At 68.9% G+C, this 111,921-nt stretch carries 114 protein-coding genes (1 of these 114 running past the window's edge); 55 read left to right on the top strand and 59 right to left on the bottom strand.

Annotated features, from left to right (window positions below; all coding sequences use genetic code 11):
• Window positions 1–69 precede the first annotated feature (69 nt).
• The 4 genes from V3W47_RS06745 (at window position 70) to V3W47_RS06730 (ending at window position 2,156) form a co-directional block, all read left to right on the top strand.
• Window positions 70–948, top strand: a complete 879-nt coding sequence (locus V3W47_RS06745; RefSeq protein WP_331824419.1) for an HpcH/HpaI aldolase/citrate lyase family protein — start codon at window positions 70–72, stop codon at window positions 946–948.
• Window positions 949–956: 8 nt separating this feature from the next.
• Entirely contained in the window at window positions 957–1,427 is a 471-nt protein-coding gene (locus V3W47_RS06740; protein WP_331824459.1) for a MaoC family dehydratase, read from the top strand.
• Window positions 1,428–1,491: 64 nt separating this feature from the next.
• Window positions 1,492–1,860, top strand: coding sequence for a type II toxin-antitoxin system RelE/ParE family toxin (locus V3W47_RS06735; protein WP_331824418.1), 369 nt, complete (start codon window positions 1,492–1,494; stop codon window positions 1,858–1,860).
• A gap of 2 nt (window positions 1,861–1,862) precedes the next feature.
• A complete protein-coding gene (locus V3W47_RS06730; RefSeq protein WP_331824417.1) occupies window positions 1,863–2,156 on the top strand; it encodes a helix-turn-helix domain-containing protein in 294 nt (97 codons plus the stop codon).
• A gap of 142 nt (window positions 2,157–2,298) precedes the next feature.
• Here V3W47_RS06730 and V3W47_RS06725 read toward each other — a convergent pair whose 3' ends face one another.
• Window positions 2,299–3,669 carry an MATE family efflux transporter gene (locus V3W47_RS06725; RefSeq protein ID WP_331824416.1) on the bottom strand — a complete coding sequence of 457 codons (1,371 nt, stop codon included), beginning with the start codon at window positions 3,667–3,669 and terminating at the stop codon, window positions 2,299–2,301.
• A 186-nt stretch (window positions 3,670–3,855) separates the two neighbouring features.
• Here V3W47_RS06725 and V3W47_RS06720 point away from each other — a divergent pair, with 186 nt between their 5' ends.
• On the top strand, window positions 3,856–4,980 hold the full coding sequence (locus tag V3W47_RS06720) for a Gfo/Idh/MocA family protein (protein ID WP_331824415.1): 1,125 nt from the start codon (window positions 3,856–3,858) through the stop codon (window positions 4,978–4,980).
• Window positions 4,981–5,058: 78 nt separating this feature from the next.
• Here the strand turns inward: V3W47_RS06720 and V3W47_RS06715 are convergent, their stop codons facing one another.
• A complete protein-coding gene (locus V3W47_RS06715; protein WP_331824458.1) occupies window positions 5,059–6,033 on the bottom strand; it encodes an aldo/keto reductase in 975 nt (324 codons plus the stop codon).
• A 206-nt stretch (window positions 6,034–6,239) separates the two neighbouring features.
• Between V3W47_RS06715 and lysS the strand changes: the two genes are divergently transcribed.
• From lysS to V3W47_RS06695, 4 genes are read left to right on the top strand one after another with little or no spacing between them, the layout of a single operon-like run.
• Window positions 6,240–7,409 carry a homocitrate synthase gene (gene lysS / locus V3W47_RS06710; RefSeq protein WP_331824414.1) on the top strand — a complete coding sequence of 390 codons (1,170 nt, stop codon included), beginning with the start codon at window positions 6,240–6,242 and terminating at the stop codon, window positions 7,407–7,409.
• Entirely contained in the window at window positions 7,402–7,854 is a 453-nt protein-coding gene (locus V3W47_RS19680) for a contact-dependent growth inhibition system immunity protein (RefSeq protein ID WP_442877208.1), read from the top strand. The genes lysS and V3W47_RS19680 overlap by 8 nt, the downstream gene beginning before the upstream one ends.
• Window positions 7,855–7,874: 20 nt before the next feature.
• Window positions 7,875–8,687 (top strand): PhzF family phenazine biosynthesis protein, encoded by an 813-nt coding sequence (locus V3W47_RS06700; protein ID WP_331824412.1) that lies wholly within the window; start codon window positions 7,875–7,877, stop codon window positions 8,685–8,687.
• Window positions 8,684–9,871 carry a benzoate/H(+) symporter BenE family transporter gene (locus V3W47_RS06695; RefSeq protein ID WP_331824411.1) on the top strand — a complete coding sequence of 396 codons (1,188 nt, stop codon included), beginning with the start codon at window positions 8,684–8,686 and terminating at the stop codon, window positions 9,869–9,871. The genes V3W47_RS06700 and V3W47_RS06695 overlap by 4 nt, the downstream gene beginning before the upstream one ends.
• Before the next feature lie 66 nt (window positions 9,872–9,937).
• On the opposite strand, the gene V3W47_RS06690 is transcribed toward V3W47_RS06695, so the two are convergent.
• Window positions 9,938–11,011 (bottom strand): PhoH family protein, encoded by a 1,074-nt coding sequence (locus V3W47_RS06690; RefSeq protein ID WP_331824410.1) that lies wholly within the window; start codon window positions 11,009–11,011, stop codon window positions 9,938–9,940.
• Window positions 11,012–11,536: 525 nt separating this feature from the next.
• Between V3W47_RS06690 and aroE the strand changes: the two genes are divergently transcribed.
• The 4 genes from aroE to V3W47_RS06670 all read left to right on the top strand — a co-directional run bounded on the left by aroE (window position 11,537) and on the right by V3W47_RS06670 (window position 17,455).
• Window positions 11,537–12,349: a shikimate dehydrogenase gene (aroE, locus tag V3W47_RS06685; protein WP_331824409.1), complete on the top strand. Its 813-nt coding sequence runs from the start codon at window positions 11,537–11,539 to the stop codon at window positions 12,347–12,349.
• Window positions 12,346–15,681: a PAS domain S-box protein gene (locus V3W47_RS06680; RefSeq protein ID WP_331824408.1), complete on the top strand. Its 3,336-nt coding sequence runs from the start codon at window positions 12,346–12,348 to the stop codon at window positions 15,679–15,681. The genes aroE and V3W47_RS06680 overlap by 4 nt, the downstream gene beginning before the upstream one ends.
• Window positions 15,678–16,937 (top strand): hybrid sensor histidine kinase/response regulator, encoded by a 1,260-nt coding sequence (locus V3W47_RS06675; RefSeq protein ID WP_331824407.1) that lies wholly within the window; start codon window positions 15,678–15,680, stop codon window positions 16,935–16,937. The genes V3W47_RS06680 and V3W47_RS06675 overlap by 4 nt, the downstream gene beginning before the upstream one ends.
• Before the next feature lie 107 nt (window positions 16,938–17,044).
• The gene (locus V3W47_RS06670) at window positions 17,045–17,455 is read left to right on the top strand and encodes an OsmC family protein (RefSeq protein ID WP_331824406.1); all 411 of its coding nucleotides are present in this window, start codon (window positions 17,045–17,047) and stop codon (window positions 17,453–17,455) included.
• A gap of 15 nt (window positions 17,456–17,470) precedes the next feature.
• Here V3W47_RS06670 and V3W47_RS06665 read toward each other — a convergent pair whose 3' ends face one another.
• Window positions 17,471–17,968 (bottom strand): hypothetical protein, encoded by a 498-nt coding sequence (locus V3W47_RS06665; protein ID WP_331824405.1) that lies wholly within the window; start codon window positions 17,966–17,968, stop codon window positions 17,471–17,473.
• A 142-nt stretch (window positions 17,969–18,110) separates the two neighbouring features.
• Here V3W47_RS06665 and purB point away from each other — a divergent pair, with 142 nt between their 5' ends.
• From purB to V3W47_RS06635, 6 genes are all read left to right on the top strand, one after another.
• The gene (gene purB, locus V3W47_RS06660; RefSeq protein WP_331824457.1) at window positions 18,111–19,418 is read left to right on the top strand and encodes an adenylosuccinate lyase; all 1,308 of its coding nucleotides are present in this window, start codon (window positions 18,111–18,113) and stop codon (window positions 19,416–19,418) included.
• A gap of 8 nt (window positions 19,419–19,426) precedes the next feature.
• Window positions 19,427–19,945 (top strand): hypothetical protein, encoded by a 519-nt coding sequence (locus V3W47_RS06655; RefSeq protein WP_331824404.1) that lies wholly within the window; start codon window positions 19,427–19,429, stop codon window positions 19,943–19,945.
• Window positions 19,946–19,954: 9 nt separating this feature from the next.
• On the top strand, window positions 19,955–20,323 hold the full coding sequence (locus V3W47_RS06650) for a phage holin family protein (RefSeq protein WP_331824403.1): 369 nt from the start codon (window positions 19,955–19,957) through the stop codon (window positions 20,321–20,323).
• Window positions 20,320–21,204: a pantoate--beta-alanine ligase gene (gene panC, locus V3W47_RS06645; protein ID WP_331824402.1), complete on the top strand. Its 885-nt coding sequence runs from the start codon at window positions 20,320–20,322 to the stop codon at window positions 21,202–21,204. The genes V3W47_RS06650 and panC overlap by 4 nt, the downstream gene beginning before the upstream one ends.
• The gene (locus tag V3W47_RS06640; RefSeq protein WP_331824401.1) at window positions 21,201–22,277 is read left to right on the top strand and encodes a type IV pilus twitching motility protein PilT; all 1,077 of its coding nucleotides are present in this window, start codon (window positions 21,201–21,203) and stop codon (window positions 22,275–22,277) included. Before panC ends, V3W47_RS06640 begins: the two co-directional genes overlap by 4 nt.
• Window positions 22,278–22,402: 125 nt before the next feature.
• Window positions 22,403–23,419 (top strand): DHH family phosphoesterase, encoded by a 1,017-nt coding sequence (locus V3W47_RS06635; protein WP_331824400.1) that lies wholly within the window; start codon window positions 22,403–22,405, stop codon window positions 23,417–23,419.
• A gap of 271 nt (window positions 23,420–23,690) precedes the next feature.
• On the opposite strand, the gene V3W47_RS06630 is transcribed toward V3W47_RS06635, so the two are convergent.
• Entirely contained in the window at window positions 23,691–24,911 is a 1,221-nt protein-coding gene (locus V3W47_RS06630; protein ID WP_331824399.1) for a saccharopine dehydrogenase family protein, read from the bottom strand.
• A 71-nt stretch (window positions 24,912–24,982) separates the two neighbouring features.
• Between V3W47_RS06630 and V3W47_RS06625 the strand changes: the two genes are divergently transcribed.
• From V3W47_RS06625 to aroA, 4 genes are read left to right on the top strand one after another with little or no spacing between them, the layout of a single operon-like run.
• A complete protein-coding gene (locus tag V3W47_RS06625; protein WP_331824398.1) occupies window positions 24,983–25,270 on the top strand; it encodes a hypothetical protein in 288 nt (95 codons plus the stop codon).
• A 22-nt stretch (window positions 25,271–25,292) separates the two neighbouring features.
• A complete protein-coding gene (locus V3W47_RS06620) occupies window positions 25,293–26,162 on the top strand; it encodes a hypothetical protein (protein WP_331824397.1) in 870 nt (289 codons plus the stop codon).
• Window positions 26,159–26,728 carry a DUF1572 family protein gene (locus V3W47_RS06615; protein WP_331824396.1) on the top strand — a complete coding sequence of 190 codons (570 nt, stop codon included), beginning with the start codon at window positions 26,159–26,161 and terminating at the stop codon, window positions 26,726–26,728. Before V3W47_RS06620 ends, V3W47_RS06615 begins: the two co-directional genes overlap by 4 nt.
• 43 nt (window positions 26,729–26,771) lie before the next feature.
• The gene (aroA, locus tag V3W47_RS06610) at window positions 26,772–28,100 is read left to right on the top strand and encodes a 3-phosphoshikimate 1-carboxyvinyltransferase (RefSeq protein WP_331824395.1); all 1,329 of its coding nucleotides are present in this window, start codon (window positions 26,772–26,774) and stop codon (window positions 28,098–28,100) included.
• Window positions 28,101–28,152: 52 nt separating this feature from the next.
• Here the strand turns inward: aroA and V3W47_RS06605 are convergent, their stop codons facing one another.
• Window positions 28,153–28,278, bottom strand: coding sequence for a hypothetical protein (locus V3W47_RS06605; RefSeq protein WP_331824394.1), 126 nt, complete (start codon window positions 28,276–28,278; stop codon window positions 28,153–28,155).
• Window positions 28,279–28,452: 174 nt separating this feature from the next.
• On the opposite strand from V3W47_RS06605, the gene V3W47_RS06600 reads away from it, so the two are divergent.
• Window positions 28,453–29,553 carry a PQQ-dependent sugar dehydrogenase gene (locus V3W47_RS06600; protein ID WP_331824393.1) on the top strand — a complete coding sequence of 367 codons (1,101 nt, stop codon included), beginning with the start codon at window positions 28,453–28,455 and terminating at the stop codon, window positions 29,551–29,553.
• 142 nt (window positions 29,554–29,695) lie between these two features.
• Entirely contained in the window at window positions 29,696–30,541 is an 846-nt protein-coding gene (locus V3W47_RS06595; protein ID WP_331824392.1) for a DegV family protein, read from the top strand.
• Window positions 30,542–30,933: 392 nt separating this feature from the next.
• Here the strand turns inward: V3W47_RS06595 and V3W47_RS06590 are convergent, their stop codons facing one another.
• Window positions 30,934–31,962 (bottom strand): PIN/TRAM domain-containing protein, encoded by a 1,029-nt coding sequence (locus tag V3W47_RS06590; RefSeq protein ID WP_331824456.1) that lies wholly within the window; start codon window positions 31,960–31,962, stop codon window positions 30,934–30,936.
• Window positions 31,963–32,099: 137 nt separating this feature from the next.
• Between V3W47_RS06590 and V3W47_RS06585 the strand changes: the two genes are divergently transcribed.
• The 4 genes from V3W47_RS06585 (at window position 32,100) to dxs (ending at window position 36,903) form a co-directional block, all read left to right on the top strand.
• Complete coding sequence (locus V3W47_RS06585; RefSeq protein WP_331824391.1) at window positions 32,100–32,942, top strand: hypothetical protein; 843 nt, start codon at window positions 32,100–32,102, stop codon at window positions 32,940–32,942.
• Between the two features lie 254 nt (window positions 32,943–33,196).
• A complete protein-coding gene (locus V3W47_RS06580) occupies window positions 33,197–33,880 on the top strand; it encodes a PspA/IM30 family protein (RefSeq protein ID WP_331824390.1) in 684 nt (227 codons plus the stop codon).
• Window positions 33,881–34,236: 356 nt separating this feature from the next.
• On the top strand, window positions 34,237–34,923 hold the full coding sequence (locus V3W47_RS06575) for a hypothetical protein (RefSeq protein WP_331824389.1): 687 nt from the start codon (window positions 34,237–34,239) through the stop codon (window positions 34,921–34,923).
• Window positions 34,924–34,995: 72 nt separating this feature from the next.
• Entirely contained in the window at window positions 34,996–36,903 is a 1,908-nt protein-coding gene (dxs, locus tag V3W47_RS06570) for a 1-deoxy-D-xylulose-5-phosphate synthase (protein WP_331824388.1), read from the top strand.
• Window positions 36,904–36,989: 86 nt separating this feature from the next.
• Here dxs and V3W47_RS06565 read toward each other — a convergent pair whose 3' ends face one another.
• From V3W47_RS06565 to proB, 3 genes are all read right to left on the bottom strand, one after another.
• The gene (locus tag V3W47_RS06565; RefSeq protein WP_331824387.1) at window positions 36,990–37,268 is read right to left on the bottom strand and encodes a hypothetical protein; all 279 of its coding nucleotides are present in this window, start codon (window positions 37,266–37,268) and stop codon (window positions 36,990–36,992) included.
• Between the two features lie 59 nt (window positions 37,269–37,327).
• Complete coding sequence (locus V3W47_RS06560; protein ID WP_331824386.1) at window positions 37,328–38,608, bottom strand: glutamate-5-semialdehyde dehydrogenase; 1,281 nt, start codon at window positions 38,606–38,608, stop codon at window positions 37,328–37,330.
• Between the two features lie 81 nt (window positions 38,609–38,689).
• Window positions 38,690–39,781, bottom strand: a complete 1,092-nt coding sequence (proB, locus tag V3W47_RS06555; RefSeq protein ID WP_331824385.1) for a glutamate 5-kinase — start codon at window positions 39,779–39,781, stop codon at window positions 38,690–38,692.
• Between the two features lie 181 nt (window positions 39,782–39,962).
• Between proB and V3W47_RS06550 the strand changes: the two genes are divergently transcribed.
• The gene (locus tag V3W47_RS06550; RefSeq protein WP_331824384.1) at window positions 39,963–40,286 is read left to right on the top strand and encodes a hypothetical protein; all 324 of its coding nucleotides are present in this window, start codon (window positions 39,963–39,965) and stop codon (window positions 40,284–40,286) included.
• Between the two features lie 12 nt (window positions 40,287–40,298).
• Here V3W47_RS06550 and tilS read toward each other — a convergent pair whose 3' ends face one another.
• Window positions 40,299–41,894, bottom strand: coding sequence for a tRNA lysidine(34) synthetase TilS (gene tilS, locus V3W47_RS06545; RefSeq protein WP_331824383.1), 1,596 nt, complete (start codon window positions 41,892–41,894; stop codon window positions 40,299–40,301).
• Window positions 41,895–41,929: 35 nt separating this feature from the next.
• Between tilS and V3W47_RS06540 the strand changes: the two genes are divergently transcribed.
• Complete coding sequence (locus V3W47_RS06540; protein WP_331824382.1) at window positions 41,930–42,397, top strand: peroxiredoxin; 468 nt, start codon at window positions 41,930–41,932, stop codon at window positions 42,395–42,397.
• Between the two features lie 51 nt (window positions 42,398–42,448).
• On the opposite strand, the gene V3W47_RS06535 is transcribed toward V3W47_RS06540, so the two are convergent.
• The 5 genes from V3W47_RS06535 to V3W47_RS06515 all read right to left on the bottom strand — a co-directional run bounded on the left by V3W47_RS06535 (window position 42,449) and on the right by V3W47_RS06515 (window position 46,904).
• Window positions 42,449–42,868, bottom strand: a complete 420-nt coding sequence (locus V3W47_RS06535; protein ID WP_331824381.1) for a hypothetical protein — start codon at window positions 42,866–42,868, stop codon at window positions 42,449–42,451.
• 21 nt (window positions 42,869–42,889) lie between these two features.
• Window positions 42,890–43,378 (bottom strand): Panacea domain-containing protein, encoded by a 489-nt coding sequence (locus tag V3W47_RS06530; RefSeq protein WP_331824380.1) that lies wholly within the window; start codon window positions 43,376–43,378, stop codon window positions 42,890–42,892.
• 178 nt (window positions 43,379–43,556) lie between these two features.
• On the bottom strand, window positions 43,557–44,927 hold the full coding sequence (locus V3W47_RS06525; protein ID WP_331824379.1) for an acetyl ornithine aminotransferase family protein: 1,371 nt from the start codon (window positions 44,925–44,927) through the stop codon (window positions 43,557–43,559).
• A 23-nt stretch (window positions 44,928–44,950) separates the two neighbouring features.
• On the bottom strand, window positions 44,951–45,463 hold the full coding sequence (locus V3W47_RS06520) for a DUF4274 domain-containing protein (protein ID WP_331824378.1): 513 nt from the start codon (window positions 45,461–45,463) through the stop codon (window positions 44,951–44,953).
• Between the two features lie 10 nt (window positions 45,464–45,473).
• The gene (locus tag V3W47_RS06515) at window positions 45,474–46,904 is read right to left on the bottom strand and encodes a KamA family radical SAM protein (protein WP_331824377.1); all 1,431 of its coding nucleotides are present in this window, start codon (window positions 46,902–46,904) and stop codon (window positions 45,474–45,476) included.
• Window positions 46,905–47,057: 153 nt separating this feature from the next.
• On the opposite strand from V3W47_RS06515, the gene V3W47_RS06510 reads away from it, so the two are divergent.
• A complete protein-coding gene (locus V3W47_RS06510; protein ID WP_331824376.1) occupies window positions 47,058–47,519 on the top strand; it encodes an Lrp/AsnC family transcriptional regulator in 462 nt (153 codons plus the stop codon).
• A gap of 21 nt (window positions 47,520–47,540) precedes the next feature.
• On the opposite strand, the gene V3W47_RS06505 is transcribed toward V3W47_RS06510, so the two are convergent.
• The 13 genes from V3W47_RS06505 to hisB all read right to left on the bottom strand — a co-directional run bounded on the left by V3W47_RS06505 (window position 47,541) and on the right by hisB (window position 57,797).
• Window positions 47,541–47,735 (bottom strand): hypothetical protein, encoded by a 195-nt coding sequence (locus V3W47_RS06505; protein ID WP_331824375.1) that lies wholly within the window; start codon window positions 47,733–47,735, stop codon window positions 47,541–47,543.
• Window positions 47,736–47,941: 206 nt separating this feature from the next.
• Window positions 47,942–48,952: an anthranilate phosphoribosyltransferase gene (gene trpD, locus V3W47_RS06500; protein ID WP_331824455.1), complete on the bottom strand. Its 1,011-nt coding sequence runs from the start codon at window positions 48,950–48,952 to the stop codon at window positions 47,942–47,944.
• A 49-nt stretch (window positions 48,953–49,001) separates the two neighbouring features.
• Window positions 49,002–49,628, bottom strand: a complete 627-nt coding sequence (locus V3W47_RS06495; protein WP_331824374.1) for an anthranilate synthase component II — start codon at window positions 49,626–49,628, stop codon at window positions 49,002–49,004.
• Entirely contained in the window at window positions 49,625–50,014 is a 390-nt protein-coding gene (locus tag V3W47_RS06490) for a tautomerase family protein (protein WP_331824454.1), read from the bottom strand. The genes V3W47_RS06495 and V3W47_RS06490 overlap by 4 nt, the downstream gene beginning before the upstream one ends.
• Window positions 50,014–51,465 (bottom strand): anthranilate synthase component I, encoded by a 1,452-nt coding sequence (trpE, locus tag V3W47_RS06485; RefSeq protein ID WP_331824373.1) that lies wholly within the window; start codon window positions 51,463–51,465, stop codon window positions 50,014–50,016. The genes V3W47_RS06490 and trpE overlap by 1 nt, the downstream gene beginning before the upstream one ends.
• Before the next feature lie 181 nt (window positions 51,466–51,646).
• Entirely contained in the window at window positions 51,647–52,249 is a 603-nt protein-coding gene (locus V3W47_RS06480) for a PepSY-associated TM helix domain-containing protein (protein ID WP_331824372.1), read from the bottom strand.
• A gap of 19 nt (window positions 52,250–52,268) precedes the next feature.
• Window positions 52,269–52,835: a DUF2271 domain-containing protein gene (locus V3W47_RS06475; RefSeq protein WP_331824371.1), complete on the bottom strand. Its 567-nt coding sequence runs from the start codon at window positions 52,833–52,835 to the stop codon at window positions 52,269–52,271.
• A gap of 112 nt (window positions 52,836–52,947) precedes the next feature.
• On the bottom strand, window positions 52,948–53,919 hold the full coding sequence (locus V3W47_RS06470) for an FAD:protein FMN transferase (RefSeq protein ID WP_331824370.1): 972 nt from the start codon (window positions 53,917–53,919) through the stop codon (window positions 52,948–52,950).
• 14 nt (window positions 53,920–53,933) lie between these two features.
• Window positions 53,934–54,203, bottom strand: a complete 270-nt coding sequence (locus V3W47_RS06465) for a hypothetical protein (RefSeq protein WP_331824369.1) — start codon at window positions 54,201–54,203, stop codon at window positions 53,934–53,936.
• Window positions 54,200–56,218, bottom strand: a complete 2,019-nt coding sequence (locus V3W47_RS06460) for a 1,4-alpha-glucan branching enzyme (RefSeq protein WP_331824368.1) — start codon at window positions 56,216–56,218, stop codon at window positions 54,200–54,202. Before V3W47_RS06460 ends, V3W47_RS06465 begins: the two co-directional genes overlap by 4 nt.
• 107 nt (window positions 56,219–56,325) lie before the next feature.
• Window positions 56,326–56,568 (bottom strand): hypothetical protein, encoded by a 243-nt coding sequence (locus V3W47_RS06455; RefSeq protein WP_331824367.1) that lies wholly within the window; start codon window positions 56,566–56,568, stop codon window positions 56,326–56,328.
• Entirely contained in the window at window positions 56,569–57,198 is a 630-nt protein-coding gene (hisH, locus tag V3W47_RS06450; protein WP_331824366.1) for an imidazole glycerol phosphate synthase subunit HisH, read from the bottom strand.
• Window positions 57,195–57,797 carry an imidazoleglycerol-phosphate dehydratase HisB gene (gene hisB, locus V3W47_RS06445; protein ID WP_331824365.1) on the bottom strand — a complete coding sequence of 201 codons (603 nt, stop codon included), beginning with the start codon at window positions 57,795–57,797 and terminating at the stop codon, window positions 57,195–57,197. The genes hisH and hisB overlap by 4 nt, the downstream gene beginning before the upstream one ends.
• Before the next feature lie 569 nt (window positions 57,798–58,366).
• Here hisB and ddrA point away from each other — a divergent pair.
• Window positions 58,367–58,972 (top strand): single-stranded DNA-binding protein DdrA, encoded by a 606-nt coding sequence (gene ddrA, locus V3W47_RS06440; protein WP_331824364.1) that lies wholly within the window; start codon window positions 58,367–58,369, stop codon window positions 58,970–58,972.
• A gap of 169 nt (window positions 58,973–59,141) precedes the next feature.
• Here the strand turns inward: ddrA and hrpB are convergent, their stop codons facing one another.
• Complete coding sequence (hrpB, locus tag V3W47_RS06435; protein ID WP_331824363.1) at window positions 59,142–61,646, bottom strand: ATP-dependent helicase HrpB; 2,505 nt, start codon at window positions 61,644–61,646, stop codon at window positions 59,142–59,144.
• 83 nt (window positions 61,647–61,729) lie between these two features.
• On the opposite strand from hrpB, the gene V3W47_RS06430 reads away from it, so the two are divergent.
• Window positions 61,730–62,554, top strand: a complete 825-nt coding sequence (locus V3W47_RS06430) for a DUF1963 domain-containing protein (RefSeq protein WP_331824362.1) — start codon at window positions 61,730–61,732, stop codon at window positions 62,552–62,554.
• A gap of 3 nt (window positions 62,555–62,557) precedes the next feature.
• Here V3W47_RS06430 and V3W47_RS06425 read toward each other — a convergent pair whose 3' ends face one another.
• From V3W47_RS06425 to V3W47_RS06415, 3 genes are read right to left on the bottom strand one after another with little or no spacing between them, the layout of a single operon-like run.
• Window positions 62,558–63,187 carry an HAD family hydrolase gene (locus tag V3W47_RS06425; RefSeq protein WP_331824361.1) on the bottom strand — a complete coding sequence of 210 codons (630 nt, stop codon included), beginning with the start codon at window positions 63,185–63,187 and terminating at the stop codon, window positions 62,558–62,560.
• A 6-nt stretch (window positions 63,188–63,193) separates the two neighbouring features.
• Window positions 63,194–63,889 carry an SDR family oxidoreductase gene (locus V3W47_RS06420; protein WP_331824360.1) on the bottom strand — a complete coding sequence of 232 codons (696 nt, stop codon included), beginning with the start codon at window positions 63,887–63,889 and terminating at the stop codon, window positions 63,194–63,196.
• Between the two features lie 10 nt (window positions 63,890–63,899).
• Window positions 63,900–64,244 (bottom strand): inorganic diphosphatase, encoded by a 345-nt coding sequence (locus V3W47_RS06415; protein WP_331824359.1) that lies wholly within the window; start codon window positions 64,242–64,244, stop codon window positions 63,900–63,902.
• Between the two features lie 159 nt (window positions 64,245–64,403).
• On the opposite strand from V3W47_RS06415, the gene V3W47_RS06410 reads away from it, so the two are divergent.
• On the top strand, window positions 64,404–65,387 hold the full coding sequence (locus tag V3W47_RS06410) for an aldo/keto reductase (RefSeq protein ID WP_331824358.1): 984 nt from the start codon (window positions 64,404–64,406) through the stop codon (window positions 65,385–65,387).
• Between the two features lie 90 nt (window positions 65,388–65,477).
• Window positions 65,478–66,668 (top strand): class I SAM-dependent rRNA methyltransferase, encoded by a 1,191-nt coding sequence (locus tag V3W47_RS06405; protein WP_331824357.1) that lies wholly within the window; start codon window positions 65,478–65,480, stop codon window positions 66,666–66,668.
• 218 nt (window positions 66,669–66,886) lie between these two features.
• On the opposite strand, the gene secA is transcribed toward V3W47_RS06405, so the two are convergent.
• On the bottom strand, window positions 66,887–69,496 hold the full coding sequence (gene secA, locus V3W47_RS06400) for a preprotein translocase subunit SecA (RefSeq protein ID WP_331824356.1): 2,610 nt from the start codon (window positions 69,494–69,496) through the stop codon (window positions 66,887–66,889).
• Between the two features lie 137 nt (window positions 69,497–69,633).
• Between secA and V3W47_RS06395 the strand changes: the two genes are divergently transcribed.
• Window positions 69,634–69,918, top strand: a complete 285-nt coding sequence (locus tag V3W47_RS06395; protein ID WP_331824355.1) for a type II toxin-antitoxin system Phd/YefM family antitoxin — start codon at window positions 69,634–69,636, stop codon at window positions 69,916–69,918.
• A 2-nt stretch (window positions 69,919–69,920) separates the two neighbouring features.
• Window positions 69,921–70,355: a type II toxin-antitoxin system VapC family toxin gene (locus V3W47_RS06390; RefSeq protein ID WP_331824354.1), complete on the top strand. Its 435-nt coding sequence runs from the start codon at window positions 69,921–69,923 to the stop codon at window positions 70,353–70,355.
• Between the two features lie 3 nt (window positions 70,356–70,358).
• Here the strand turns inward: V3W47_RS06390 and tsaD are convergent, their stop codons facing one another.
• On the bottom strand, window positions 70,359–71,360 hold the full coding sequence (gene tsaD, locus V3W47_RS06385) for a tRNA (adenosine(37)-N6)-threonylcarbamoyltransferase complex transferase subunit TsaD (RefSeq protein WP_331824353.1): 1,002 nt from the start codon (window positions 71,358–71,360) through the stop codon (window positions 70,359–70,361).
• A gap of 178 nt (window positions 71,361–71,538) precedes the next feature.
• Between tsaD and V3W47_RS06380 the strand changes: the two genes are divergently transcribed.
• Window positions 71,539–72,276, top strand: coding sequence for a class I SAM-dependent methyltransferase (locus V3W47_RS06380; protein WP_331824352.1), 738 nt, complete (start codon window positions 71,539–71,541; stop codon window positions 72,274–72,276).
• A 10-nt stretch (window positions 72,277–72,286) separates the two neighbouring features.
• Here V3W47_RS06380 and V3W47_RS06375 read toward each other — a convergent pair whose 3' ends face one another.
• Genes V3W47_RS06375 through V3W47_RS06360 form a run of 4 tightly spaced genes read right to left on the bottom strand, consistent with a single transcriptional unit; the run spans window position 72,287 to window position 75,018 of the window.
• Entirely contained in the window at window positions 72,287–72,685 is a 399-nt protein-coding gene (locus tag V3W47_RS06375) for a barstar family protein (RefSeq protein WP_331824351.1), read from the bottom strand.
• A complete protein-coding gene (locus V3W47_RS06370; RefSeq protein WP_331824350.1) occupies window positions 72,682–73,122 on the bottom strand; it encodes a guanyl-specific ribonuclease in 441 nt (146 codons plus the stop codon). The genes V3W47_RS06375 and V3W47_RS06370 overlap by 4 nt, the downstream gene beginning before the upstream one ends.
• Complete coding sequence (locus V3W47_RS06365; RefSeq protein ID WP_331824349.1) at window positions 73,119–74,132, bottom strand: heme-dependent oxidative N-demethylase subunit alpha family protein; 1,014 nt, start codon at window positions 74,130–74,132, stop codon at window positions 73,119–73,121. The genes V3W47_RS06370 and V3W47_RS06365 overlap by 4 nt, the downstream gene beginning before the upstream one ends.
• 58 nt (window positions 74,133–74,190) lie before the next feature.
• Window positions 74,191–75,018 (bottom strand): undecaprenyl-diphosphate phosphatase, encoded by an 828-nt coding sequence (locus tag V3W47_RS06360; RefSeq protein WP_331824348.1) that lies wholly within the window; start codon window positions 75,016–75,018, stop codon window positions 74,191–74,193.
• A 65-nt stretch (window positions 75,019–75,083) separates the two neighbouring features.
• Here V3W47_RS06360 and V3W47_RS06355 point away from each other — a divergent pair, with 65 nt between their 5' ends.
• From V3W47_RS06355 to V3W47_RS06320, 8 genes are all read left to right on the top strand, one after another.
• Window positions 75,084–75,893 (top strand): aminoglycoside phosphotransferase family protein, encoded by an 810-nt coding sequence (locus tag V3W47_RS06355; RefSeq protein ID WP_331824347.1) that lies wholly within the window; start codon window positions 75,084–75,086, stop codon window positions 75,891–75,893.
• 146 nt (window positions 75,894–76,039) lie between these two features.
• The gene (gene rpsB, locus V3W47_RS06350; RefSeq protein ID WP_331824453.1) at window positions 76,040–76,834 is read left to right on the top strand and encodes a 30S ribosomal protein S2; all 795 of its coding nucleotides are present in this window, start codon (window positions 76,040–76,042) and stop codon (window positions 76,832–76,834) included.
• Window positions 76,835–76,923: 89 nt separating this feature from the next.
• Entirely contained in the window at window positions 76,924–77,730 is an 807-nt protein-coding gene (gene tsf, locus V3W47_RS06345) for a translation elongation factor Ts (protein ID WP_331824346.1), read from the top strand.
• Window positions 77,731–77,854: 124 nt separating this feature from the next.
• Window positions 77,855–78,562, top strand: a complete 708-nt coding sequence (gene pyrH, locus V3W47_RS06340) for a UMP kinase (protein ID WP_331824345.1) — start codon at window positions 77,855–77,857, stop codon at window positions 78,560–78,562.
• 100 nt (window positions 78,563–78,662) lie between these two features.
• A complete protein-coding gene (frr, locus tag V3W47_RS06335) occupies window positions 78,663–79,214 on the top strand; it encodes a ribosome recycling factor (RefSeq protein ID WP_331824344.1) in 552 nt (183 codons plus the stop codon).
• A 205-nt stretch (window positions 79,215–79,419) separates the two neighbouring features.
• A complete protein-coding gene (locus tag V3W47_RS06330; RefSeq protein WP_331824343.1) occupies window positions 79,420–80,250 on the top strand; it encodes a phosphatidate cytidylyltransferase in 831 nt (276 codons plus the stop codon).
• Between the two features lie 135 nt (window positions 80,251–80,385).
• A complete protein-coding gene (gene dxr / locus V3W47_RS06325) occupies window positions 80,386–81,552 on the top strand; it encodes a 1-deoxy-D-xylulose-5-phosphate reductoisomerase (RefSeq protein ID WP_331824342.1) in 1,167 nt (388 codons plus the stop codon).
• Window positions 81,549–82,667 (top strand): M50 family metallopeptidase, encoded by a 1,119-nt coding sequence (locus V3W47_RS06320; protein ID WP_331824341.1) that lies wholly within the window; start codon window positions 81,549–81,551, stop codon window positions 82,665–82,667. Before dxr ends, V3W47_RS06320 begins: the two co-directional genes overlap by 4 nt.
• Before the next feature lie 124 nt (window positions 82,668–82,791).
• Here the strand turns inward: V3W47_RS06320 and V3W47_RS06315 are convergent, their stop codons facing one another.
• Window positions 82,792–83,250 (bottom strand): SRPBCC family protein, encoded by a 459-nt coding sequence (locus V3W47_RS06315; protein ID WP_331824340.1) that lies wholly within the window; start codon window positions 83,248–83,250, stop codon window positions 82,792–82,794.
• Window positions 83,251–83,429: 179 nt separating this feature from the next.
• On the opposite strand from V3W47_RS06315, the gene V3W47_RS06310 reads away from it, so the two are divergent.
• Window positions 83,430–84,077, top strand: coding sequence for a glycosyltransferase family 2 protein (locus V3W47_RS06310; RefSeq protein ID WP_331824339.1), 648 nt, complete (start codon window positions 83,430–83,432; stop codon window positions 84,075–84,077).
• Window positions 84,078–84,225: 148 nt separating this feature from the next.
• On the opposite strand, the gene V3W47_RS06305 is transcribed toward V3W47_RS06310, so the two are convergent.
• From V3W47_RS06305 to V3W47_RS06290, 4 genes are all read right to left on the bottom strand, one after another.
• Complete coding sequence (locus V3W47_RS06305) at window positions 84,226–85,191, bottom strand: hypothetical protein (RefSeq protein WP_331824338.1); 966 nt, start codon at window positions 85,189–85,191, stop codon at window positions 84,226–84,228.
• A 117-nt stretch (window positions 85,192–85,308) separates the two neighbouring features.
• Window positions 85,309–85,857, bottom strand: coding sequence for a hypothetical protein (locus V3W47_RS06300; protein WP_331824337.1), 549 nt, complete (start codon window positions 85,855–85,857; stop codon window positions 85,309–85,311).
• On the bottom strand, window positions 85,857–87,059 hold the full coding sequence (locus tag V3W47_RS06295) for a glycosyltransferase family 2 protein (protein WP_331824336.1): 1,203 nt from the start codon (window positions 87,057–87,059) through the stop codon (window positions 85,857–85,859). The genes V3W47_RS06300 and V3W47_RS06295 overlap by 1 nt, the downstream gene beginning before the upstream one ends.
• A gap of 107 nt (window positions 87,060–87,166) precedes the next feature.
• Entirely contained in the window at window positions 87,167–88,492 is a 1,326-nt protein-coding gene (locus V3W47_RS06290) for a nucleotide sugar dehydrogenase (protein WP_331824335.1), read from the bottom strand.
• Between the two features lie 309 nt (window positions 88,493–88,801).
• Between V3W47_RS06290 and V3W47_RS06285 the strand changes: the two genes are divergently transcribed.
• The 3 genes from V3W47_RS06285 (at window position 88,802) to V3W47_RS06275 (ending at window position 92,339) form a co-directional block, all read left to right on the top strand.
• Complete coding sequence (locus V3W47_RS06285) at window positions 88,802–89,917, top strand: prephenate dehydrogenase/arogenate dehydrogenase family protein (RefSeq protein ID WP_331824334.1); 1,116 nt, start codon at window positions 88,802–88,804, stop codon at window positions 89,915–89,917.
• Between the two features lie 150 nt (window positions 89,918–90,067).
• Window positions 90,068–91,171: an acyltransferase gene (locus V3W47_RS06280; protein WP_331824333.1), complete on the top strand. Its 1,104-nt coding sequence runs from the start codon at window positions 90,068–90,070 to the stop codon at window positions 91,169–91,171.
• Window positions 91,172–91,466: 295 nt separating this feature from the next.
• Window positions 91,467–92,339, top strand: coding sequence for an alpha/beta hydrolase family protein (locus V3W47_RS06275; protein ID WP_331824332.1), 873 nt, complete (start codon window positions 91,467–91,469; stop codon window positions 92,337–92,339).
• Here the strand turns inward: V3W47_RS06275 and V3W47_RS06270 are convergent.
• The 11 genes from V3W47_RS06270 to V3W47_RS06220 form a co-directional block, all read right to left on the bottom strand.
• Entirely contained in the window at window positions 92,296–92,688 is a 393-nt protein-coding gene (locus V3W47_RS06270) for a hypothetical protein (RefSeq protein WP_331824331.1), read from the bottom strand. The genes V3W47_RS06275 and V3W47_RS06270 overlap by 44 nt on opposite strands.
• Complete coding sequence (locus V3W47_RS06265) at window positions 92,685–94,514, bottom strand: arginine--tRNA ligase (protein WP_331824330.1); 1,830 nt, start codon at window positions 94,512–94,514, stop codon at window positions 92,685–92,687. Before V3W47_RS06265 ends, V3W47_RS06270 begins: the two co-directional genes overlap by 4 nt.
• Before the next feature lie 34 nt (window positions 94,515–94,548).
• A complete protein-coding gene (locus V3W47_RS06260) occupies window positions 94,549–95,022 on the bottom strand; it encodes a hypothetical protein (RefSeq protein WP_331824329.1) in 474 nt (157 codons plus the stop codon).
• Window positions 95,019–95,567 (bottom strand): hypothetical protein, encoded by a 549-nt coding sequence (locus V3W47_RS06255; RefSeq protein WP_331824328.1) that lies wholly within the window; start codon window positions 95,565–95,567, stop codon window positions 95,019–95,021. Before V3W47_RS06255 ends, V3W47_RS06260 begins: the two co-directional genes overlap by 4 nt.
• A 411-nt stretch (window positions 95,568–95,978) precedes the next feature.
• The gene (locus tag V3W47_RS06250; protein WP_442877207.1) at window positions 95,979–97,928 is read right to left on the bottom strand and encodes an N-acetylmuramoyl-L-alanine amidase family protein; all 1,950 of its coding nucleotides are present in this window, start codon (window positions 97,926–97,928) and stop codon (window positions 95,979–95,981) included.
• A gap of 59 nt (window positions 97,929–97,987) precedes the next feature.
• Window positions 97,988–98,377 carry a DUF8617 domain-containing protein gene (locus V3W47_RS06245; RefSeq protein ID WP_503623865.1) on the bottom strand — a complete coding sequence of 130 codons (390 nt, stop codon included), beginning with the start codon at window positions 98,375–98,377 and terminating at the stop codon, window positions 97,988–97,990.
• Between the two features lie 154 nt (window positions 98,378–98,531).
• Window positions 98,532–99,587, bottom strand: a complete 1,056-nt coding sequence (gene leuB / locus V3W47_RS06240; protein WP_331824326.1) for a 3-isopropylmalate dehydrogenase — start codon at window positions 99,585–99,587, stop codon at window positions 98,532–98,534.
• A complete protein-coding gene (locus V3W47_RS06235; RefSeq protein WP_331824325.1) occupies window positions 99,580–100,104 on the bottom strand; it encodes a 3-isopropylmalate dehydratase small subunit in 525 nt (174 codons plus the stop codon). The genes leuB and V3W47_RS06235 overlap by 8 nt, the downstream gene beginning before the upstream one ends.
• Before the next feature lie 403 nt (window positions 100,105–100,507).
• A complete protein-coding gene (locus V3W47_RS06230; protein WP_331824324.1) occupies window positions 100,508–101,770 on the bottom strand; it encodes a hypothetical protein in 1,263 nt (420 codons plus the stop codon).
• Window positions 101,771–101,870: 100 nt separating this feature from the next.
• Window positions 101,871–102,125 carry a hypothetical protein gene (locus V3W47_RS06225; protein ID WP_331824323.1) on the bottom strand — a complete coding sequence of 85 codons (255 nt, stop codon included), beginning with the start codon at window positions 102,123–102,125 and terminating at the stop codon, window positions 101,871–101,873.
• 120 nt (window positions 102,126–102,245) lie between these two features.
• Window positions 102,246–103,535 carry a 3-isopropylmalate dehydratase large subunit gene (locus V3W47_RS06220; protein ID WP_331824322.1) on the bottom strand — a complete coding sequence of 430 codons (1,290 nt, stop codon included), beginning with the start codon at window positions 103,533–103,535 and terminating at the stop codon, window positions 102,246–102,248.
• Window positions 103,536–103,875: 340 nt separating this feature from the next.
• Here V3W47_RS06220 and V3W47_RS06215 point away from each other — a divergent pair, with 340 nt between their 5' ends.
• Both V3W47_RS06215 and V3W47_RS06210 read left to right on the top strand, forming a co-directional pair.
• Window positions 103,876–106,494 (top strand): hypothetical protein, encoded by a 2,619-nt coding sequence (locus V3W47_RS06215; protein ID WP_331824321.1) that lies wholly within the window; start codon window positions 103,876–103,878, stop codon window positions 106,492–106,494.
• Between the two features lie 164 nt (window positions 106,495–106,658).
• Entirely contained in the window at window positions 106,659–107,894 is a 1,236-nt protein-coding gene (locus V3W47_RS06210; protein ID WP_331824320.1) for an MFS transporter, read from the top strand.
• Window positions 107,895–108,013: 119 nt separating this feature from the next.
• Here V3W47_RS06210 and trpA read toward each other — a convergent pair whose 3' ends face one another.
• Genes trpA through gluQRS form a run of 3 tightly spaced genes read right to left on the bottom strand, consistent with a single transcriptional unit; the run spans window position 108,014 to window position 111,053 of the window.
• On the bottom strand, window positions 108,014–108,814 hold the full coding sequence (gene trpA / locus V3W47_RS06205; protein WP_331824319.1) for a tryptophan synthase subunit alpha: 801 nt from the start codon (window positions 108,812–108,814) through the stop codon (window positions 108,014–108,016).
• Window positions 108,811–110,088: a tryptophan synthase subunit beta gene (trpB, locus tag V3W47_RS06200; protein ID WP_331824318.1), complete on the bottom strand. Its 1,278-nt coding sequence runs from the start codon at window positions 110,086–110,088 to the stop codon at window positions 108,811–108,813. The genes trpA and trpB overlap by 4 nt, the downstream gene beginning before the upstream one ends.
• 59 nt (window positions 110,089–110,147) lie before the next feature.
• Window positions 110,148–111,053, bottom strand: coding sequence for a tRNA glutamyl-Q(34) synthetase GluQRS (gene gluQRS, locus V3W47_RS06195; protein WP_331824317.1), 906 nt, complete (start codon window positions 111,051–111,053; stop codon window positions 110,148–110,150).
• Window positions 111,054–111,083: 30 nt separating this feature from the next.
• On the opposite strand from gluQRS, the gene V3W47_RS06190 reads away from it, so the two are divergent.
• Window positions 111,084–111,299 (top strand): hypothetical protein, encoded by a 216-nt coding sequence (locus tag V3W47_RS06190; protein ID WP_331824316.1) that lies wholly within the window; start codon window positions 111,084–111,086, stop codon window positions 111,297–111,299.
• Here the strand turns inward: V3W47_RS06190 and V3W47_RS06185 are convergent.
• Window positions 111,257–111,502 carry a hypothetical protein gene (locus V3W47_RS06185; protein WP_331824315.1) on the bottom strand — a complete coding sequence of 82 codons (246 nt, stop codon included), beginning with the start codon at window positions 111,500–111,502 and terminating at the stop codon, window positions 111,257–111,259. The two genes, V3W47_RS06190 and V3W47_RS06185, sit on opposite strands and share 43 nt — an antisense overlap.
• A 51-nt stretch (window positions 111,503–111,553) precedes the next feature.
• On the opposite strand from V3W47_RS06185, the gene V3W47_RS06180 reads away from it, so the two are divergent.
• Window positions 111,554–111,921, top strand: the beginning of a protein-coding gene (locus V3W47_RS06180) for a PIG-L deacetylase family protein (protein WP_331824314.1). Its footprint extends 466 nt past the window's final position; 368 of the gene's 834 nt are visible here — the first part of the coding sequence; the start codon lies at window positions 111,554–111,556; its stop codon lies beyond the right edge, outside the window.

Here is a 111,921-nt window from a genome sequence, read left to right as displayed (position 1 = left end):
GCCGGTCACGGCACGTACACTGGCGGCGATGTCCAACCTGTTTTTCCCCTCCCTAGCGTGGGGGACGGCGTGACTCCTGCGCCCGTTCCGCGCCCGCGCAGCGTCCTCTTCGCGCCCGGCAACCGTGCCGACCTCATCGCCAAGCTGCCCCGCGCACAGCCGGATGCCGTGGTCCTCGACCTGGAGGACGCCGTGCCCGCCACCCCGGAGGCGAAGGCATCGGCGCGCACGGTCACGCGGGACGCGGCGCGCGACCTGATCGCCGCCCATCCTCACCTCGCCGTCTTCGTGCGGGTGAACGCGCCGCACTCGCCCTTCTTTGCGGACGATCTCGCGGTGCTGACGCCCGAACTCGCGGGCGTGGTCGTGCCCAAGCTGGAGTCGGCGGCAGACGTGCGGCTGGCGGCGGAGGCGCTGACGGAACGCGGCCTGAGCCTCCCCCTCATGGCGGGGCTGGAGACGGGCGCGGGCGTGTGGAACGCGCGGGAGATTCTGGTGCCGCCCGTCGCGTGGGCGTACTTCGGGGCGGAGGATTACGTGACGGACCTGGGGGGCACGCGCACGCCCGGCACAGTGCCTCTTCCAAACCTGGAGGTTCTCTACGCCCGCTCGCGGGTCGCCCTCGCCGCGCGGCTGGCGGGGGTTCCGGCGCTCGACATCGTGGTGACGCGTCTGAATGACGCCTCCGCCTTCCGGGAGGACGCCGCGCAGGGCCGCGCGCTGGGGTACGCGGGCAAGCTGTGTATCCACCCGGCGCAGGTGGCCCTCGCCCACGAGACGTTCGGCCCCACCGACGCGGAGGCCGGGCGTGCCCGCCGTCTGCTGGATGCGGCGCACGAGGCGGCGCTCTCGGGCCGGGGCGTTCTCACCTTCGAGGGGCAGATGGTGGACGAGCCGATGCTCGCGCGGGCGCGGGCCATCCTGAGTGGGCGGGGGGAGCAGCCGTGACAGTACCACTGAACGAGGACCTGAACCGTCCCCAGGGCCGCTACTTCGAGGAGCTGCCCGTCGGCACCGTCATCCGCCACCGGGTCACGCGCACGGTCACGGAGGCCGATAACGTCTTCTTCACGACGCTGACGATGAATCCGCAGCCCCTCCACCTCGACCACGAGTACGCCGCCGCCACCGAGTTCGGACGCCCGCTCGTCAACAGCCTCCTGACCCTGAGCCTCCTCATCGGCCTGAGCGTCCACGAGCTGACACTGGGCACGCTCGTCGCCAACCTCGGCATGAATGACGTGGTGTTCCCGAAGCCCGTCTTCCACGGCGACACCCTGCGCGCCGAGTCGGAGGTGCTGGAGGTCCGCGAGAGCCGCAGCCGCCCGGACGCCGGAATCGTGACCGTGGAACACCGGGCCATCAACCAACGCGGCGAGGTGGTGGCGCGGTGCAGGCGGACGGCGCTGATGCAGCGGAGGGGGTAGGGGTTAGGAGTTAGGGAGAAGGCAGCTTCGCGGTCTTGTACTTATTTTGGTACACTCCTGTGGTGTGACCGCCCCACCCGAACCCGAAGCGCCACAACCCATCCTTGAGGTTCGGTTCTTCCGCACCACGGCGGGCAACGAACCCGTCCGGGAATGGTTGAGGTCGCTCACACGCGAGGACCGCAGGAGGATCGGGGAGGACATCAAGACCGCTCAATTTGGCTGGCCCATCGGGATGCTCCTCATCCGCAAGCTGGAGAAGAGCCTGTGGGAAGTTCGTACCACGCTGGAGGACGGCATCGCCCGCATCATCTTCACCGTCTTGGGCGACCGTATGATCCTGCTCCACGGATTCATCAAGAAGTTCCAGAAAACGCCCAAGAACGACCTTGAGGCCGCTCGGAAACGCTTAAGACAACTGGAGGACGAATAACGATGAAGAGCGAGTTCACGAGCAAGCATATTGGAAGCACTTTTGACGACTTCCTGGCTGAAGACGAGCTGCTGGCCGATGTCGAAGCTGTGGCCTTGAAGCGGGTCATCGCATTTCAGATTGAACAGGAGATGAGGCGTAGCGGCCTGACGAAAACCGAACTGGCCGCCCGCATGGAGACCAGCCGCTCAGCGGTGGACCGTCTGCTGGACCCCGAGAACCCTGCCGTCACACTGCGAACCCTGCAACGGGCGGCGGGCGTGTTGGGCAAGCGGCTCAGGCTTGAACTGGTTTAACTCCTGATGTGTTGCTACAGGGACGCCTCAAATCGACGCGGGAAGATTCTGCCCAAGTTCGTGAACAGCGTTCTGAGCACTGTTTGTCAAAGGCAGTGACCGCACCAGTTCCCCGATGCGGTCCCCACCTAGTCAACCTCCCTCAATCCGAGGCCGCCGCCACGCTCGCCGCCTGCTGTTCGATGACGCGCGGCCACGCCAGCTTCCGCGTACGCCAAGCGAAGATCAGGACCTTCACAATCTCCTCGGCCACGCGGGCGACCAGCACGCCCCACACGCCGAACCCCAACCCGAAAGCGAGCAGCCACGCCAGCGGGAGGCCGACCGCGAAGGCGCTCACGGCGTCCCCGATCAGCACGCCGCGCGTGTCGCTGCCCGAGGGAAGCACGCCGCCCCCGCGCACGAGGTTGGCGACCTTGACGACCTGCACGGCGGCGTTGATGAGGATGGCCCCGAGGGCGACCTCCCGCACGTCCGCACCCACAGCCGGGTACAGGGCGGGCAGCGCGAGGGCCGAGAGGGCGAACAGCACCCCGAAGACCACCCCGGTCACGAGGCCGAAGCGTTCCACCGCCTGCGCCCGCTCGCGCGCCAGCGCCGCATTTCCCTGCCCGACGGCCTGACCGATCAGGGCGGTCGCGGCAGGCACCAGCCCGGCAGAGGCCACGATGAAGATGCCCTCGATGGTGTTGGCGATCTGCACCCCGGCGAGCGCCGCCGTGCCCAGCCGCGCGAGGAACAGCGCGTACAGCAGGTTGCCCCCGGTCCACGCGAGTTGCGTCGCCGCCAGCGGGAGCGAGAGGTGGAGCAGTTCGCCCGTCAACACCCGGCCACTCCGCCCCACCCCCGACCACGCCGGGGGAATGAAGCCGCGCGGCCCGTACAGGAACGCGCCCAGCAGCACGACCCGGAGCGCCTGTCCCGCCACCGCGCCCCACGCTGCCCCGACCAGCCCGAGTTCGGGGAATCCGGCGAAGCCCGTCACGAGCGCGTACCCCAGCGCCACGTTCACCGCCGCCGCCGCGAAGGTGGCGAACATGGGCACGCGCGGCCTCTCCAGCGAGCGCAGCACGTTGCCCGCCACGATGCTCAGCACGATGAGGGGCGCGCCTAGCAGCGACACCCGGAAGAAGGGCGTGGCCGCCTCCGTCAGGTCGGGCGGGGCACCCAGCGCGGCGAGGACCGGGCGGGCGAAGACCCACAGCGCGAGCGCCAGCCCCAGCGTCAGCGCGGCGGCGAGCAGGAAGGCGGTGCCGGTCGTCCGGGCCACGGCCCCCCGGTCCCCCGCCCCGTGCGCCCGCGCGACGAGGATGCCCGCCCCGGTCCCCAGCGTGCCGAGCGTGAAGATCAGCATGAGGGTCACGTTGTTGGAGAAGCCGACGGCGGCCACGGCGGTCGCCCCGAGGCCCGCCACGATGAGTTGGGCGAGGAAATTGAAGAGCAGTTGAATCACGGCCTCCGCGCTGGCGGGCAGGGCGAGGCGCAGAATGTCACGCAGGTGAGCGGTGGGCACGGGTGAAAACCTCCGGCGCGCACTCTACGGGCACCGGGGGCGGGGCAAATCCGGCTTGGCTTAAGTTGCGGTGGGGGCGGGGCGAGTTCGTCCGAGGGAGTGGGACGCTGGCCTGAACTGGTCTAGAGGTACGAATCTGAAGGCAAAGCCGAACACGCGCTGCCTGTCAGGGTGTATCTCCACCACATGCCCGAACCTCTCCGCGTCGCCATCGTGGGCACCGCCGCCCGCTCCGACTATATGTACGGCCCGCTCGTGAAGGCCCTGCCCGAACACGTGGAGCTTGTCGGCGTGTGGGGGCGGAGCGAGGAGTCGGCGCGGCGGTTGGGGGAGAGTCTAGGCGTGCCTGCCTTCACCGACCTCGCCCGCCTCATCCAGGAGACGGGCGCGCAGGTCGGCATCGTCTCCGTCGCCTATGCCGCCAATGGGCAAGCCGGACTCATGGCGGTCGAACATGGGCTGCACGTCCTATTGGAAACGCCCATCGCGCACGATCTGGCCGAGGCGGACGCGATCATAGAGGCGGCGCGGAGCCGGGGTCTCAAGGTCGAGGTCGCCGAGCAGTTCCACCGCCGCCCGCTGGAGCAGATCAAGCTGCGGCTGATCGAGTCGGGCGTGTTCGGTCGGGTCCACTCCTCCTTCAACGATTTCGCGGGGCACGGCTACCACGGCGTCAGCGTGATGCGGAGCTACCTCGGCTTCGATGCCCGGCCCGTGCAGGTGGTCGGGATGGTGCGCGACTACCGCCTCGCGCCACACTGGTCCTTTCTGGCAAACACACGCGGCGAGCGCACGGAGACGCAGGAACACGGCCTCATCGAGTTCGAGGATGGGCGAGTCGGCGTCTTCCACTGGACGAGCGTGGGCTACGACTCCGCCCTGCGCTGGTGGCGGAGCAGCCGCTTTCTCGCCGAAAAGGGCATGGGCGTCACCGTGGGCATGGGCCACGACCTCGACGAACGCCTGAGCCTCCTCACCCCCGACGGTGAGGCTCCGCAGTTCATCACCCTCGAACGCCGCTTGGAACGCAACGACGGCGGCGCTCTGGTCTCTATCGTCGCCCACACCGGGGACCCTGGGCACCCCACCCTCGTGTGGGAGAACCCCTTCGCCACCGCCCGCAAGGGTCACAACCTCCAGTGGTCCGACGACGAGATCGGGGTGGCCGGATGTCTGCTGAGCCTCGTGGACGCGGTGAGGACGGGAGGCGAGCCGACCTATGGGGCCGAGCAGGCACGGCTCGATCAGGAGATCGTGCTGGCGATGCAGGAGTCGTCGCGGCGGGGCGGGCAGCCCGTGGAGGTGGGGTAGTGATGAGGGTTGAGCGATGAGTGATGAGGAAGAGCATAGCCGTGACCCCTCATCACCCATCACTCATGACTCATCACTTCAATCTGCCGCCCTGTACCAGTTCCGGTCCCAGCGGTGCCCGTACAGCCGCGCCACCGTTTCGGCGGGCAGGCCTCGTCCGTCGGCGAGGGCGGCGTTGCGCTCCACGTTCCGCACGCTCCGCATGCCCACGATGACGGTGCTCACCGCCGGGTGGCTGAGGACGAAACGCAGGGCGGTTTCGGGCAGTTGGGCGGACGAGATGTGCAATTCCTCCTCGATGGCGCGCAGACGGGGTTGCAATTCCACCTTGCGGTTGCCGCCGAAGTAATTGTTCCGCCAGTCGCCCTCGGGGAAGGTCGTGCCGGGCGTGATGTTCCCGGTCAGGCTCCCCTCGTCGAGCGCCACGCGGACGATCACGCCGACGCCGTTCGCGCGGCAGGCGTCGAGCAGGCGGTCCTGCGGCGACTGGTCGAAGACGTTGTAGATGACCTGCACCGTCTCCACCACGCCCTCCTCGACGGCCCGCACGGCGTTCTCCGGCTGGTGGTCGTTGATGGAGATGCCGAAGTGCCTGATCTTGCCGTCGCGCTTGAGCTGCGCCACCGCGTCCTGCCAGTCGCCCTGGCCCAGCCACGAGTCGTTCCAGACGTGGAACTGCTGCACGTCGATGGTGGGCAGGCCGAGACGTTCGAGGCTCTCCTCCGTGCAGCGGATCACGTGCTCGGCGGGAAAAGCCTCGTCGGCGGTCGTCCCCGGCGCGGCGGGCCACTGCTGGTTCTTGGGACTGATCTTGGTGGCGACGTACACGCCCTCATGCTCGCGGGCGACCTGTCCGACCAGCCGCTCGCTGTGGCCGCTGCCGTACCCCATCGCCGTGTCGATGAAATTGCCGCCCAGCTCGATGTACCGCCGCAGCGCGGTCAGGCTCTCGTCGTCCTGAGCGCCCTTCCACATGTCGGCCCCGATGCCCCACGCGCCGTACCCGATTTCCGTGACTTGCAGGCCCGTGCGGCCCAACGAACGCTTGTACATCGTCATGCGGGCACCCTACGCCGCGAGGAGGGCGGGCAGCGTGAAGCAAGGGTTCAGGAACGGGCGAGGACGGCGAATGACCGCTGGTGTTTCGGTGTGGCCTGAGAAGAAGTAGGCTCACCCGACTTACCGAATGACAACTGTATGCCTTGTTTTGGTTGACATTCACCAACCCTCCCGGCACAATGCCCGGACGAGACACCCCTATGACGACAGACTCCCCAGCTCCCCCCATCCCCGCCCGTTCGTGGGCGATCATCGACTCGACGCTGCGGGAGGGCGAGCAGTTCGCGCGCGGGAACTTCAGGGTAGGCGACAAGATCGAGATTGCGCGGGCGCTCGACGCCTTCGGGGTGGAGTTCATCGAGGTCACGACGCCGATGGTGAGCGCGCAGACGGCCCAGGACATCCGCCGGCTGACCGGGCTGGGGCTGAAGGCCAAGATTCTCACGCACGTCCGCTGCCATATGGACGACGTGGGGCGCGCGGTGGACCTCGGCGTGGACGGGCTGGACCTGCTGTTCGGCACGAGTTCCTTTCTCCGCGAGTTCTCCCACGGCAAGAGCATCGCGCAGATCATCGACACGGCCTCCGAGGTCATCGGGTGGATCAAGACGAATCACCCGGACCTCCAGATTCGCTTCAGCGCGGAGGACACCTTCCGCTCCCAGGAGGCGGACCTGATGGCCGTCTACGCGGCGGTCTCGGACCTCGGCGTTCACCGCGTCGGGCTGGCGGACACGGTGGGGGTCGCCACGCCCCGGCAGGTTTACACCCTTGTGCGCGAGGTAAGGAAGGTCATCCACGCCGAATGCGGCATCGAGTTCCACGGGCACAACGACACGGGCTGCGCGGTGTCCAACGCCTACGAGGCCATCGAGGCGGGGGCCACCCACATCGACACGACGATTCTGGGCATCGGCGAGCGCAACGGCATTACGCCGCTGGGGGGCTTCCTCGCGCGGATGTTCACCTTCGACCCGCAGGGCCTCATCGACAAGTACAACCTCGACCTGCTGCCCGAACTCGACCGCATGATCGCCCGGATGGTGGAGTTGCCGATTCCCTGGAACAACTACCTGACCGGCGAGTTCGCCTACAACCACAAGGCGGGAATGCACCTCAAGGCGATCTACCTCAACCCCGGCGCGTACGAGGCCATTCCGCCCGGCGTCTTCGGCGTGGGCCGCCGCATTCAGGCGGGCAGCAAGGTCACTGGCAAGCACGCCATCGCGTACAAGGCGCGCGAATTGGGCCTCCACTACGGCGAGGACGCCCTGCGCCGGGTGACGGACCACATCAAGGCGCTGGCCGAGCATAACGAGTTGGACGACGCGCATTTGGAGCAGGTGCTCAGGGAGTGGGTGAGTGCCTAAAGGGGAACGCGATCGGCGGAAGAAACGGCGCGAGGTGGACGTGGGACAGTCGCTCGCCCAACTCCACCACCTTTTACCGTTGGAGCCTTCGAGCTTCCGTTCGGGCCTGATCATCCGTTGCGAGCGCCTATTGATCACTCCCCTGCGACAGTTCGAGCCGGGCGACCTGCGGGTGATGCTGCACCAACGCTTCTACCCGGAGACGCTGGTGCCTCTCGCCCTGCCGTTGCTGGAAGGGGAGCCGTTGCTTGCCGCTGAGCTTTACCCTGGTGATCTTCTGAGCAGCGTATTGCATCAGACAGCCGACTTCTGGAGCGACTCACCTGACCTCTTCATTAGAACTCAGGCTGTTGCAGATCAGGCACTCCTCGGGGCTGAGTTATTCGAGTCAACGCGGAGGGACATAGAGGACTTCAAGGCAAGGACGGGTCCAGTCTCCCGGTGACGTGCTGAAATAACGCGGAGATGACCTCGACCGAGACCTCCGCCCTCTACCGCGTCCTCTCCCCGCCCAGCGTTGAGGGTGGAAAGACGGTTGCTATCTTCCCCACCGCCTCCGGCGACCTCCAAGCACGGACCGCTCAGTCTGCCTCGCCCCTCTCCGTCTTCATCGAGTCGGCGGACGTGAGCGGCGTGTCCCTGCGGGTCTTCACGCCAACGAAGGAGAGGGGCAGTTCAGATTCGGGGGCGTTGGCGGCGCTCGCCTTCCTTCAATCACAAGGGACGCTGCTGGACGTGGCCGACGTGACGATGGGCGGCGAAGTCATGCCCGCGCAACTGTGCGGCGGCGAGTGGCTGCTCAAGCAGGGGGATGTGACGGCGCGGGCGGTGGAGGCGGACCTCTCCCCCCTTGGTGTAGATACAGGAGGAGCGTGGGTCGCCTCGGTGAGTCGCCCGAATCTCGTGGTGGAAGTCGCGGATGTGGGGACGCTGGACGCCTTTACGCCGGACGCGGACGCCATATCGGCCCTCAACCGGGCGACGGACACGACGGGTCTGGTCCTCTTCGCGCCGGGCGGCGAGGGGCGGGCAGATGTGAGCTTCCGGGCTTTCGGTCCCTTGAAGGGCTTCCTGGAGGACGGGGCGAGCAGCAACATGTTCGCCTGCCTCGTCGGGGTGCTGGGGGTGACAGGCCGGTTGCCGACGGGGACGAACATGCTTCGTGGGGCACAGCGGATGCCGGGCGCTCCCTCGCGGCTGACGGCACAGTTCTCCCCTGCCCCGGACGGCGCGGCGGACGTGTGGGTGGGCGGGCGGGCGGAACGGTCGGCGCGTTGACCGCCATCTCCGACCTGCGGCGCGACAGCTCAGGATCGGCGATTACGGCGGGTTTCGTCGCGGTGGTCGTCGGCGCGGCGAGCAGCATCGGGCTGCTGGTGAACGCGGCGCGGGACTTCGGGCTGAGCCACGGGCAGACGGTGAGCTGGGTCCTCGCGTGCTACCTGGCGATCAGCGTGTCGGGCGGCGTGCTGACGTGGCGCTACCGGGCACCGATCAAGATGGCGTGGACGACGCCGGGGCTGGCCCTCGTCGCCTCGCTCGCCGCCGCGCGGGGCCTGAGCTACCCGGAGGTGCTGGGGGCCTACGTCCTGAGCGCCCTCATCATGACCGGGCTGGGGGTGACGGGCGCGTTCGAGAGCGTGACCCGCCGCATTCCGCCCGCGCTGGCGAACGCCCTGCTGGCCGGGGTGCTGCTGCCCTTCGTGCTGGGGGCGTTCCGGGCGCTGCCCGCCGAGCCTCTGCCCGTCGGCGGCATGATCGCGGTCTTCCTGGCGGGCCGGGTGTGGTTCGCGCGGTGGGCGGTTCCGGCGGCGCTGCTGGCGGGGGCGGCGCTGTCGCTCGCGGCGGGGGCGGTGGGGCCGCTCACGGGGGGCGGGTTGGGAACCCTGGTGTGGACGACCCCCACGTTCAGCCTGCGGGCCGTGCTCACCCTCGCCCTGCCCTTGACGGTGCTGACGCTCGCCTCCCAGCAGCTTCCCGGCGTGGCGGTGCTGCGGGCGTGCGGCTTCGGGCGGGTGCCGACCTCGCCGCTCATCACGTGGTCGGGGGTGGCGAGCCTGCTCTCGGCCCCCTTCGGGGCACACACGACGAACCTCGCGGCGATCACGGCGGCCATCGCGGCGGGCGAGGAGGCGCACCCCGACCCCGAGCGGCGCTGGGTGGCAGGCCTCAGCGCAGCCTTTTTCTACCTGCTGCTGGGCGTGTTCGCGGGCTGGGTGGTCGGCGCGGTGGGGGCCGTGCCCGCGCCCGTGGTCGCCGCGCTCGCCGGGCTGGCCCTCGTCTCCACCACCCTGAGCAGCACGTCCGCCGCCCTGTCCGCCGAGGGCGAGCGGGAGGCCGCCTTCCTCACCCTCGCCGTCACCGCGAGCGGGCTGACCTTCCTCGGCGTGGGGAGCGCGGTGTGGGGGCTTGTGCTGGGCGGGGGGCTGTTGTGGCTGACGCGGAGGAGGGCGGGGCGGTAGGCGAGAACCAAAGGGCGGGGCGGGCACCTCACGCTGGAAGGCCCGCCCGTCTCCTGACTTCTCGCCCTACTCCCGCGCGTCGACGATCTCCTCGGAGACGCTGGCGAGTTCGCCCCGGCGGGCGGCGCGCTTGTCCTGCTCGGCGTCCTCCACCTTCTCGTAGGCCTTGATGATCTTGCCCACGAGGGGGTGACGCACCACGTCCACGTCGGTGAATTCGTGCCACGCGATGCCCTCGATGTTGCCGAGCACGCGCTTGGCGACGGCCAGCCCGCTCGTGACGTGGCGCGGCAGGTCGATCTGGGTCACGTCGCCCGTCACCACGACCTTGGAGGAGAAGCCCATGCGGGTGAGGAACATCTTCATCTGCTCGCCCGTGGTGTTCTGGGCCTCGTCGAGGATCACGAAGGCGTCGTTCAAGGTCCTTCCGCGCATGAACGCCAGCGGAGCCACCTCGATCACCCCGCTCGTCAGGTAAGACTCGAACTTCTCCTGATCGAGCATGTCGTACAGCGCGTCGTACAGGGGGCGCAGGTACGGGTCGATCTTGGCCTGGAGGTCGCCGGGCAGGAAGCCCAGCCGCTCGCCCGCCTCCACCGCCGGGCGGGTCAGGATGATGCGCTTGACCTTCTTACCCTTCAGCGCCTGCACCGCCATCGCCACCGCGAGGTAGGTCTTGCCCGTCCCGGCGGGGCCGACCCCGAAGGTGATGTCCGACCCCTCGATCCGTTCGAGGTACACCTTCTGGCCGGGCGTCTTGGCCTTGAGGCCGCGCGGCAGGCTCAGGCCCGTGACCTGCGTCTCCTGCGCGAGGCTGCGGCCCTCGCCGCTCAGGCGGGCGCTCCTCAGCAGGCTCTCCGGGGTGAGTTCGCCGCCGGACCTCACCATGTCGAGGGCGTCACGCACCATGCGCTCGGCGGCCTGCACGTCGGCGCTCTCCCCGGTAATGGTGACGGTCTCGCCCCGCGCGATGATGCGGGCGGGCGTGAGTTCACGCATTCGCCGCAGGTTCGCGTCGCCCGCGCCCAGCAGCGCGAAGGCCTCCCGCTGGTTGGCAAGGCGCAGGGTCGCGGAGGCACCGCCGTTCGGGGCCTCGTTGGCAGGGGTCGGGGTGGGCTGGCCGGGGGTGCGGTCGGTCAAATCGTCTCCTGTCGGGGTGGGCGGCACTCATACAAGCGCACTCTCCCCCCAGCGTCATTTCCGGGGGGAGTCGGGAAAGCGTGGGTCATCTCGGGCGCTCACATTGTCCGGCGTCGGGGGGCAAGTGGGCGTGTGGCGACGCACAATCTCCCCCAGTTCCACCCACAGGCGAAAAGGGGTATGGGGGAGGTAAGTGGGCGTGGCCTGCCGTCGCCTCGGCTCGCTCTTCAACGTTCGATGTAGAAGAGGGTCCGGGGAAGTGGCGCACCTTCACCGTCTGGCAAGAGGACGAGCGGTGCTCGTCACCCCTCTCCCCAGCTCTCTCCCGCAGGGGGAGAGGGAGCAAAAAGCACGTCCGGCACGCCGACTTTCTTTTGCACGTCATTCAATACAAGGGAAAAGAGCGGTTCGACCACGCACATCAACCTCCTTCCCCTCACGGCTCCGGCCCCGTCCCGCTGGCGGCTGGAAGCTGGCCGCTGGCCGCCCCTCGCCCACCCGAAGCCGGACGCTAGACTGCCGGGCGTGAGTTCCCCCGACCTCCTGCGCGCCTTCCTGTACGCCGACCCGGCGGCGCATTCGCTGTCGCCCACCATGCACCGCGCCGCCTTCGCGCACGCGGGCCTCCGGGGCGAGTACACGGCGTTGCGCGTGCCCGCCGGGGAGCTGGGGGAGGCGCTGGAGCGGCTGCGCGTGCCCGGCGTCCTCGGCGCGAACCTCAGCCTGCCGCACAAGGAGGAGGCGCTGGCGTTCATGGACGACCTTTCGCCGGGGGCGCGGGCCATCGGGGCGGTGAACACGGTCGTTCACCGGGAGGGACGGCTGATCGGGGAGAACACGGACGCGCCGGGTCTGCTGGCCGCGTTGGAGGCGGCGGACGCGCCGGGGGGGGGCGTGGCGGTGGTCCTCGGCGCGGGGGGCGCGGCGCGGGCGGCGGTGTGGGCGCTGCGCTCGCGGGGCCACGACGTGCGGGTGGTGAACCGGACGTTCGAGAAGGCAGAGGCGCTGACCGCCGACCTCGGTGGCATGGCCCAGCCGCGCGAGGCGGTGCCGTGGAACGAGGTGACGCTCCTCGTGAATGCGAGCAGCGGCGGCCTGAGCGACCCGGACGCGACCCCGCTGCCCGACCCTCCCGCCCTCGCGCCGGGTGCCCTCCTGAGCGACATGGTGTACCAGCCGCGCGAGACCCGGCTGATGCGGGAGCTGCGCGCCACCGGAGCGCGGACCGAGAACGGCCTGCCCATGCTCGCCCATCAGGCGCGGCTGGCCTTTCGGGCGTGGACGGGAGCGGACGTGCCCGCCCTCGTGTTCCTGACGGCGCTGGAGACCCGGCGGTGACGGCGGCGTGGCTGACCCCACGGGGCCTGAACCGGCAGCGGGCGATCCCGCTCGCGGTGCTCGTGCTCGTGCTGCTGCTGACGGTGGCGGCCTCGGCGCTGCTGCACCGCTTCGTCCTCGACCAGCAGGAGGCGCGCTTCGAGCGGGAGACGGACGCCTACACCCTCGGGCTGCAGGGCCGCCTGAGCAGCTACGAGAACCTGCTGCGCGCCACCCGCTCGTTCTGGACGACGCAGGGGCAGGGGGAGGCGGACGGGCCGACCCAGGCCGCCTTCTCCTCCTACGTGGCGGGCCTGGGGCTGGAGGGCCGCTATCCGGGGGTGCAGGCGGTCGGCTTCATCCGCTGGACGGTCACGCCGGGGGGGGTCGTCTCCACGCCCATCACGCGGGTCGCCCCGCCGACGCCCGTGAACCTGCGGGTGCTGGGCTTCGACATGCTCACCGAACCCCGGCGACGCGAGGCCATCGGGCAGGCGCGGCGTCAGGGCACCGTGCAGGTCACGCGCCCGCTCGACCTCGTGCAGCGGGACGGGGCCGGACGACCCCTGCCGGGGCTGCTGCTGCTGCTGCCCGTGCGGGAGGGCGGGGCGCTGCGGGGCCTCGTGTACATCGCCGTGCGAACAGACCAGTTCCTCGCGGGCCTGATCCCGCCCGGTGCCGTGCCCGGCCTGGGCGTGCGGACGCTGCTCGACGGGGCGACGCTCCGGGGCGCGTCCCCGACCCCGGCGGGACCACCCGGCTTCACGCAGACCGCGCGGCTGCGGGCGGTGGGCGCGACGTGGGAGCTGCGCTTCGCGGCCCCGCCGAGCTTCGGGCAGGACCTCGCGGCGGGGGTGCCCGTGGCGGTCCTCGTGGCGGGGCTGCTCGTGGCGGGGCTGGCCTTCCTGCTCTCGCAGGCGCAGGTGGACGCCCGCGAGCGGGCCGAGGCGGCCAACCGCGACCTCGCGCGGTCACGCGAGCGGCTGGAGCGGTCGCGGGCGGAGTTCGAGGCGATCTTCCGGGCCATTCAGGACGCGGCGGCCTTCACGGACGCGGGCGGGTATATCCGGCTGGTGAATCCGGCGCTGGGCCAGCAGTTCGGGTACGCGCCGGGGGCGCTCGTCGGCGAGCCGCTCGCCCGGCTGCACCTCGACCCCCGGCTGGAGGGCCGCGCCACCTTCCAGCAGGTCACGACCCCCTACCGCCGCTCGGACGGAAGCGTCTTTTCCGGCGAGACGGGCCGCAGCGAGGTCGTCGGTCCCGGCGGCGAGGTGCTGGGGCTGCTGGAGGTCGTGCGCGACGTGACCGAGCGGGTGGAGGCCGAGCGTGCCCTCCAGGCGGGCGAGCGGCGCTACCGGGGGGTGCTCGACGCCATCCCGCAAATGGTCTGGGTGAGCGACCCCGGCGGCGGGGTGACGTACGTCAACGCCCAGCACCGCGAGCGGCTGGGGAGTGCGGGCGTGCGGGCGCGGGTCCACCCCGAGGACCGGGGCACGTACGCCCGGATGTGGCAGGACGCCTATGCGGGCGACGCCCACAGTCAGGGCGAGGTGCGGCTGGACCTGTCGGGGGAGGGGGGCGTGCCCGGCTACCGCTGGTTTACCCTGCGCGTCGCCCCCGTGCGCGGCGAGCGGGGGGAGGTGACGGAGTGGGTGGCCTCGGCGACCGACATCCACGACCGCCTCGTGGCCGAGCGGCTCGCCCAGCGCAACGAGGAACGCGCCCAGGGGGTCATCGAGGGCCTGCCGCAGATCGTGTGGCTCACCGATCCGCAGGGACGGCCCACCTACTTCAACCGCCGCTGGGCGGAGTACGTCGGGCCGGAGCGGGCGGGGGACACCTTCCTGACCCTGCTGCACCCCGGCGACCGCGCCGAGTACAGCGCGCGCTGGGCGGCGGCGGTGGCGTCGGGGCGGCCCTTCGAGGCCGAACACCGCCTGCTGGGCGCGGGTGGACACTACCGCACCTTCGTCACGCGCGGGCGGCCCGTGCGCGGAGCGGGCGGCGAGGTGCTGGAGTGGGTGGGCGCGAGCACCGACGTGGACGATCAGGTGCACGCCGAGGCGAGTGCGCGCCTCCTGGCCGACGTGTCCGAGCGGCTCTCGGCGCGCGCGGAGGACCCCCTGGCCGCGCGGCAGGGGCACTACCGGGCGGTGCTCGACCGCATCACCCTGCAACTCGCCGAGAGCGGGGCGCTGTGGGGGGCCGCGCCGGGGCTGCCCCTGCTCGCGGCCTCGCGGGTGGGGCAGGCGTGGCACGCGGCGGGGGTGCAGTCGGCGATGCGCGGCGCGCTGGAGGAGGTCGCGGGGGGGGGCGAGCCGCTCTTCGTGCGCTCCAGCCCCGTGCTCCACGAGGTCGGCGCGAGCGGGGCGGGCCTGTATCCCCTCACCGGGCGCGACGGCACCGCGCGCGGGGTGCTGGGGCTGACCTTTCGCCAGCCGCCCACCGACCGCGACCACGACCTCGCCCTCGAACTCGCCAAGAGGCTCGCCACCGCCCTCGACAACGACGCGCTGCGGCTCTCCGCCGAGGCCGCCCGCACCGATCTGGAGGCTCTCAACGCCTCGCTGGAGGAGCGCGTGGAGCAGCGCACCCTGGAGTTGCAGGACGCCAACCGCGAGCTGGAGGCCTTTTCCTACAGCGTCTCGCACGATCTCCGCACCCCGCTGCGGCACATCGTGGGCTTCGGGGACCTGCTGCGCAAGGACGTGCGGGGCGGCCTGAGTCCGAAGGGCGAGCGGTATCTGGGCGTCATCACCGACGCGGCGGGGCGGATGAGCCAACTCATCGACGACCTGCTGGAGTTCTCGCGGATGGGCCGCCAGGAACTCCGGCGCGGGCCGGTGGACCTGGGGGCCGTGGTCGCCGAGGCGTGGGCGGCGCTCGACCCCGACCGGGCGGGGCGGGAGGTGGAGACGCACTTCGCCCCGCTTCCCACCGTGCAGGGGGACGCCGCGCTGCTGACGCAGGTCTTCTCCAATCTGCTCGGCAACGCCCTGAAATACAGCCGCACCCGCGAGCGGGCGGTGGTGACGGTGACGGCGCAGACCGGGCCAGCCGAGGTCACGGTCACGGTGCGGGACAACGGGGTGGGCTTCGATCCCCGCTACGCGGATAAACTGTTCGGCGTGTTCCAACGCCTGCACCGCGCCGAGGAGTTCGAGGGCACCGGCATCGGCCTCGCCAACGTCCGCCGCATCGTCACCCGCCACGGGGGCCGCGTCCGCGCCGACGCCACCCCCGGCGAGGGCGCGAGCTTCCACGTCACCCTGCCGCTGGAGACCCCGCCCTTAGAGACGCTGCCGCCGGAGCCGCACGCTCCCGGCGCGGTGGAGATGGACCGGGCACCATGACCTCCTCCCAGCGCCCCACCCCCACCTCCGAGCGCACCCTTCCCGAACCCGGCGGGACGCTGCGTCTGCTGCACCTGGAGGACAACGAACTCGACCACGAACTCGTGGCCCTGCACCTGGAGAGCGACCTGGCCTGGAGCGTGCAGATCACGCGGGTGGAGGACGAACCCGACTTCCTGGCCGCGCTGGAATCGCACCGCCCGCACCTTGTCCTGAGCGACTACGCGCTGCCGAGCTACGACGGGCTGTCGGCCTACCACGCGGCGCACGCCTTCGACCCCAACCTGCCCTTCATCATCGTGACGGGCGCGATGGGCGAGGAGGTCGCGGTGGACACGCTGCGCCAGGGCGTGACCGACTACATCCTCAAGCAGCGGCTGGAGCGGCTGGCCCCCAGCGTGAAGCGCGCCATCGCCGAGGCCGACGCCAGAGAGCGCCGCGAACGGGCCGAGCAGGAGGTCCGCGAACTCAACCTCTCGCTTCAGGCCCGGCTGGAGGAGGTCGAGAGACTGCGCCGCATCGCCGAGGGGCAGCGGCAACGGCTGGAGGTGCAGGCCCGGCAACTGGAGGAGGCCCTGAACCTCCAGAAGACCTTCCTCGCCGAGACGAGCCACGAGCTGCGGACGCCCCTGACCGCCCTGCTGGGCTACCTGCGCCGGGCCGAGCGCGAGGCGGGCGGCTCCCAGACCCTGCTGGACGCCCAGCGCGTCGCCGAGAACATGACCCGGCTCGTCAACGACCTGCTGCAACTCTCGCGCGGCGAACTCGTGCAGGGCATCGAGATGCACTTCGTGAACGTGGGCAACATCGTCCGGCAGGTCGGGCGCGACTACGGGGTGAAGGCGAGTGCGCCGGACCTGGAGATCGTGGGCGACCCCGGACGCCTCACGCAGGTCTTCGTCAACCTCGTGAGCAACGCCATCCGCGTGTGCGGCAGCGCCGACCTCGTGAGCATCGAGGCCGATCAGAAAGGCGGGCATATCGAGGTCTGCGTCGTAGACCGTGGCCCCGGCGTCCCCGACCACATCAAGCCGCGCATCTTCGACAAGTTCTACCGGGGCAAGGAGGCGGGGTCGGCGGGCCTGGGCCTCACCATCGCCCAGCAGGTCACGCACGCCCACGGGGGCCACATCGACGTGCTCGACACGCCCGGCGGCGGCGCTACCTTTCGCGTCAGCCTGCCCCTCCCCGACGAGGACGAGGAGGACGAACTGGACGACTTCCTGACGCTGGGAGCGGACGATCTGACGGCGTGAGGAGTCGCCAGCCTCCAGTCGCCAGTCGCCAGGAAAAGACCGGGAGCCTGCCATCCCTTCCTCATCCCTCATTCCTCATCCCTTCCCCCACACGCTACCCTGCCCCCATGACCGCCCCCGACAAGAAGACCATGCACGTCACCTGGCTCGGCGAGCAACGCTACGTCGGCGTCAGCGCGAGCGGGCACCAGCTCCTCATCGACAACAGCCCCCTCAAGGTGGGCGTCTCCCCGATGGAGGCGCTGCTGGGGGCGCTGGCCTCCTGCACCGCCTACGACATCGTGGAAATTATGAAAAAACGCCGCACGCCCCTGACTGCCTACCGCATTGAGGTGGAGGGTGAGCGGGCGGAAACGGCCCCGAAGCGCTACACCCGCATCGTCGTGCGCCACATCGCCAGCGGCGAGGGTCTGACGGAAGAGGCGCTGAGCAAGGCCGCGCACCTCAGCCACGAGAAATACTGCTCGGTGGCGGCGACCCTCAACAGCGAGATCACGCTGGAGACGCGGGTGGAGTGAGGGGCGGGCTTTTCCTCACGTCCTCAAGCGGGCCTGAACCTCGGCGGCGGCGCGTTCGTCCCCGGCCTTCAGAAAGGCTGCGCCCGCGAGGTCGTACTCGCGGCGGGTCGCGTCCAGCTCGCCCTCCCGCGCGGCGAGGTCTCCCAACGCCCGGTGGACACAGCCGAGCGTCATAGGATCGTCGGCACTCCCAGCATCGGCGAGCGCGTCTGCCAACACTGCCCGCGCCGCCGCCACGTCTCCAAGAGCCAGAAGATTCACGCCGACCTCGTACCCGCTCACCGCGCGTTTGAAGGGGCGTTCGGCCTCCGGCAGGCTTTCGATCAGGACACGTTCCTCCGTGAACAGGCGCAGGGCCGCGCGGTGGTTCCCGGCCAGCCGTTCGACCATGCCGAGTTGGTGAACGAAAATGTGTTCGCCCGGTTCTCCCGCATGGACAGCACGCAGCCTGGCGTAGACCTCGCGCGCCGCGTCGAAGTGCCCATCGTGGGCCAGCGCGTATCCGAGTGCCATCTGCCCGGCACTGGAAGCGAGAAGGCGGGGTCGGCCTCCAAGAGCGACCGCGCGTCCGTGTTCCGGCCCTAGTCGATGGCCTTCCACACCTGTTCCAGCATGACCGGAGGATAGGCCCGTGCCGGGTGCTACGCTGCCCGCCGTGATCGAGCGTTACCTGACCCCCGAGATGAAGGCGCTGTGGAGCGAGGCGAGCAAGTACCGCGCGTGGCTGCGGGTGGAACTCGCCGCGATGGGGGCACAGGCGGCCCACGGCGAGGTTCCGCCCTCCGCCTTCGGGGCTTTGACCGCCCGCGCCGAGGCCGACCCCCTCGACGACGCCTTCGCCGTCCGGGTCGCCGAGATCGAGGCGGTCACGCGACACGACATCGTGGCCTTCACCCGCGCGCTGACCGAGCGGTACGGCGAGGAGGCCCGCTTCATCCACCACGGGCTGACGAGTACGGACGTGGTGGACACGGCGCAGAACCTGCTGCTGGACGAGGCGCTGGGGCTGATCGAGGCGGACGTGCGAGCCTTGCGGGAGGTCTGCCGTGCCCAGGCGGTCGCGCACCGGCACACGCCCACGGTGGGCCGCACCCACGGCATCCACGCCGAGCCGATGACCTTCGGCCTGAAGTTCCTGAACTGGATGGCGACGCTCGACCGCGACCTGGAGCGGCTGGCGGCGGCGCGGGGCCGGGTCCGGGTCGTCATGCTCTCCGGGTCGGTGGGCACCTACGCGCACGTCTCGCCGCGCATCGAGGAGGAGGTCGCCGCCGCGTGGGGCTGGCAGGCCGCGCCCGTCACCAACCAGACGCTCGCGCGCGACCGCCACGCGGAAGTTCTGAGTGCGCTCGCCATCCTCGGCACGACGCTGGAGAAGATCGCCGTCGAAATCCGGCACCTCCAGCGTTCCGAGGTGCGCGAGGCGATGGAACCGTTCGGCAAGGGGCAGACGGGCAGTTCGTCCATGCCGCACAAGAAGAATCCGATCCTGACCGAGAACGTGACCGGCTTCGCCCGGTTGCTGCGCGGCTTCCTCGTCACCGGGCTGGAGAACGTCGCCCTGTGGCACGAGCGCGACATCAGCCACTCCAGCGCCGAACGCGTCATCCTCCCCGACGCGACGAGCGCGGCGAGCTACGCCACCCGCCGCCTGACGGGCGTGCTGGAGGGCCTCGTGATCTTCCCCGAACGGATGCTGCGGAACCTGAACGACCTCGGCGGGCTGGTCTTCAGTCAGCGGGTCCTCCACGCCCTCATCGACGAGAAGGGCATGAGCCGGGAGGCGGCCTACGACCTCGTGCAGCGCCACGCGTTGAGGAGCTGGGAGACGGGCGAGGGCCTGCGCGACCTGTTGAGGAGTGACTCGGAGAACCCCTTGAGCGAGGCTGAACTCGACGACGCCTTCGACCTGGGGTGGTATCTGCGGCACGTGGGGGAGATTTACGGGCGATTCGGGTTATAAAAGATGCCGTGAAACAAATAGATGTTCGTGAAGGTGCCAGGAGGCAACATAGGATAGTCGGTCTCTTCTGCGTTCTGCAATGCTGGCAGCGCGGCCTGGATGGAGTCAGAATTAGTAGGGAGCAGTTAAAGCGTCTTCTAGGATTAGAGAAGTTCAAGACGGTTCGGTGTCAGTGGATGCTTGAGGACTTGGGCGAGTATTTCCAATACCGCAGAACCTACCCAGAAATCAAGGTAAGGCACCGCACGATTGATTTTGGGGACCGACCTTACACCTTTAGTACAGAGTCAATTGATGGCAGCCTTGAGTTTGTGGAGATTTCGAGAGTGAACTTTGAGAGCGCCAGCAGGATTGAGAGTCTCCTTATTTGGAAGATGATCAATTCAAAAGAGGAGGGCATTCTTGAGGCTTTCGCACCGTTTATGTCAGAGTCAGCAAACTACGACGAGAGGCTGATGTCCTCATACCTGTCCCTCTTATGTCAGGGACAGATTTCTCCCAGCCAACTCCCATCGCTCACGGAGTAATCTACCCGCATGGGCTTCCTCATTCGACTGCTCGTGAATGCGCTGGCGCTGTACCTCGTGACGCGGGTGTACACGGGTGTCACCTTCGCGCCGGGGGCGGGGGCGGGGTCGGTCCTGCTCGCCGCGCTCGTGCTGGGGGTGGTCAACGCCCTCATCCGACCCGTGCTGCTGCTCCTGAGTCTGCCGGTGAACGTGCTGACGCTGGGCCTGTTCACGCTGGTGGTGAACGGCGTGGTGCTGTGGCTGGTGGCGGGCGTGACGGCGCTGGACGTGGCGAGCTTCGGGGCGTCGATCATCGGGGCGCTCGTGCTGGCGCTCATCTCGTGGATTCTCGACCTCATCCTGGGGGCGTCGGGGCTGGACGGGGGCCGCGATTGACTCCGGCGACCACTCCCCGCCTCGTGACCACGGCGGAGGACCTGCGTACGGCGCTGGCGAACGCGGGCCGCGTCGGCCTCGTCCCCACGATGGGGTATCTGCACGAGGGCCACGCCACCCTGATGGAGCGGGCGCGGGCGGAGTGCGATACCGTGGTGGTCAGCGTCTTTGTCAATCCCCGGCAGTTCGGCCCACGGGAGGACCTGGGCCGCTACCCGCGCGACCTGGGCCGTGACCTCCACGTGGCGGGCGCGGCGGGGGCCGACCTGCTCTTCCACCCGGACGTGGGAACGATGTACCCGCCCGGCTACGCCACGAACGTCTCCGTGGGCGGCGTGTCGGAACCGCTGGAGGGCAGCCTGCGGCCCGGCCACTTCGACGGGGTGGCGACGGTGGTGCTCAAGCTGCTGAACCTCGTGCGGCCAGACCGGGCGTACTTCGGGGAGAAGGACTGGCAGCAGCTCGCCGTGGTGCGCCGGATGGTGCGGGACCTCAACGTCCCTGTGGAGGTCGTCGGCGTGCCCACCGTGCGGGAGGCGTCGGGGCTGGCGCTCAGCAGCCGCAACAGCTACCTCACGGCGGGGCAGCGGGAGCGGGCGGCGGTCCTTTCGAAGGCGCTGCGGGCGGTGCAGACGGCGGCGATGGGCGGCGAGCGGGACACGGCGCGGCTGCGTCAGGTGGGGCTGGACGTGCTCGCGGGGGAGCCTGAGCTGACGCTCGACTACCTCGCGGTCGTGGACGGTGACATGGCCGAAAGAGAACGTGTGGAGAATGACCCCATGACCCGCGTGCTCGTGGCCGCCCGGATGTTCGGCGTGAGGCTCATCGACAACCTGCCCCTCCTGCCCGACGCCGAACCGGACGCCGGAGCGGGCGCGTGACGCTCGACGACCTGCTGCGCGAGATGGTCGCCCGGCGGGTGTCGGACGTTCACCTTCAGGTCGGCAGCCCGCCGATGGGCCGGGTGGACGGGGCGCTCGTGGCCTTTGGGACGCAGGCCTTGACGCCGCCCGAGACCCGCGCGCTCGCGCAGTCGCTGCTGACCGCCGACCAGTGGGACGACTTCGAGTACCGCAACGAGGTGGACCTCGCCTACAGCGTGTCCGGCCTCGCGCGCTTCCGCTGCAACATCTTCCGGCAGCGCGGGGCGGTGGGCGTGGTCATGCGGATCGTCTCCGACACCGTGCCGGGCTTCGAGACGCTCGGCCTCCCGGTGGACGTGATGCGCGATTTCGCCTCGGCCCCGCGCGGCCTGATCCTCGTGACCGGCCCCACGGGCAGCGGCAAGACGACCACGCTCGCCTCCCTCGTGGACCACATCAACCGCACGTATCCCTACAACATCATCACCCTCGAAGACCCCATCGAGATTCTGCACCGCAACCGCCGGAGCCTCGTCGTGCAGCGCGAGATCGGCACCGACACCCGCGACTTCCGCACGGCCCTCAAGTACGCCCTGCGGCAGGACCCCGACGTGATCATGATCGGCGAGATGCGCGACAAGGAGACGGTGGAGGCGGCCCTCACCGCCGCGCAGACCGGGCACCTCGTCCTGAGCACCCTGCACACCCAGGACGCCGTGCGGTCGGTCAACCGCATCATCGACCTCTTTCCGCCCTACGAGCGCAACCAGATTCGCCTGCTGCTCGCTGAGTCCCTGGTCGGCATCGTCAGCCAGCGCCTCCTGAAGCGGGCCGACGGGCTGGGCCGCGTCCTCGGCACCGAGGTCCTGATCGCCACGCCCCTCGTGCGCGAGTCCATCAAGGACGAGGAGAAGACGGCGCTGATCAAGGACGCCATGATCGAGGACAACCTGCGCGGGATGCAGACCTTCGATCAGCACCTCGTCTTGCTCTACCGCCACCGCCTGATCACCATGCAAGACGCCCTGGACGCGGCCACCAGCCCCCACGAACTCAAGCTGATGGTGAATCAATCGGGCATGGCGTACTAGAGTCCTGCGAACGTCGCAGAAGGCAGAGGGCAGGGGCGCGCGTGGTCTGCCTTTGCCCTCTGCCTTTGCCCTCCTGCATCCCCATCGTCCCGCCGACGGTGCCCCACCCCACCTATACTCCCGCCATGATCGGCATGAACGGCGCTGCCCCCACCTACGCCCAGGAGGTCGCGGCGGTCGCGGCGAAGCTCCGGGACCATCCCGGCCCCATCGTGGTGCTCAGCCACGAGAATCCCGACGGCGACGCGCTGGGCAGCGTCCTGGGCCTCGCGCGGGCGTTGCGTCGCCTCGGCAAGACGGTCCTCGCGCCGATGGACGTGCCGCGCTACCTGCGCTTTCTGCCGGGGCCGGGGGAGCTGGGCGAGCCGCTGGCCGAGTGGCCGGAGGGTGCCCTTGCCGCCGTGCTGGACGTGGACAACAACGACCCCGCGCGGGTGGCGGGCGCGGACCTCGCCACCTTCGCGGGGGAGGTCGTGAACGTGGACCACCACGGCACGAACCGAAGGAGGGCGGCGGCCCTGCTGGTGGACCCCGCCCAGCCCGCCACCGCGATGATGGTCGCCGACCTCGTGGACGCGCTGGGCGTGCCGTGGTCGGAGGAGATCGCCACGCCGCTGATGCTCGGCCTGAACACCGATACGGGGTCGTTCCGCTTCTCCAGCGTGACGCCCGCAACCTTCGAGAGCGCCGCCCGCCTGCTCGCGCACGGGGCGCGGCTGGGCTGGATCAACGAGCAACTGGGCCAGAACCCGCGCACCTACTACCTGCTGCTGCGCGAGGTGCTGGGAACGCTGGAGTTCGGGCACGGCGGGCGGGTGGTCCTCGCGCGGGTGGACGAGGCCATGCTGGAGCGTGCGGGCGCGTCGTGGGAGGACGTGGAGTCGTACTCGGGCCTGCTGAGAAACGCCGAGGGGGCCGACCTCGCCGTGATCGCCAAGGACTACGGCGACCGGGTGAAACTCTCCCTGCGCTCACGGGGCAACGTCAGCGCGCAGAACATCGCCGTGGCGCTCGGCGGGGGCGGACACGTTCCGGCGGCGGGAGCATCGGTGCCCCTCCCCTACTCCGAAATGCGAACACAGTTGGACGCCGCCATCGGGGCCGAACTCGCGCGGGCGGACGCGCTGGCGGCGGGGGGCTGAGCGTTGGAACCTCGTTGAACTTCCTCGAAATCGAAAGAGGGCAGGCATTGCCTGCCACCCCTCTCCCGTAAACGCTTGATGTGAACTGCGAATCGGGCAAAAGGGGAGTTTTTAGCGTCCGGCAGGAGGACGAGCGGTGCTCGTCACCCCTCTCCCCGGCCCTCTCCCGCAAGGGGAGAGGGAGAAAAACAAGTGGTTCCGAGCCTTCCTCTCAGGATTGAGAGAAGAGGGCGGACCCGCGCGGCCACGCCCCCTCTCCCTGTACCGGCGGTCAGTCCAGCACGAGTTGAATCCCGGCCAGTTCGTCCACAGGCAAGCCCCACGTGTTCATCCCGGCGATGAAGGGGTCGGGGTCGAACTCCTCGACGTTGTGAACACCGGGTTTGAACCACGTCCCCCTCAGCATCAGCATCGCGCCGATCATGGCGGGCACCCCCGTCGTGTACGAGACGCCCTGCGCCTGCACCTCGCGGTAGCACTCGGCATGGTCCTTGACGTTGTAGACGAAGTGAACCCTGTCCGGCTCGCCGTCCTTGCCGACTCCGCGCGCCTGCACGCCGATGCACGTTTGCCCGGTGTAGCCCTCCGCCAGCGATTCGGGCGCGGGCAGCACCGCCTTCAGGAACTCGATGGGCGCGATCTTCATGCCCTGGAAGTTGATCGGCTCGATGCTCGTCATGCCGACCGCCTCCAGGACGGAGAGGTGCTTGATGTACGCCTCCCCGAAGGTCATCCAGAAGCGGGCGCGTTTGATCGTCGGGAAGTTGAGCACCAGCGATTCGAGTTCCTCGTGGTACAGCACGAAGCTCTTGCGGGTGGCGACCTTCGGGTAATAGATGTCCTGCGCGATTTCGAGGGGCCGGGTCTCCACCCACTCGCCGTTCTCCCAGTAGCGCCCGTTCGCGGTGATCTCGCGGATGTTGATCTCCGGGTTGAAGTTGGTGGCGAACGCCTTGCCGTGGTTGCCGTTGTTGCAGTCCACGATGTCGAGGTAGTGAATTTCCTGAAAGTGGTGTTTGGCGTGGTGGGCGGTGAAGACGTTCGTCGCGCCGGGGTCGAAGCCGCAGCCGAGGAGGGCCATCAGCCCCGCCGCCTCGAAGCGTTCGCGGTAGGCCCATTGCCAGTGGTACTCGAACTTCGCCACGTCACGCGGCTCGTAGTTGGCGGTGTCGAGGTAATGCACGCCCGTCTCCAGGCAGGCGTCCATGATCGTGAGGTCCTGGTAGGGCAGCGCCACGTTGATGACGAGTTCCGGCCCGAAGGAGCGGATCAGCGCGGCGAGTTCGGGCACGTTGTCGGCGTCCACGGCGGCGGTCGTGAAGCGCGTTTTGCTCTGCGGAAAGTGTTCGTGAATCTCGGCTACGATCTTGTCGCACTTGCTCACGGTGCGGCTGGCGAGCAGCACCTCCGTGAACACGCTGTCGTTCTGGGCGCACTTCTTGGCGACGACGTTGCCCACGCCGCCCGCCCCAATGATGATGACTCGGCTCATGTCGGGAGCCAGTGTACCCCGCGTTCCCACTCCGGCCCGCCGGCGGAGGCCCGCGCGCTAGCCTGCCTCCCATGCGGAGCTTCGTGTGGATTCTCGTGGGGTTCCTCGCCTTTGTCGGAATCCTGATCGCCGTCTTCTCGTGGCAGGGCCGCGCGGCGCGCGAGTACGGGCTGGAGGCGGTGCGGGCAGCGCAGGAACGGAACCTGACGCCGGGCGGGGAGGAAGGGCTGAACTGCGCCGAAATCCTGAACCGTCTGCCGCCCGAACCCGTGGAGCGGTGCGTGGTCGGGCTGGAGGACGGGAAGTTGACGGCGACGCTGACGCTGGAGGGGAACCGGGTATTTCGCGTCTCGCCGTAGACGATTCGTGCCAGCATGGGCCATGCAGAAGGTCAAGGGACCCGCTCTCACGCCGCCTGCTCCGGCGCGAATTTGGGTGTTGCTGGCGAGCGAGGCCAGCACGGCGGTCGTCTTCCGGCGCGGTCCCTCCCGCTGGACGCGGCTCTACCTGTGGGACACGCGCACGGACACCTTCATACCCGGTTCGTGGTTCACGGGACGGTTATACGAGTTGCTGAGCGACCTGTCGCCGGACGGTCTGCACCTCGTCTACCTCGCTCGCAACGAGTCCAAGCGGCGGCAGGAGCGGGCTGAGGCTGAGCTTGGAGTCGACAATTTTTGGGCCTGGACCGCCGTTTGTCATCCGCCGAGGGTCAAGGCCATTGGCTTATGGAATGCCAACGATGGCTTCAGCGGAGGAGGAATCTTCGCGGACAACGGCACGCTCTGGCTCCACCACGACTTCAAGCTGTCGGACAAGATGGTTTCTCTGCGTCAGCCTCCGAACCTGCGGGTCGTCCTCAGCCCGCAAGGTTCTCGACAAGTCATTTGGCTAGAAGCCATGAAGCGCACAGGTTGGCGTGTCTCGCAGATGCCACAAACAGGAAATTGGGAAACGTTCAAACCCCCGCTGGTCCTACAAAAGAAGAAGCTCGAACTTCGTGTTCTGGGACGCCGAATGCGCCTTGCAGGCTTTCTCCAAGAGTATGTGTGGCACGGCCCCCAACCCCAGCCCGGTCTTCAAGGTGCGTCGTGGGCGGACATAGATCGTCAGGGCCGACTCGTGTACGCGCGGGAGGGTCGCCTCTACGCGGCCACTCCAGAAGGCGAGCAGGAGTTGGCGAATCTGAACGACGATCAGCCGCCGGGCCGTCCAGCCGAGTCTCCCGAGGAGGGTACGCTCCACCGATGACCCCTCCCGACTCCACCCTCGCCGACCTCTACCTCTCCGACGTGCGCGGGCGGATGCGTGGCGTGAAGGCGCTCGGGGAGGGGGCGCTCGCCCAACTGACAGACGGCGAGGTGGACACCGTGCTGTCGCCGGGTGGGAACAGCGCCGGGGTCCTCGTGCGGCATCTGGCGGGCAACATGCGCTCACGCTGGGGCGGCCTGCGCTCGGGCTACGTGGCAGGGGCGGAGGGCGAGACACTGGGGCGCGACCGGGACGCCGAGTTCGGGGATGCTCATCTCACCCTGCCGGAGCTGTGGGCCGAGTGGGAGGACGGGTGGAGGGTGTTTCTGGAGGCGCTGGACCACCTCGCACCCGCCGATCTCACCCGGACGCTGACGATCCGGGGCGAAGCCCACACGGTTCTGGAGGCCATTCAGCGGCAGGTCGCACACTACAGCGGGCACGTCTACCAACTCGTCTTTCTCGTCAAGACGTTGCAGGGTGAGGAGTGGGAGACGCTGAGCATCCCACGCGGCGGGTCGGCGGCATTCAACGTGGAGATGCGGGAGCGGCACGGCTTGTCTTGAGGCCCGCCCTCCTCCCAGGCGGGACGGCGCTAGCCTGCCCCTCATGACCACCGACGGCCTGCCCGAGCGTTTCGACATCCTGGTTCACCCCGCCCGCGAGTTGCGCGGCGAGTTGCGGGCGCAGCCGAGCAAGAATTACACGACCCGCTACCTCCTCGCGGCGGCGCTGGCAGAGGGCGAGACCCGCGTGGTCGGCGTGGCGACGAGCGAGGACGCGGAGGCGATGCTGGGCTGCCTGCGCAACTGGGGCGCGGGCGTGGAGCGGGTCGGGGAGGACGCCGTGGTGCGCGGCTTCGGGGCGAGTCCCCGTGCGGGCGTGACCCTTAACTCTGGCAACGCGGGTGCCGTCGCCCGGTTCCTGATGGGTGTGGCGGCGCTGACCACGGACACGACCTTCGTGACCGACTACGCCGACTCGCTGGGGCGCAGGCCGCAGGGCGACTTGCTGGAGGCGCTGGAGCGGTTAGGCGCTCGGGTCACGAGCCGGGACGGGCGACTTCCCATCACGATCAGCGGCCCGGTGCGCGGTGGCTTGGTCCAGATCAGCGCCGAACGCTCCAGCCAGTACGCCTCCGCGCTGATGTTCCTCGCGCCGCTGCTGCCAGACGGGCTGGACCTGCGGCTCACGGGTCAGATCAAGAGCCATGCCCCGCTGCGGCAGACGCTCGACACGCTCGCGGCCTTTGGCGTCACGGCGAGCGCGTCGGAGGACCTGAGCCGCGTCACCATCCCCGGCGGGCAGACGTACCGGGCGGGCCGCGTCCTCGTGCCCGGTGACTATCCCGGCAGCGCGGCGATTCTGACGGCGGCGGCCCTCCTCCCCGGCGAGGTGACGGTGACGAACCTGCGGGCGGACGACCTTCAGGGCGAGCGCGAGGCCGTGGACGTGCTGCGCGAGATGGGCGCGGACATCGTGCGGGAGGGCGACCGGGTGACGGTGCGCGGCGGGCGGCCCCTGCACGCCGTCACGCGCGACGGGGACGGCTTCACCGACGCGGTGCAGGCGCTGACCGCCGCCGCCGCATCCGCCGAGGGCGTCACGACGTGGGAGAACGTGGCGACCCTGCGCCTCAAGGAGTGCGACCGCATCAGCGACACGCGGCGGGAGTTGCAGCGCCTCGGCCTGACGGTGAGCGAGACGCATGACAGCCTCACGGTGACGGGCACATCCCGGCTGGCGGGCGGCGTCACGGCGGACGGGCACGGCGACCACCGGATGATCATGCTGCTCACCCTGCTGGGGCTGCGGGCCGACTCTCCCCTGCGCGTCACGGGCGCGCACCACATCCGCAAGAGCTACCCCGGCTTCTTCGGGCATCTGGAGGCGCTGGGGGCACGGTTCGAGTACGTGGAGGCGACGGCAAAGGTGTAGGGCGAGGGGCCGCCGGACGACTCCCGACGGCCCCTCGGTCAAGGCGAAGCTCTCAACCCGCCCACATGCTCCGGGCACCGTCCAGCTCGGCACCCCCGTTGTCCTTGACCTCCACCGCCAGCCCAGAAGCCGCGCCGAGCGTCAGCGCCGCGAACAGCGCCAGAATCATCTTCTTCATTCTTCCACCTCCCTCCCCCTTGTGAAGTTGTTCTCAGTGTACGGATGCGTTGGGGGGTGTCCGCCGCACATCTGCTCACCCACCTAAACCCTAGCTTTATATAGCACTCATTATTTTGTCAACAGGTGCCAGCTCATTCCCCACCTCTCATCCCCCTGTGGTGAACTTTTTCCCATGTGGAGCAGAACGAAAACGACGTTGCTGGTGGGTGCCCTCTCCCTCGTCGGGGTGGCCGGGGCGCAGACCCCCGACCTGACGGTGCCGAACGGCTTCAAGGTGACGGTCTTCGCGCAGGGCTTCGAGCAACCGCGTTTCATGGCGGTCGCGCCGAACGGGGACGTGTTCGTCTCGGACCCGCGCGCCGGGACGGTGACGGTACTGCCCGACCGGGACGGGAACGGGCAGGCGGACGGCAGGACGGTCTTCGCGTCGGGTCTCAACCGCCCGCACGGGCTGGCCTTCCATAACGGCTTCCTGTACGTGGCGAACACGGATGGAGTGGTGCGCCTCGCGTACCGGTCGGGCGACACGCGGGCGAGCGGCGGCCCGCGCACCGTCGTCCGTCTGCCCCCGAACGGCGGACACTGGACGCGCACGGTGGAGTTCGGCCCCGACGGGCGGATGTACGTCTCCACTGGAAGCACCTGCAACGTCTGCGTGGAGGAGGACGGGCGACGCGCCGCCGTGTGGGTCTACGACGCGGACGGCGGGAACGGCAAGCCCTACGCGACGGGCCTGCGGAATGCGGTCGGGCTGGAGTGGTACGGCGGTGCCCTGTACGCCACCAACAACGGGCGCGACATGCTCGGCGACAATATCCCGCCGGAGGGCTTCTACCGGACGCGGGCGGGCGGCTTCTACGGCTGGCCGTACTGCTACACCACGCGGGCGGGACAGCCCCAGGTCTGGGACAAGGACTTCGGGCAGAGGAGCGCCGACGTGTGCAAGGCGGCCACCCCCGCCTTCGCCCTGACGACCGCGCACTCGGCACCGCTGGGCCTCGCCTTCTATCACGGCAAGACCTTCCCGCAGAACTACCGGGGAAAGATGTTCGCCGCCCTGCATGGAAGCTGGAACCGCAGCACCAGGAGCGGCTACAAGGTCGTCACGGTAGACCCGGAGACGGGCCGCGTCACGGACTTCCTGACCGGCTTCCTGCGTGGACAGACTGTGCTGGGCCGACCCGTGGACCTCGTGGTGGCGCGTGACGGCTCGCTGCTGCTGACAGACGACGGCGAGGGGCGGGTGTACCGGATTCAGTACACGGGGGGCTAGGAGTCGCCAGTCGCCAGGTGCCAGTCGCCAGCAAGAGAAAGGGACGCTCTCCTCTGGGAGTCAACTTGTACCGGGTCACGAGATGGCCCGGTTTTTCTTCCCGGTCAGGGAGGAGGGCAACCGCCGCGCTAAGATTGTGAGTATGACCATCGCCATCGTGACGGACTCCACGAGCGACCTCACTCCCGAGGTCTGTGGGCAACAGGGCATTCGGAGCGTGCCGCTGTACGTGCTGTTCGACGGCAAGATGAACAGGGACGGCATCGACATCCGGCCCGCCGACCTGTTCAAGGGACTGAAGGAGGGCAAGAAGACGCCCAGCACGTCGCAGCCCAGCCCCGCCGAGTTCGCCGCCGTGTACGGGGAGGCGCTGGAGAGCGCGGACGAGGTGCTGAGCATCCACATCAGCGGCCAACTGTCGGGTACGGTGGGGAGCGCGCGGCTGGCGGCGCAGGATTTCGGGGGCCGGGTGACGGTGGTGGACAGCCGCTCGGCGAGCCTGGGGCTGGGAATGCCGGTGCTGCGCGCCGCCGGGCTTGCCCGCGAGGGCCGCCCCCTGGCCGAGATCGTGGCCGAGCTGGAGCGGGTCGCGGCGAAGGCCGACCTCCGCTTCACGGTGGACACGCTCGACTTCCTGCGGATCAACGGGCGCATCGGCGGGGCGCAGGCCCTCCTCGGCAGCCTGCTCAACATCAAGCCCATCCTGACGGTCAAGACCGGACGGGTGGAGTCGGGCGGGCGCGTGCGCGGGCACAAGAAGGCGCTGGCCGACATCGTGGACCACATCCGCCGCTACAGTGAGGCGAACGGCGGCGCGCGGGTGGCCTTTCTCTGCACCCTCGGCGGCGAGGACTACCTGCGCGAAATCCGCGCGGGGGTGAGTGGCGTGAACTTCGTAGACCTCGGCGACCACCAGATCGGGGCCGTGATCGCCACCCACACTGGGCCGGGCACGATGGGCGCGGCGCTGGAACCGCTGACGGCGTAAGGGGAAGGGGAACTGGGCGATCAGCAGGAGGGGCGGAGGCGGAAGCTTTCGCCCTCTTTGCCATCGCTCACGGCCCTGGCTCACCGCCCGGTGTCCGTGTCCGGCTGAGGAAGCTTGGTAGAAGAGGGGCCTCATCAAGAAGACCTGCGCCGGAACGCCTGCGGTGTCCATCCCCTCCCAGCCCTCCCCGTAAACACTCGATGTGAATTGCGGCTTCCGGAGAGGGCGCGTTGTCGTCTGGCAGCAGGACGGGGATGCTCGTCGCCCCTCTCCCCGGCCCTCTTCTGTAAGGCGGGAGGGGCAGAACATCCCGGTGTTCCGGCTGGATGGGTCGTCAGGCCCGACTTCTCAACCCGGCCCCGACGGCGGCTCTTCCCTCCGCGACGAACGCCCTACGCCGCGTCGCTCTTCTCCAGTCTGGCGAAGATCATGCGGCCCACGTTGGTCTGCACGTTGTTCACGACGAGGACGCGGATGGGCTTGCCGCGCAGTTTGAAGCCGTCCTCCACGACGACCATCGTGCCGTCCTCCAGATAGCCCACACCCTGCCCCTGCTGCTGCCCGCCCTTCGTGACGGTGACGGTGAGGGAGTCCCCGGCCTGCACCTGGGGCCGCAGGGCGACGGCGAGGGCGTGGACACTCAGGACCGTCAGGCCGTGCAACCGGGCGATCTTGCCGAGGCTGCCGTCGTTGGTGAGAATCTGCGCGTTCGTCTCGCGGGCGAAGCGCACGAGCTTGTCGTCCACGGTAATCAGCGTGGGGTCGTCCCAGTCCTCCACGCGCAGGGGCCGCACGCCGCGCAGTTCCTCCAGCACCCCGAGGCCGCGTTTGCCGCGCGTGCGCTTCTGCGCGTCCGCATGGTCGGCGAGGAGTTGCAGCTCGCGCAGCACGAAGCCGGGCACGACGAGTTCACCCTCCAGAAAGCCGCTGCGGGCGAGGTCGAGAACGCGTCCGTCGATAATCACGTTCGTGTCGAGGACCTTGCCGCCGGGCGGACGCCGCGCGGGCGGGGGCGCGAACAGGGCGAACGACTCCGCGTGCCGCAGGGCGAAGGGGACGAAGAAGGCCGCCAGCAACAGCGTCACCAGCACGCTCCACAGCCAGGAGTAGAAGGGCAGACCCCGCAGCAGGTTGCCCAGCAGCACGCTCAGCAGCAGGGCGACCAGCAGCCCGAAGGTCGCCGCCGCCACGCTCCGGGGCGAGAGGCCACCGTACCAGCGCGTCAGCCTCCCCCACCCCCCGGCGGCCAGCCGCTCCGCACGGGGAGCGAGCAGCGACGCGGCGAGCGCCCCCGCCAGCATCAGGCTGAGGGTATTCACACGCGCCAAGTCGGGGTCACCCGCACCGGATTCGAGCGCCCGCCCCACGCCCCACCCGGCGAGCAACCCCAGCAAGATCAGACCCAGCCGCAGCGCCAGCACGTTGTCTATGTTAACGCGGCGGGGGGTGTTCGTCCGAAGAAGTGATGGCAAGGAGCGCCCCGCAACTCCTCCCCGCTCCTCATGGGTCATCACACCCGGCTCACCACTCTTCCCCCCCGGCGGGTAGCATGTCCCCCATGCGTCAATTTTCCCACGCGGTCCGTGTCGCGGGCCTGATCCTCGCTGGCCTCGCCGGGGGGGCCGCCGCCCAGGGCACGGCTCCCGCCACTCCCGCCACCCCTCCTGCCGCGCCCGCCCCGTCCGCCGCACCCGCCCAGCCTGCCACAGCTCAGCCCGGCTCCAGGGCGTCGGCGGCCACGGTGCGGGTCGTGAGCAGCGTCGCCGTGGAGATCAGCGGGGCCGTGCGCGGGCAGATCGTGTCGTGCCCGGCGACCCTGCGGGTCAGCCCCTCGGCGGTGTGCCTGTACGTGCAGAGTCCGCCCGCCTCGCTGCGCCCCCTCGTGCGCGGCAAGCTCGGTGCCCGTGCTCTCGGCGACTGGAGGACGGCGGGGCAGGCCAGCTCGCTGCCCGTGTCGGCCACCCCGAACGGCCCGCTGGGGGCCTACGTCCTCCTCACCGCCCTGAGCGACCGCGAGACGCTGCTCGTGGTGGACGCCCCGAACCCCGCCGCCGCGCAGGCCGCGCCGCGTGGTCCCGTGCCCGTGGGCGTGGTGAGGGGGCAGCCCTACGTGCTGGGCCGCGACCTCGTGGGCGTCGTCACCGTGACCTCGCTGGGCGCGGGCAAGTTCCGCCTCGCGCGGGGCGGCGGCCAGCCCCTCACCGTCACCGTGGGCCAGAAGATCGCCCAACTTGGCACGGGCAGCGTCGAACTCCCCCTGCTTCCGGCCACCGACGGGCGCAACCTGATCTTCCCGCTCTCCGGCCTGCGCGCGCTGGGCTGCACCTTCACGCCCGCCGGGCAGAACGTGACGGTGGCGTGCGGGGGCGCGAGCGTGGGACTGCGCCCGATTGTGTTCTAGCGGTCAGCGGTCAGCGGTCAGCACTCAGGAAAACACGGCCTTCCTCCTTCTCCCCTCGTGGGTGACTCGGAGAGCTGCGGAGCAGAGGGCCGGGGTGAGGGGGCGACGTGACGGCTTCACGGCCCTCTCCCCACATATGCCCCCCAACCCGCCCAACTCCCCGCTCAGACAGCGTTCACCCCGCCTTGAGGCTCGTGTCACGACGGACCGGCACCGGGCGGGGTGCGGCATCATGCGGGGCAAGGAGGCAATCCATGAGCATCTTTGACCGACTGTCCCGGCTGCTGCGCGCCAACGTCAACGACCTCATCAGCCGGGCGGAGGACCCCGGCAAGATCATCGATCAGGCCCTGCGCGACATGCGCGAGGCGTACACGGAGGCGCGGGCGGAGGTCGCCGAGTCGCTGAGCCAGAGCATGAAGCTGGAGCGCGAGGCGAACACCAACCGCCGACTCGCCGAGGAGTACGGGAAGAAGGCGGAGGAGGCCCTGCGTGGCGGCAACGAGGAGCTGGCCCGCGAGGCGCTCCGGCGCTCTCAGAACCACCAGGACCTCGCCAAAGGTTTTGAGGAGCAGGTCAGCGTGCAGCGCGGCACGGTGGACGGCCTCAAGACGCAACTGCGGGCGCTGGAGGCCAAGATCGACGAGATGGAGTCCAAGAAGACCCTGCTCGCCGCCCGGCAGAAGACCGCGCAGGCGGGCGCGACCCTCGACCGGGTGAGCGGTTTCGATCAGGCGGGGGGCGCGATGGACGCCTTCGAGGAGATGGAGCGCAAGGTCGCCGGGATGGAGGACCGCAACCGCGCCATGACCGAGCTGCGCGAGGAGAACGACCTCGACGCGCAACTGCGGAACCTGGGCCGCGACCGCGAACTCGACGACGCCTTTGCGGCCCTCAAGGCGCGGGTGCAGGGGCAGGGTGGGGACAAGCAGGGGTGAAGTGGGGGCTGGGGGGCGCTGGGGGGCAGCCAGCGGCCAGCTTCCAGCCGCCAGCAAAGGCAGAAGAAATGAGCAGGAGGGGCGCGGAGGTTCGCGTGTCCCTCCTGCTCATTTCCCATGACATAGCCACAGCCTCTCACAGACACCCGCGAAAGTCGCAGAGGGCAGGGGGCTTGTGCTGTTGGCCTTCAGCCTTCGGCCTTTTACCTTCTGCGCCTCCCAGCACCCACATTCGCGGAAGGTCTCCTGTGAGTTGGCGCGTCCCACCCTGACAAAGGCACCCGTGAACGGTTCGTCAGCCCAACTTCAGGAATGCTGACAGAATGGGGCCGATGCCGTCTTCTACCCTCTTTCCCATGCGAGGCCGCGTTCTCCTGCTCGCCCTGCCGCTCGTGGCGGCGCTGGGGGCCTGCGCGCCCGCCGCCTCCCGCACCGCCGCGCCGCCCGTGCAGGCGAGCACGCCCGTGGGCCGCGTGTCGTTCTACCCTGCCGAGACGGGCCTGACGTGGAGCTATCTGCCGGAGGGTGAGGCGGCGGGCGGAACCCCCTACACGCTGCGAACGCTGGGGCCGACCGTGTTCGCGGGGCAGGCGGTCCTCGCCACCCAACTCACCGGGCGCGGGGCCGACCAGACGTGGTATCGGCGGGTGGACGCGGGAGGTGTGCGGCTCCTCGGCTTTCGTAAACCCGGCGCGACCGTGCGCCTCGACCCCGCGTGGACGGAGGCCCCCGCCGAGGGCGCGTGGCGCGTGGGCCTCTCGTGGGCGGGCGAGAGCCGCGTGACGGTCACGAGCGACGACGGACAGGTGCAGGCGCAGGGCACCCTGCGTTACCGCTATGACGTGCAGGACCGCCGCCGGGTGAACACGCCCGCCGGAGCCTTCGACGTGTGGGTCGTCACCCGGCAGATCACGGACGACGTGGGCGGGCTGGTGGCAGGAGCACAGCCACAGGCCCAGCAACTGTGGTTCACACCCTTCGTGGGCGACGTGCGGACGCCGGAGGGATTGTTGCTGACGGGGCGGAACTTCAATGCACGTTAAGGGAAGCGTTCCCGCACGTGGGACATTCGGAGGGGCGAACGTCCTTACGCTCGTGGGAAAGGGAGGCCAGCCATGAGCGAGCCGACGATCATCCCGGCCCTGTCCCCGGTGAGCCGCACGCCGCTGCTCGACCGGGTGGACAGCCCGGAGGACCTCAAACAACTCTCGCGGGAGCAGTTGCCCCTCCTCGCCGCCGAACTGCGGGACGAGATCGTGCGCGTCTGCTCGGTGGGCGGCCTGCACCTGGCGAGCAGTCTGGGCGCGACCGACCTCATCGTGGCGCTGCACTACGTCCTGAACTCGCCGCGCGACCGCATCCTCTTCGACGTGGGGCATCAGGCCTACGCGCACAAGATGCTGACGGGCCGCCGTGCCCAGATGCCGACCGTGAAGAAGGAGGGCGGGCTGTCGGGCTTCACGAAGGTCAGCGAGAGCGAACACGACGCGATCACGGTGGGGCACGCGAGCACCAGCCTCGCGAATGCCCTCGGCATGGCCCTCGCCCGCGACGCGCAGGGGCAGGAGCACAAGGTGGCCGCCGTCATCGGGGACGGCTCGCTGACGGGCGGAATGGCCCTCGCCGCGCTGAACACCATCGGCGACATGGGCCGCAGGATGCTGATCGTCCTGAACGACAACGAGATGAGCATCTCCGAGAACGTCGGCGCGATGAACAAGTTCATGCGTGGCCTTCAGGTCCAGAAGTGGTTCCAGGAGGGCGAGGGCGCGGGCAAGAAGGCGGTGCAGGCCGTCAGCAAGCCCCTCGCCGACTTCATGAGCCGGGCCAAGAGCAGCACGCGGCACTTCTTCGACCCCGCGAGCGTGAACCCCTTCGCGGCGATGGGCGTGCGCTACGTCGGCCCGGTGGACGGGCACAACGTTCAGGAACTCGTGTGGCTGATTGAGCGGCTGGTGGACCTCGACGGGCCGACCATCCTCCACGTCGTCACGACGAAGGGCAAGGGCCTGAGCTACGCCGAGGCCGACCCGATCTACTGGCACGGGCCGGGCAAGTTCGACCCGGCGACCGGGGAGTTCAAGCCGAGCGACGCCTACTCGTGGAGCGCGGCGTTCGGGGACGCGGTGACGGAACTGGCGAAGACCGACCCGCGCACCTTCGTCGTCACGCCCGCCATGCGCGAGGGAAGCGGGCTGGTGAAGTACAGCCAGGTCCACCCCCACCGCTACCTCGATGTCGGGATAGCCGAGGACGTGGCCGTGACGACCGCCGCCGGAATGGCCCTCCAGGGGATGCGGCCCATCGTGGCGATCTACTCGACCTTCCTGCAACGGGCCTACGATCAGGTCCTCCACGACGTTGCCATCGAGAACCTGAACGTCACCTTCGCCATCGACCGGGGCGGCATCGTGGGGGCGGACGGGGCGACCCACAACGGCGTCTTCGACCTGAGCTACCTGCGCTCCATCCCCAACGTGCGCGTCGGCCTGCCGAGGGACGCGGCGGAACTGCGCGGGATGCTGAGGGCGGCGCAGGAAAGCCCCGGCCCCTTCGCCATTCGCTACCCGCGCGGCAACACGGAGCGCGTGCCGGAGGGGACGTGGCCGGAGATCAAGTGGGGCACCTGGGAGCGGCTGAAAGGCGGCGACGACGTGGTGATCCTCGCGGGCGGCAAGGCGCTGGAATATGCCCTGCGTGCGGCCCGTGACCTGCCCGGCGTCGGCGTGGTGAACGCCCGTTTCGTGAAGCCGCTGGACGAGAAGATGTTGCGTGAGGTGGCAGGGAAGGCCCGCGCCCTCATCACGGTGGAGGACAACACGGTGGTCGGCGGCTTCGGGAGCGCGGTGCTGGAGGCGCTGAGCGGGATGGGGCTGCGAACACCCGTGCGCGTCCTCGGCATCCCCGACGAGTTTCAGGACCACGCGACGGTGGAGAGCGTCCACGCGCGGGCGGGAATTGACGCGCAGGCCATCCGCACGGTGCTGGCGGAGCTGGGTGTGGACGTGCCGCTGGAGGTGTAGGCGAGGAGATAAATAGCGGCTCACTCGCTTCAACAGGCTCCAATTCCTCTATAGGTGTCGGGGCCTGTTGCTCACTTGGGGACGATTCAACTGCCGCTGGGGTCGGGACGGCTTCTGCTCAGGAACTCGAACGATTTGATCCAAGCCGCCTCGAACTCTTCTTTAGCAATCGGCGCACAGTCGGCGCGTCCCTCGTCGTCGTAAGCCGGGGACTCTCCGCTCAGGTCAAGCGGTTGATCAGTCAGCAGCCCCCAATCGTGGGCCGAATTGATGGACCACTTTCGGCGCTCCTCCGTGTAGCCCGTACCATCGCGCAGAATGATACGAATCTGCCGGGACGGGTACTCGCCGACATACTCGATCAATTCTTCCGTCTCTTCTTGCCCTGTGTCCCCGTGCGTTCGGAAGTAGCGCAACCCCCTGCTCACCCCCGCACCTGCCCCTCCCCCCGCACCACCCACTTCGTCGTCGTCAGCTCGCGCAGGCCCATCGGTCCGCGTGCGTGGAGCTTCTGGGTGCTGATGGCGACCTCCGCGCCGAGGCCGAGTTGCCCGCCATCGTTGAAGCGGGGGCTGGCGTTCACCATGACGGCGGCGCTGTCCACGTCGGCCACGAAGCGTTCAGCCTGTGCGGGGTTGCGCGTGAGGATCACGTCGGTGTGGTTGCCGTGCGCGGCGATGAAATCCAACGCCTCCTCCAGCCCGGCGACCGTGCGTATGCTGGCCGTCAGGGCGAGAAACTCGGTGCCGTAGTCGGACTCCTGGGCGGGTTCGACATTGACTCCAGCGGACTGCAACGCGGCGAGGGCCGGAGAGTCGGCGCGCAGGGTGACGCCGTGTGCCTGAAGGTCATGGGCGATGGCAGGGAGGGCAGTCAACGCCCCCTCGTGGACGAGCAGCGTGTCGAGGGCGTTGCACGCGCTGGGCTTCTGCACCTTCGCGTTGCGGATGAGAGCCACCGCCCGCGCTACGTCCGCCGGGTCGCGGGTGAAGCTCTCGTCGAGGTAAACGTGGACGACGCCGATGCCGCCCACGATGACGGGGACGGTGGCGTTTTCCACGCAGTAGCGGTGCAGCCCGGCTCCGCCGCGCGGGATGATCGCGTCCACGAGGTCGTCCAGCCGCAAGAGGTCCAGCATCCGCTCGCGGGCGGGGTCGCGGATGACCTGCACGGCGTCGCCCGGCAGACCCTCGGCCTCCAGCGCCGTGCGGAGGGCAGTCTCCAGCGCCCCGTTGCTGTGAACCGTCTCCTTGCCGCCGCGCAGGATGGCCGCGTTGCCGCTCATGAGGGCGAGGGCGGCCACGTCCACCGTCACGTTCGGGCGGCTCTCGTAGATCACGCCGAGGACGCCGAGGGGCACCCGCAGACGCAAGACGCGGATGCCGTTGGGCCGGACCTCCTCCGGGGTCGCCTCCCCCACCGGGTCGGGCAGCCCCGCGACGGCCTCCACGTCGGCGGCGATGGCGGAGAGCGAGGCCGCGTCGAGCTGCAACCGGGCGACCATATGAGTGGGCAACCCCGCCCCCTGCGCCGCCGCCACGTCCCTCTCATTCGCCGCGAGGATGTCCGCCTCCCGCGCCCGCAACTCCCGCGCGATGGCGAACAGGGCCGCCGCCTTGCGCGCCGTGGGCAGCGAGCGCAGCACCCGCGCCGATTGCCGCGCCCGCACGCCCATGTCCCGGACGGAGAGGGTTTCGGTGGTCATGGGGGAAGGGTAGCAGGGGCTTGTGGCCTGTCGCGCATGGCTTGTAGAGAGAAGACGGGTGGGAATCTCAAACCGCCCCTCCTACAGCCTCACCAGGTCGTCCCGGTGGACCGCCTCCGGCCCGTAGGTGAAGCCCAGCACGCCCTCGATGTCGCGGGAGTGCCGCCCGGCGATGCGGGTGAGGTCGGCGGCGCGGTAACGGGTGAGGCCGCGCCCGATCTCCGAGCCGCCCTGGTCGAGCAGGCGGACGGTGTGCCCGCGCTCGAAGGGACCGTGAACGGCGGTGATCCCGGCGGGCAACAGGCTCCCGCCCCGCTCGCGGACGGCGCGGGCGGCCCCGTCGTCCAGCGTGACGCGCCCGGTGGCGATCTCGGCGAGAATCCAGCGTTTGCGGGCCTCCAGGCGGGACCCGGCAGCGTGAAAGCGGGTGCCCAGCGCCTCTCCCCCGACGAGGCGGGCCAGCGCCCCCCCCGCGTCCCCCGGCGCGATCACCACAGGCGTTCCGGCGCGGGTGGCGATCTCGGCGGCCTGAATCTTGGTGTGCATCCCGCCCGTGCCCCGGTGGCTGCCCGCCCCGCCCGCGAGCGCCCAGACCTCGGGGGTGACGCGCTCCACTTCGGGGATGAGGGTCGCGCCCGGATGCGTGCGCGGGTCGGCGGTATAGAGGCCCGGCGCGTCGGTGAGGATGACGAGGAGGTCAGCCTCCACGAGGTTCGCCACGAAGGCGGAGAGGGTGTCGTTGTCGCCCACCTTGAGCTGAGCGGTCGCCACCGCGTCGTTCTCGTTGATGATCGGCAGGACGCCGCGCGTGAGGCAGCCGTCCAGCGTCGTCCGGGCATTGAGGTAGCGGGTGCGGTCGCGGAAGTCGTCGGCGGTCAGGAGGACCTGCGCGACGGGCACCCCGTACAGGTCGGCAAGCATGGCGTAGGTGTGCATCAGCCGCCCCTGCCCGACCGCCGCGAGAAGCTGCTTTTCGGCCAGCGTGCGGTCGCGCGGCGGGAAACCCAGCGCCTCCCAGCCCGCGAGGACCGCGCCGCTCGTGACGAGGACGACCTCGTGCCCGGCCCCGCGCACCGCCGCCACGTCGCGCATCAGGTCCACCAGCCGGGGACGGTGCAGGCGGTCCGTGCCCGCCGTGAGGACGCTGGTGCCGAGCTTGAGAACGACGCGCATGGGGGACAGGATAGGGGGCGGAGAGTTAGACCACGACCTCTCCAGCCTAGCGAACAGGCTCCTGACGTGGATGACACGGGGAACAAGTCCGTCTTGACCCTCCCCTGACGGATGGTTGACCATGCGGACGGACGATGAGGGCACGAACATTCACCCCCACACCCCACCCACCGGAGGCCACATGCGAACCCGACGCCGCTCCCGCTCCGTCCTCACCTTCCTGTCTGCGCTCGTCCTGCTGGCCCTCTTCCTCTCCGCCGACCGTTGGGTGGAAGTGGGGCTGATCTTCGCGCTCGGCTGGCCCCTGCTCATCGCCCTGAATGTGTGGGAGCGGCGCAGGAACGGCGCGTTGGTCGGGTCGAATGGTGGCTGGAGGTCGTCGGGGCCGGTGTGGTTCGGGAGTTCGTCTTCCGGAGATGTGGGGAGCGGGTGCAGTTCGGGCAGTTCGGGTGGTGGAGAGAGCGGAGGGTGCGACGGCGGCGGTGGGAGTGGAGGCGGCGAGTAGGGGCGGTCCGGCTCACCTCTCCCGCAGCGCCCGGAAGCTCTCGCGCAGCAAACGGGCCGCCTCACGCTCGCGGACGCCGCCCGTGATGCTCGGCACGTGCCCCCAGTGGTGGGCGAGAAGGTCGGTGACGCCGCCGAGCGCCCCGGCCTTCGGATTTCGCGCTCCGTAGACGATGGCCCCAACGCGCGCTTCTATTGCCGCGCCCAGGCACATCGGGCAGGGTTCGAGCGTGACGACGAGGGTGCAGTCCGTCAGGTAGGGGGTGGCGAGGGTGGCCGCCGCCTCCCTCAGCACCGCGAGTTCGGCGTGCTGGGTCATGTCGCCCGCCTCCCGGCTGGTATTGCGCCCGCGTCCGATCACCGACCCGTCTGGTCCGAGGACGACCGCGCCGACAGGAACCTCTCGGGCAGCGGCGGCTTCCTGAGCGAGCGCGAGGGCCTGTCCCATCGCCACATGCCACGGGTCCTCCGGTCGCCCCGCCGCCTCCCGCGCCCCCACCGCCCACAGGGGAGGACGCAGCCCCACCCACTGCACCTCTCCCCCGGCGGCGAGGAGCGGCACCCGGTCCCGGTCCTCGCGGGGAACTTGTGCGTCTGTCAAAACGTCGCTGAGTTTCCGCGTGCCGCCCGGAAGCCGGATGCGGTCGCCGTCCCGCCGCGTGCGGAGCGTCCAGCCGTCCGGGAGAGGGAAGGTCGGGCCGGGCCAGTCCTGCGGTTCGAGGTGCAACCGCCCACCCGTCACCGTCACGTCCCGCGCGCCGGGGAGGGTGACGTGGGCGGTCGTGTCCTGCCGCAGCGCATCCACCAACCTGGAGACGTGTTCGGCGTGGTAGGGCAACCCCGCCTCCGCCAGTGCCCGCACGACATACCGGCGCAGGACGGCGGGCGGCTGAGCGTGGAGAGGCGCGTGGCTGGTGACACGGGCCGCCCTCGCCATCAGCGCCTCGTCGTCCTCCCCGGAGAGGGTGGCGACGCGGGCCAACGCAGCCTCAGCTTCCGGAAAGCGGGCGGTTAGCACGGGCATCACCTCCGCTCGCAGCCAGGCGCGCGTCCGGGTCGGGTCGGCGTTCGACGGGTCCTCGCGCCACTCCTGACCCAGCGAGCGCAAGAACGCCTCCACCTCGTCACGGGGCACATTCAGCCAGGGGCGGCGGACTCGACCACGGACAGGAGGAATCCCGCTCAGAACCGCCTCGCCGCGCAGCAGGCCCATCAGCACCGTCTCCGCCTGATCGCGGCGGGTGTGGGCAGTCAGAATCGCCTCCGCGCGGTGCCGCTTCGCCACCCGTCCCAGGAACTCGTAGCGCACGCGGCGGGCGGCGTCCTCCACATTCCAGCCGCGCCGGGCCGCGACCACCGCCACGTCCACCCGCGCCGTCTCGAACGGGACGCCCTGCGCCTCCGCGAGTTGGCGCACCCAAGCGGCGTCCTCCCCCGATTCCGGGCGCAGGGCGTGGTCGAGGTGGGCGACGACGGGCCGTGCCTCCGCGAGGACGAGCGCCCGCAGAAGCCCCACACTGTCCGCGCCACCGGACACGCCGACGACAACCGTCTGCCCCCCGAACACACGCAGGGGCAGGGTGAGACCGGACACCGGGGGGCGGGACACGCGGGCATTGTAGGGGCGGGCCGTAGAATCGGGCCATGAGTCCCCAACTCGGCCAAATGGCCCCCGACTTCGACCGCCGCAGCGACGACGGGCGCTCCGTCCGCCTCGCCGACCTGCGCGGGCGCTGGGTGGTGCTGTATTTCTACCCGCGCGCCAACACGCCCGGCTGCTCCATCGAGGCGCAACGCTTCGAGGCCGCCCTCCCCGAGTTCGAGCGCCTGAACGCTACCGTGGTCGGCGTCAGCACCGACACCGAGGCGCGGCAGGCGAACTTCCGCGACACCTGCGGGCTGAGCTTCCCCCTCCTCCCCGACGGCGACCGGACGCTGAGCCGCGCCTACGGGGTGATGGGGGGGCTGGGCGGTCTGCTCGGTCTGGCGTCGCGCGAGACCTTCCTGATCGACCCGGAGGGCCGGGTCGCCCACCACTGGCGCGGGGTGAATCCGGCCACCCACACCGCCGACGTGCTACGCCACCTGGAGGGGATGGCGGCGACGGCGTAGGGCGAGGGTCGCCAGCGTCCAGTCGCCGGGAGAACCGGAGCGGCGGACCTTCTAACCCAAACGGTCGTCCGGCATCTGCGTCGTTCTCTCCCACTCGCGTTCGGGGGGCTGGGGGTAGAGCCAGCGGAGGAAGACGAGGAAGAGGCCGATCACCGTCGCCGTGCTCGTCGTGAGAAAGGCGATGATGACCCCCGCCTCCAGCCGGAAGGGGCGGCCCAACAGTGTGCCCCACCCCACGGCCACGGTGAGGATCACGTCCGCGATCAGCCAGATGGTCGCCAGGAAGAAGACCGCGAAGCCCACGAGGCCGCGCCACCGCTGCTGGGTGCGGACCTCGTTGAGCGTCAGGGCCTGCCGCTGCCGGAGATAGTCCTCGTCGGCGCGGTGGCGGCGCTCGGCTTCCAGGCCGACCTCCACGCGGGCCTGAATGGCGCTGATGGGCGTGGCCGGGTCGGGCCGGGGTTCGGGCATGGGCCGCCTGATGGGACGCGCCTACGCGGTGCGGGAGAGCGCCGTGTAGTACTCGCGCGTGACCTCGTTGGGAATCAGGTCGCTCTGTCGCCCGTACACCTGCGTCCACGGGCTGCCGTCGAGGTGCGTCAGGCGCGAGAGTTCCTCGCCGTCCATCCGCCCGTAGGTCGTCCACACGCTGCGGATGACCTCCTGCGCGGCCTCGTCGCCGCCGAGGTCCGGCTCGCCCGACGACACGGAGAGCGGCTCGGCGATGGGGGTACGTCCCCGCCCGCCCCAGTGGTCCCACAGCCGCCGCACGATGGGGCCGCGTTGCCAGGCGTGGACCGTGTTGTAGATCAGCGGGCGGCCCAGCAGCGCCAGCGTCCACCCGTGCGCGATGTACACGAGCTTATGCACCTGCATCTGCGTCAGGGAGCGCCCCTCCGCCCGCGCCAGCGCGAGGAAGGCGTTCGCCACCACCTCGGCGGCGTACCCTACTTTGGTCGGATCGTCGATGGTGACGTTCAATGGCGGCCCCCTTTCTGGTCACAGCGTAACACGGGAGGAAGGGGAAATCCTTGTTCGATGCGGCGGGCAACCCCTCAGTCAGCTTCGCTGACAGCTCCCCTCAAGGGGAGCCTGAATAGCTTCTGCGTCCCTTTAAGGGGGCGGAGGGGTCGCCGTGGGACCAACTCCAGCTCACGCTCTACAACGCCGCCAGCGCCTCCCGCATGATCCCCAGCCCCGTCTCCGCCTCGTCGCGCGTCAGGATCAGCGGCGGGCTGACGCGGATGACGGCCTCGCCGCAGTCGAGGTTGAGGAGGCCACGCCCGAACATCTCCAGACTCGCGCGGTCCCGGAGCTTGCCGTCGGGCCGTCCGTCCGGTGTGACGAACTCCAGGCCGATGAACAGCCCCTCACCGCGCACGTCGCCCAGGAAGGGAAAGTCGGCCTGCATCTTCCGCAGTTCGGAGAGGATATAGCCGCCGACCTCGCGCGCATTCTCCAGCAGGCTCTCGCCGCAGCCGGGGTGCTTCACGACGCCTTCGAGGAGGTCGAGGGTGGCATGGGCCGCCGCCGCCGCGACCGGGTTTCCGCCGAACGTCGAGCCGTGCGAGCCGACGGGCCACGTCATCACGCTCTCTTTGGCGAGCATGGCGCTGATGGGCAGGCCGGAAGCGATGCCTTTGGCGAGGGTCACGATGTCAGGCTGAACGTCGCCGTCCTGTTCAAACTGCTGGAACGAGAACATCTTCCCCGTGCGGCCCATCCCCGCCTGTACCTCGTCGAAGATCAGGAGGATGCCGTGCTTGTCGCACAGGTCCCGCAGCTTCGGCAGGAAGTCGCGCGGCGGCACGATGTACCCGCCCTCGCCCTGCATCGGCTCGATGATGAAGGCGGCGACCTCATCGGCGGGGATGACCGTCTGGAACAGCAGTTCAACGTGATCGAGGACGGCCTGCCCGCATGTTTCCGGCGTGCTACCGAGCGGCGGGCGGAAGGGATTGGGGTACGGGACGTGCGAGACGTTCGGCAGCAGCGGGCCGAAGCCGCGTTTGTACTTCGTCTTGCTGCCCGTCAGCGTGATCGCGCCGTAAGTCCGCCCGTGGAAGGACCCCAGCGTGGAGATGATATGAGTGCGCCCGGTGTGATTCCGCGCAAGCTTGACCGCCGCCTCCACTGCCTCCGCTCCTGAATTGCCGAAGAAGACGCGCCACTTCTCGCCCGGACGCTCGATGTGCTTGACCAGTCTCTCGGCCAGACTCGTCGTGATCTCCTGCGGGTAGTCGGTGAGGCAGACGTGCGAGAAGCGCGTGACCTGCTCCTGCACGGCCCTCACGACATGCGGGTGCGCGTGCCCGGTCGTGCTGACGGCGATGCCCGCGAAGAAGTCGAGCATGGTGTTGCCGTCCACATCGGTCAGCCACACGCCCTCGCCGTGGTCGGGAACGAAGGGATAGGGCCGCATGTAGGAGGTGGAGAGGTGCCGGGCGTCGCGCGCCATGATCTCGGCGGTCCTGGGGCCGGGGAGGGCGGTGCGGAGGAGGGGGAGGCGGGGTTTGGGGAGGGTGGTCATGGGGACTCCTAATTTTGAAGAGGTCAGCCTTCTGGAAAGACAATTTGAGCGATATGGGGAGGCAGGCCCTCAACCCAGTCATCTGTTAGCCCCACGACATCAACTTGCCGCCCCGGAACAGTGTTGAACATAACTTCTGGGATACAAGTATTGGTGTTGGCTTCTTCCGTCCAGTCGTAGCCGGGAAGTGCTGGATCGCCGATTGGTGCCGGGTCATTCTTAGGATCAAATTCTATTTCTCCTTCGGCATACTGGCGGCTCAGATATAATTGCTCTATGGTTTTAACGACTGTATAAATCTCGCGCGCCCACTCAGGCGTGTCTTCAACAACCGAAAATTGGCAATAGTATTGAGGCTCCAAACGCCAGTAGAGCGCGAGAGCCACCGATCTAGTACATTTCTCATTCGTCGCCATCCACTTAGTAACATCAGGATTAAAATCATAGTTGCTGCTACATACAAACAGCAGCCACTCCTGCTCCGATGCCTGAGTTAGCCACTGTATAGCTTCTATGGTATAGGTATCTTCTTCCACGGCCTCAACCTCAATCCCCGCTCACCGTCTCCCGCACCTGCGCCGTCCCGTCCGGCGCGGTGTCCGTCACGGCCCCACCCTGTCCCACCCCATACGCCGCCCACTTGTCCTCGCGGCTGTTGAGGCGGTGAACCGTCGCGCCGGGGCGGTTGCGGCTCTCGGAGAACTCCTTCGGCTCGATGGAGATGCGCTCGCCTTCCATCAGGCCGTAGATACCGCTCTGGCCGGGTTCCTTGCGCTGCCAGTCGTCGGGCACGGCCATATCCGGCCCCGCATAGTCGGTCGGCTCGGAGTAGGCGGCGATGTAGCCCTCGAAGTTGCGGAGGATGAGCTTTTCGGGCGAGTGCGACAGGACGTAGTTGGGCGCGACCGGAATCTTGCCGCCGCCGCCGGGCGCGTCCACCACGTAGGTCGGGATGGAGTAGCCGCTGGTGTGCCCGCGCAGGCTCTCCATGATCTCCAGGCCCTTACTTACGGTGGTCCGCAGGTGCCCGGCCCCATGCACGAGGTCGCATTGATAGATGTAGTAGGGCCGCACCCGAATCTTGACGAGTTCGCGCAGGAGCTTTTGCATGATCACGGGATGGTCGTTCACGCCGCGCAGCAGGACGCTCTGGTTGCCGAGGGGCACACCTGCGCGGGTGAGGCGGTCACACGCCTCGGCCACCTCCGGCGTGATCTCCTTCGGGTGGTTGACGTGGATGTTCATCCAGAGGGGGTGATTCTCGGCCAGCACGTCGCACAACTCCTGCGTCACGCGCATGGGCATGAACACCGGGACGCGCGTGCCGATGCGGATGATCTCGATATGTTCGATCTTGCGGAGTTCGGAGAGGAGACGGCCCAGCACCTTCGGGGCAAGGGTGAGGGGATCGCCGCCGGAGAGGAGCACGTCGCGCACTTGCGGCGTGTTTCGCAGGTAGTTCAGTTGTGCCTCGTACTCGGCGGGGTTGAAGGTCTCGGCGGGGTCGCCCACGATGCGCGAGCGGGTGCAGTAGCGGCAATAACTCGCGCACTGGGTCGTCACCAGCATCAGCACCCGGTCGGGGTAGCGGTGGACGAGGCCGGGGACGGGGCTGTGCTTGTCCTCGGCGAGCGAGTCCTCCATCATCGCCGTGAAGGGTTCGAGTTCGTGGTGGGTGGGGATGACCTGCCGCCGCACCGGGCAGGTGGGGTCCTCGGGGTCCATCAGCGAGGCGAAGTACGGCGTGATATCGAGGCGGAAGATGCCCTCCGCCGACGCGCCCGCCCGCTCGGACCCGGTGAGGCGGATGACCTCCTCCAGCTCCTCTACAGTGTTGATGCGGTTCTTGAGCTGCCACCTCCAGTCGTACCACTGCTCGTCGGGCACGCCTTGCCACTTCGGCGCGCGGTGATTACGGGGCAGCATCCCCTGCGACCGGACGGTTGCCTGTGGGTGCAGTTTCGTAGGGCTGGGCATCCGGGCCTCCTGTAGGAACAACGGTGGTTTACAGACCATTGTTTCCATTTGGCAGGAGGTTTGGAAGGCCCGTGGGCCGCTCAGACGCCATGCCCGAACGCGTATAGAACTATCAAACGCCACCCACGACCTTGCAATTGATAAGATGCCCGCATGAAGCAGCACGGCGGCAGCCTCGACCCGCTCGATCACCGCATTCTGGAGGAACTTCAGACCGACTCGCGCCTGAGCATGAGGGAACTCGGACGGCGCGTCGGCCTTTCTGCGCCCGCCGTGACCGAGCGGGTGCGGCGGCTGGAGGACGCGGGCGTGATTCTGGGCTACGGGGTGCGGGTGGCGAGCAAACCGCTGGGCCGCACGATCACCGCCTTCATCGGCGTGCAGGACTCCGGGCGCAACGACCCGACGCTGGTGCGGTGGGCGAAGAAGCATGACGGCGTGCTGGAGTGCCACAGCGTCACCGGGGACAACTCGTGCATCCTGAAAGTCGCCGTGCCCGACGTGGGGGCGCTCGAAACCATGCTGAGCGACCTCATTGCGATGGGCTTTACCTGCGACACGAGCATCGTGCTGAGTACGCCGCTGGAGGGGAAGGTGCTGCTGCCGCCGAGGTGAGGCGGGAGGTGAGGCGTCTTCTCAAAGCTCACCAGCCAGCCCGTTGAGCAGCCACCGGATAAGCCACACCGCACCCGTGGACATGAGGGCCGCCACGAGCCAGTCGCCTTCGAGGGCGAACTGAAGGGGGATCAGCCATATGACCCCTATCGTGACGTAGAGGGCCACCGTCAGGAAGACGGCGCTCGGCTTGGACCGGAAGCGCCTGTAGATCACGAAGGAAAGCCCAGGGTCAGGCAGGAAAGGCCTACCATTCCACGCAGATACCGCAGGTTCTCGACATGGAGCCACTCAAGAATCTGATCCCACATCTGCATCCACCCCCACCGTACAATCGGTACTGTATGACTTGAGGAGGTACACAGCCGGAGAAATGCGGTACGTCCCCTCGCCCCCACGCCCCTCTCCAGCATTCTCCTTCCTCAGTCCGCCCGCCGCCGCGTATGCACCGCATACCGCTCCAGCAGGTCCCACGCCGCGCCACTCGCCATGACCTCTCGGGCCTGGACCACGCCCTCCCGGATGGTGCCCACCCGTCCCGCCGTCCGCAGGGCCGCCCCCGCGTTGAGCGCCACGATGTCCCGCTGGGCCGGAGTGCCGCCCCCCGTCAGCAGGGCGCGGGTGATCTCCGCGTTCTCGGCGGGGGTGCCGCCCACAATGGCCTCGCGGGGGTGCAGGCCCAGCCCTGCCTCCTCCGGGTGGAAGGTGCGGTCGATCACCTCGCTGTCCCGCAGGCCGGTGACGGTGTTCTCGCCGCAGACGGTGAACTCGTCCAGCCCATCGCCGTGAACGACGGTCGCGCCCCGTGCCCCCAGTAGCCGCAGCACCTCCGCAAGTGTGCGCGTCAACTCCGGCTTGAAGACGCCGACGACGAGGTGGGTGGCCCCAGCGGGATTGGAGAGCGGCCCGAGGATATTGAACACCGTGCGGGCAGCGAGGTCGGCGCGGACGGGGGCGGCGTGCCGCAGCGCCGGGTGATAGTTGCGCGCGAACATGAAGCCGATGCCGAGGCGGTTGATGCCCTCGGCCACGACCTCCGGGGAGGCGTCGAGATTGACGCCGAGGGATTCGAGCACGTCCGCGCTTCCCGCCCGGCTGCTCGCGGCGCGGTTGCCGTGCTTGGCGACCGTCACGCCCGCCGCCGCGACCACGAAGGCGGTCGTCGTGGAGATGTTGAAGGTGTGCGCCCCGTCGCCGCCCGTGCCCACCACGTCGAGAAGCACGTCGCGCGGCTCGACCTCCACCCGGACCGCGTGTTCGCGCATGGCCTGGGCAAAGCCCGCAATTTCCTCCGGCGTCTCGCCGCGCACCCGCAGGGCCGCCAGCGCCGCCGCGAGGCGCACGCCGCTCACGTCGCCGTCCATGACCTGCCGCATGAAGGCCGCCGCCTCGGGCTGGGTGAGGACTTCGCCGTTCATCAGGCGGGCGTGCATCACGGGGCCACCAGCTTCCAGCGGCCAGCGACCAGCGAACGGCGCGAAGTCACGCGGTCTCCTTTTGAATTTGCTTCCGATGCTCGCGCACCACGCCCAGGAAGTTCCGCAGCATCGCCATCCCGCCCTCGGTGGCGATGCTTTCCGGGTGAAATTGCACGCCGAAGACGGGGTAGTCGCGGTGGCGCAGGGCCATCAGCACCTCCTCGGCGGGGTCGGTCGTCCACGCCACGGGCACGAGTTCGGGTGGCAGGTCGCGCACGACGAGGGAGTGGTAGCGGGTCACGCGCACATCATTGCCGAGGCCCGCGAAGAGGCCGGAGCCGTCGTGCCGCACGAGGCTCGTCTTGCCGTGGACGGGCAGCACGGCCCGCCCGACGCTGGCCCCGAACGCCTCTCCGATGCTCTGGTGGCCGAGGCAGACACCGAGCGTGGGGAACTGCGGCCCAAGTTCGCGCACGACCTCCACGCTCATCCCCGCCTCCAGCGGCGTGCAGGGACCGGGGGAAACGACGATGGCGTCGGGGTTGAGAGCGCGCACATCGTCGAGGGTAAAGGCGTCGTTCCGCCATACCGTCAGGTCACAGCCCAACTCGCCGAAATACTGGACGAGGTTGTAGGTGAAGGAGTCGTAGTTGTCGATGAGGAGGATTCGGATGGGGAGGGGCGTGTTCACTTGTTGACCTCGTAACTCAGTTTCAGCTCGTCGCCGAGTTGCCCACGAATGCCCCAACGACTTGGGGGCGTTTCGAGCAGCACGATTTCCAGATCGTTGGGATGAAGCCCGGCGGCAAGCGTGACCTCGCTTTGCAGGGCGCGGAGAAAGGCCCGCAGGGTCTCCGGCGTGCGTCCCGTGAACAGGTGGATTTCGAGGATGGTGTAACGGGAAGTCCGGTCGGCAGGGTGAACAAAGTTGGCCTCATCCAAGGGGAAGAAGCGGTGAAAACGCTTGTCGTCTGGCAGCCCCAGCGTCTGCACGGCGGCGCGGTGGATAGCGTTCGACAGAGTTTCCCGGTATTCAGCGAGGTGGGCCGCGTGACCGTAAATTTTGACCTGGGCCATCACAGCCCCCCCGCCGCCATCTCCACCGCCCGCATCAGCGCCGCCGCTTTATTCCGCGTCTCCAGTTCCTCGCTCGCCGGGTCGCTGTCGGCCACGATGCCCGCACCGGCTTGAATGTGGACCCTCCCACCCGCAATCACCATCGTCCGCAGGGTGAGGGCCATGTCGAGGCTGCCATCGAAGGCGATGTAGCCGAACGCGCCGCCGTAAGGGCCGCGCCGGACGGGTTCGAGTTCGTCGATGATCTCCATCGCGCGAATCTTGGGGGCACCCGACACCGTGCCCATCGGCAGGACGGAGGCGAGGGCGTGCAGGGGCGTCTGGCCGTCCCGCAGCTCGCCCGTCACGGTGGAGACGATGTGCATGACGTGGCTGTAGCGTTCGACCGAGAAGGCGTCCCGCACCCGCACCGTGCCGTAGCCGCTCACCCGCCCGAGGTCGTTGCGCCCGAGGTCCACGAGCATCAGGTGTTCGGCCCGCTCCTTCTCGTCGGCGAGGAGTTCGGCGGCGAGCGCCTCGTCGGCCTCGGGGGTGCCGCCGCGCGGACGGGTTCCGGCGATGGGGCGGGTGACGACGCTGTGGCCGTCGCTCCGCAGCAGGCTCTCGGGGCTGGAGGCCACCAGCGTCACGTCCCCGAGGGCGAGGTAGCCGAGGTAGGGGCTGGGATTCACCCGCCGCAGGGCGCGGTAGAGGGCGAAGGGGTGTGTTTCCAACTCCGCGCTGAAGCGTTGCGAGGGCACGACCTGAAAGATGTCCCCGGCGCGGATGTACTCCAGACTTCTCTCCACCGCGTCCATGTAGCCCTGCGGGGTGAAATTGCTCGTGAAGTGGGGGGCGGAGGTCGGCTCGCGTCCGGGCACCTCGCCTTGCAGGGGACCGCGCAGGCGGGCGGTCAGCTCCCCCACGGTCGCGTCGGCCTCCTCCTGGCGCTCGGCGGTGGCGACGGCGATCAGGCGGTGGCGCAGGTGGTCGTAGATCACGACTCCCTCCGGCACGATGAAGAGGGCGTCGGGCACGTCCAGCTCGTCGGGGTTGGTGTCGGGGAGGCGTTCGTAAGAGCGGATGAGGTCGTAGGCGGCGTAGCCGACCGCGCCGCCGACGAAGGCGGGCAGGCCGGGGGGCAACGGGGCCGGGCGAGTCGTCGCGTGATACAGCCGGGCGAGGGGGTCGGCCTCCGGGCCGTCGAAGCTTCCGAACGTCCCGGTCGTCGTCACCCGCCCCCCCCGGAACGTGAAGCGCCCCGATTCGCCCACGCCGATGAAGGAGTAGCGGCCCAGTTTCTCGCCCGCCTCCACGCTCTCCAGCAGGAAGCTGGCGGCGTGCCCGCGCGCCACCTTGAGGTACGCGGTGACGGGCGTATCGAGGTCGGCGTTCAGCTCGTGGACGGCGACGGCGAGGGACGGGCGGGGCAGGGACGGGGACTGGGTGGGGGCTTGGGCGGTGCGGGTCATGCGGCTCCTGGGAGAAAAACAAAGAGGAACGCGCCCGGTGGAGGAGGGTCCACCTGGGCGCGTCCGGCTTGCGGGAAGAAAACGGCGCGGGTTAGGCCCAGGGGAGACTGGGCCACCACCACGCGCCGTTCACGGTCATGGGGGGAGCATAGCGCGGGCGGGGGCGGCGGCTCAAGCCCGGTCAGGTGATGGCGAGCCGGGCGAGGACCACGACGAGCGCCCCGGCGGCCAGCATCGCGGCCAGCGCCTTGACGCGGGTCTTCCTGAGATACAGCAGGATGCCCAGGCCAGTCAGCGACACGACGGTCAGGAACACGCCGCTCACGTCGATCAGCCACGCCCACGCGCCGCCCGAATCGCGGCCCCGGTGCAGGTCGTTGAGAACCGCCACGGCCCCCTGCGCCTCCACGTTCAGCGTGTAGCGCCCGGTCGCCGTCTCGATAAAGGCGTCCGCGCTGTAGCCCGGCGCGCGGAAGGACAGGCTGGCCTCCTCGCCGTCCACGCGGGTATCCCCGGCCCGGCCCTTCACTCCTTGCTGGGCGCGCAACTCCTCGGCGACGAGCAGCCAGTTCACCTCCTCGCCGCGAATCCACCCGGCGGGCAGGGTGCCCGTCACCTCCCGGCGTGTCTCGGCCCCGCCGAAAGCCCAGTCGGGGTGGTTGAGGGTGATGCCCGTGAGGCTGAAGAACAGCACCACGAGGAGGCTGATCATGCTCGTGTAGGTGTGCAGCCAGCGCAGCCAGACGTGGGTTCGGGCACGGAGAGAGCGGGGACGGCGAACCACCGCTGGACGGACGGCAGCTTCAGGCTCTGCCGAAAGAGACACTCGCCGCCTCGATGTCGTTGTCCGCCGTCAACGTCTTCTTGAAGGCGGTGGCGGCCACCGTCACCTTCTCCCGGACGAGGCTGTAGGGGCCGTGTTCGCGGGCGGTCTCGATGCACACGTAGTAGTCGCCCTGCGGGACGAGCGCACCCCGGTCGGTCTTGCCGTCCCAGGCGACGGCGTACGTGCCGGGGTTGCGGGTGGCGCTGCTCACGGTGTCCACGAGTTCGCTGTTGGCGCGGTACCAGCGGCGCAGGTCGGGAATCCAGCGCGGCCCAGGCCGACTCGTCTGCACCCAGACGGTGAGGGTGCGGACGGACTGGCCCTGCCCGTTCTCGATCCACACGGCGACGTAGGGACGCTTGACGCGGCCCCCCGCCTGCGTGGCGACCGTGAAGGAGATGTCCAGCGCCTGCCCCGCCGCCCACCGCTTTGTCGTGGCGGGCGTGGTCGCGGCGGCCCCGGCGGGCACGACGCGGGAGAGCAGGAGGGCGGCCCCGGCGGTGGCGAGCTTGCGCAGGGCGGAACGGCGGGTGTCGTGGGTCACGGTCGGGGTCTCCTGGGGCGGGCGTGGGGGAGGGGGACGTGCGGCCTTGAGCCTGCCGTCTTGCGGGCGGACAAACCGTGTCGCACGTTGGACTCCCCCGGTTAGAGGGGTGTTAAGAGGCAGCGACTTCTAGCCAACTCCCGCTGCGGTGCCGCCCACCGTCCCGCGTGACGATCAACGCCGCCGCGCCGGGGGTGGCGTCGGCGAGGGCCAGTCCCCCCGGCACGTCCAGCACGCTGAGGGCCGTGGCGAGCGCGTCGGCGGTGAGGCAGTCGGGGGCGGTGACGGTCACGCCGGGCACGCCTGATAGGGGCCAGCCCGTGCGCGGATCGAGGAGGTGGGAATACCACGTCCCCCCAACCCGGTAGCCGCGCCGCGCGTCCCCGCTGGTGGCGAGGGCACCGTTCCGCACATGGACACGGCACAGGGGCGGCAGGTCGTCCCGCGCGCTGAAGGGGTCAGCGACGGCGACCGTCAACCCGGTCCCACCGAGGGTACGGAGGTCGCCCCCGACGTTGACGAGGACGGCCCGCACGCCCGGCAAGGCGAATGCGGCCTCGGCGGCCCGGTCCACGACATCCCCCTTCGCCAGCGCGTTCAATCCCAGCGGAGATGTGGCGTGAAGAGTGGCCGTGTCGTCCGGGTAGAGGGTCCACGGCGCTTCCCGCAACCGCCCGGCGAGGGCCGCAAGCTCGGCGGCGTCCGGCCCACTCCCTGTCCCCTCCGCCCGCCCCCACAGCTCACCGAAGGCGTCCGCGCCAGGGTGAAATGCGCCTCCGGTCGCCTCCCGCCAGTGGTCCGCCGCCCTCAACACGCGCAGGAGGTCCAGGCCGAGCGCCACCCGCTCACCGGGCCGGGCCTGCCAGCGCCGGAACTCGCTCTGCGAGTCGAAGCGGTTCAGCACGAGGGTCAGGCGGTCGATCTCGTTCAGCGCGGCGCGTTCGGCCTCTTGCGCCTGAGCGCGCGTGTCCGCCACGACCTGCATCTCCAATTCCGTGCCCAGCACGCGCTCGTAGACGTTGCGGAGGCGGAAGGGCGGGACCAGCCGCCGCACCAGCCGGGCGAGGAGGGAAGGGGTGCCCACGCTCAGGCCCGGTCTCAGGCGGGGGGCCGACTCGACGCCGCGTAGAACAGCAGCCCGATCAGGATGAGGTCCAGCGCCCAGCTCGCCGGACGCCGCAACTCGGGATTCCGCCGGGCGCGCAGGAGTTGCACCCCCAGCCGCGCCACGAGGAGGACGACCACGAGATACGGGCTGGGCAGCGGACCGCCGAGCAGCGGCAGCAGCAGCAGCACCGCGACGAGCGCCAGCAGCACGAGGCTGACGGCGGCCAGCGCGTCCGGGCGGGGGCGCTCCGGTCCGGTCAACGGTCGTCGCCGGTGGGGGGCGTGACGGGCGGCGAGGTCTCCTTCAACTCGGGGTCGGCAACTTCCTCGCGGGCCTGGGGTTCTGGCGTCTGGCCCTTCGTCTGCCCCTCGGTGGGCACCTCCTCGGTCTTCCCCACCGGCTCCAGCACGAGCACGCTGGTGGGCGGGAGGTTGAGGCGCAGGTGGTACGGCTGGCCGTTCCAACCTTGCTCCTTCGTGGTCAGGTCGGGCTGCTGGGTCCCGAAGCCACCGTACTCGCCGTCGTCGGTGGAGAGGAGCATCCGGTACTCGCCCGCCTGGGGAACGCCGACCGGGTACAGGTCGCGGTACACCGGGGTCAGGTTGGCGACGACGAGGCTCCAGGCCGTCCCCTGCGGATCGCGGCGGATGTAGGCGTACACGCTGTTGTCGGCGTCGTCGCCGCTCACCCACACCTGCCCCTCGGACCCCACGTCGCCCGTGTGCCAGTCGGGCCGCCCCACGTACAGCTCGTTGAGCCGCCGCACGAGGTTCAGGATGCCCCGGTGGTCGGGCACGTCGGCGAGGTGCCAGGGCAGTTGCCCCTCGTGGTTCCACTCGGTCGGCTGGGCGAACTCCTGCCCCATGAAGAGGAGCTTCTTGCCCGGCGTGGTCCACATCATCGCCAGGAAGGCGCGGTAGTTCGCGCGCTGGGCGTACCAGTCGCCCGGCATCTTCATGATCATGGACTTCTTGAGGTGGACGACCTCATCGTGGCTGATGGCGAGGACGTAGTTCTCGGTCGCGCGGTACACGTTGAAAAAGGTCAGCGCGTGGTGGTGGTACTTGCGCCACAGGGGGTCCTCCTCGAAGTAGCGCAGGGTGTCGTTCATCCAGCCCATCGCCCACTTGTAGTCGAAGCCCAGGCCGTGCGGCGTCGGCGTCGTCACGCCGGAAAAGGCCGTGCTCTCCTCCGCGATGGTGACGCTGCCGGGAGCCATGTGGTGCGTGACCTCGTTCAGCCGCTTGAGGAAGGCGATGGCCTCCAGATTCTCACGCCCGCCGTGGATGTTGGGCACCCACTCGGTCCGCGAGAAGTCGAGGTACAGCATCGAGGCCACCGCGTCCACCCGCAGCCCGTCGATGTGGAAGTCCTGGAGCCATTTGAGCGCCGAGCCGATCAGGAACATCACGACCTCGTTGCGCCCGTAGTCGAAGATGTAGGTGTTCCAGTCGTTGTGGAAGCCCTTGCGCGGATCGGCGTACTCGAACAGCGGCCCGCCGTCGTAGTGTGCCAGCCCCACCTCGTCGGTCGGGAAGTGGCCGGGCACCCAATCGAGGTACACGCCGATCCCTTTCTCGTGGAGGTGGTTGACGAGGTACTTGAAGTCCTCCGGGCTGCCCATCCGGCTCGTCGGGGCGTAGTAGCCCGTGACCTGATAGCCCCACGAGCCGTCGAAGGGGTGTTCCATCACGCCCATCAGCTCGACGTGGGTGTAGCCCAGGTAGCCCACGTACTCCGCGAGGCGGTGCGCGAGGTCGCGGTAGTTCAGGAACCAGCCGTCCTCGCGTCGCGCCCACGACTCCACGTGGACCTCGTACACGGAGATGGGGCGGTCGTATCCGGCCCGCCGCTCCTGCATCCAGGTGTGGTCCGTCCACGTAAAGGGCTGGTCCCAGACGATGCTCGCGGTGAGGGGCCGCACCTCGAAGAAGCTGCCGTAGGGGTCCATCTTGTCCACGGTGCGCCCGTCCGCGCCCGTCACCCGGAACTTATACCGCTGCCCGTGCCGCGCGGCGGGCACGAACGCCCCCCAGTACCCGAAGTCCAGCCGCTCCATCGCGTTGTCGAAGCCGTTCCAGCCGTTGAAGTCGCCCACCACGCTGACGTGTTGCGCGTTCGGTGCCCACACGGCGAAGCGCACGCCCTCCACGCCGTCCTGCGTCACCGGATGAGCGCCGAGGAGGTGATCGGGCCGCACGAGGTCCGCCGTGGCGAGCTTTTGCAGATGGCCGTGGTCGAGGGGCAGCACACCCGGCGGGAGCAGGTTGTTCATGAGACGAGTCTACCGGGTGGGGTCGGGAGGCAGAGGGAGGGGCGTCCAGACGGGAAGCGCAGATGAGGGAAGGGCAAAGACGGGTACTGGGGGCAGACTTCTGTCGTTCAGGACGGGTTCTCGCCGTCTAGCACGCTATTTCTGGCCCGCTCCAACTTGAGCCGATATTCCGCGCTCAGCAGCTCCGGCAGGGCCTTTTCGAGCTGACTCTCCAGCGTCCAGACAATCCTCTGCTCGGCCTCGTGGTCGAAGGAGAAGGACGCCGCCTCATCACACCGGGCCAGCCACTCGAAGAGGACCAGGGCCTCGGCACGGCTCAGCGTGAGGACGACCCGTTCCTCGCCATCCACCTACTTCTCCAGCACGTGCCGCCGGAACCGCTCCAGAATCGCCAGCCCTACCGCGCCGCTCTTCTCCGGGTGAAATTGCGTGGCGTGAATGTTGCCGTGGCTGAAGGCCGCCCAGAAGGGGACGCCGTACTCGGTGAGGGCACCCGCGTCCACGTCCACGCCCAGCGGCACGTAGTACGAGTGGACGAAATAGGCGTAGGCGGGGCAGGCCAGCCCCCGCAGCAGGGGCGAGTCGCCCACCTTGTCGAGGCTGTTCCACCCCATCTGGGGAACCTTGCGGCCCTCCCCGGCGGCGAACTTCCGCACCGTGCCGGGCACGAGGTTCAGCCCCGGCGTGCCCGGTGCCTCCTCCGAGTCGGTGAGGAGCATCTGCATGCCGACGCAGATGCCGAGGAGCGGTGTGCCCGCGCGGGCGGCGTCCAGAACCGGGCCGTGGAAGCCGCCCGTGTCGAACGCCTCCATGACCTGCCGGAAGTGCCCCTGCCCCGGCACGACAAGGGCGGGCGCGTGCGGCACGTCGGCGGGCGAGTCGGAGACGCGCACCGTCATCCCCGCGCGCTCCAGAGCTTTGGCGGCGCTGCGGACGTTCCCGGCCCCGTAATCGAGGAGGAGGACTTCGGGGACGCTCACAGCACCCCCTTCGTACTTGCCAACTCGCCCGACGTGACCCGCACGGCGTCTCTCAGCGCCCGCGCGAACGCCTTCACAATCGCCTCGATGACGTGGTGCGCCTCCCGGCCCGCGAGCAGCCGGACGTGGAGGGTCACGCCCGCGTGGTTGCACAGGCCGCGCAGGAACTCCCGCAGGTGGTAGTGGGTCATGCCGCCCGCGTCGCCCCACACGTCCAGCCGCTCCGGCTCGAAGGCGAGGTGCGCCCGGCCCGAGAGGTCGAGGACGACGTGGGCGAGCGTCTCGTCCATCGGCACGAAGGCGCTGCCGTACCGCTCGATGCCCCGGCGGTCGCCGAGCGCCTGGGAGAGCGCCTGCCCCAGCGTGATCCCCGTGTCCTCGATGAGGTGGTGGGCCTCGATGTACAGGTCCCCCTGCGCCCGCACGCTCAGGCCAATACGGGCATGCCGGGCGAGCGCGTCGAGCATGTGGTCGAGGAAGCCGTGCCCGGTGGCGGGTGGCTCGTAGGCGGCGGAGTCGAGGTCGAGCGTCACGGTCACGTCCGTTTCGCTCGTCGTGCGCCGAACGGTGGCGGTGCGGCTGGGGGCGGTCTGGGTCATGCGGGGCATGCTACGGCCCGGAACACGGGGAAGACAGGAATGTGCTGGACACGTGGGGGTTCCGGTCAACGTCTACAGACAATGTAGACCCTCTTTTGCCCCTCCCCCGTGAATGCTTGACGTGTAATAGAAAGCCAGCATTGCAGACGTGCTTTTTACTCCCTCTCCCCTTGCGGGAGAGGGCTGGGGAGAGGGGTGACGAGCGGCGCTCGTCCTTTTGCCAGACGGCAAAAACACATCTACTGCCCGATCTGCAATTCACACCAAGCGTCCCCTGGGGGGAGGCTGGGACTGGCACAGCTCCGCAGGAGAGGGGGTGAGCGGGCATGGCTTCCAGGAAAGCAGCCCGTCAACTCACCTTTTTCTCGAAGCCTAAGCAGAAGCAACCGTCTGGGACGACAAAACGGCCACATCAACGACCGCTCAGAACAGCCCTCGCCCAAACTCTGAGTCAGGACCCCCGCCACTACGACAAGCTTCCCGATGCTCCGAACACTTCAACCAAAGCCCACCTGGACTCCCCCTCGTTACGCCTTGACCGTAATTACGTTCTGTTATAGACTAAATCCATGAAGCTGAGCGATGTTCAGAAACGACTCCAGGCCCCGTTTCCCGCTCATCTGGTGGGGTGGAAGCCCCAGTCCTTCACGAAGGACCGCAGCCGGGCGCTGCTGCTCGCCTATGTGGACGCGCGCGCCGTGCAGGACCGGCTGGACGCGATCTGCCCCGACGGCTGGTCCTTCGAGATCGAGGTCGTGCCGGGGACGGCGACGCCGACCGTCAAGGGTCGCCTGACGGTGCTGAGCGTGACGCGTGAGGACATCGGCGAGGCGGGCGAGGGCGAGTACGGGACGCTGAAGGCCGCTTCCAGTGACGCGCTGAAGCGGTGCGCGGTGCAGTTCGGCATCGGGCGCTACCTGTACGACCTGCCCAAGCAGTGGGTGGACTGGAACGACGCGCGGCGCGAACCCGCCGTCACGCCCGAGCTACCCGAGTGGGCGCGGCCCGACCACGAACGTTCGCCCGGCGGCGCGCACATCGTGCAGGCGATGGAGCAGCTCAAGTACGAGTTGCCCGAAGACCTCGAACTCCAGCGCGAGGTGTACAAGCACCTCAAGGCGGCGCTCGGCAGCATCCACCCCGCCGCCCAGGGCGGGCACGGGCGGGCCGCGTGAACCCGGTCAATCCGGGCCGGACACTCGCCGTGATGGCCGCCGTCCTCCTCGTGACCCTGATCGCCGGGGCACTCGCCCAACTGTTCTGAAGCTCGGCTTGCCAGGCCCGCCCCTCACCGGGCGGGTTTTGCGTGGCTGGAGCCGCCAGCTTCCAGCCGCCAGCGGAAGATTACATGCCCCGTTTCTTCGTTCCCCGCATCGGCGCGTGGGTCCAGGGGTCGTCCGGCCAGGGGTGCCTGGGGTAGCGGCCCCGCAGGTCCTTGCGCACCTCGAAGTAGGAGGAGTTCCAGAACGAGCGGAGGTCCTGCGTCACCTGCACGGGCCGCCCGGCGGGGCTGAGGAGGTGCAGCAGCACGGGCGTCCGGCCCCCATTCACGGTCGGCGTCTCGGCGAGGCCGAAGAGTTCCTGCAACTTGACGGCGAGGACGGGCGCGCTGCCGCCTTGCTGGTACATGAGGCGAATGCGCGAGCCGGTCGGGACGGTGAGGTGGGTGGGGGCCAGGTCGTCCAACTGCCGCAGCAGGGGCCAGGGAAGCAGGGCGGTCAGGGCGGGGAGGAGGTTCACCCGTTTCAGGTCGTCGCGGGTGCGGACGCCCTCCAGGTGCGGGCCGAGCCAGTCCTCCAGGGTGGCGAGCAATGCCGCATCGGAGAGGTCGGGCCAGTCGCTTTCCTCCGGTCGCCACCGCCGCACGGACTCCACGCGGGCGCGCAGTGCTTCGGCGTCGGGCGTCCAGTTCAGGAGGTGGAGGCCCTCGGCGCGGAGGGCGTCAGCGAGGGCATTCACGCGGGCTTCCTGTGGCAGGTCGCGTAAAGGTTGGGCACTCAGCACGAGGGCACCGACGTGCCGCTCCCGCTGGGCCACGAGGGTTCCGGTGCGGGCGTCCCAGCGCACCACGTCCCTCACCTGCGCCCTCTCCTCCAGCAGGGCGGGGTCCAGGGGCGCGGCGAGGTGGATGCGGCCCTCCCCCGTGCCGCGCCAGCTCACCGCGTCGAGGTGGGCGACGGCGAGGGCGGGGCTGACGGCGAGGGGGTCGCCCTCCGGCAGCCGCGCGCCCCGCCCGCCCGCGAGGAGGTAACGGCCCCCTCCGACCTCCCGCGCGAGGGCCACCCGCTCGGGGTAGGCGAGCGCCACGAGTTGCCCCACCGCGAAGGCGTCGGGCGGCGTGTCGTCCGGGCGGACACGCAGGGCCGTGCGCCACCGGCGGGAGAGGCGTTCGACTCGCTCCAGCACGGCAAGGTCTCCCCCGCCCCGCGCCCCCCGTCGCCACGCCCGCAGCGCCGCCACCCGGTCGCTGAGATCAGCTCCGGTCCCAGGCCCCAGCGGGTCCCGTTCCTCCAGCAGCGCGGCCACGTCGGCGGCCAGGGCACCCAAATCGAGACTCGCCCCATCGTGGAGCAGGTGGGCGAGGCGCGGATGGGTGGGCAATTCGAGGAGGGCCAAGCCGCGCGGCGTGATGCGGCCCGCGTCGTCCAGGGCGTCCAGGTCACGCAACAGGCTCCGGGCGGCGGCCACGCGAGACTCCGGCGGCGCGTCCAGCCAGGCGAGGGCCTGCGGGTCAGGTGCCCCCCAACCGGCCAGTTCCAGCATGAGGGGCGCGAGGTCGGCCTCCTCGATCTCGGGGGGGCGGGCGGCAGTCAGGAGGGCGTGGGTGCGCTCGCTCCACAGGCGGTAGGCGGTGCCCGGCGCGGTGCGTCCGGCGCGGCCCGCCCGCTGCTCGGCGGCGTCGCGCGTGACCCGTTCCGTCAACATCCGGCTCAGGCCCGTGCCGGGGTCGAAGCGTTGCGTCCGGCTCAGCCCGCCGTCCACCACCACCCGAACGCCCGCCAGCGTGAGGCTCGTCTCCGCGATGGAGGTCGCCAGCACGACCTTGCGCCGCCCGGCGGGGTCGGGCACGAGGGCGCGGCGCTGCTCGCCGAGGGGGAGGTCGCCGTAAAGGGGCAACACCACGGCGTTCACGTCGGGCAAGGCCGCCCCCGCCCCGCGAATCTCGCGCACACCGGGGAGGAAGGCGAGGATGTCGCCCTCCGGGTGCGTCTCCAGAGCCGTCCGCACCGCTCGGGCCACCGTGTCCTCCACGCGGCCCGTCGGGTCGGCGTTCAGGTAACGGACCTCGACCGGGTACGTTCGCCCGGCGCTCCGCACGAACGGGGCGTCCAGCCGCTCGGGGAGGGCCGGGTCGAGCGTCGCGCTCATCACGAGGACGCGCAGATCGTCCCGCAGCGCCCCCTGCACCTCCCGCAGCAGGGCGAGGGCGAGGTCGGCGTTCAGCGACCGCTCGTGGAACTCGTCGAGGATGACGAGGCCGACGCCGCCGAGTTCCGGGTCCCGTTGCAGGCGGCGGGTGAGAATGCCCTCGGTGACGACCTCGATGCGGGTGCGGGGCGACACGCGCGACTCGAACCGGACCCGATACCCGACCGTTCCGCCGACCTCCTCCCCCAGCCCCTCGGCGAGCCGGGCCGCGACCGCCCGCGCCGCCACCCGCCGGGGCTGGAGCATCACGATGGTCCGTCCGGCAAGCCAGGATTCGTTCAGCAGTTCCAGCGGCAGGCCCGTGCTCTTCCCCGCTCCCGGCGGTGCCTGAAGCACGACCAGCGGGTGCGCCGCCAGCACCGCGCGCAGCTCGGGCAGCACCTCGAAGACGGGGAGGGCGGTGGGGGACACGCGGGGCATGGTAACAGGGGGCTTGTGGCGGGTGGCCCGTGGCTTGTGGAGGGGCGGAGGCGGGCCACGCGGGAACCCGCATACTTGACCCCATGCAGCCCCATCTTCTCGAAGCGTTGCGTCTCCGCATCGAACAGGCCGGGGTGTCGGCCCACGAAACGAGGCTCCTGCCCCACGCTCGCCTCGCCTTCGACCTGCATCTGAACGGTGAATCGGACGCTGAGGTGGGCGAGTCACGCTGGGGCGGCGGGCCTGACGTTCCCGAAGGGTTCGAGTGGCCGCGTCTGGGCAGGTTCCCGATGGGTTTCGTGGCGCAGATCAATCTCGCCGACCTCGTGCCCGACGAGGAGAATCCGTTTCCGCAAAGGGGACTGCTGCAATTCTTCGCCGACATGACGAGCGACGCGGCCCACGTCGTCCTCGTGGACGCGGACGCGCCGTTGCGACGCGCCGACCCCGAACTCGACACCGAATGGGGCGAGATGCCGCCGCATCGCCTCCGGATCGTGCCGCGCGCCGACCTGCCGCAGTGGGCGACGGGCGACTACGACGAGGTGACGGCGGACATGAGCGAGGAAGAACAGCAGGCCTATGGGGACGCCTTCAACGTGACCGAGGGTGCCCGCCCCGGTGCTGACTTCGCCGGTCAGCTCCTCGGCCACGTCGCGGGCATCGGCCATGACCCGCGAGAGAGTGCCTTCGAACTGCGTGAACTCGGCCCGTCTGACTCCTTCGACAGCGACGACTCGGAGCATCAGAGTGCTATTCAACGCTGGCGCAACCTCGCCACGTTCGACTCCATCCGCTCCCTCGACTTCCTCCTCGGTGACGCCGGGTACTTCGGCTTCCTCATCCACGAGGACGACTTGGAGAGGCTCGACTTCTCGCGCGTCTATGCCCTGTTGCAGAGTTCCTGAGCATCAACTTAGCCTCAGCACGTCCCGCAAGTCCCCCAGCACCGCGTCCGGCACCTCTTCCATGAGCGGGTGTCCGGTCGGGAGGAGGGCCGCGCGCAATCCGACCTGTTGCGGCCCCCAGATATCGTTGCGGGGCGAGTCGCCGACGAACCAGGCGTCCGCCGCACCCACGCCGAGACGGTGGAGAGCGAGCGTGTAGATGGCCGGGTCGGGCTTCCGCACCCCCACTCCCTCACTGATCACCACGTCGTCCACCAGCGGGGCAAGGCCGCTCCGTTCGAGGCACATGGTCTGAACCTCCACCCACCCGTTCGTCACGATGCCGACCTTCACGCCGCGCCGCCGCAACTCGCGCAGCACGTCCGCCGCGTGGGGCATGGGGACGGGGACAGCGAGCGAGTGGGACGAGAAATCGTCGAGGAGCGTCTGCGGGTCGTGCGTCAGGGCGAACTCGCGCACGAGGAGGGGCATCACCTCCCGCTTCGGGCGGTAGCCGAAGTCGTCCAGCACGACGAACCGCTCGGCGTACCCGTCCGGGAGGGCGTGGCGCGTGACGTGGCCGCTCAGCCAGGCCCTCATCGTCGCGGCGCGGTCGTGCAGGGTGCCGTCGAGGTCGAAGAGGACCGCCTTCACACCGCCTCAGCGCGGGCCGGGCCGCACGCTCACGTCGGGCAACGTGGCGTCACGCGGGGCCTCCAGCACGAAGCGGACGGTGGCGGCGACGGTCGCCGGGTCGATGAACTCGCCGGGATCGTACTCCGCGCCCTCCTGCGTCCTCACCTTGCGCTGCATGGGCGTGGCGGTGCGGCCCGGATAGACCGTGGTGACGCGGACCCCGTGAGGTGCCTCCTCGTCGCGCAGGGCGTCGGCCAGTGCTTTCAGGGCGAACTTGCTCGCCGCGTAGCTCGCCCAGCCGGGGTTGGCGCGCAGGCCCGCCCCGCTGTTGATGAAGACGACCGTACCCCGCTCGGCCCGCACGTGAGGCAACAGCAGCCGGGTCAGCTCGGCGGGGGCGACCACGTTCACCGCGAGGGTATGCGTCCAGACCGCGTGTTCCTGCTCACTCACGGCACCCAACTCGACGACGCCCGCGTTATGGATGATGTTCGTGACCCGTCCGAGGTCCGCCAGAGCCGCCCCGAACGTCTCCGGGCGCGTGAGATCGAGCGGCAGCGGCGTCGCCCCCTCCACCTCGGCGCAGAGGGCGGCGAGCCTTTCCGGGTCCCGCCCCTGCAAGATGAGGTCGTGAGTCCCCGAGAGTTCCCGCGCGAGCGCCATGCCGATGCCGCCCGTCGCCCCGGTGATGAGTGTCACGGGCCGCTCTGAAGCTGTCATACCCGGCAAGTTAACGCACGAGCCGCGAGTCGAAGAACCGCTCCTGAAAGAAGACGGCCCCCATGATCTCCGCATCCGTCCAAGTCGTGCCCTCCCGCGCCACGATCAGCTTGTCCTCCACGTCATCGGTGCGGAGGATAACGGCGACCACGACGCCCTCGGCCTCCCGCACAGGTTCCGTCCAGCCGAGGAGATAAACGTCGATGGGTGCGCCATCCCCGCTCATGGTGCCCGGCAGTTCTCCGTAATTCACCGGGTACACGAGGTCCGGCCAGCGCGGATGCACGCTGCCCAGCGGGCGGTCCACGACGACGCGCACCCGCTGGCCGAGGTAAACGGTGAGGTCCGGCCTCATGTGTGGGGGAGAGTAACCTGAAGTCGGGACGGCGCATCCGGGACAGCGCATCACTCGTGTCTCCCTGCCGTTCCTTCCTCAGCCCTCTACTCCCGTTGGCGGTGGACTGGATCGGCGATTGGAACCAGAACGCAGGTCGTGGAAGGGGAGGCAGCCCATATGGACTACACGAAGCTGGGAAGCACCGGACTGGACGTGTCCCGCATCTGCCTCGGCTGCATGGGGTTCGGGGACCCGGAACGCTGGATTCACAAATGGGTCCTGGGCGAGGAGGAGAGCCGCCCAGTCATCCAGAAAGCCGTCGAGTTGGGCATCAACTTCTTCGATACCGCCAACGTCTATTCCCTCGGGGTGAGCGAGGAGATTCTTGGGCGAGCCTTGCGGGACTTCGCCAACCGGGATGAGGTCGTCATCGCCACCAAGCTGCACGGCAGGATGCGTGAGGGGCCGAACGGCGGCGGGCTGTCGCGCAAGGCGATCATGAGCGAGATCGACCACAGCCTGAAGCGGCTGGGCACGGACTACGTGGACCTCTACCAGATTCATCGCTGGGACCCCCACACGCCCATCGAGGAGACGATGGAGGCCCTGCATGACGTGGTAAAGGCGGGGAAGGCACGTTATATCGGGGCCTCCGCCATGTGGGCGTGGCAGTTCCAGCGGGCATTGCACGTCGCCGAGCGGCACGGCTGGACGCGCTTCGTCTCGATGCAGGACCACCTGAACCTGATCTACCGGGAGGAGGAACGGGAGATGCTGCCGCTGTGCCGCGCGGAGGGCATCGGCGTGATTCCCTACAGCCCGCTCGCCTCCGGGCGACTGACGCGCGACTGGTCGTCGGAGAGCACGCTCCGTTCCGAGACCGATCAGATCGCCAGGAGCAAGTACGGCGCGACCGAGGGCACGGACCGGCAGATCGTGGAACGGGTGGCGGACTTAGCCGGGAAGCTCGGTGTTCCGCGCGTCCATATCGCGCTCGCCTGGCTCCTCCAGAAGCAGCCGGTGACGGCACCGATCATCGGGGCGACGAAGATCAGGCACCTGGAGGATGCGGTGGGTGCGCTGTCCGTGAAACTGATGCAGGAAGAGGTCACGTCCCTGGAAGAGCCGTACGTGCCCCATCCCATCGTCGGGCATCAGTAGTTTCAGGGGGCAGCGCCGTCTTTCTCCTCATCTCTCATCACTCACCCCCCATCACTCATCCCTTCCAACCCACCCTGCTACCCTGCCCGGATGACCAGAAAGGCGAGCAAGCTGGCGGGCGTGACGCTCAAACCGGGCGCGGTGCGGCGCACTCTTGGCCGCTACCCCTTCGGGCACGCCGGGGACATCGGGGACGCGGACGCGGGCATCGCGGCGGGCGAGGTCGTGGACGTGCGGGCACCGGACGGCTCCGTGGTCGGGCGCGGCTACTTCAACCCGGAGGGGGCCACCCCCCTGCGGATGCTGACGTGGACGCGGGAGGACATCGACCTGAACTTCTACCGCGCTCGGGTGCGGGCGGCGCTGGCGCGGCGGGCGGGGCGGGTCGTGGACACCGACGGCCTGCGCGTTCTGCACGCCGAGGCGGACGGGATGCCCGGCGTGGTGGCCGACCGCTTCGGGGACGTGCTGGGCGTGCAGCTTCGCAACGCGGGGGTGGAGCGCCACCGTGACCTCATCCTGCGGGCGCTGCGCGAGGAGACGGGCGCGACCTCCGCCTATGAGCGGAGCGACACGGGCGAGCGCCGCCGCGAGGGGCTGGACCTCCGCTCCGGCGTCCTGTGGGGCGACGTGCCGGAGCGCGTGACCTTTCACGAGGACGACCTCGCGCTGCACTTCAGCCCGCTGGACGCGCAGAAGACGGGCTTTTTCCTCGACCAGCGCGACAACCGCCGCCTGCTGCGCTCGCTCGTCCGTCCGGGCGAGGGCTTTCTCGACGTGTACTCGTACACCGGGGGCTTCTCTCTGCACGCGGCGCGGGCGGGGGCCAAACCCGTCGCCATCGACAAGGATCAGGTCGCGCTCGGTGTGCTGGAACGCGAGGCACGCGAGAACGGGGTGAGTGTCGGCGTGCGCTGGGGCGACGCGCTGGAAACCCTGACGGCGCTGGAGCGTGAGGGCCGGAGCTTCGGGGCGGCGGTGCTGGACCCCCCCACCCTCGCCAAGCGGCGGGAGGACGTGCCGCGCGCCAAGCGCATCTTCACGGACGGCACGAGCCGCGCCCTGCGGATGCTGCGGCCCGGCGGGCATCTCCTCGTGAGCACCTGCGCGCACTACATCGGGGTGGGCGACCTGCTCGACGCCGCCCGCGTCGCCGCCGGGGAGGCCGGGTGCGATGCCGAGGTCGTCACCGTCACCTACCAGCCCGCCGACCATCCCCACCTGTTGAGCGTGCCCGAAAGCCTCTACCTCAAGAGCCTGCTGCTTCGCAAGGAGGAGTAACGGGGGAACCCTCACCCCCTGTCTTTGAGGCTCCTCCCATCTCCGCCAAATCGAGTCATCCGCACTTTCCCTCACTCTGCCGAATTCCTCGGTCCCATCCTCAACCCGAAATGCCTTGCGTTCACTCATGGTCCGACGTGAACACCTTCCCGCTTACAGCATAGAAGGAGGGCGCGAGCCATCCAGCCCACGCCCCCTCTTCTCTCCTGTGTTTCGGCTCAGCTCGCCTGACCGAACTGCATCCTGAACACGAACTTCGTCACTTCGCCCTTGAGGGTATCGATCATGTCGTTGAACATGTTCGTCGCCTCGAACTTGTACTCCGTGAAGGGGTCGCGCTGGCCGTAGCCGCGCAGGCCGATGCCCTGCCGCAGCACGTCCATGCCGTGCAGGTGCTCTTTCCAGTGCTGGTCCACGACTTGCAGGAGGACGTAGCGCGAGAGGGAGTTGAGCATCGTGGGGCTGAGTTCCTCCCGGCGGGCGTCGAAGGTGTCGGCGACGGCGTTCAGGAGGTGGGCATGCGCCGCGTCGGGGGCCATGCCGCGCAGGGCCTCGAAGTCGTACGTCTCCAGTTGGGGCACGGCGTCGAGCATGTTCGTCCGCAGGGTCTCCAGGTCCCACGTCTCGGCGGCCTGATCGGCGGGCGCGTGGGTGGCGAGCTGCATCTCCGTGAAGTCGGCGATCATGCCCTCGGTCGACTCCTCCACGTCCTCGTCGGCCCCGAGCAGCACCTCGCGGCGCTGGGCGTACACCGTGTCGCGCTGCTTGCTCATCACGTTGTCGAACTCCAGCAGTTGCTTGCGGATGCCGAAGTTGCGGTCCTCCACCCGCGCCTGCGCCCGCTCGATGGCCCCCGTCACCATCTTCGCCTCGATGGGCTGGGTGTCGTCCATGCCGAGGCGGTCCATCATCGCCACCACGCGGTCGTTGGCGAACAGGCGCATCAGGTCGTCCTCGAACGAGACGTAGAAGCGGCTGGAGCCGGGGTCGCCCTGACGCCCCGCGCGGCCCCGGAGCTGGTTGTCGATCCGGCGCGACTCGTGCCTCTCGGTGCCGATGATGTGCAGCCCGCCGATCTCCTGCACGCGGGCATGGTCGGCGATGGTGTCGGCCTGAAGCTGCTGCGCCTGCCGGATGAAGTCGGGGGTGACGCCGGGGATGAGCAGCCCCAGCCGCTCGGCCTCGGGGTCCTGACGGCTGATCGCCTTGATGAAATTCTCGACCTCGGGGGCGAAGCGGCTCATGCCGAGCTGCCCCTCGATGGCCTCGCCCAGGATGAACTCGGCGTCGCCGCCCAGCTTGATGTCGGTACCGCGCCCGGCCATGTTCGTGGCGATGGTGACGGTGCCCGAGCGACCCGCCTGCGCGATGATGCTCGCCTCCTGCGCCTCGTACTTGGCGTTGAGGACGCTGTGCGGGATACCCGCCTGGGTCAGCAGCTCGCTCAGTTGCTCCGAGGTGACGATGCTCGCCGTGCCGATCAACACGGGCCGCCCGGTCGCGTGCATCTCCTTGACCTCCTCCACGACCGCGTTGTACTTGCCCATCCGCGAGCGGTACACGAGGTCGTCGGCATCCTTGCGGACGATGGGCCTGTTCGTGGGGATCACGAGCACGTCCGAGCCGTAGATGTCGAGGAACTCCTTCTCCTCGGTCTTGGCGGTGCCCGTCATGCCCGCGAACTTGCCGTACAGGCGGAAGAAGTTCTGGTAGGTGATCGTGGCGAGCGTCTGGTTCTCGTTCTCGATCTTGACGCCCTCCTTCGCCTCGATGGCCTGGTGCAGCCCCTCGCCGTAGCGGCGGCCCGGCATGGAGCGCCCGGTGAACTCGTCGATGATGACGACCTCGCCCTCGGCGTTCACGATGTAGTCCTTCTCGCGCTGGTACAGCTCGCGCGCCCGGATCGCCTGGGTGATCATGTGCGCCTTGTCCATGTTCTCGGGGCTGTAGAGGTCGCCCAGCGAGAGCAGCCGCTCGATCTTGGTGATGCCGCCCTCGGTGATGTGGACCTGCTTGCCCTTCTCGTCGATGGTGTAGTCGCCCGTCGGCTCGGTGCGCTTGCCGGGTTCGGCGGGTTCGCCCCGTTGCAGGCGGCGGATCAGCTTGGCATAGACGTAATAGAGGTCGGTGGCCTTCTCCGCCGCGCCCGAGATGATGAGCGGCGTTCTGGCCTCGTCGATCAGGATGGAGTCCACCTCGTCCACGATGGCGAAGTTGAGGGGGTGCCCCTCGCGCAGCACGAGCTGTTCACGGCTCTGGGCCATGTTGTCGCGCAGGTAGTCGAAGCCGAGTTCCGAGTTGGTGACGTAGGTGATGTCACAGGCGTAGGCGGCCTGGCGCTGGTGCGGCTGCATGTCGCGGCTGGCGAGGCCGACGGTGAGGCCCAGCGTGCGGTACAGCAGGCCCATCTCCTCGGCCCCGACGCGGGCGAGGTAGTCGTTCACGGTGACGAGGTGGGTGCCCCGGCCCTCCAGCGCGTTGAGGGCCAGCGCCAGCGTGGCGACGAGCGTCTTGCCCTCGCCGGTTCGCATCTCGGCGATGCGGCCCTGGTGCAAGGCCGCCCCGCCGACGAGCTGCACGTCGTAATGTCGCTTGCCGATGGAGCGGCGGCCCGCCTCCCGGATCAGGGCGAAGGCGGGCACGATCACGTCGTCGAGCGACTCCCCGCCCTCCTGCACCCGGCGGCGCAGGTCCATAAAGGCCGCCGCGAGGTCCTCCACCCTCATCGTCTCTTCCTCCAGCGCGTTCACGGGCTGCACCACCGTCTTGACGATGCGCTGCACGTCGCGCTGGTTGTTGTCGAACACCTTGTTCAGGACACGAAACATATCGCCCGAGTATAGCCTGCCCGGCCTGACGCCCGCCTCACAACTTCAGTGAGACACGTGTAGGGAAGTTGAGTTGGGGCGGCTCAGGGAGGAGGGCGGGTACACTGGGAGGAGGAAGGCTGATCGGAGGGGATGCCGTGACCAGAACCGTGGATGTGGCCGAGTTCGCCGCGCAGATGGCGGAGTTGTTGCGGGAGGCCGAGGCGGGGGAAACCATCGTGATCACGCGGGAGGGCAGGCCCGCCGTTCATCTTCAAAGGGCGGAGACGACGGCTGAGCCTGCGGGGGCACCTGGGGTCGGAACAACGCTTTGGGACGCTCTGAAAGACGCTCCGAAAGCGAGAACTGCCGAGGAGGAGCTGATCATCGACCGGAAGGCCGACCTCTGGCGAAACGATCACTTCGAGTTTGACCCGGAGTGACCTTGTTCCTTCTCGATACGAATGTCGTCAGCGAGGAGATGAACCGCCGCCCCGACCCCTCGGTGGTCGCCTGGATGCAACGGGTCGAACTGGAAACCGCATTTCTCAGCGTCATCTCGCTGGGTGAGATCGAACGTGGCATCGCCTCACTCGAACGGCGCGCGGGTGGACCGACACGGCGCAGCCGGGAACTGGCCGAGTGGCTCACGCTCGCCCTCCTCCCACGTTTCGAGGGGCGTATCCTGCACGTCACCCTGCCCATCGCCCGGCGCTGGGGACGGATGCTCGACGAGCAGGCCGGAAAGGGACTTCCCCCACCCTGGGGCGACACCATGATCGCCGCCACCGCCGCACAGCACGGCTTGACGGTTGCTACCCGCAACACCGCTGACTTTCAGGCCCTCGGTGTCCCGTTCCTCAACCCCTGGGAGGAGTGACGCTCAGGCGTTCGCCAGCGGCGCGTAGGCCACGGCCCCCTCGCTGAGCGGACTTGACGAGCGGCCCGCCCGAATCGCCGCCGCCCCCGCCAGCGCGATCATCGCCCCGTTGTCGGTGTTCAGGCCCTGGCCGGGAAAGACGGCCCGCACGCCACTCGCCGCGAACGCCTCACGCAGCGCCCGGTTCGCCGCCACCCCACCGGAGACGACGACCGTTTCTCGCCCGTGAGCTTGCGCGGCCCGCAGCGTCGTCCTCACGAGGAAGCGCACGGCGGCCCGCTCGAATCCGGCGGCGAGGTCTTCGGGGTTGGCTCCCGCCTTGTGCGCGAGCAGCGCCGCCGTCTTCAGGCCGCTGAAGGAGAAGTCGAAACCCTTCTGCCCCTGCAAGGGTTCCTTGAAGGGCACAGCGTCGGGATTGCCTCTCAGGGCCGCCTCGCTGATCGCCGGGCCGCCCGGATACCCCAGCCCCGCCAGCCGCGCAATCTTGTCGAACGCCTCGCCCGCCGCGTCGTCCCGCGTCGCGCCCACGAGGACATACTCGCCGTCACGCGGCACGTCGAAGAGGTGCGTGTGCCCACCGCTCACCACGAGGGCGAGGTAGGGGGCGATGAGGTCCGCCTCCGAGGCCGCCGCGTAGATGTGCCCCTCCAGGTGATGCGCCGCGTAGAAGGGAATACCGAGTGCCTGAGCCAATCCCTTGCCGTACATCAAACCCACGAGAAGCGCGCCGACGAGGCCGGGGCCGGAGGTGGCGGCGACCGCATCCAAGTCACCGACGCTCAGACCCGCCTCGGCCAGCGCGCCCCCCATCACCGCGTCGATGCGCTCCATGTGCTCGCGGCTCGCCAGTTCGGGCATGACACCGCCGTACTGGGCGTGGACCGTTTGCGACCAGACCCGGTTGGCGAGCACCCGCACCGAGCCATCCGGCGCGAGTTCCACCACGCCTACCCCCGTGTCGTCGCAGGAAGTGTCGATGCCGAGGATGTGCCGGGGGCCGCTCATCGCGGGGGAGTGTAGCAGGGGTAGGCCAAAAGGACGGGGCGCGTGGGCACCCTCGCCGTGTACCGTGTCGTCATCTCAAGGAGACTTCTTCTCCATGCGCTTGCGTTGAACGTCCAGTCCTGAACCGTCTGCCCCGCCTCACCGCGCGGCGTCACGCTCTCATGCTGGAGGTTCTCACATGCACTGGTCCCACTCATTTTACGAGCGGCAGGACGCCCTCACCGGCTGTTATCACGCTCCCATCCACACCCATCACACGACGCTCGCCTCTCGGGTCACGGCGCACCGGGGAGGGCCGGGCACGCTGCTGGAACTCGGCGCGGGCGGGGGGCAATTTGCCGTCGCCGCCGCGCTCACCGGGTATCGGGTGACGGCGCTGGAATTGATGCCGGGGGGAAGTGAACATACTCACCAACTCGCCGCCGAGCACGGAGTTACGGTGCGGACGCTGACGGCGGATTTCTACACCGCCGACCCCGGCGGCCCCTTCGACACCGTGTGCTACTGGGACGGCTTCGGCATCGGGGAGGACGACGATCAACGCCGTCTCCTCTCGCGGGTGGCGGGGTGGCTCGCGCCGGGCGGAACGGCCTACGTGGACGTGTATACGCCGTGGTACTGGGCACGGCACGCGGGCTTTACCCGACGGACGGAGACATTCACCCAGACCTACGGCTTCGACGCGGACGGCTGCCGGATGCTGGACACCTACGCGCCCAATGGCGAGGAACCGTTCACCCAGTCTCTCCGTTGCTATAGCCCCGCCGACCTGCGCCTGCTGCTCTCCGACACCGGGCTGACGCTGGCAGAGGTGTGGCCGGGCGGTGCCTACGACCCCGGCGCGGGCATCTACCACCCACAGGTTTCTCTCAGCGAGGCGATGACGTTCACGGCGGTTCTCATCCCTCACTCCTAACCCCTCCCCCCTACCACGCCCGAGGGTCGCTCGCCGGTTCCTCCGCCAGCAGCCACAGTGAGCGGCCCTGCCGGGCGGCGTCGCGCTGGGCGTCGAGCAACACGGCCTCCAGTTCAGCGCCGAGATTCTTATTGCGCTTGCGGAAGTGCTCGTAGTCGCACAGCACGACGGCGAAGCGGGTGGGGCGGGACTGGGGATCGGTGAGCACGTCGTACAGGGCGTCCCAGTTGCGCCCGAAGCTCTCGGTCAGCGCCAGGCCGCGCAGGACGGCGAGCATCAGGCCCTCCTTGTCGCGCACGTTCGAGAGGTCGATCTCGCGCACGGAGACCTGATACCCGGCGGCAACGATGCGCGGGTCGTGCGGGGCCGTCTGGATGCCCTGCGGCGGGGCGCTGAAGACGTTGATCACGGCTGCACCCGCCCGAACGAGCGGTAGTGGTCGGCGGTGTAGTAGCACTCGTCCACCGCGCGCACGGGGCCGCCGCACACGAGCCGCCGCGCGCCCCGGTCGTCCTCGCCGGGGGTGGGCACGGTGTACTCGCGGTAGTAGCCCCGCCTCTGCCGGGGGAGAATGCCCTCGCGGTTGCCGAAGGTGCTGCCGTCCTTCGCATAGGGAAAGGGGCCGCCCACCCGAATCAGGGTGAGGGTGCGCCGGGCCTCGCGCGGGAGGTCGGAGGCGGTGAGGAGGGGCAGGCCGCTCTGCGGGTCACGGGTCGCCCGCGTGGTCGTGGACGTTTGGACGGTCTGGGTCGCCGTCGCCTGCCCCTCGTCGGGCGGCGCGCAGGCGACGAGCAGCCCGCCGAGGAGGAGGGGCCGCAGGAAACGCGGCAGGTGGGAAAAGCTCATCCGTCAGAGTCTAAGCCGTCCAGCCACGCGAGCAGGTCAGGCAGGAGCGGGACGAGACCCTTGTACGCCACCTGCCCCGGCGTCATCGTCCGCAGCGCGGCGGCGAGGAGGCGGGCATGGGCCGGGTCTGCGACCACCTCCGGCAGAGGGGAGATGTAGGGCCGGATGGTGAAGAGTGCTCCGTGAGCTTCTGGGAAGCCCGTCAAGGTCTGCCGTTCCACCCGCAGGAAGGCCCGTTCTGGGTCGAAATGGGTGTCGGGGTTCCGGTCGGGATCAAGTGGCGCAACGGGATGATGGTCGAGACGGTCGCTCATCGCCACGCCCCACGCGAAGCGCACGAACGGCCCGCGCGAGATCACGGCGTCCACCAGTCGGGCAGCGGTGGCATTCATCGGCCCGCTTCCGGCGACCGGCTCATGCACCGCCACGAAGTCCCGCCCCAGCTTGTCGCGCGGGTCCCAATGTTGGGGCGAGAGGACGTGGACGGCGGCCAGCCAGTCCCCGCCGTCGGGATGGCGAGCGATGATGGCGAGGTCTTCCTGAGCATTCAGCCCGAGGAAATCGAGCGCGTTCACGGGCGTCAGGTCGGCAATGAGAGGGGCGAGGGGAGCGTTAAAGCGGCGCAGGTCCTTCAATCTTCCCCAGCGTAGGCCCAAGTCGGCAGACCAGCCGAGCGCGTGGTTGGTGAACGTCCGCCCGTCCCAGGTCATCACCCCGCCGCTTTCACGGGCGAGCGTGCGGGCGACGAAGGACAGCGCCGCTTCCCGCAGTTCCGGCGTCAGGCCCGCCTCCCCCGCGTACTCGTGGAGCGCCCGGCGGTGGGCGGCGGCCTTGCTCGCCACGAAGCGCGGGGACTCGCGGTCGAGGGCGAAGGTGTGCCCCTCCAAGACCGAAGATGCGTCCGGTCCGACCCACGGCACCGCCTGAACACCCAACCGGTACAGCCCCGCCGAAACGGTGTACCGCCCGCTCAGGAAGGGACGGTAGAGCTTGGGCGGAGAGGTGAGCACAGCCTGAGTCTCGCAGAGGAGGAACGGTCTTCAAGCTGGCGGCTGGAAGCTGGCCGCCCTATGCCAAACTCCCATTGCTCATGACGCCCGTGGCAATCAGCACCAGAATCACAACACCTACGACGACGCGGTACACGGCAAAGCCCTTGAAGTCGTTGGTGGACACGAAGCGCAGCAGCCAGCCGATGGCGAGGTACGCCACGCCGAAGCTCGTCACGGCACCCAGCACGACGTTCAGGAGGCCGATCTCCTGCAAGATCAGCTCGCGTTCCTGCAAGAGGTTCAGGAGCGCCGCGCCGCCGAGGGTGGGCACGCCGAGGTAGAAGCTGAACTTGGTCGCGGTGGGACGGTCCAGCCCCAGCACCATGCCGCCCAGGATGGAACTCGCGCTGCGCGAGAAGCCCGGCCACAGCAGCGCGAGGCATTGCAGCGCCCCGATCAGGAGGGACTTCCGCACGCCGATGCCCTCGATCTGCCGCACGGTCGGCGTCACACGGCGGCTCTCGATCACCCACATCAGCACGCCGCCGACGATCAAGGCCCAGGCGACCACGCTGGGCCGGAAGAGATTCGCCTTGATCGCGTCCCCGAAGGCGAGGCCCAGGATCACGGCGGGGATGCACGCCACCAGCACGCCCAGCCACAGCCTCTGCTGGGTTCGGTCCTGCCCGATACGGCGAATCTCCAGAAAGTCGCGCCAGTAATACGCCAGCACCGCCAGAATCGCGCCGCCCTGAATGACGACCTCGAAGGCGTCCTTGACCTCCTTCGTCCAGGGCACGCCCATCAGGTTGCCCGCCAGGATCAGGTGTCCGGTCGAGCTGATGGGCAAGAACTCCGTGATGCCCTCCACGATCCCGTACACGATGGCGTAGAACCAATCCATAATCCGGGGGAGCCTAGCACCTTCGCCGCACGGTGAGCTTCGGAACAAAGGTGGAGACTGGGGGCGTGCCCTTCAGCCCCTACCTCCGCCGCTGGAAGCTCGTGCCAGATGGAGAACCCGTTCACACCCACAGCAGCGACCTCCTTCCGGTGCGGTTCGGGGATCAGGCAGCCATGCTCAAGCTCCCACGAGAGGACGAGGAACGCTTCGGCGGTGGGCTGATGCTGTGGTGGAACGGTGAGGGAGCGGCGCGCGTTTTAGCACACGACGAGGAGACGGGCGCTCTCCTGCTCGAACGCCTCACGGGATCACGTTCTCTCGTGGGGATGGTGGAAGCGGGGCAGGATGACGAAGCTTCGCGCGTCCTGTGTGCAGTTGCCGCCTGCCTCCACGCCCCGCGTTCCCGGCCCCTGCCCGACCTCGTGCCGCTGAAGACGTGGTTTCGCGCCCTCGAACCCGCCTCCAGGCAGTACGGCGGCATTCTGCTCGACTCCGCCAGGGCCGCACGCGCCCTGCTCGCCACGCCGCAAGAGGTGGGCGTGCTGCACGGCGACCTCCACCACGAGAACGTCCTCGACGGCGGGGAGCGCGGCTGGCTGGCAATTGATCCCAAACGGCTGCTCGGCGAGCGCGGCTTCGACTACGCCAACATCTTCTGTAACCCGGACCTTCCCACGGCCCTCCGGCCCGGACGGCTCGCTCGTCAGTCGTACATCGTGGCGGAAGCGGCGGGGCTAGACCGCGAGCGCCTCTTGCAATGGGTCCTCGCCTACGCTGGATTGTCGGCGGCGTGGTGGCTGGAAGGCGGCAGGGACGACGAGGCCGGGCCTGTGTTAGCGGTCGCTCAACTCGCCCTGGCGGAACTGGACCTTTGACCCTCTGCTATACTCCCCGTTTGGGTGCCCCCGTGACCCCTGCCCGCGTGCGCTGGAACGTCGCGCGTGGGCCTGGCCGAGACGAGCAGCAAGGCGGCTGGCGCGAGGACGGCAAACTTTTTCCCGACCAACGTTCAGGAGCTACCGTGTCGTACATTTCCATGAAGCAGCTTCTCGAAGCGGGCGTCCACTTCGGGCACGAGACCAAGCGCTGGAACCCCAAGTTCAAGCGGTTCATCTTCGCCGAGCGCAACGGCATCTTCATCATCGACCTGCAAAAGACCCTCAAGCAGATCGACCGCTCGTTCGACTACATCAAAGACCTCTCCGAGCGCGGCGGCGTGATCCTCTTCGTCGGCACGAAGAAGCAGGCCCAGGAGATCGTGGAGCTGGAGGCCCGCCGCACCGGCATGCCCTTCGTGACGAGCCGCTGGCTGGGCGGGATGCTCACCAACTTCCGCACCATGCGGACGCGCATCGACCGCCTGAACGAACTGGACGACATGTTCGAGACGGGCCGCATCAACGACCGCCCGAAGGCCGAGCGCGTCGAGCTGAGCGCCGAGCGTGAGCGGCTGCTGCGCTTCGTGGGCGGCATCCGCAAGATGACCCGCCTGCCCGACGCGATCTTCGTGGTGGACCCCACGAAGGAAGTCATCGCCGTGCAGGAGGCGAACAAGCTCGGGATTCCCGTGATCGCGCTGGCCGACACCGACTCCGACCCGGACGTGATCGACTACATCGTGCCCGGCAACGACGACGCGATCCGCTCGATCCAGCTCATCACCCACCGCGTCGGCGACCTCATGGTGGAGGCGCGTGGCGGCGGGGAGGACGTTTCGGGTGCCCGCGTCGAGGCGGAGACTGCCGACATCGACGCGGCGGAAGAGGACGCCCAGGGCGACACCTCGCAGCTCACGAGCACGCAGGGCCGCTCCTAAGCCCCCACCTCGCACACTCGGGGGCGTCCGGCGCGGTTCGGTCCGCCCCCCGTTTCAACCACCAATCCAAGATTCAGGAGGTACGCACCATGATGGAATCGATCAAGAAGCTGCGCGAGCTGACCGGCGCGGGCATGATGGACGTGAAAAAGGCCCTCAGCGACGCGGGCAACGACGAGGACAAGGCGGTTGCCCTGCTGCGTGAGCGCGGCATCGTGAAGGCTGCCAAGAAGGCCGACCGCGAGGCGAAGGAGGGGCTGGTGCGCTTCGTCGTGGAGGGCAACCGGGCCGCCATCGTCGAGGTGAACAGCGAGACCGACTTCGTGGCGCGCAACGCCGACTTCCAGGCGCTCGTGGGGGAGCTGGCCCAGGCCGCATTGAAGGCGGGCACGAACGACGTGGAGGAGTTCCGCACCTTCACGATGGACGGCGGCGACACCGTGGGCGTCGCGGTCGCGGCGGCGGCGGGCAAGATCGGGGAGAACCTCGTCCTGAACCGCGTGGCCTTTATCGAGGCAGGTGAGGGCGAGACGCTGGCCGGGTACGTCCACTCCAACGGCAAGATCGGCGTCCTCGTGGACCTCACGGGCGGCAGCGAGGCGCAGGCGAAGGACGTGGCCCTGCACGTCGCCGCCGAGCGCCCGCAGTACCTCACGCGCGACGAGGTGAACAGCGGCGACATCGAGAAGGAGCGCGAGATTCTGACGAATAAGGCCTTGAACGAGGGCAAGCCGCAGCAGATCGTCGAGAAGATCGTCTCCGGGCAGATCGGCAAGTTCTACGAGGAGAAGGTGCTGCCCGAGCAACGCTTCGTGAAGGACAACAGCGTGACGGTGAAGGGGTATCTGGGCGGCGCGAGCGTGAAACGCTTTGTGCGCTTCGAGATCGGCGCGTAACGAGTGAAGACGGGGGGCGGCGACATACTCAGCCGCCCCTCTTCTTGGGCCGCTCTCCCCTGCCGGCGGCTCCCCCCGTGGACCGCCGGCTTCTTCCCGCCCGACTCCTTGCCCGAGGTGAACTGTGTTCAAACGTGTCCTGCTCAAACTTTCCGGTGAATTTCTCGCGGGTGAGTCCGGTTTCGGCATCAGCCCCGACACGACGGCGCAACTCGCGCGCCTGATCACGGGGGCGCTGGACGGCACCGGCGTGGAACTCGCCGTGGTGATCGGCGGCGGCAACCTGTGGCGCGGGGCGCGCAACGGCGTGGGCATGGACCCCGCCACCGCCGACTACATCGGGATGCTGGGCACCGTGATGAACGCGATGGCCCTGCAAGACGCGATGGAGACGGCAGGCCAGCCCACCCGCGTCATGAGCGCCATCCAGATGCACGCCGTCGCCGAGCCGTACATCCGCCGCCGCGCCATCCGCCACCTCGAAAAGGGCCGCGTCGTCATCTTCGGGGGCGGGAACGGCGCGCCCTTTTTCACCACGGACACGACCTCGACCCTGCGCGCGCTGGAGATCGGGGCGGACGTGGTGCTGATGGCGAAGAACAAGGTGGACGGCGTGTACGACTCTGACCCGCGCAAGAACCCGGACGCCGTGCGCCTCGACCACCTCACCCACCAGGAGGTCGTGGACCGCCGCCTGGAGGTCATGGACGCGACCGCGCTGACCCTGTGCATGGACAAGGGGCTGCCCATCGTGGTCTTCGACCTGTTCGGGGAGGGCAACCTGCGCCGCCTCCTCGCGGGCGAGCGGGTGGGCACGTTGATCGAGACTTGAGGCGGGCGGCCCCCGTTTTTTCGTCCGGGCTACAATCGGCTCGATTCCCGTTCTCGTTCCCGCGCCTGTTCTCAGTGCGGGCAGACCAAAGGAGACTCCTATGGCGGACATGAAGGCCATCAACGCGGACACGCGCGAGCGCATGGGCAAGGCCATCGAGGCGCTGGAAAGTAACCTCGGCGTCCTCCGCACGGGCCGCGCCAACCCCGGCATCCTCAAGAAGGTGACGGTCGAGTATTACGGCTCCACCATGCCCATCGATCAGGTGGCGAGCATCACCACGCCCGACGCGCGCACGCTCGTCATCACGCCGTGGGACCGGGGGGCCTTAAACCCCATTGAGCGGGCCATCCGCGACAGCGATCTGGGCCTGAACCCCAACAACAAGGGCGACACCATCTTCATCAGCCTGCCCATGCTCACGGAAGAGCGGAGACGGGACCTCGTGAAGAACGCCAAGAACTACGCGGAAGACGCCCGCATCGCCATCCGCAACCTCCGCAAGCACGCGCTCGACGAGGTGAAGAAGCTGGAGGGCGTCGGCGACGACGAGATCAAGCGCGGGGAGGCCGAGGTGCAGAAACTCACCGACGAGTACATCCGGCGGGTGGACGACACCTTCGCCAAGAAGGAGCAGGACATCCTCGGGTGAGGCTTGCCGCCGCACGTGTGAGCTTGTGGCCTGTGGCCTGTGGCTTGTGGGAAGAGAGGGCCACTCCTCTACAAGCCACAGGCGACCTGCTGCACATCCCTCGTTGTTTGAGCGTGTGGCCTGTGGCCTGTGGCTTATGGAAGAAGAGGGCCGCTCCTCTACAAGCCACGGGCGACACGCCATACGCCACACGCCGCAGGCGGTCATGGAATCCCTGAGCACCCGCGTCCTCACCTCGGTGGTGGGCTTCACGCTCATCAGCGTGCTGGTGTGGTTCGGGTGGGTGACGCTGCTGCCCCTGCTGCTGTTCCTGTCGGTGATGGGGCTGTACGAGTACATCCGGATGCTCGACCGCAACGACATCGACGTGCGTCGGGCGTCGCTGGGGGTGTTCGGGACGGCGCTGATCGTGGCGAGCCTGCCCATGTGGCCGCAGACACCGTGGCCGGGCGGTTCGTGGCGCGAGGCGGTGCTGACGGTGGCGGTGGGCTACTTCCTCGTGATGGAGGTCATGCGGCCCGGCGAGCGCCCGCTGGAGCGCATCGTCTATTCGCTGTTCGGATTGCTGTACGTCCCGTGGCTGCTGGGGTACTTCCTGCTGCTGCGCTACAGCCCGGACGCGGGGGACGGCCTGCTGTACTTCGCGCTGCCGCTGCTCGCCACCTTCGCGGCGGACATCGGAGGGTACTTCGGCGGGCACTTCTTCGGGCGGCGCAAGCTCGCGCCGGAGGTCAGCCCCGGCAAGACGGTGGAGGGGGCGGTCGGCGGCCTCGCCTTCTCCTTCGTGACGGTCCTCGTAATGACCCAGCTCACGCAAATCTGGTCGCCGCTGGACGCCCTGCTCTACTCCGTCCTCGTCGCGGGGGCCTCCCAGCTCGGCGACCTCGCGGAGAGCCTGCTCAAGCGGGCGCTGCACACGAAGGACAGCGGCAGCAGCCTGCCGGGACACGGCGGCTTTCTGGACCGACTGGACAGCCTGCTCTTCGCGGTTCCGGCGACGTACCTGTTCCTGAACATCAACGTGTTCCCGAGGTAAGTGGGAAGTGGTCGGTGGGAAGTGGAGAAAGAGGCCCCAGCACTCGCCGGGGCCTTCGCATCTTTCGCCTGCTCCCACTGACAACGGACCACTCACCACTGACAGCGCCCTCCCCATGCGCCATCCTGTCTCCCAATGAAGCTCACGGTTCTGGGCAGTACGGGCAGTATCGGCACGCAGGCGCTGGGCGTGGCGCGGGAGCGCGGCTGGACGGTCGGCGCACTCGCGGCGGGGCGCAACCTCGATCTGCTGGAGGCACAGGTGCGCGAGTTCCGGCCCGAGGTCGTCAGCGTGGCGGAGGAGGCGTTCGCGGAGGCGCGGGGACGCTTCCCCAATATTCGCGTCATCGCCGACCCCGCCGAGGTCGCCTCCCTTCCGGCAGACGTGGTGGTGAACGCGATGAGCGGGCTGCTGGGTCTCTCCCCCACCCGCGCGGCGCTGGAGGCGGGCCGGGCGGTCGCGCTGGCGACGAAAGAGGCGATGGTCACGGCGGCGGACCTCATTTGGGGGGCGGCGGCCCTCGGCGGCGGGCGGCTGGTGCCCGTGGACTCCGAGCATACGGGCGTCTACCAATGCCTCACGGGCGAGGACATGGCGGACGTGGCCGAACTCCTCCTCACGGCGAGCGGCGGCCCCTTCCGCGACGGCCCGGCGGACCTCTCCGGCGTGACGCCCGAGCAGGCGCTGAGGCACCCGTCGTGGAGCATGGGGCCGAAGATCACGATTGATTCCGCCACGCTGATGAACAAGGGGCTGGAGGTGATGGAGTGCGCCGCGCTCTACGGGCTGCCGCTCTCGCAAGTGGGCGTGGTCGTCCACCCGCAGAGCGCCCTGCACGCGGCGGTCCGCTTCCGGGACGGCAGCCTCAAGGGGCAGTTCGGGCCGACCGACATGCGCCTCGCCATCGCCTACGCCATTGACGCGGCCCCGACGGGGATGACGAGGCCGGGGGACGTGCGGGGTGCGCGGCGCGGGCCGGAGGTCGCCGGGCACCTCGGCTGGCCGCTGCGGGGCAACTGGGAGTTCCGGGAGCCGGACGCGGCCCGCTTCCCCTGCCTCGGCCTCGCGTACCGGGCGGGCGAGGCGGGCGGCCTGCTGCCCACGGCGCTCAACGCGGCGGACGAGGTGGCGGTGGCGGCCTTCCTGGCGAGGCGTATCGGCTTCACCGACATTCCACGACTGGTCGAGCGGGTCATGGACGAGACACCCACCGGGACGCTGACCTGGGAGACGCTGGCGGAGACGGAGGCGTGGGCGCGGGCCAGGGCGGGCGAACTCGTGCGGACGGGGGTGCGGGCGTGAACGTCCTGCAAAGCATCGCGGCGGCGTTGACCCCGGTGGGGCTGCTGTGGACGCTCCTCATCATCGGCGTGGCGACCTTCCTGCACGAACTCGCCCACTACGCGCTCGCACGCTGGCAGGGGGTGCCCGTGAAGTCCTTCAGCGTGGGGATGGGACCGATCCTGTTCAAACGGCCCTGGCGCGGGACGGAATGGCGGCTCTCGCTGCTGCCCATCGGCGGGTACGTGGAGATCGACGGCATGGCCCCGGAGGAGGGGCCGGGCGGCGTGTACCGCCAGCCCACGCGGGGCTTCGCGGCGCTGCCCGCGTGGGGCAAGGTGGCCGTGCTGCTCGCCGGGCCGCTGACGAACCTCGTGCTGGCGGTCGGGTTGTTGACCCTCACCTTCAGCGCGCAGGGGGTCCCGGCGTTGGACGAGGTACACATCCGGGGCATAATTCCGAACTCACGTGCTCAGGCATTGGGATTACGCGACGGGGACGTGATCACGGCCATCGACAACCGGGACATTCCCGAGACGGTGACGGTCAGTGGGCAGACACGTCCCGGCTGGGAGAGCATTCGGGACGCCCTCGCCACGAGCGGGCGCAAGGCGTTCACCGTGGAGCGGGACGGGACGGCGCGGGAGGTCGCCTTCGACTGGCGGGCCACCGTGAACGGCGAGCGCCAACGTCTCGGCATCGAGTACGGTCCCGGCGTGCGACCCGCCAGCGTGCCCGTCGCCTTCGTTACCTCCATCCAGACGACGGGTGAGGCGGTGCCCCAGCTTCTGCGCGCCTTCGGAGGCCTGTTCGCCCGCTTCTTCACGCTGGACCTCTCGCGGGACGAGAACGTCTCGGGACCCATCGGCACGGCGGAGATCGTGAGCCGCGCCGCCGCGCTCAGCCCGTGGGCGCTCGTGCAGGTCGCCATCCTGCTCAACCTGTCGCTCGCCTTTTTCAACCTCCTGCCGATTCCGGGGCTGGACGGCGGACGCATCCTCCTCGTCCTCATCGGCTCGCTGCGGGGCCGCCCCCTCACGCTGGCGCAGGAGCAGGCGATCAACGTGGCGGGCTTCGCGTTCGTGATGCTCTTGATGGTGTTCGTGGTGGTGCGGGATGTGAGCAGGTTTTTTTAGAGGGGTCAGCTTTCAGCCGTCAGCGATCAGCAACAACAGGGGGACCTACCTGTCACGGCGGGTCCCCTGTTTTGTGATTACGAATGGGTGGTGGGCTGGCGGCTGGCCGCTGGTCGCTGGCCATTCAAGTTGCCGCGCTCGGTTCCACCTTGCCGCCCCGGCCCTCGACGAAATTCTGGATGGACTCCAGCGCCTTGTCGATGCCCTCCTGAATCTGGCTGTCGGAGGGGGCGGGGCCGGGCATGTCCTTGTTGGGAGCGCTCTGGGGGTCCGGATCGAAGCGGAGTTTGACCGTCACCTCGGACCCGCTGTCGCCGTCGGGTTTCACTTCCAGCGTGCCGGAGTAGTTGATCTCGCCGTCGCTGCCCCACTCCAAACGGTGGCCCTCCGCATCCTGCCGGAAGTGGCCGTCGGCATGGTAGGCGTGGCCCTGCGCCTCACCCTCGACCTCGACCCGCTCGCCGTCCTGCGGCTCGGCGCTCTTGGTGGTCGGCAGATACTTGGGAAGGTTCCGCACGTCCGAGACGAACGCGAACACCTCGTCGGGCGTGGCCTGAATGCGCCGGGTGCCTTGATATTCCATGGGGACCTCCAAAAACTCCAGAAAAGGCTGGCGGACTGTCCGGTCGGTCAGGACCAGCATAGGCGACTCCGCCGGAAGCCCCATGAGCGCACACCAACGGCAGACTTCATTCTGCTGATGGGGCCACACTTCCCCCTTGCGCCCAACCCCTGACCCCCAAAACCCTTACCATATCCCCGATGCAGTACCCCTATTCGCGCGTGGCCGTCGTCATCCCCGCGTACAACGAGGCGGAGACGGTCGCGGGCGTGGTGCGGGTCGCGCGGGAACTCACGCCCGAGGTGGTGGTCGCCAGCGACGGCAGCAGCGACGATACGGCGAGGGCGGCGCGGGAGGCGGGCGCACGGGTGGTGGAACTGGCCGAGAACGCGGGCAAGGGTCCGGCGCTCAAGGCCGCGCTGGAGGCGACGGACGCCGAGGTCGTCGTCATGCTCGACGCCGACCTGATGGGCCTGACGCGGGGGCATCTGGAGGTGCTGCTGCGGCCCGTGCTGGACGGTGAACTCGACATGTCCATCGGCGTATTCGAGGGCGGCGGTTTCGTGACCGACTGGGGCAACAAGCTCACCCCGCACCTCAGCGGGCAGCGGGCGTGCCGCCGGGCGTGGCTCCTCGGCGTGCCGCGTCTGGGGGACGAACGCTGGCCCGAGCCGCCCATCACCGACCACCTCAAGGCGACCGGGGCACGCTGGGGCTATGTGGAACTTCCGCAACTGCGTCAGGTCCTCAAGGAGAAGAAACGCGGCTTCTGGAAGGGCGTGGGCTTCCGCACGCGGATGTACGCCGAGTTGCTGACGTACCGGGCGAGGAAGAAGCGTGAGGGGTAGGAAAGGGCCGGGTCAGCGTCCTCCCGCGTGGGTGACGAACGAGGAGAGTTTCTGTGAACGTCGCAGCAAGCAAAAGGCAGAAGGCAGGAGGCCAACAACGGGCGTCTCCTGCCTTCTGCCTTTGACCTTCTCCCCTCCCCGCCGGGCGTCACTTGCCCAGCGTGGCGATGGAAAAAACCCAGGAATTTTGCGCCTGGGTCGGTCCCCAGCGGTAGCCGACGCGCGGGCCGATCATGAAGGGCACGCCGGGGACGTTGAACAGCAGGTCGCCGCGCACCGTCGTGTACTCGTCCACCCACTCGCGCTGGACCAGGCCCCCCACGGCCCCGACGACTCCCGGCCCCTGGGGCGTGGCGGGCAGGCGGTAGACCGCGCTCAGCGACGTGACGTTGTAGCGGTCGAGGTCGAGGTCCGCGAAGACCGCCTCTCCCAGCACGAAGCGTTCCAGATGCCGACCCGTGACGCTGAAGCCCCCCTTCGGCGTCAGGGTCAGGCTTCCGCTCACGTCGAGGCTGCTCTGCACCTCCCCCAGCGTCGGCGCGAGCAGGCTGCGCGTGGAGACGGTCAGGTTGGCCCGGCCCAGCTTGTTCGGCAGGGTCGCGTTGTCGGACAGCCGGGCGTCCAGAACGGCGTAGGGGGCCTCCACCTCGCCCTGCCTCCCGTACCCCCCCTGCACGGCGAGGCGCACGCGGTTTTGCTCGGCGGCCCAGGCGTAGCCCGCCGATACCTTCGAGAGGTTGTCGCCCTCCTGCCACAGCGCCCCCCACTGCCAGCCCGCGAAGGGATCGTGGTTGACCTCCGCCCGCAGCACGCCCGTCCTGGAAGCCTCGCCGTCGTCCACACGCCCCAGCAGGAAGGTCGTGTCCTTGACGCGGGCGCTCAGCACGTATTCCCAGTAGTGCGTATGCCGCACCAGATTGAAGCGCACCGTCTCCTTGAACGGCAGGGGCACGCCGCGCACGCCGAAGCCCTCGTCGGAGCCGCCCGTCGCCACCGTCACGGCGCTGAAGCGCGACAGGTAATTGGCCGGAAGCTGAAACTGAATCTGCGCCTCCGCCAGCCCGGACCAGGCGAGCAGCAGGGGAAGAAAACCGAGGAAGCGTTGTCGTTGCATGTGAGACCTCTCAGCGCGCGGGGGCAGGCGTCCTTCACCGGACGAAACTGTCACCAGACCGCAGATAAACGTGGGGCGCAGGGCGGGCACACGGCCCCCGATTGACGCCTTTTTGAACTACTGCTTCAGGAGCGTTTTCGCGTGCAGCTTCGGCGTGCAGCCGATCCAGGCATCCACCGGGCCGGGCAGCCGCAGGTGTGCCTTGAGCACCACCGGCCCCGCCTCATCCAGAATCCGCAGGACCTGAGCACCGCTCACCGGAATGGAGAGGTCAGGACTCTGCAAGACGTAGCTGTCCCACGTCAGGTTCGTGTCGGCAATCGGTGTTCTGAAGGCACCAGCCCCCAACGTCACGGCCTCCAGCCGCACCGAACTCGGGGAGGAAATCACGGCACCGCGTCCCTTGCCGCGTGGGCAACTCCAGGAGATGCGCGGGTTGACCAGCGTCAGGACTCCGTTCGAGCGGGACACCCACCACCGCTGAAAGGCGTTCGGTTTCCAGTTGGGCAGCGGAACGGCGAACTCCTGGGAGAACCGGGCCGACCCCGTGTCTCCCGCCTCGCCCGTGGCGATGACCTGTCCGAGCGTGCCCACTCCGGGACCGAAGAAGGTCACAGCCGAGGCGACTCCACCGAGCGCCAGACACACCAGCAGGGGGCGGAACATCAGCGGGTTCCCCAACCGCGCTTCTGAATGGAAGCCACAGCAGGCACGATCAACATGCTAAGGATGCCAATAGTAAAGACAGCCGAGGAGAAGAAATCGAGGAATGTGGCTTCCTTTGTCTCCTGATCTGTCAAACCTATCTTGGTACACAAATACATGCTCAAGGTGAGCAGTAACATCGAGAGAATCCAGTAGGTCGGCCATACACCATCAATCAAGCTCGCGTAAGCAACATGCAGAACAATGACAGGCGTCACAAGAGCCGACACTATATAGGGAATCTGTAGAATTAAGGCAACAAATGGACGACGTTTCAAGAAAGGCAGGACCACCTTGAGAGAATTGATTAGCCAGCCCTTCTTCCAACGAATCTGCTGCTTCATCAGCTTCCTGAAGCTTTCAGGAGCATCGGTATAGACGGTCGCTTTAGGCTGGTAAACGGTACGATAGCCCTTGAGGAGGATTCGGTTAGTGAGAGAGCGGTCGTCCCCAAAGCCGACGGGCTTTCCCCAAAAGGACTCCGTGGGCCATCCATCCATGACCTGATCGAGCGCATCGCGACGGTAGATGGCACCACAGCCGGAGAGGCAGCTTACAGCACCGATAGCCGATTCCGCGCGACGTTGAAAATTGATCCCGCGAGCATACATCGCTTTCTGGAGCTTAATGATCATTGAATCCGGCGAGGAGATTTTAATATTTGCAACTGCACCGCCAACGTTTGCCCCAGACATTGATGTAACCATCCAATTTATAAAATTGTCTCCCAAGATAGTATCACTGTCAACGAAAATGATGTACTTAGAGGCAGACTTCAGATAACCATCATACATTCCGTGACGCTTACCCTGATTTTTCTCCTTATACACCACTTCGACTAGGCTCCCACACTCCTCCTCTACTTCACGAAGGATTTTTCTCGTTATATCATCGGTGCTGCCATCATCTATTACAACAATCTTATCCAAGTTTTTATAACCTTGATTAATGCAACTGACAATAGTTCTTCTAATCCCCTCGCCCTCATTGAAGCAACAAATGATTATAGACACACTAGGCGCATCTACGGTCATTTTAGTTGAGTCCTCACGGACTACCGAGGTAAAAAACAGGACGAAGGAGGCACACACCGGGTACGCCCAGATGAGAGCCAACGCCCTTTCCAAATTCGACTCGACATGAATTACGAAGTTGATCTTCAAGAAAAGGTATACAACAAACAAAACACTTATTGCCAAGAGAGGTGCCAGGAATGTATGAGGCTGTCCCTTAAACTTGACACGGGATGCCGCTTTATTCCTTGTGATGGTCATAGGAGGGTTCCGTCATTTCCAATCCCCCGAGTCGCGCCACGGGTGTCGAAGAGCAGCGGCACGCGGGCGCTGATGTCGGCCCAGTCGAAGCTGCTGTGGTTGGTCAGGATCACGGCCACGTCGGTCCAGGCGAAGGTCTCGTCGCACAGCGTGGCGGCGGTGGCGTGGGCGCGCGGGCCGTGGTCCTGCGGGAGTTCGCGGACGAAGGGGTCCACGAACCTGACCTCGGCACCGTGACGCTCCAGCTCGTGAATGACGTGCATGGCGGGACTCTCGCGGGCGTCGTCCACGTCGGGCTTGTAGGTGACACCCAGCACGAGGACGCGGCTGCCGCGCAGGGCACGCTTGTGGTCGTTGAGCAGGGCCATCAGGCGCGAGACGACGTAGCCCGGCATGGCGCTGTTGACCTCATCGGCGAGGTTGATGAAGCGCGTGACGAAGCCTTCCTTGCGGGCACGCCACGCCAGGTAGTGCGGGTCGAGCGGGATGCAGTGGCCGCCGATGCCCGGCCCCGGATAGAAGGGCATGAAGCCGAAGGGCTTGGTGGCGGCGGCGTCCACGACCTCCCACACGTCGATGCCGAGGGTGTGGCACACCACGGCCAGCTCGTTGACGTAGCCGATGTTGATGGCCCGGAAGGTGTTCTCGTGGAGCTTCGCCATCTCGGCGACGCGGGCGCTGCTCACCGGGAAGACCTGCGCGAGGAAGCTGCGGTAGAGCTGCGTGGCAAGCAACGTGCTGTTTGCGCCGACGCCGCCGACGAGCTTGGGGATGTTGCCCGTGTTGAACCGGGCGTTGCCGGGGTCCACCCGCTCGGGGCTGAAGGCCACGAAGAAGTCCACCTCCGCGATCAGCCCGCCGCGCTCCAGAATGGGCACGAGGAGTTCGTCGGTGGTGCCGGGGTACGTGGTGCTCTCCAGCACGACGAGGCCGCCGGGGCGCAGGTGCTCGACCACCACCGCCGCCGCCCGCTCGATGTAGCTCACGTCGGGCTGTTTGCACTCGTCCAGCGGCGTGGGCACGCACAGGATGAAAACGTCGTGCCCCGCGAGCTGCCGCGCGTCCGAGGTGGCACCCAGCCGCTCCGCCTCGACGAGCTGGTAAACGTCCTCGTCCAGCACGTCCTGCACCGGACTCCTGCCGCCGTTGACGGTGTGGACCTTGCCCTCGTGCGGATCGAAACCCGTGACGGAAAAGCCGCTCTGCGCCAGGTGGACGGCGAGGGGCGTTCCCACGTAGCCCAGCCCCAGGACAGCGATTTTGGCCGTGCGGCGGGTGAGCTTGTCCTGCAACTCTGTGGCGGGGGAAAGAAAGGTGGTCATGGCGACAGGACCTCCTGACACCTCACGGCGAACGTGGGGCGCAGATCATGAGTAAGACGTGAGATGTGGGCGACGTGGATTTGGCGACGGAACCGACCCGAGACGCTCGGCGGGCCGCTTTTCTGCCTTGCACGAAAATTAGCAAGGGATGTAGAAAGATGAAGTGAAAAACTCATCTTCCTAACAGGGTTCTTACAAAGGCATCTAGGCGGGCCTTTAAGAAAGCCGGGCCGCAGGGGAGCGGAGGGCCGCGATAATGTCGGTCCCACTGCCAGGGTGGGGGCCGGACCGCGTGCTAGCCTCCCCCCCATGACCGACGCCGCCGACGCCGCGCCCGTGACGCCCGCTCCCCTCTTCGGCACGGCGGTCGTGGCGGGCGTGGGGCTGATCGGCGGGAGCGTGGCGCTGGGGCTGCGGCAGCGCTTTCTGGCGCGGCGGGTGATCGGGCTGGATGCCAGCATGGAGGTGCTGCGCGAGGCCGAGGCGCTGGGTGTGGTGGACGAGGTGCGCGCCGGGCCGGGCGAGTGGCTGAGGGAGGCCGACCTCGTGGTCCTCGCCGCGCCGATGCGGGCGCTGGCCCCGCTGGCGCGGGAGCTGTCGCCCTGGCTCTCGCGGGGGGCGCTGGTGACGGACGTGGGGAGCGTGAAGGCCGGGATCGCCGCCGAGCTGGAGGCGCTGGGGGTGCGGAACTTCGTGCCGGGGCACCCGATGGCGGGCAGCGAGCGCGGCGGGGTCACGCACGCCCGCGCCGGGCTGCTGGAGAACGCTGTGTGGGTGCTGACGCCCACCGACCACACGCCGCTGACCGCGCTGAGCCAGGCGCGGACGCTCGTGGAACACCTCGGCGCGGCCCCGGTCGTGATGCCGCCGGACGCCCATGACGCGCTCGTGGCGACGGTGAGCCACCTGCCGTACCTCGCCAGCCTCGCGCTGACGCACATGGTCGCGCGGGACGAGCGGCTGAGCCTCCTCGCGGCGGGCGGCTTCCGCGACCTGACGCGGGTGGCGAGCGGCGACCCCCGCATGAGCCGCGACATGGTGGTGGAGAACCGGGCGGCGCTGCGTGAGGCCCTCGCCCGCTTCCGCACCCAACTGGAGCGGCTGGAGGCCGACCTCGACGCCCCGGAGGAGTTGCTGGACGCCGCCCGCGAGGGCAAGCGCACCCGCGACAGCCTGCCCGTGGTGAGGCGCAGCCTGCTTCCGCCCAAGCACGATCTCGTCGTCGCCGTGCCCGACCGCCCGAACCAGATCGGCGCGGTGACGCAGACGCTCGGGGCGGCGGGCGTGAACATCAAGGACATTGAGGTCCTTGCCATCCGCGAGGAGGGGGGCGCGATTCGCCTGGGGCTGGAGAGTCCCGAGGACGTGCGCCGGGCCGGGCAGATTCTGGGCGCGGCGGGCTTCGAGGTGCGGGCGCGGGGCTAACTTGTGAGTCACCCCAGAGGGAGAGGGGACGACACGCCTTGTTCCAGCTTGAGAGGGAGGACAGGCCAGGACAGGGGACGCCGACCCTCACGCGCGGGCGGGACAACCTCCCCATTCCCCCCGCCCAACCCCGCTAGAGTGAATACCCGCATGTCCGACGCCTCCGTCTCCTCCCCTGCCCCGCCCGCCCCGGCCACGCGCGAGGCTGCCGGGCCGCGCCTGACGGCCATCGACACCTTCCGGGGGCTGACCATTCTGGAGGTGGTGGGCCACCACGCCACGGGCATGGCGCTGCGGCACGCGGAGGTCGGCTCGACCACCCACGACCTGCTGCTCATCCTCAACCGGACGCTGCATTTCGCGGTGCCCGCCTTCGTCTTCCTGTCGGCGGTGGTGCTGACCCGCAGCCTGCTGCGCCACTTCGAGCCGGGGCGCTACTTCTGGCGGCGGCTGACGCGCGGCGGCTGGCCCTACCTGCTGTGGAGCGCGTTGTACGCCCTGTGGTACGTCTGGACGGGCCAGCGGGCACCCGAGACCCTGACCGACCCCGACCGCTGGCACGACTGGCTGCTGTACGGCAAGGCGAGCTATCACCTGTACTTCCTGCTCGTGGCGCTGGAGGTGTACCTCGTGCTGCCGCTGCTGCTGCCCCTGGCGCGGCGCAAGCCGAGCATCACGGCGGCGCTGATCCTCGGGCTGGTCGTCCAACTGGGGCTGTACCTGCTCAACCGCGAGGTGCTGAGGCTGCCCTTCCCGGCGAGTACGGTGCTGTGGTACGCCCTGCCGATCAGCCTGGGGCTGGCCGTCGGCGCGCGGCTGGACGAGTTTCAGGCGTGGTGGCGGCGCAGGAGGGCCGTGCTGCTGCCGCTGCTGGTGGTCGTGTACGCGGTCTATCTGCCCGTCGCCCTCGCCTACGTGCGGGGCACGCCCGTCACGCCCGTCGTGTACAGCGGCCTGAGCTGGACCTACACCGGGCTGGTGGCCCCCGCGCTGCTGGGTCTCGCCTACCGGCTGGAGCGCGGGCCGCAGGCGTTCAAGCGGGTCGTGGCGACGCTGGGCACGGTCAGCCTCCCGATCTACCTGATGCACCCGGCGGTCCTTCAGGCGCTCGAGCGGGCGTCGGCCCCGGACGGCACGCCCGTCCAACTGGCGCTGACCGTGCTGGCTTACGGCCTGATCGCCCTGCTGATCCCCGCCGTGATCGGGCGGTTGCTGCTGGGGAAGCGGCTGGGGCTGCTGCTGTTCGGTCGGTGAGATGGAAGGGGAGGGTGCGTTCTCTGGGTGGCCAGGCCCGCTTCACCCCCACCCGGCCTCCCCCCTCAAGGGGGAGGAGCTAAAAGAGCAGAAGCCTCCGCTTCTTTTCTCCCTCTTCCCTCGTGGGTGACTCGGAGAGCTGCGGAGCAGAGGGCCGGGGTGAGGGGGCCACGTGACGACTCGGCACCACACTCCCCCGATTTCTCCCAATAACAAGCCTCCCGGTTTCGCTGGCCGCTGGAAGCTGACGGCTGGCCGCCCCTCTCCGGCAAATGCTCTAGAGTGCGCGCCAGCCATGCGCCGTGCCCCCCCCGTCCTCCTCGCTCCCCTGCTCACCGCGCTTCTGGGTTGGGCGGGGGCCGCTCCGCCCGTGCCCGCCGAGCCGCCCGCGCCCGTGCCCAGCCCCGCTCTCCCCCTCCCCACGGTGCCCGATACGGTACGGTTGGAGCGGATCAGCGGGCCGTCGTTTCTGCGGGTGCCGCCCGCGTGCTACGTGCGGGAGTGCGCGCTGGTGGTCGTGTCGCACCCGCGCGCCCAGAGTGCCGAGCGGCTGTACGGCAGCCCCAGCGTGGGCGTGCTGGTGAACGCCCTGCTCGCCGCGCCCTTCGCCGTGCTGCTGAGCGACGACGGCGGCCCGAACACCTGGGGCAGCCCCGCCGCGCTCGATCAGGTGAAGGAACTGCACACCGACGCCGTGGGCCACTTCGCCTGGAATGGCCGCACCTACGCCCTCGGCCTGAGCATGGGCGGGCTGCTCGCGCTGCGGAGCGCCCTGCCGGGCAGCCCCTACCGCGTCTCGGGCACGGCCCTCATCGACGGCTGGGCCGACCTGCGCGAGGCCTGGGGCACGGGCGCGACCCGCCGCACGGAGATCGAGGAGGCCTACGGTCTGCCGGGCGAACCCGACCCCCGCCTCAACCCGCTGCCGAACGCCGAGGCCGCGCCCCCCCTCCCCCTCTTCATCGTGGGGAGTCCCGACGACAAGACGGTGCCCCTCGCCAGCAACAGCCAGCGCCTCTTCGCCCGAGCCGAGCCAGGAGTGAGCGAGTTCGTGACGCTGACCGGGCCGCACCTCGGCGGCAACCGCTTCTCCCCCACCCTCGCCGGGCAACTGACGACGTTCTTCACCCGGCTGGAGGCGCGGGAGGAGGCGTTGGGGCGGCGGTAGGCGCATCCTCCCCGAAGGTCTCCCACAGGCGCTGAGCCTGGAGAGGCGTCACCCGTCGGCGCACGGCGGCCAGCGCCCCCTCCCCCTCCCGTGGGTGGCGGAGCAGCACGTTGAGCAGCACCCATTCCAGCGGTCCGGCCAGCACGCCGCCCTCCCCCCAGCGCAGCCACAGGTGGAAGAGGGCGGCGGCGTTCCCCACATGCGTATCGGCGAGGCGCTCGACGAGGGCGACCATCTCCCCCACGTCCTCGAATGGGCCGACCGGCGCGGGGTGGAGCAGGGCGCTCAGGTCCCACACGAAGGCGAGGGCCACGCGGTACTCGGTGAGGTCCGCCGCGTCGGCATTCACATCGCGCTCGGCACCTGAACGCCGATGAGGTCCAGCGTCTCCTCGAAGCCCTTGCGGAGGCGACCGACGAGGGCGAGGCGGGCCTCCCGCAGTCCGGGTTCAGATTCGAGGACGTTGGTGAGCCGTTTTCCTTGTTTGTCCTTCGCGTTGTACCAGGCATTGAACGTGCTGGCGAGGTCGAGGGCGTACTGGGCGATGACATGTGGCGAGTGGACACGGACACTCTGCGCGACAATTTCGGGCAGTTTGGCGACTTGCTTGGCCAGAGTAAGGTCAAGGTTGGGCAGGGCGTCCCAGTCGGCACCCGTGCCGTCTATGGCGTAGCCTTCCGCCTGAGCCTTGCGGAGGATGTTTGCAGCGCGGACGGCGGCATATTGCACATAGGGTGCCGTGTCCCCGTTCAGCGCAAGCGCCTGATCCCACCGGAAGTCGATCTTGCGCGTCGGCTCGGCCTTGAGCATGGCGAAGCGGATGGCCCCGATGCCGATGCGGCGGGCAATCTCCCCGGCATCATCGCGCTTCGCCAGTTCGGGGTTGATCTCGGCGAGAACGGCCAGTGCCCGGCGTTCGGCCTCTTCCATCGCCTCATCCGCGCTGACCGCGATGCCCTTGCGCCCGCTGATCGTCTGCCCCTCCAGCGTCACGAAGGCGTAGGAGAGGTGGACGCTGCGCTCCTTCTTCTCCAGCTCGCCCGCCACGCCGAGGCTACTCCGCACGACCGTCTGCGGGTGGTCCTGCCGCGAGTCGATGACGTTGATGACCTCCTCGGCGTGACCGAAGCGGCGTTCCGTGTCGGGCTGACCGTCGGGAGCACTCGTCCAGACCGTTTTGCCCTCGGGGTCGTCCATGAAGGGCTTGAAGCGCATTCCCTCGAACAGGCCGAACTTCCAGAACTGGTAGCCGATGTCCTTCGCGGCATACATCGCCGTGCCGTCCGAGCGCATCAGGACGACCTGCGGTTCCTCCAGTCCCGGCATGAACTCGGACACGTCCATCACGAAAGCGCCCGCGTACTTGCCCTCCGCTGGGTGAGAGGTGTAGCGGCTCGCCTCCAGAATGTCCATCGCCCGCGCGAGAAAGCCGCTGCCCACCACGTCCGACTCCCAGTTCAGGAGGTCGTAGCGAGCACCGAGGCGGAAGCAGGTTTCGAGATGCGCGCGGACGACCTTCTCGATCTCGGGCCGCAGTTCCCCGGCCTCCAGGCGGTGCATGACGGCGCTGATCCCTTCCTCCAGCGTGGGCTTGTCGGGGTCGGCGTTGAGGCGCACGTACCCCTCCCCGAGCCAGTGGTCGTACTTCTGCACGCCGTCCCACTCGCGCCCGTAGTGCCGGGCGGCGAACAGCGCCTCCGCCGCCTGCCGCCCGGTATCGTCGATGTAGTTCTGGACCTCGACCGTGTGCCCCGCCGCGCGGAAGATGCGGGCCATGCTGTCGCCCAGCACGACGTTTCGCAGGTGGCCGACGTGGAGTTCCTTGTTCGGGTTGACCGAGGTGTGCTCGATGACGACCTTGCCGCCCCTCGCCTCAATGTGGGTGGGCCGCTCCACCACGTCCCGCACGAACGCGCCCACGTCCACGAAGAAGTTCAGGAACGGCCCGGTCGCCTCCACACGCGCGACCCCGGCGGGAAGTTGCACCCTCTCAGCGAGTTGGGCGGCCACCGCCGCCGGGTTCTGCCCCAGCGTCTTGGCGATCTGGAAGGCGGCGGGTGTGCCGTAGTCGCCGGGCTTGTTCGCCGGGGTCTCCTGAATCGCCACGTCCAGCGGTGCGCCGAGATCGGCGGCGGCCCGCTCGACGGCGGCCTTGAGGTCTGCTTTGAGGTCCATAACCGGGGATTCTACCAGTGGCGAACGGCTGACCTCACCGCACCGCCACCGTCACCGTCGGGGCCGTCAGCCGCGCGGGAGTGCCGTCCACCTCGCCGTCGAACCAGACGTTCAGGCGGTAGGTGCCAGCGGACAGGGGCGGCAGCGTGCGCCGCAGGGTCAGGCGCTCACCGGGGGCGAGGGTGCGCGTGAGCTGCACCTCCGAGCAGGCGAGGCGTCCCCCGGCGGGAGGGGCCGTGACCGAGGAGCCGTCCTCGTGGCCCACGGCGACGTAGGGAGGTGGACCGCACGTGCCCCAGTTCACCTGTGCGGCATAGCGGAGGACGGTGGGCCGCACGCCCTCATTCCTCATCTCCAGCGTGACAGCCACACGCCGCCCCTCGGTGGTGGCCTGGGCCTGGGTGAAGACGGCGGGCGGGGCAGACACGCCCTCTCTGCCGACTGCCGGACCCAGCAGGGCGCACCCGGCGAGCAGCGGCGCGAGGACGAGGAGAGACAGGGCTTTCATCGGACGGTGACGCGCACGGGCGAGGCGGGCACCTTCACCCGCACGTCCTCCGAGAGACCCGCGAACCAGCCCTCGATCATGTACTCCCCGGCGGGCAGGCTCAGGGTGCGGGTGAAGACGGTGTTGCCGCGCGCCGCGATACTCCTTCCCACGATCTCCTGCGTGCAGATGCTGGGTGCGGCCCCCGGCACCGGGTACACGATCTCGCGGGTGCCCACGCGCAGCACCCGCACGGTGGGGGCGACGGCGCAGTTCTGGTCGTTGTCGCGCGCCGCCCCGAGTGCGACCGGGGCCGTTCGCGTGGAGGTCAGCCTCAGCGTGAGGCTCACCGACCCGTTCGCGGTGCGCGGCGCGGCGAGCGTGGCCGTCACGCCGTCGAGGGGAGCGAAAGCTGGGGCGGACGGCGAGGGCGGCGGCGGCGCAGGCTCCACGACGCCGGGGGCCGTCACGCCGCCTGACGGGTCGGGGACGGGCGGAATCTCCTGGGCGAACACGCACGGCGACAGGCTGAGCAGGGCCGCGAGGGCCAGGGCACGCGGGTTCATGCGGCGAGCCTAGCGGGCGACCGTGACGGGAGACTGAAGGGGGATGGGAGGGGGCCGTCCCCTGACCTCGACCGTCTCCCGCAAGAGGGGAAGAAAGGCCAATGCTCAAGCCCTTTCAGCTCCTCTGCCCTGAACGCCTGCTATGAATGACGAGTCGGGAAAAGGAGTGTTTTCGTCGTCCAGCAAGAGGACGAGCAGTGCTCGTTACCCCCCTCCCCAACCCTCTGCAAACAGCTCTCGGAGTCCCCCACAAGGAGGGAGGGAGAAAACAGCAGGTCTGGAACACTCACGTTCTCTTGCACATCGGTCGTCCCCTGGGGGAAGGCCGGAACTTGTGGAGCTTCCGCAGCAGAGGGAGTGAATGGGCGTGGCGAACGAATAGACCAGTCTTTCAACCTCCCCAACCCCGCCTCAGTCCCCCACCTGCCCCGCATAGAAGTCCGCCAGGCCCGCCGCGATGGCCTGCGCCAGCCGCTCACGTCCGGCGGGGTCCATCAGGAGGCGGAGGTTTTGCGGGTCGGTGAGGTAGGCAGTCTCCACGAGGAGGCTGGGCTGGGTGGTGGGGCGCGTCAGGGCGAGGTTGGCCCCCGGCTTGAGGCCCGCCCCCACGCCGAGGTCGGGCAGGATGCGGCGCAGCGCGGCGAGGATGGCGGCGGCGGGGGCCTGGGCCTGCGGGTGCGTGAAGTACACCTCCGGGCCACGGATGCCGCGCGGGTCGCGCCCGTCGGGCAGAGCGTTGGCGTGGATGGAGACGAGGAGGTCGGCCCGCCTCGCCTCGGCGAGCAGGTCGCGCTCGTACAGGCCCAGCGTCACGTCGGCCTCGCGGGTGAGGACCACCTCCGCCCCCTGTGCTCGCAGCAACTCGGCCACGCGCAGGGTGAGGGGGAGCATCAGGTCCTTTTCCGGCACGCGCAGACTGCCCGCCCCGCCGTTCTGGGTGCCCCCGTGCCCGGCGTCGAGCACGATCACCCGCCCGGCGAGCGGACGCGTGAGGTCGAGCGTCGGCGGGCGGCGCACGGTGAGGAGCAGGTCGCCGCCGTCGTAGTTCGCGGTGAAGCCCCACGCCTGCGGGGACGTGAGGTCGAGGATCAGCCGCGTGACTCCCAGACCGACGGGAGAGACCTCCGCCCGCGCGACGAGCGGATCGGCGAGGGGCGTGGGCAACCTGGGCGGCACCCCCAGCCCGTACAGGGTCAGGGTGAGGCGGCGTCCCCCCCCCTCCTGCGCCACGGTGAAGGGCACGCGTGCCCCGCCGAGGGGAATGCGGAGGCGGAGATCGTCGGTGGGCGGGGTGGCGACGGGTTCGGAGGCGGGGGGAGGGGCAGGTGACGGGGCGGACGGCGCGATTTCGGCGGGGTCGGCGGGGGTCGGTGTGGCGGGAACGCTCGGTGGGGGCGGGGCCACGGCGACGACGGGCGGGAGCGCCGGGTCAGCCGCCGGGCCGTCCAGCCGTACCTCCCCCGCCACGCCGGGCAGGGCGACGGCGGGCGTCACGTCGAGTTGCTTCGCCGTGATGAGGACGCTCACGCCGGGCGCGAGACGGGCGCGCACGTCCTCGCCCACCCGACCGACGAGGGTAAAGGCCATGCCGTCGCGCGGATACAGGAACGCCTCGCCCTCCAACGTGGTCGTCGCGTTGCCCGCGTCGTTCAGGCCGAGGCCGCGCACGGTGCCGGGGCGCTGGGTGCCCGTGCGGGGGCCGCCGCTCCCGCTGCTGAGGCGACCGGACGCGGTGACGGTGACGCTTCGACCGTCCCGCCCGGTCAGCGTCATGGTGACGGGGACGTTCTCCAGCCGCGCCGAGACGGAAAGGACGTAGGCGGCCTCGTACTGTCCCGCCGCCACCTCCCGCAGGGGCTGGGGCGGCCCGCCCGCCACCCGGAAGACGGCCCGCCCGCCCGGAGACCCCCGGAAGGCCACGGCCACGGTGCGCTCGGTGGGCGTGTCCCGCGCGGGGTCCCAGAACTCGTGGGCCACGTCCGGCGTCACGCTCTCGCGGTCGATGCGGGTCGGCGTGGCGGGCAGAGGCGCGTCCGTGGTGCGGATGACGCGCAGAATGTTGCTCCCCGACTGCCCATTCAGCGTCGTGACCATCCGCAGGTCGTTCGTGCCCACGCGCAATGGCCACCACAGGATGAACAGGCCGTCCGGCCCGACCGCCACGGGCTGATTCCCGATCCTGAGATTCGCGCCGGGCGGCACGCTCCCCTCCAGCAGTACATGATCGAAGGCGACCCGATGGCCCTCCGGCGGGTAGGCGACGAACACGTCCGGCGCGGCCCGCGCGGTGGTCAGGACGGGCACGGCGAGCAGGGCGAGGGTCAGACCGAGACGGCGGTGGAGCATAGCGAGGTCTAGCACGGGGGGCGGGGGAGGATGATGAGGTGTCCAATTTCGGCGGGACGAGCCGCCCAGGAGCTTCAGTCGGTCTCGCGTCCCACTCGTCGCTGTGTGAAGGTCGATTCGAGGAGATTCGTCGGCGTGGCCTCGTCTTCCGGCAAAAACCAATAGTCGCGCTGACCATCCAAACTTTCCACGTTCAGCCGCCCGCACTCAGCACACTGGTACACGCTCCGAAACGACTCGCCCCACAGCCGGGTCGACTCCCGCTGCAACCTGTTCCGCGTAGGCACGATTTGCACCATGACATTTGCTCCTCGGGCACCATCCAGACCCACCAGGCTGTCGAGCAAGGTTTCCAGACGCTCCAAGAAGATGGACGTGTCCTGATCAGGCAACAGATAGGCCTTATACGAGAGTCTATCCGTCTGATCCACAATCCCCGCTCCACACGGGCAACCAAGCTTCATCTCGTCACTCTCCTTCTTCTGGTTTAAACACCGCCAGGGCCAGAGTTTCGGTTCTTTCTCACGTGCGGGAAGGCGAAAAAATAAAGGTGGTCTCGGAACTGGAGGGCGAGGGCAGAGGCACCATCCGCCCTCTGCCCTCACGCCTCACCCCTCCTCACCCCACGCTCGGACTCGCCATCGCCTCCAGCACGGCCTCGGTGAAGGTCCACGTGTCCGCCTTCCCGCCGAGGTCGCGCGTCGGGTGGGCGCGCAGGGCGAGCGCCACGGCGCGGTCGATGCCGTTGGCGGCGTCGGGGCGGTGCAGCGAGTGGCGCAGCAGCATCCCGGCGCTCATGATCGCGGCGGCGGGGTTGGCGATCCCCTGCCCGGCGATGTCGGGGGCGCTGCCGTGGATCGGCTCGAAGAGGCCGGGGCCGTCGCCCAGGCTGGCGCTCGGCATCAGCCCGAGGCTTCCCGGAATCACGGCGGCGAGGTCGGAGAGGATGTCACCGAAGAGGTTCTCGGTCACGATCACGTCGTAGCGGCCCGGATCGGCGACGATGAGCATGGCGACCGAATCGACGTACTCGTGATTGAGGTGCACGTTGCGGTACTCGCGGGCTTGCAGGGCCGTCACGTCGCGCCGCCACAGCTCGGAGACCTCCAGCACGTTCGCCTTGTCCACACTCGTCACGCGGCCCCGGCGCTGCTCGGCGGCCCAGAAGGCGACGCGGGCCACGCGCTCGACCTCGGCGGTCGTGTAGCGCATGGTGTTGTACGCCGTGTCCCCCTCGATCTCCCGGTCCCCGTCGAAGTAGATGCCGCCCAGCAGCTCGCGCACGATCAATATGTCCACCCCGCGCGCCAGTTCGGGCTTGAGGGGCGAGAGGTGCTCCAGCCCCGGCTGCACCCGCACGGGCCGCAGGTTGGCGTAGCAGCCCAGCGCCTTGCGAAGGGCGAGCAGGCCGCTTTCCGGGCGTAGGTGACGCGGCAGGCGGTTCCACGGGCTGTTTTGCGGACCGCCGACAGTTCCGAGGAGCACGGCGTCCGCGTCCCCCAGCGCGTCGCGCGTCCGCTGGGGGAAGGGGTCGCCGGACGTGTCGTACGCCCCGCCCCCGATGGCGTGTTCCTCAATCGTCACGTCGGGCGCGACCTCGCGCAGGACCTGAACGGCGGCGGCGGTCACTTCCGGGCCGATGCCGTCGCCGGGGAGGGTGACGATCTTAGGCATGGGCGGCCTCCCCTTGCGCGGTCTGCGCCGCCGCGTCGTCCTGCGCCTTCATGTACTCCAGCCAGCCCCCCGCCCGCTGCACGTCGAGCGCGAACTGGGGCACGGGCACGAAGGTCAGCGTCTGCCCGGTCCGCTTGTTGGTGATCGTGCCGCCCACGAGATCGAGGTCGGCCTCGTCGCCGTCCTCAAAGGCCTCCACGATGCCCTCGCACTCCAGCGCGAGAAAGCCGTTGTTGATGGAGTTGCGGTAGTAGATGCGGGCGAAGTTGGGCGCGATCACGGCGGACACACCCACCCCGCGCAGCGCCCAGACGGCGTGTTCACGGCTCGACCCGCAGCCGAAGTCGGCCCCGGCGACGATGATGTCGCCCTGTTGCACCCGCTTAGCGAAGCCCTTGTCGTAGTCCTCCATCGCGTAGGGCGCGAGTTCGGCCTCCACGTCGGTCGTCAGGTGGCGGGCGGGGATGATCTCGTCGGTGTTGATGTGGTCGCGGGCGAAGAGGTGGACTTTGGGCATGGGGACTCCTGGGGGTGAGGGATAAGGGGTTGGGTTTTAGGGGTTGGGTTTAGGGACGAGGAGGAGATCGGCGGCCTGCTGTCGTCGTTTCCTGATGGATGACCAGACGACTACGTGGGGTTATTTTTTACTCCTCCCCCTTGAACGCCTGATGTGAATTGCAGATCGAGCAAAAGGCGCGTTTTTGTCGTTTGGCAGCAGGACGAGCGGTGCTCGTCACCCCTCTCCCCAGCCCTCTCCCGCAAGGGGAGAGGGAGAAAAAGCACGTCTAACACGCTGCCTTTCTATTGCACATCAGGCGTCTTGAGGGGAGAGGCTGGGATTGGCACAGCTCCGCAGGAGAGGGGGTGAACGGGCAGAGCGTCCCCAGCAAGATAGATCGACAAATCGTTGTGATCCCCCTCTAATTTGAGGGCCGCAGCCGTTCGAGTTCTTCCGGTACGGTCTCCCCGTAAAGGTCGCGCCAGTTCACGCCGTCGAACGTCACCTCGGACTCCATGAAGTATTGGGCGGGGTCGTCGGGGTCGCTCAGGGCGTCGGTGGGGAGGTCGAGGCGGACGGCTTGAACCGTGGGCAATGCGTCCAGATCGGCGAGGTGGGGGGCCTCTTCGGCGAAGGTCTCCACGAGGACGGCGCGGGTCCAGTCGGCCCAGGCGTCGGGGTTGCCCGCCCCGGTCGCCTCCACCAACTCGGCGCGCACCCGCTCGGCCTGCTCGGCGGGCACGGCCCCCTCCTCCCACTCCACGCGCCCGCCCTGCCAGACGGTGACGGGGACGGTCTTCACGTCGAGCATGTTCGAGAGCAGGTCGCCGAGTTCGCCCGCGCCGTCCTCCTGGGGTTCGGCGTCCGGGTCCGCGTAGGAGAGCCACGTCTCGCCGTCGAGGGTGTAGAACCCGCCCTCCGGGTCGATGTGAACGTCGTGTTCCCCCAGCGTCGTGACCGCGATGTTCAGCGGCGAGCCGAGGGGGGTGGGTTCCCGCAGTTCGAGGACGAGGCGGCGGGCGAGGGGCACGGGCGCTTCCGCCTCTTCCTCCTCCGGCACGTCGAGGGAGTCGTAGTGCCGCTCGGCCCAGTCCTCGGGCGTCTCCCCGTGCCAGTCGCGCACGAGCGCCTCCAGCTCGTCGAGCTGCTCCTCCGGCGGCTCCGGCTCGAAGTCGATGCGGCCCTCATGCCAGTGTTCGGCCAGGTAGGAGGCGACGACCGTCCCCTTCTCCCGAGCCAGGGGATGCTGGGTCAGGTAGCGGAAGCCCGCCAGCGGGTTCGGGTCCTCCGGCAGGCTCTCCCACTTCCCGCCGCCAGTCGAGAACTCCTCGGAGCGCAGGTGCAGGTGCCCGCCCCCCTCCAGCGGCGTGTACTCCCGCACGGCACGCACCGGATCGTTCCGCAGTGTCCTCGGGTCGAGGTTGAACACCAGCTCCCCGGAGAGGCGGCGCAGCGGCGGCACCGGGATGGCCTCCAGGTCCTCGCGCGTCTCGATGAGCTTTTGCGGCAGCCCCGCCCTGACGTACTGGCGGCGGTAGCTCCGCGCCCAGGCGTCCCCGGTCGGCTGCGTCTGCCTCAGCGCGGCGACAATTCTCTCACGCAGGGCCGGGTCGGCGGGGGCACTCGTCAGGGTCACGGTCCCGTCCGCGTCCATCTGCGCCTCGAAGGGGTGCACGGTGGGCATCAGCCCAAGTTGCTTGCGTCGTTTGGCTTCACCCATAGGGAACTCCAGTATCTCAGGCAAAGGAGGGACAGGTTTCCTGCATGCTCGCCGCCGAGCCACATCACGGAATCTGGAAAATGATGAAGAACAGCAGGAGTGCCAACCAGGAACACAGCGTCGCGACGACAGGGACCAGCAGCGTCCCCATACCGACCCGCCAGGGCAGGGAAGGAAGCCGGGACACGCTCCATAGCACCAGCAAGCCGAGGCCAGCCGCAACTGCCGTGCGGGTGAGGTTGGAAGAAATGGGCAGGAGGGTCTGTAGGCGTCCTGCAAAACCCGTGACCATGACCAGCACGGTACTCAGGGCGGGCACGACCCCCAGCGCCGCTCACGCACGACCAGCCACCCCAACAACCAGCCCGCCGCGAAGTAGGTGACGAGCCAATGGATGTTTTGCAGCCAGTCTATGCCTCTCACGGTCTCCCGTCCCTCCTCAGTCCGCCGCTTCCGTCACCCCCGCGTTGTACTCGCGCGGGTCGGTGATGTACCCCGTCACCGCGCTCGCCGCCACCGTCGCGGGCGAGGCGAGGTAAATCTGCGCGGTGGGGTCGCCCATCCGGCCCACGAAGTTGCGGTTGGTGCTGGAGATGCACACGTCGTCCGGCCCCAGCACGCCCGAATGCATCCCCAGGCACGCGCCGCAGCTCGGGTACGAGACGCTGGCCCCCGCATCCACGAAAATCTCCATCAGCCCTTCCTGCGCCGCCTGCTTCCAGATCGCCTGGGTCGCGGGCACGACGATCATCTGCACGCCGTCGGCCACCTTCCGCCCCTTGAGGATGCGCGCCACGTCGCGCAGGTCGCCGATGCGCCCGTTCGTGCAACTGCCGACGTAGGCATGGGTGACGGCGATGCGGTCGCTCCCCGCCACGCGCCCGTTGCTGGGGATGTGGGGGTAGGCGACGGTCGGCTCGACCTGCGAGGCGTCCACATCGATGACGACCTTGTACTGCGCGTCCGGGTCAGAGGTGTACTCGGTGTACTGCTCGGGCGTCACTCCGCGTTCGGCGAGGTAGGCGCGGGTCGTGTCGTCCACCGCCACAATGCCCGTCTTGCCGCCCGCCTCGATGGCCATGTTCGTCAGCGTGAAGCGGCCCTCCATGTCCATCCGGTCGATGGTGTCGCCCACCCACTCCATCACGAGGTAGTTCGCCCCGTCCGCCCCGATGCGCTTGATGACCTCCAGCACGATGTCTTTGGGAGTGACGCCGGGCTGCATCTCGCCGCTGACGCGGATGAGCATGGTCTCCGGCACCTTGAACCACACCCGGCCCGCGTAGATCGCGCCCGCGAGGTCGGTGCTGCCGACGCCCGTGGCGAACATGCCGAGCGCCCCCGCGTTGCAGGTGTGCGAGTCGCCGCTCACGAGGGTCTGCCCCGGCTTCACGAGGCCCGTGTTCTCCAGGACGACGTGGGCGATGCCGCCGCGCCCCACGTCGTAGAAATGCTTGATGCCCTTCTCCTGCACCCAGGACTTGAGCTTCTGGTACATCTTCGCGGCCTTGATGTTCATGGCCGGAACGGAGTGGTCGGGCACGGCGACGATCTGATCGGGGTTGAACACCCGGTCCATGCCGCGTTCCTCCAGCATCCGCAGGGCGGCGGGCGTGGTGATCTCGTGGCACAGCACCCAGTCGGTCGCGCACTCGATGAGCTGACCGGGCACCACCGAGCTATGGCCGCTGTGGGCCGCCAGAATCTTCTCCGCAATCGTCATTCCCATACAGGTATGGCTCCTCTCAGGTCGCGCGCCCCGCAAGCGAAAACCCCCGAAGCCGTCGTAGCTCCGGGGGCGGATAGGCGAACGCTGGGCTGCGCTCACCGCCCCCAACGAAGAAGAAGCGCCACGGGGGCGTCCTTTCCTCTCGGCGGTGCGGCGGACATCGCCCGTGAGTGTAGCGCGGCGGCGCGGCGACGGGCAAGGCGAGACGTGTAGACGGGAGGCCGCGCCCATGAGAACGCCATCCGACTCCGCCTTTATCTGACGGCGGCTTCATGAAGTGGGTGGGGGCCGCAAAGTTGACAGGGACGCAAGAAATGCTCCCTTAGAATCCTGAGCGCACATGAAGAGACTTCGACTTCCCAGCGCCATGCTCGGTCTCACCGTCCTGCTCACGGCCTGCCCCGGCGCACCGACGCCCTCCGGTTCTCAAGGGGGAGTGGTGGAGGGCACGCTCACTCCCTACAGCCTCGGCGCGGCGGACATCTTCGCCTACGCGCCCATGACGGAGGAGGTCGTGGCCGCGACCACCGTCGCCGCGAACGGCCAGTTCAGCCTCCCCCTCCCGACTCCCGGCGCGGGCCAGCTCGTCGCCCTCACGGGGAGCGGCTGCGCGGCGCAACCGCAGGTGAGTCCCGCCGACGCCCGCTTCCTCTACACGGACTTTTACCCGGTGGTGCAGAACAACGAGGTCGTCGGGTACGGCGAGGAGATCGTGGATGCGGGTGCCGCCGATGGCAGCGGACGCAGCGACCTGCTGCGCTTCTACGCCTCCGCCGCGTCGAAGGTGACGGGCCAGTTCGTATGTGGGGGCGCGACCACCACGTTCGACCTCGACCTCAAGGCGGGCTGGAACACCGTCCAGCGCACCATCGACACGGTGAGCGGCGGTCAGGTCACGGCGGGCACCTTCCAGATGTACACGGGGAGTGCGGCCACCCTCGCCTTCACCCCCATCCCTTCGTCGCCAGCCCCGTCGCCGCAGATGTCGGTGTTCCTCATGCCGAACTACACGACGGTCACGCGCGGCGAGAGCCTAACCGTGGAGGCGCAGGTCTATACGACTGATGAGACGGTGGGCGAGGTCAACGTTGAGCTGATCAACCCCCCGGCGGGGTTCACCCTCGCCACCGACAAGCTGAGCGCCGCCAGTCTGAGCGCCGCGTCCGTGCAGAAGCGTGGGGCGGAGGGCCTGCTGCGGCGTGACCGCTCGCTCGGCGGTGCCGTGGGCGCTTTGTCCTCGGCTTCTCTTCTGCCCCAGGGCACGCGCACCGGGAAGTTCACGATCAATACCACGGCGGAGGCACAGCGTACCGACACCGGCTCCAGCAGTCCTCACGAATTGCGCCTGCGTTTCACCTCCGGTCAGCAGACGATGGAAGCGACCTTATACGTTAACGTGACGGTGCCGGGCGTGCAGGTGGACCTCCGGGACGGCTTCTACACCGCTCGGCAGCTCGTCCTCAGCGCCGGGGACACCCAGACCCTCACCGCCTTCCTGACTCCCCAGTATGGCCTCACCGGCGAGGTCCGCCTGAGCATGGAGGACGCAGCCTCCGGCATCTCCGGCGTGGGCGGGCCGGTCACGCTGGGCGCTGAGACCACGAGCGTGCCCTTCACCGTCACCGTACCCCGTGGCACTGCGCCCGGCACCTACAGCCTGCCCGTGATGGCGATACACAGGGCCGGGACGGAGCAGGTCGCCACCCTGAGCGTCGAGGTCAAGGCCGCGACCGTCTCCGTCAACGCTCAAGCCGTCACGCTTTACGGCGGGGAGACCGTCAGCCTGCCCGTCACGCTGAAGAGCGAGTACGGCTTCGAGGGGGCCGTCACGATCGACGCCACCGGGCTTCCGGCGGGTGTCACGGCTGCGCCCGTCACGGTGACGGTGCCGCGCGGCGGGACGGTCAGCGCGTCGCTGCCCCTCACGGGTGCCGAGAGCGTCGGCGTCGTCTCCTCCACTCAGGTCACGGTGACGGTCAGCGGCACGAATCTGAGCGCGAGCGGCACGGCGGGGGTGACCCTCCAGCCCCGGCGTGTCCTGCTAAGTGATATGGCGGTGCAGAAGATGGTCCCCGCCCACGAGGGGGGATTCTGGTTCATCAGCCGTCCCTACGGCCAGTACGGGAAGGGGGTCAAGCTGGCCCGCTTCGACGGCGCGAACGTGGTCGATGCCGTGACGATCCCCTCCTCGCCCACCGACTCGTGGGACCTGACCACCGCCCCTGGCGGCGAGGTCTGGGGGATGACCGGGAATGGGACCGCCGTCTTCCGCTATGCGAAGGGACAGCTCCAGACCTGGGAAACGTCCGTCGGCCACCCGAGTTCCTCCATCGCCGCAGACAATCAGCAGCGCCTGTGGTTTTTCGCCCTTGACGAAAGCAGCGGCAAGTACCGTTTCAAGCGACTGGACGCCACCACCGGCCAGGTCGAGACCCTGGACATCTACAATTTCTCCTGGTTCTACCCCTCAACGTTCCTCGTCCGCAACGAGGATGGGTCGGCGTTGTTCGTGCCCGACCGATTCGCGCCCGACCAGAAAACCGCCCGGCTCGTGCGTGTGGACACGGCCATTGCAGACGTGACACTCCTGCCCCTGCGTAATCTCGCGGATGTCAGGGCTGCTGCCGTGGACCCGGCGGGGACGCCCTGGGTCTACGGGAGTGCCTGGGGGGACAGTCCTCAGGCTGCACGTGTCAACGGCGACGGAACCCTCACCCCCTACCTGTTCGAGAGCGGCATCGTCCCGGAATTGTTCGGGTTCGACGGTCGGGGCCTGCTCTGGGGCATGGGCAGCTCAGGCGGGTCCGTGCGGGCACTCGATCCTCGGACAGGCGCGGTCGTCCACAACATCGAGGCGAGCCACGACTCACAGCGCGTGGCCGTGAACCTGTCCGGCGGCCTGTGGAAAACCTGGGCCGACGACACCGCGCGGGGGACCTACGCCAGCCTGATCCGCTAGCCCCCGTTCTCCTCCCACCCCCGGACCGCAGGCCACGCCCAGCGCTTGCGGTCTTCTTTCATCCGCAGCCGTGTGCCGACCACTCACGGCTCCTACTTCCATGTGGGTGACGAGGAAGCCCCGGCGGGTCGCCCGCCACTTCCGCCCGCGCTAGGGTGACGTGTATGGCGGCCCCCTCTCCCTCCTCCCCCCCCGCCTCCGCCACCCTCGCCGCCGTCTGGCACCTGCCGCATGCGCCGGGGCTGGCCCTGACGGTTCTCCTGATCGGACTCGCGCAGTCGCTCGCCGCCCCCTTCCTTCCCCTGTTCGGGATCAACCGCCTCGGGCTGACGCCGCTGGAGCTGGGACTCTTCCTCACCGCGACCGCCGTGAGCAGCGTCCTGATCAGCACCCGGCTGGCCCGGCGCTCCGACCGGATGAGCGACCGACGGCCCATCCTGCTGCTCACGCTCGCGGCGGCGACGCTCGGCTACGGGCTGCTGAGCGTCACGCGGGCGTACCCGGCCATGCTGCTCATCGGGGTGACGCTGCTGGGGACGGGGGCGGCGGCCTTTCCGCAGGTGTTCTCATTGGCGCGGGCGCAGTTCGCGGGGGCACCGGGCGACCTTCCCAACCGCGCGGTGACGGCGCTGCGGTCGGTGTTCGCGCTCGCGTGGGTGGTCGGGCCGGGGGTGGGGGCGCTCGCCCTCGCGCGGCTGGACTTCATGGGTCTCTTCCTGCTGACGGCAGCGTGTCTGGCGCTGGCGACGCTGCCCATCCTGCGGATGCGGGCACCGCGCCCCGTCCCGGTGAACGCCGTGACGACCGGGGCGACACCGGACGCCCGGCCCCACCGCCCCCTCGCGTGGGTCTCGCTCGCCTTCGTGCTCTACGGCATGAGCATGAGCATGGGCATGACGATGTTCCCGCTGCTCGTCACCAAAGTCCTGGGCGGCACGGACGGACAGGTGGGCCTTCTGGTCGGTTTCTGTGCCCTGCTGGAGATTCCCTTCATGCTCGCCTTCGTCGCCGCGCGGCGGCTGCCCTCCACCGAGCGGCTGGTGAAGTGGGCGATGTTGCTGTTCGTCCTTCACTTCGTGCTGCTGTTCCTCGCGCCGGGAATGGGCCTCCTCTTCGTCACACAGGCGGTGCGGGCGGCGGTTCTCGCGGTGCTGGCCGGGCTGGGGATGGCGTACTTTCAGGAGCTGATGCCGGGGCGCTTCGGCGTCGCCACCACGCTGTATTCCAACACGATGAACGTCGGCTCCATGCTCGCGGGCATCGTGTCGGGCGCGTGCGCGCAAGTGTTCGGCTACCGGTCGGTGTTCCTGCTGTGCGCGCTCCTCACCCTCGCCGGGTGGGCGGTGATGCAGGTGGTCACGCGCGGACGGGTCATGGCGGGGCGGGAGGCGGCGGCGTAGGAGGGGCGGGGCCAGCCGCCAGCTTCCAGCGGCCAGCCAAACACCCTGTCATGCTCCGGCTCAAGGCGAGGGGCCAGCCTCCACCCCCGGACGCTGGCCCCTCGTCTTCCCCCTTCCCCCTACCGTCGGCATCCCTCGGCGATGCTCGCGGCGAGGGCACCCACGTCCTGCCCGGCCCCCACGGCGTTGACGAAGGCGCTGCCGACGACCACGCCATCCGCGACCTGCGCGACCTGACGAGCGGTCGCCGCGTCCTTCACGCCGAAGCCCACGGCGACGGGGACGCGGGCGTACTCGCGGGCGAGGGCGAGCATGGCGGGCACCTCACCGAGCGCCGTTCCCTCCCGCGCCCCGGTCACGCCCGTCACGGAGACGGCGTACAGGAAGCCGGTGCAGGCGTCCGCGACGAGTTTCACACGCTCGGGTGTACTCGTGGGCGCGATCAGGAACGTCACCGCGAGGCCATGTTCGGCGGCGAGGTCGGCGATTTCGAGGTCCTGGTCGGGCGGCAGGTCGGGGAGGATCAGGCCGTCCACTCCCGCGTCCTGCGCGAGCCGCATGAACTGGCGCGGCCCGACGGCGTAGATCGGATTCACATAGGTCATGACGACGATGGGCGTGTCGTGGCGTGCCCGCAGCTCCTTCACGAGCGCCAGCGTGCGCCGGGTGCTCGTGCCGCCTGCGAGCGCCTGCTCGGACGCGCGCTGGATGGTGGGGCCATCGCCGAGGGGGTCGGAGTAGGGGATGCCGACCTCCAGCAGGTCCGCGTGGGCGAGCAGGGCGTCGGCGACGGCGGGAAACTCGGCGGCACTCGGATACCCGGCGGTCATGAAGGGCATGAAGGCGGCGCGGTCCTCCTGCTTCGCCCGCTCGAAGGCGGCGTGGATGCGCTCGGCTCCCCGCGTCAACGTCGCGGTCATGCCAGCACCTCCTGAATGACCTGCTCCACATCCTTATCCAGCAGGCCCTGGTCGCGCTCCATCTCCAGCAGGCGCATGACCTCCGCCACATCCTTGTCGCCGCGCCCGGAGAGGTTGACGACGATCACGCCGCCTTGCCCCAGCTCCTTCGCCAGCCTCACCGCGTGGTAGATGGCGTGCGCGCTCTCCAGCGCGGGGATGATGCCTTCCAGCCGGGTGAGGAGTTGCAGGGCTTCGAGCGCCTGCGCGTCGGTCACGGGCACGTACTCGGCCACGCCCGTCTCGCTGTAGTGGCAGTGCTCCGGGCCGATGCCGGGGTAGTCCAGGCCCGCGCTGATGGAGTGCGGCGGGACGATCTGGCCCTCGTCGTCGTTGAGGAGATACATCATCGAGCCGTGCAGGACGCCCACGCGCCCGCCCGCCACGCTCGCCGCGTGCCTGCCGCTCTCCACACCCTCCCCGGCGGCCTCGGTGCCGATGAGGCGGGGGCGCTCGCTCTCTGGGAGGTAGGCGTAGGGCGCGAAGATGCCGATGGCGTTGCTCCCGCCACCCACGCAGGCTACGATGGCGTCGGGCGTGATGCGGCCCTCCAACGCCTCAAGCTGGACCTTGACCTCCTCGCCGATCACCGCCTGAAAGTCGCGCACCATCGCCGGGTAGGGGTGCGGCCCAACCACGGAGCCGAGGATGTAGAAGGTGTCGCGCACGTTCGTCACCCAGTCGCGGATGGCCTCGTTCGTGGCGTCCTTGAGCGTGGCGGTGCCGGACGTGACCTCGCGGACCTCGGCACCGAGGAGCTTCATGCGGAAGACGTTCAGGGCCTGACGGCGGATGTCCTCGGCTCCCATGTACACCACACAGTCCAGTCCGAGCAGGGCGGCGGCGGTGGCGGAGGCGACCCCGTGCTGCCCGGCCCCCGTCTCGGCGATCACGCGACGCTTGCCCATCCGCACGGCGAGGAGGGCCTGCGCCAGACAGTTGTTGATTTTGTGCGCGCCCGTGTAGTTGAAGTCCTCGCGCTTGAGATAAATCTTCGCGCCGCCCGCATGGTCGGTCAGGCGTTGCGCGAGGTAGAGAGGACTGGGACGGCCCACGAACTCCTTCAAGAGACGGTCCAGCTCGTTCAGGAAGGCGGGGTCGGTCTTGGCCTCGCGGTAGGCGGCCTCCAGTTCGTCGAGGGCGGGGATGAGCGTTTCGGGGACGTAGCGCCCGCCGAAGCGTCCGAAGCGCCCGCGCCCATCCGGTTGCGGATAGCTGGGAAGAGTGAGGGACATGGTGCCTCCAGGGTAGAAGTTCCGGTCTAACGGGCGTTTGGGAAACTTAGACAAGTCGTCTAAGTTTGTGGGATTGTCGGGAATTGAACTGTGGCGAGTTCCGCCTTCCAGAACGGCAAAAGCTCCCCTGCCGAAACGTCGTCCGGGACCTCCCAGCCCAGCGAGCGGGCCAGCGTTGAGAGCACGCGACCCGTCTCCTCTCCTCCCTCCCGCAGCGCCATGAGGGGCGGCGCTCCCCCCCGTTTGGCGAGGCGTTCGCCGCGAAAGTCGGTCATCAGGGGAACGTGGAGATAACGCGGGGTCGGGAACTCTAGCGCCCGCTGCAACGCGATCTGCCGGGGCGTGGCGGGCCAGAGGTCGGCACCGCGCAGCACGTCCGTTACCCCCATCGCCGCGTCGTCCACCACGACCGCGAGGTGGTAGGCGTAGGCCCCGTCGTTGCGCCGCAGCACAAAGTCCCCGACCTCGGTGGGCAGGTATTGACAGAGCGTTTCCCCAGTCAGCGCGTCGTGGGCGCAGACCGTCTCGCCCGGCACCCGCCAGCGGAGGGCGGCGGGGCGCTCCGGGTTCACGCTGCCTGCGCGGCACGTTCCGGGGTAGACGGGTTCCTCGCCGTGGGGGGCACCCGCGCTGGCCTGGATGGCGGCCAGCACCTCGCGCCGGGTGCAGGTGCAGGGGTAGGTCGAGAGCCGCGCCACCGCCTCCGCGTACACGTCCAGCCGCTCGGACTGGGTGAACTCGGCGTCCCAGCCCAGCCCCAGCCACTCCAGATCACGGCGGGTCGCGTCGAAGGCCCAGTCCCTCACCCGCCCGGTATCCAGGTCCTCGAAGCGCAGGAGGTGGCGGCCTCCCAGGGCGCGCGAGTGCAGCCACGCGAGCAGCGCCGTCCGCGCGTTCCCCAGGTGCAGCGCCCCCGTCGGACTCGGCGCGAACCGGCCCACCACGGGCGGCGGGGAGGCGTTCACCCGCCCAGGCTAGCGCGGCATCCTGTGGGCGTGAGCGACGACCGATTGCAAGTCCTCCTGAACTCAGAACCCTACTGGACCGCGCGGGCCATGCGCGAGCAGGGCAGCCGCTTTTTCCGCGCGCTCGGCGAGGCGCTGGACGCCGCCGACCCCGGCAACCGCCGCCGCATCTACGCGACGTGGACCGACGAGGTGTGGGACTTCTACGGGCGCGGCTTGCGCCTGGCGCGGGAGGAGGAGGGCTGACCGACGAGCGCGCGGAAGGCTTCACGGGCCACCGTTCGCAGCGTCCCCGATGGACTCGCCGGAGGCTCCGCCGTCCTCAATCGCCGCCGCTTCCGCACCTGTTGCTCCCGTTCCACCCGCGACGAACCGGGCACGGGCTGGCCGAGCAGCGCGAGGAAGAACTGCGTGAGCAGAGTTCGGAGGGCGTCGGGCGTGGCTTTCACGCTGGCATTACGTAAGTCGGGCCGAATCCGTTCCAGGCGTACACTGCGCCGATGAGCTTCCCCGAACAGCCCACCCTCCTCGCCGTCTTCGCCCACCCCGACGACGAGGCGTTCGGCGTCGGCGGCACCCTTACCCACTATGCGCGGCGGGGCGGGCGCGTGGTCCTCGCCTGCGCCACACGCGGCGAGGCCGGGAAGATCACCGTGCCGGGCATGACCGTGGACGACCTCGGCCACCAGCGGGAGGGGGAGTTACGCGAGGCGTGCCGGGCGCTGGAGATTCCCGACCCCGTGTTCCTCGACTACCACGACTCCGGGCGCTACGAGCGGACCCGGCATAACGACCCCCTCGCCCTCATGAACGTCTCCCCCCTCGATGTGGAGGTCAAGCTCCGCGCGCTCATCGAGGAGGTCAGGCC

This window comes from Deinococcus sp. YIM 134068 (assembly GCF_036543075.1).
In the GTDB taxonomy this organism is placed as follows: Bacteria; Deinococcota; Deinococci; order Deinococcales; family Deinococcaceae; genus Deinococcus; species Deinococcus lichenicola.
Note: the sequence above shows the minus strand (reverse complement) of the source record. Positions and strands in the feature narration are given on the sequence as shown.

Bases quoted from the DNA above. Each gene is read 5' to 3' on its own strand.
- V3W47_RS06730 (WP_331824417.1), top strand. From the start codon at position 1,863: ATGAAGAGCGAGTTCACGAGCAAGCATATTGGAAGCACTTTTGACGAC.
- V3W47_RS06720 (WP_331824415.1), top strand. From the start codon at position 3,856: ATGCCCGAACCTCTCCGCGTCGCCATCGTGGGCACCGCCGCCCGCTCC.
- V3W47_RS06715 (WP_331824458.1), bottom strand. From the start codon at position 6,033: ATGTACAAGCGTTCGTTGGGCCGCACGGGCCTGCAAGTCACGGAAATC.
- lysS (WP_331824414.1), top strand. From the start codon at position 6,240: ATGACGACAGACTCCCCAGCTCCCCCCATCCCCGCCCGTTCGTGGGCG.
- V3W47_RS06700 (WP_331824412.1), top strand. From the start codon at position 7,875: ATGACCTCGACCGAGACCTCCGCCCTCTACCGCGTCCTCTCCCCGCCC.
- V3W47_RS06675 (WP_331824407.1), top strand. From the start codon at position 15,678: ATGACCTCCTCCCAGCGCCCCACCCCCACCTCCGAGCGCACCCTTCCC.
- V3W47_RS06670 (WP_331824406.1), top strand. From the start codon at position 17,045: ATGACCGCCCCCGACAAGAAGACCATGCACGTCACCTGGCTCGGCGAG.
- V3W47_RS06665 (WP_331824405.1), bottom strand. From the start codon at position 17,968: ATGGCACTCGGATACGCGCTGGCCCACGATGGGCACTTCGACGCGGCG.
- V3W47_RS06650 (WP_331824403.1), top strand. From the start codon at position 19,955: ATGGGCTTCCTCATTCGACTGCTCGTGAATGCGCTGGCGCTGTACCTC.
- V3W47_RS06635 (WP_331824400.1), top strand. From the start codon at position 22,403: ATGATCGGCATGAACGGCGCTGCCCCCACCTACGCCCAGGAGGTCGCG.
- V3W47_RS06630 (WP_331824399.1), bottom strand. From the start codon at position 24,911: ATGAGCCGAGTCATCATCATTGGGGCGGGCGGCGTGGGCAACGTCGTC.
- V3W47_RS06625 (WP_331824398.1), top strand. From the start codon at position 24,983: ATGCGGAGCTTCGTGTGGATTCTCGTGGGGTTCCTCGCCTTTGTCGGA.
- V3W47_RS06620 (WP_331824397.1), top strand. From the start codon at position 25,293: ATGCAGAAGGTCAAGGGACCCGCTCTCACGCCGCCTGCTCCGGCGCGA.
- V3W47_RS06615 (WP_331824396.1), top strand. From the start codon at position 26,159: ATGACCCCTCCCGACTCCACCCTCGCCGACCTCTACCTCTCCGACGTG.
- aroA (WP_331824395.1), top strand. From the start codon at position 26,772: ATGACCACCGACGGCCTGCCCGAGCGTTTCGACATCCTGGTTCACCCC.
- V3W47_RS06605 (WP_331824394.1), bottom strand. From the start codon at position 28,278: ATGAAGAAGATGATTCTGGCGCTGTTCGCGGCGCTGACGCTCGGCGCG.
- V3W47_RS06600 (WP_331824393.1), top strand. From the start codon at position 28,453: ATGTGGAGCAGAACGAAAACGACGTTGCTGGTGGGTGCCCTCTCCCTC.
- V3W47_RS06595 (WP_331824392.1), top strand. From the start codon at position 29,696: ATGACCATCGCCATCGTGACGGACTCCACGAGCGACCTCACTCCCGAG.
- V3W47_RS06585 (WP_331824391.1), top strand. From the start codon at position 32,100: ATGCGTCAATTTTCCCACGCGGTCCGTGTCGCGGGCCTGATCCTCGCT.
- V3W47_RS06580 (WP_331824390.1), top strand. From the start codon at position 33,197: ATGAGCATCTTTGACCGACTGTCCCGGCTGCTGCGCGCCAACGTCAAC.
- V3W47_RS06575 (WP_331824389.1), top strand. From the start codon at position 34,237: ATGCGAGGCCGCGTTCTCCTGCTCGCCCTGCCGCTCGTGGCGGCGCTG.
- dxs (WP_331824388.1), top strand. From the start codon at position 34,996: ATGAGCGAGCCGACGATCATCCCGGCCCTGTCCCCGGTGAGCCGCACG.
- V3W47_RS06560 (WP_331824386.1), bottom strand. From the start codon at position 38,608: ATGACCACCGAAACCCTCTCCGTCCGGGACATGGGCGTGCGGGCGCGG.
- proB (WP_331824385.1), bottom strand. From the start codon at position 39,781: ATGCGCGTCGTTCTCAAGCTCGGCACCAGCGTCCTCACGGCGGGCACG.
- V3W47_RS06550 (WP_331824384.1), top strand. From the start codon at position 39,963: ATGCGAACCCGACGCCGCTCCCGCTCCGTCCTCACCTTCCTGTCTGCG.
- V3W47_RS06540 (WP_331824382.1), top strand. From the start codon at position 41,930: ATGAGTCCCCAACTCGGCCAAATGGCCCCCGACTTCGACCGCCGCAGC.
- V3W47_RS06535 (WP_331824381.1), bottom strand. From the start codon at position 42,868: ATGCCCGAACCCCGGCCCGACCCGGCCACGCCCATCAGCGCCATTCAG.
- V3W47_RS06525 (WP_331824379.1), bottom strand. From the start codon at position 44,927: ATGACCACCCTCCCCAAACCCCGCCTCCCCCTCCTCCGCACCGCCCTC.
- V3W47_RS06515 (WP_331824377.1), bottom strand. From the start codon at position 46,904: ATGCCCAGCCCTACGAAACTGCACCCACAGGCAACCGTCCGGTCGCAG.
- V3W47_RS06510 (WP_331824376.1), top strand. From the start codon at position 47,058: ATGAAGCAGCACGGCGGCAGCCTCGACCCGCTCGATCACCGCATTCTG.
- trpD (WP_331824455.1), bottom strand. From the start codon at position 48,952: ATGCACGCCCGCCTGATGAACGGCGAAGTCCTCACCCAGCCCGAGGCG.
- V3W47_RS06490 (WP_331824454.1), bottom strand. From the start codon at position 50,014: ATGGCCCAGGTCAAAATTTACGGTCACGCGGCCCACCTCGCTGAATAC.
- trpE (WP_331824373.1), bottom strand. From the start codon at position 51,465: ATGACCCGCACCGCCCAAGCCCCCACCCAGTCCCCGTCCCTGCCCCGC.
- V3W47_RS06460 (WP_331824368.1), bottom strand. From the start codon at position 56,218: ATGAACAACCTGCTCCCGCCGGGTGTGCTGCCCCTCGACCACGGCCAT.
- hisB (WP_331824365.1), bottom strand. From the start codon at position 57,797: ATGACCCAGACCGCCCCCAGCCGCACCGCCACCGTTCGGCGCACGACG.
- ddrA (WP_331824364.1), top strand. From the start codon at position 58,367: ATGAAGCTGAGCGATGTTCAGAAACGACTCCAGGCCCCGTTTCCCGCT.
- hrpB (WP_331824363.1), bottom strand. From the start codon at position 61,646: ATGCCCCGCGTGTCCCCCACCGCCCTCCCCGTCTTCGAGGTGCTGCCC.
- V3W47_RS06430 (WP_331824362.1), top strand. From the start codon at position 61,730: ATGCAGCCCCATCTTCTCGAAGCGTTGCGTCTCCGCATCGAACAGGCC.
- V3W47_RS06420 (WP_331824360.1), bottom strand. From the start codon at position 63,889: ATGACAGCTTCAGAGCGGCCCGTGACACTCATCACCGGGGCGACGGGC.
- V3W47_RS06415 (WP_331824359.1), bottom strand. From the start codon at position 64,244: ATGAGGCCGGACCTCACCGTTTACCTCGGCCAGCGGGTGCGCGTCGTC.
- V3W47_RS06410 (WP_331824358.1), top strand. From the start codon at position 64,404: ATGGACTACACGAAGCTGGGAAGCACCGGACTGGACGTGTCCCGCATC.
- V3W47_RS06405 (WP_331824357.1), top strand. From the start codon at position 65,478: ATGACCAGAAAGGCGAGCAAGCTGGCGGGCGTGACGCTCAAACCGGGC.
- secA (WP_331824356.1), bottom strand. From the start codon at position 69,496: ATGTTTCGTGTCCTGAACAAGGTGTTCGACAACAACCAGCGCGACGTG.
- tsaD (WP_331824353.1), bottom strand. From the start codon at position 71,360: ATGAGCGGCCCCCGGCACATCCTCGGCATCGACACTTCCTGCGACGAC.
- V3W47_RS06380 (WP_331824352.1), top strand. From the start codon at position 71,539: ATGCACTGGTCCCACTCATTTTACGAGCGGCAGGACGCCCTCACCGGC.
- V3W47_RS06370 (WP_331824350.1), bottom strand. From the start codon at position 73,122: ATGAGCTTTTCCCACCTGCCGCGTTTCCTGCGGCCCCTCCTCCTCGGC.
- V3W47_RS06360 (WP_331824348.1), bottom strand. From the start codon at position 75,018: ATGGATTGGTTCTACGCCATCGTGTACGGGATCGTGGAGGGCATCACG.
- tsf (WP_331824346.1), top strand. From the start codon at position 76,924: ATGATGGAATCGATCAAGAAGCTGCGCGAGCTGACCGGCGCGGGCATG.
- frr (WP_331824344.1), top strand. From the start codon at position 78,663: ATGGCGGACATGAAGGCCATCAACGCGGACACGCGCGAGCGCATGGGC.
- V3W47_RS06330 (WP_331824343.1), top strand. From the start codon at position 79,420: ATGGAATCCCTGAGCACCCGCGTCCTCACCTCGGTGGTGGGCTTCACG.
- dxr (WP_331824342.1), top strand. From the start codon at position 80,386: ATGAAGCTCACGGTTCTGGGCAGTACGGGCAGTATCGGCACGCAGGCG.
- V3W47_RS06315 (WP_331824340.1), bottom strand. From the start codon at position 83,250: ATGGAATATCAAGGCACCCGGCGCATTCAGGCCACGCCCGACGAGGTG.
- V3W47_RS06310 (WP_331824339.1), top strand. From the start codon at position 83,430: ATGCAGTACCCCTATTCGCGCGTGGCCGTCGTCATCCCCGCGTACAAC.
- V3W47_RS06305 (WP_331824338.1), bottom strand. From the start codon at position 85,191: ATGCAACGACAACGCTTCCTCGGTTTTCTTCCCCTGCTGCTCGCCTGG.
- V3W47_RS06300 (WP_331824337.1), bottom strand. From the start codon at position 85,857: ATGTTCCGCCCCCTGCTGGTGTGTCTGGCGCTCGGTGGAGTCGCCTCG.
- V3W47_RS06290 (WP_331824335.1), bottom strand. From the start codon at position 88,492: ATGACCACCTTTCTTTCCCCCGCCACAGAGTTGCAGGACAAGCTCACC.
- V3W47_RS06285 (WP_331824334.1), top strand. From the start codon at position 88,802: ATGACCGACGCCGCCGACGCCGCGCCCGTGACGCCCGCTCCCCTCTTC.
- V3W47_RS06280 (WP_331824333.1), top strand. From the start codon at position 90,068: ATGTCCGACGCCTCCGTCTCCTCCCCTGCCCCGCCCGCCCCGGCCACG.
- V3W47_RS06275 (WP_331824332.1), top strand. From the start codon at position 91,467: ATGCGCCGTGCCCCCCCCGTCCTCCTCGCTCCCCTGCTCACCGCGCTT.
- V3W47_RS06265 (WP_331824330.1), bottom strand. From the start codon at position 94,514: ATGGACCTCAAAGCAGACCTCAAGGCCGCCGTCGAGCGGGCCGCCGCC.
- V3W47_RS06260 (WP_331824329.1), bottom strand. From the start codon at position 95,022: ATGAAAGCCCTGTCTCTCCTCGTCCTCGCGCCGCTGCTCGCCGGGTGC.
- V3W47_RS06255 (WP_331824328.1), bottom strand. From the start codon at position 95,567: ATGAACCCGCGTGCCCTGGCCCTCGCGGCCCTGCTCAGCCTGTCGCCG.
- V3W47_RS06245 (WP_503623865.1), bottom strand. From the start codon at position 98,377: ATGAAGCTTGGTTGCCCGTGTGGAGCGGGGATTGTGGATCAGACGGAT.
- leuB (WP_331824326.1), bottom strand. From the start codon at position 99,587: ATGCCTAAGATCGTCACCCTCCCCGGCGACGGCATCGGCCCGGAAGTG.
- V3W47_RS06235 (WP_331824325.1), bottom strand. From the start codon at position 100,104: ATGCCCAAAGTCCACCTCTTCGCCCGCGACCACATCAACACCGACGAG.
- V3W47_RS06230 (WP_331824324.1), bottom strand. From the start codon at position 101,770: ATGCCCACCGTGCACCCCTTCGAGGCGCAGATGGACGCGGACGGGACC.
- V3W47_RS06220 (WP_331824322.1), bottom strand. From the start codon at position 103,535: ATGGGAATGACGATTGCGGAGAAGATTCTGGCGGCCCACAGCGGCCAT.
- V3W47_RS06215 (WP_331824321.1), top strand. From the start codon at position 103,876: ATGAAGAGACTTCGACTTCCCAGCGCCATGCTCGGTCTCACCGTCCTG.
- V3W47_RS06210 (WP_331824320.1), top strand. From the start codon at position 106,659: ATGGCGGCCCCCTCTCCCTCCTCCCCCCCCGCCTCCGCCACCCTCGCC.
- trpA (WP_331824319.1), bottom strand. From the start codon at position 108,814: ATGACCGCGACGTTGACGCGGGGAGCCGAGCGCATCCACGCCGCCTTC.
- trpB (WP_331824318.1), bottom strand. From the start codon at position 110,088: ATGTCCCTCACTCTTCCCAGCTATCCGCAACCGGATGGGCGCGGGCGC.